Source organism: Aeromicrobium sp. P5_D10 (assembly GCF_054049535.1).
The window spans coordinates 339,813-454,244 of record NZ_JBFUME010000003.1 but is presented as its reverse complement, the minus strand read 5'-3'; the positions used below and the strand labels follow the sequence as shown (position 1 = coordinate 454,244).

102 protein-coding genes and 1 pseudogene (2 of these 103 running past the window's edge) are annotated in these 114,432 nt (G+C 64.3%); 56 read left to right on the top strand and 47 right to left on the bottom strand.

Features of this window, described 5'->3' with window-relative positions:
• Together ACXJKC_RS07185 and ACXJKC_RS07180 are read right to left on the bottom strand one after the other, a co-directional pair.
• Window positions 1–768, bottom strand: partial view of a PucR family transcriptional regulator gene (locus tag ACXJKC_RS07185; RefSeq protein WP_456696005.1) — the 5' portion only. It extends 468 nt beyond the left edge of the window; only the first 768 of its 1,236 coding nucleotides appear in the window; its start codon is at window positions 766–768; its stop codon lies beyond the left edge, outside the window.
• 623 nt (window positions 769–1,391) lie between these two features.
• The gene (locus ACXJKC_RS07180; protein ID WP_456696004.1) at window positions 1,392–3,272 is read right to left on the bottom strand and encodes an Ig-like domain repeat protein; all 1,881 of its coding nucleotides are present in this window, start codon (window positions 3,270–3,272) and stop codon (window positions 1,392–1,394) included.
• A gap of 385 nt (window positions 3,273–3,657) precedes the next feature.
• Here ACXJKC_RS07180 and ACXJKC_RS07175 point away from each other — a divergent pair, with 385 nt between their 5' ends.
• The 8 genes from ACXJKC_RS07175 to ACXJKC_RS07140 all read left to right on the top strand — a co-directional run bounded on the left by ACXJKC_RS07175 (window position 3,658) and on the right by ACXJKC_RS07140 (window position 12,183).
• A complete protein-coding gene (locus ACXJKC_RS07175) occupies window positions 3,658–4,299 on the top strand; it encodes a hypothetical protein (protein ID WP_456696003.1) in 642 nt (213 codons plus the stop codon).
• On the top strand, window positions 4,296–6,335 hold the full coding sequence (locus tag ACXJKC_RS07170) for a copper amine oxidase (RefSeq protein WP_456696002.1): 2,040 nt from the start codon (window positions 4,296–4,298) through the stop codon (window positions 6,333–6,335). Before ACXJKC_RS07175 ends, ACXJKC_RS07170 begins: the two co-directional genes overlap by 4 nt.
• A gap of 158 nt (window positions 6,336–6,493) precedes the next feature.
• Window positions 6,494–7,447, top strand: coding sequence for a hypothetical protein (locus ACXJKC_RS07165; protein WP_456696001.1), 954 nt, complete (start codon window positions 6,494–6,496; stop codon window positions 7,445–7,447).
• 51 nt (window positions 7,448–7,498) lie between these two features.
• A complete protein-coding gene (locus ACXJKC_RS07160; protein ID WP_456696000.1) occupies window positions 7,499–8,245 on the top strand; it encodes a hypothetical protein in 747 nt (248 codons plus the stop codon).
• Between the two features lie 171 nt (window positions 8,246–8,416).
• Entirely contained in the window at window positions 8,417–9,175 is a 759-nt protein-coding gene (locus ACXJKC_RS07155; protein WP_456695999.1) for a hypothetical protein, read from the top strand.
• Window positions 9,176–9,531: 356 nt separating this feature from the next.
• On the top strand, window positions 9,532–10,278 hold the full coding sequence (locus tag ACXJKC_RS07150) for a hypothetical protein (RefSeq protein WP_456695998.1): 747 nt from the start codon (window positions 9,532–9,534) through the stop codon (window positions 10,276–10,278).
• A 432-nt stretch (window positions 10,279–10,710) separates the two neighbouring features.
• A complete protein-coding gene (locus ACXJKC_RS07145; protein ID WP_456695997.1) occupies window positions 10,711–11,457 on the top strand; it encodes a hypothetical protein in 747 nt (248 codons plus the stop codon).
• Window positions 11,458–11,550: 93 nt separating this feature from the next.
• Window positions 11,551–12,183, top strand: a complete 633-nt coding sequence (locus ACXJKC_RS07140) for a hypothetical protein (RefSeq protein WP_456695996.1) — start codon at window positions 11,551–11,553, stop codon at window positions 12,181–12,183.
• Between the two features lie 250 nt (window positions 12,184–12,433).
• Here the strand turns inward: ACXJKC_RS07140 and ACXJKC_RS07135 are convergent, their stop codons facing one another.
• The 5 genes from ACXJKC_RS07135 to ACXJKC_RS07115 form a co-directional block, all read right to left on the bottom strand.
• Window positions 12,434–13,402: a helix-turn-helix domain-containing protein gene (locus tag ACXJKC_RS07135; RefSeq protein WP_456695995.1), complete on the bottom strand. Its 969-nt coding sequence runs from the start codon at window positions 13,400–13,402 to the stop codon at window positions 12,434–12,436.
• 413 nt (window positions 13,403–13,815) lie between these two features.
• Entirely contained in the window at window positions 13,816–15,807 is a 1,992-nt protein-coding gene (locus ACXJKC_RS07130; RefSeq protein ID WP_456695994.1) for a copper amine oxidase, read from the bottom strand.
• Window positions 15,804–16,562: a hypothetical protein gene (locus ACXJKC_RS07125; RefSeq protein ID WP_456695993.1), complete on the bottom strand. Its 759-nt coding sequence runs from the start codon at window positions 16,560–16,562 to the stop codon at window positions 15,804–15,806. Before ACXJKC_RS07125 ends, ACXJKC_RS07130 begins: the two co-directional genes overlap by 4 nt.
• Before the next feature lie 7 nt (window positions 16,563–16,569).
• Complete coding sequence (locus ACXJKC_RS07120; RefSeq protein ID WP_456695992.1) at window positions 16,570–18,432, bottom strand: Ig-like domain repeat protein; 1,863 nt, start codon at window positions 18,430–18,432, stop codon at window positions 16,570–16,572.
• Window positions 18,433–18,472: 40 nt separating this feature from the next.
• Window positions 18,473–19,270: a hypothetical protein gene (locus ACXJKC_RS07115; protein WP_456695991.1), complete on the bottom strand. Its 798-nt coding sequence runs from the start codon at window positions 19,268–19,270 to the stop codon at window positions 18,473–18,475.
• 563 nt (window positions 19,271–19,833) lie between these two features.
• On the opposite strand from ACXJKC_RS07115, the gene ACXJKC_RS07110 reads away from it, so the two are divergent.
• The 3 genes from ACXJKC_RS07110 to ACXJKC_RS07100 all read left to right on the top strand — a co-directional run bounded on the left by ACXJKC_RS07110 (window position 19,834) and on the right by ACXJKC_RS07100 (window position 22,397).
• Window positions 19,834–20,439 (top strand): hypothetical protein, encoded by a 606-nt coding sequence (locus tag ACXJKC_RS07110; protein ID WP_456695990.1) that lies wholly within the window; start codon window positions 19,834–19,836, stop codon window positions 20,437–20,439.
• 297 nt (window positions 20,440–20,736) lie between these two features.
• Window positions 20,737–20,970 carry a hypothetical protein gene (locus ACXJKC_RS07105; RefSeq protein ID WP_456695989.1) on the top strand — a complete coding sequence of 78 codons (234 nt, stop codon included), beginning with the start codon at window positions 20,737–20,739 and terminating at the stop codon, window positions 20,968–20,970.
• Window positions 20,971–21,101: 131 nt separating this feature from the next.
• Window positions 21,102–22,397 (top strand): helix-turn-helix domain-containing protein, encoded by a 1,296-nt coding sequence (locus ACXJKC_RS07100; RefSeq protein ID WP_456695988.1) that lies wholly within the window; start codon window positions 21,102–21,104, stop codon window positions 22,395–22,397.
• Here the strand turns inward: ACXJKC_RS07100 and ACXJKC_RS07095 are convergent.
• The 4 genes from ACXJKC_RS07095 to ACXJKC_RS07080 form a co-directional block, all read right to left on the bottom strand.
• Window positions 22,318–23,676, bottom strand: a complete 1,359-nt coding sequence (locus ACXJKC_RS07095) for a helix-turn-helix domain-containing protein (RefSeq protein ID WP_456695987.1) — start codon at window positions 23,674–23,676, stop codon at window positions 22,318–22,320. The genes ACXJKC_RS07100 and ACXJKC_RS07095 overlap by 80 nt on opposite strands.
• A 195-nt stretch (window positions 23,677–23,871) precedes the next feature.
• Complete coding sequence (locus ACXJKC_RS07090) at window positions 23,872–24,084, bottom strand: helix-turn-helix domain-containing protein (protein ID WP_456695986.1); 213 nt, start codon at window positions 24,082–24,084, stop codon at window positions 23,872–23,874.
• 98 nt (window positions 24,085–24,182) lie between these two features.
• Window positions 24,183–24,395 carry a helix-turn-helix domain-containing protein gene (locus tag ACXJKC_RS07085; RefSeq protein ID WP_456695985.1) on the bottom strand — a complete coding sequence of 71 codons (213 nt, stop codon included), beginning with the start codon at window positions 24,393–24,395 and terminating at the stop codon, window positions 24,183–24,185.
• Between the two features lie 67 nt (window positions 24,396–24,462).
• Window positions 24,463–25,584, bottom strand: coding sequence for a helix-turn-helix domain-containing protein (locus ACXJKC_RS07080; protein ID WP_456695984.1), 1,122 nt, complete (start codon window positions 25,582–25,584; stop codon window positions 24,463–24,465).
• 330 nt (window positions 25,585–25,914) lie between these two features.
• On the opposite strand from ACXJKC_RS07080, the gene ACXJKC_RS07075 reads away from it, so the two are divergent.
• The 12 genes from ACXJKC_RS07075 (at window position 25,915) to ACXJKC_RS07020 (ending at window position 41,152) form a co-directional block, all read left to right on the top strand.
• Window positions 25,915–27,690, top strand: a complete 1,776-nt coding sequence (locus ACXJKC_RS07075) for an ABC transporter permease (protein WP_456695983.1) — start codon at window positions 25,915–25,917, stop codon at window positions 27,688–27,690.
• 2 nt (window positions 27,691–27,692) lie between these two features.
• On the top strand, window positions 27,693–28,532 hold the full coding sequence (locus ACXJKC_RS07070; protein WP_456695982.1) for an MlaE family ABC transporter permease: 840 nt from the start codon (window positions 27,693–27,695) through the stop codon (window positions 28,530–28,532).
• Entirely contained in the window at window positions 28,529–29,854 is a 1,326-nt protein-coding gene (locus ACXJKC_RS07065) for an MCE family protein (RefSeq protein ID WP_456695981.1), read from the top strand. Before ACXJKC_RS07070 ends, ACXJKC_RS07065 begins: the two co-directional genes overlap by 4 nt.
• Window positions 29,851–30,858: an MCE family protein gene (locus tag ACXJKC_RS07060; protein ID WP_456695980.1), complete on the top strand. Its 1,008-nt coding sequence runs from the start codon at window positions 29,851–29,853 to the stop codon at window positions 30,856–30,858. Before ACXJKC_RS07065 ends, ACXJKC_RS07060 begins: the two co-directional genes overlap by 4 nt.
• Window positions 30,858–31,883 (top strand): MCE family protein, encoded by a 1,026-nt coding sequence (locus tag ACXJKC_RS07055; protein WP_456695979.1) that lies wholly within the window; start codon window positions 30,858–30,860, stop codon window positions 31,881–31,883. The genes ACXJKC_RS07060 and ACXJKC_RS07055 overlap by 1 nt, the downstream gene beginning before the upstream one ends.
• The gene (locus tag ACXJKC_RS07050; protein WP_456695978.1) at window positions 31,880–32,911 is read left to right on the top strand and encodes an MCE family protein; all 1,032 of its coding nucleotides are present in this window, start codon (window positions 31,880–31,882) and stop codon (window positions 32,909–32,911) included. Before ACXJKC_RS07055 ends, ACXJKC_RS07050 begins: the two co-directional genes overlap by 4 nt.
• Entirely contained in the window at window positions 32,908–34,203 is a 1,296-nt protein-coding gene (locus ACXJKC_RS07045; RefSeq protein WP_456695977.1) for an MCE family protein, read from the top strand. The genes ACXJKC_RS07050 and ACXJKC_RS07045 overlap by 4 nt, the downstream gene beginning before the upstream one ends.
• The gene (locus tag ACXJKC_RS07040; protein WP_456695976.1) at window positions 34,203–35,405 is read left to right on the top strand and encodes an MlaD family protein; all 1,203 of its coding nucleotides are present in this window, start codon (window positions 34,203–34,205) and stop codon (window positions 35,403–35,405) included. The genes ACXJKC_RS07045 and ACXJKC_RS07040 overlap by 1 nt, the downstream gene beginning before the upstream one ends.
• The gene (locus ACXJKC_RS07035) at window positions 35,402–35,971 is read left to right on the top strand and encodes a hypothetical protein (RefSeq protein WP_456695975.1); all 570 of its coding nucleotides are present in this window, start codon (window positions 35,402–35,404) and stop codon (window positions 35,969–35,971) included. The genes ACXJKC_RS07040 and ACXJKC_RS07035 overlap by 4 nt, the downstream gene beginning before the upstream one ends.
• Window positions 35,968–36,471: a hypothetical protein gene (locus tag ACXJKC_RS07030; protein ID WP_456695974.1), complete on the top strand. Its 504-nt coding sequence runs from the start codon at window positions 35,968–35,970 to the stop codon at window positions 36,469–36,471. The genes ACXJKC_RS07035 and ACXJKC_RS07030 overlap by 4 nt, the downstream gene beginning before the upstream one ends.
• Before the next feature lie 110 nt (window positions 36,472–36,581).
• A complete protein-coding gene (locus ACXJKC_RS07025; protein ID WP_456695973.1) occupies window positions 36,582–39,962 on the top strand; it encodes a pyruvate carboxylase in 3,381 nt (1,126 codons plus the stop codon).
• Window positions 39,963–40,075: 113 nt separating this feature from the next.
• A complete protein-coding gene (locus ACXJKC_RS07020) occupies window positions 40,076–41,152 on the top strand; it encodes a fatty acid desaturase family protein (RefSeq protein ID WP_456695972.1) in 1,077 nt (358 codons plus the stop codon).
• Window positions 41,153–41,269: 117 nt separating this feature from the next.
• Here ACXJKC_RS07020 and ACXJKC_RS07015 read toward each other — a convergent pair whose 3' ends face one another.
• The 7 genes and pseudogenes from ACXJKC_RS07015 to ACXJKC_RS06985 form a co-directional block, all read right to left on the bottom strand.
• A complete protein-coding gene (locus tag ACXJKC_RS07015; protein WP_456695971.1) occupies window positions 41,270–42,103 on the bottom strand; it encodes a mycofactocin-coupled SDR family oxidoreductase in 834 nt (277 codons plus the stop codon).
• 47 nt (window positions 42,104–42,150) lie between these two features.
• Complete coding sequence (locus ACXJKC_RS07010; RefSeq protein WP_456695970.1) at window positions 42,151–42,984, bottom strand: mycofactocin-coupled SDR family oxidoreductase; 834 nt, start codon at window positions 42,982–42,984, stop codon at window positions 42,151–42,153.
• Complete coding sequence (locus tag ACXJKC_RS07005; RefSeq protein ID WP_456695969.1) at window positions 42,981–44,006, bottom strand: ABC transporter permease; 1,026 nt, start codon at window positions 44,004–44,006, stop codon at window positions 42,981–42,983. Before ACXJKC_RS07005 ends, ACXJKC_RS07010 begins: the two co-directional genes overlap by 4 nt.
• A gap of 7 nt (window positions 44,007–44,013) precedes the next feature.
• On the bottom strand, window positions 44,014–44,811 hold the full coding sequence (locus ACXJKC_RS07000) for an ATP-binding cassette domain-containing protein (RefSeq protein WP_456696148.1): 798 nt from the start codon (window positions 44,809–44,811) through the stop codon (window positions 44,014–44,016).
• 207 nt (window positions 44,812–45,018) lie between these two features.
• Window positions 45,019–45,468, bottom strand: a pseudogene (locus tag ACXJKC_RS06995) (ATP-binding cassette domain-containing protein); the annotation flags it as partial.
• Between the two features lie 78 nt (window positions 45,469–45,546).
• On the bottom strand, window positions 45,547–46,848 hold the full coding sequence (locus ACXJKC_RS06990; protein WP_456695968.1) for a sugar ABC transporter substrate-binding protein: 1,302 nt from the start codon (window positions 46,846–46,848) through the stop codon (window positions 45,547–45,549).
• 78 nt (window positions 46,849–46,926) lie between these two features.
• Complete coding sequence (locus tag ACXJKC_RS06985; protein WP_456695967.1) at window positions 46,927–47,862, bottom strand: alpha/beta hydrolase; 936 nt, start codon at window positions 47,860–47,862, stop codon at window positions 46,927–46,929.
• A gap of 187 nt (window positions 47,863–48,049) precedes the next feature.
• Between ACXJKC_RS06985 and ACXJKC_RS06980 the strand changes: the two genes are divergently transcribed.
• The 3 genes from ACXJKC_RS06980 to ACXJKC_RS06970 are packed head-to-tail and all read left to right on the top strand — an operon-like array spanning window position 48,050 to window position 52,220.
• A complete protein-coding gene (locus ACXJKC_RS06980) occupies window positions 48,050–50,011 on the top strand; it encodes an alpha-ketoacid dehydrogenase subunit alpha/beta (RefSeq protein ID WP_456695966.1) in 1,962 nt (653 codons plus the stop codon).
• Window positions 50,005–51,588: an AMP-binding protein gene (locus ACXJKC_RS06975; protein ID WP_456695965.1), complete on the top strand. Its 1,584-nt coding sequence runs from the start codon at window positions 50,005–50,007 to the stop codon at window positions 51,586–51,588. Before ACXJKC_RS06980 ends, ACXJKC_RS06975 begins: the two co-directional genes overlap by 7 nt.
• Window positions 51,585–52,220, top strand: coding sequence for a helix-turn-helix domain-containing protein (locus ACXJKC_RS06970; protein WP_456695964.1), 636 nt, complete (start codon window positions 51,585–51,587; stop codon window positions 52,218–52,220). The genes ACXJKC_RS06975 and ACXJKC_RS06970 overlap by 4 nt, the downstream gene beginning before the upstream one ends.
• A gap of 115 nt (window positions 52,221–52,335) precedes the next feature.
• Here ACXJKC_RS06970 and ACXJKC_RS06965 read toward each other — a convergent pair whose 3' ends face one another.
• From ACXJKC_RS06965 to ACXJKC_RS06945, 5 genes are all read right to left on the bottom strand, one after another.
• Window positions 52,336–52,731, bottom strand: coding sequence for a nuclear transport factor 2 family protein (locus ACXJKC_RS06965; RefSeq protein ID WP_456695963.1), 396 nt, complete (start codon window positions 52,729–52,731; stop codon window positions 52,336–52,338).
• A 20-nt stretch (window positions 52,732–52,751) separates the two neighbouring features.
• Window positions 52,752–53,603, bottom strand: a complete 852-nt coding sequence (locus ACXJKC_RS06960) for an acyl-CoA thioesterase (protein WP_456695962.1) — start codon at window positions 53,601–53,603, stop codon at window positions 52,752–52,754.
• On the bottom strand, window positions 53,603–54,433 hold the full coding sequence (locus ACXJKC_RS06955; protein ID WP_456695961.1) for a DUF1295 domain-containing protein: 831 nt from the start codon (window positions 54,431–54,433) through the stop codon (window positions 53,603–53,605). The genes ACXJKC_RS06960 and ACXJKC_RS06955 overlap by 1 nt, the downstream gene beginning before the upstream one ends.
• Window positions 54,434–54,512: 79 nt before the next feature.
• Window positions 54,513–55,406 (bottom strand): SDR family NAD(P)-dependent oxidoreductase, encoded by an 894-nt coding sequence (locus ACXJKC_RS06950; protein ID WP_456695960.1) that lies wholly within the window; start codon window positions 55,404–55,406, stop codon window positions 54,513–54,515.
• Window positions 55,403–56,632, bottom strand: a complete 1,230-nt coding sequence (locus ACXJKC_RS06945; RefSeq protein WP_456695959.1) for an acetyl-CoA C-acyltransferase — start codon at window positions 56,630–56,632, stop codon at window positions 55,403–55,405. Before ACXJKC_RS06945 ends, ACXJKC_RS06950 begins: the two co-directional genes overlap by 4 nt.
• 107 nt (window positions 56,633–56,739) lie before the next feature.
• On the opposite strand from ACXJKC_RS06945, the gene ACXJKC_RS06940 reads away from it, so the two are divergent.
• The 6 genes from ACXJKC_RS06940 to ACXJKC_RS06915 all read left to right on the top strand — a co-directional run bounded on the left by ACXJKC_RS06940 (window position 56,740) and on the right by ACXJKC_RS06915 (window position 63,364).
• Entirely contained in the window at window positions 56,740–57,972 is a 1,233-nt protein-coding gene (locus ACXJKC_RS06940) for an acetyl-CoA acetyltransferase (protein WP_456695958.1), read from the top strand.
• A gap of 25 nt (window positions 57,973–57,997) precedes the next feature.
• On the top strand, window positions 57,998–59,515 hold the full coding sequence (locus ACXJKC_RS06935) for a carotenoid oxygenase family protein (RefSeq protein ID WP_456695957.1): 1,518 nt from the start codon (window positions 57,998–58,000) through the stop codon (window positions 59,513–59,515).
• 2 nt (window positions 59,516–59,517) lie between these two features.
• Window positions 59,518–60,504, top strand: a complete 987-nt coding sequence (locus ACXJKC_RS06930) for a winged helix-turn-helix transcriptional regulator (protein WP_456695956.1) — start codon at window positions 59,518–59,520, stop codon at window positions 60,502–60,504.
• On the top strand, window positions 60,501–62,060 hold the full coding sequence (locus ACXJKC_RS06925) for a long-chain-fatty-acid--CoA ligase (RefSeq protein WP_456695955.1): 1,560 nt from the start codon (window positions 60,501–60,503) through the stop codon (window positions 62,058–62,060). Before ACXJKC_RS06930 ends, ACXJKC_RS06925 begins: the two co-directional genes overlap by 4 nt.
• Window positions 62,057–62,767, top strand: a complete 711-nt coding sequence (locus tag ACXJKC_RS06920; RefSeq protein WP_456695954.1) for a hypothetical protein — start codon at window positions 62,057–62,059, stop codon at window positions 62,765–62,767. Before ACXJKC_RS06925 ends, ACXJKC_RS06920 begins: the two co-directional genes overlap by 4 nt.
• Before the next feature lie 96 nt (window positions 62,768–62,863).
• Window positions 62,864–63,364, top strand: coding sequence for a peptidase inhibitor family I36 protein (locus ACXJKC_RS06915; RefSeq protein WP_456695953.1), 501 nt, complete (start codon window positions 62,864–62,866; stop codon window positions 63,362–63,364).
• Here the strand turns inward: ACXJKC_RS06915 and ACXJKC_RS06910 are convergent.
• From ACXJKC_RS06910 to arr, 3 genes are all read right to left on the bottom strand, one after another.
• Entirely contained in the window at window positions 63,361–63,600 is a 240-nt protein-coding gene (locus ACXJKC_RS06910) for a hypothetical protein (protein ID WP_456695952.1), read from the bottom strand. The genes ACXJKC_RS06915 and ACXJKC_RS06910 overlap by 4 nt on opposite strands.
• 80 nt (window positions 63,601–63,680) lie before the next feature.
• Complete coding sequence (locus tag ACXJKC_RS06905) at window positions 63,681–64,325, bottom strand: dihydrofolate reductase family protein (RefSeq protein WP_456695951.1); 645 nt, start codon at window positions 64,323–64,325, stop codon at window positions 63,681–63,683.
• Window positions 64,326–64,354: 29 nt separating this feature from the next.
• Complete coding sequence (arr, locus tag ACXJKC_RS06900) at window positions 64,355–64,765, bottom strand: NAD(+)--rifampin ADP-ribosyltransferase (protein WP_456695950.1); 411 nt, start codon at window positions 64,763–64,765, stop codon at window positions 64,355–64,357.
• Between the two features lie 60 nt (window positions 64,766–64,825).
• Here arr and ACXJKC_RS06895 point away from each other — a divergent pair, with 60 nt between their 5' ends.
• The 3 genes from ACXJKC_RS06895 to ACXJKC_RS06885 all read left to right on the top strand — a co-directional run bounded on the left by ACXJKC_RS06895 (window position 64,826) and on the right by ACXJKC_RS06885 (window position 68,367).
• Window positions 64,826–66,532: a helicase gene (locus tag ACXJKC_RS06895; protein WP_456695949.1), complete on the top strand. Its 1,707-nt coding sequence runs from the start codon at window positions 64,826–64,828 to the stop codon at window positions 66,530–66,532.
• Between the two features lie 596 nt (window positions 66,533–67,128).
• Complete coding sequence (locus ACXJKC_RS06890) at window positions 67,129–67,749, top strand: DUF6308 family protein (protein WP_456695948.1); 621 nt, start codon at window positions 67,129–67,131, stop codon at window positions 67,747–67,749.
• A 105-nt stretch (window positions 67,750–67,854) separates the two neighbouring features.
• Window positions 67,855–68,367 carry a hypothetical protein gene (locus ACXJKC_RS06885; RefSeq protein WP_456695947.1) on the top strand — a complete coding sequence of 171 codons (513 nt, stop codon included), beginning with the start codon at window positions 67,855–67,857 and terminating at the stop codon, window positions 68,365–68,367.
• Window positions 68,368–68,414: 47 nt separating this feature from the next.
• Here ACXJKC_RS06885 and ACXJKC_RS06880 read toward each other — a convergent pair whose 3' ends face one another.
• Entirely contained in the window at window positions 68,415–68,948 is a 534-nt protein-coding gene (locus tag ACXJKC_RS06880; protein WP_456695946.1) for a hypothetical protein, read from the bottom strand.
• A gap of 227 nt (window positions 68,949–69,175) precedes the next feature.
• On the opposite strand from ACXJKC_RS06880, the gene ACXJKC_RS06875 reads away from it, so the two are divergent.
• On the top strand, window positions 69,176–70,054 hold the full coding sequence (locus ACXJKC_RS06875; protein ID WP_456695945.1) for an alpha/beta fold hydrolase: 879 nt from the start codon (window positions 69,176–69,178) through the stop codon (window positions 70,052–70,054).
• Between the two features lie 75 nt (window positions 70,055–70,129).
• Here the strand turns inward: ACXJKC_RS06875 and ACXJKC_RS06870 are convergent, their stop codons facing one another.
• From ACXJKC_RS06870 to ACXJKC_RS06860, 3 genes are read right to left on the bottom strand one after another with little or no spacing between them, the layout of a single operon-like run.
• Window positions 70,130–70,828, bottom strand: coding sequence for a hypothetical protein (locus ACXJKC_RS06870; protein ID WP_456695944.1), 699 nt, complete (start codon window positions 70,826–70,828; stop codon window positions 70,130–70,132).
• 12 nt (window positions 70,829–70,840) lie between these two features.
• Complete coding sequence (locus tag ACXJKC_RS06865) at window positions 70,841–71,308, bottom strand: RidA family protein (protein ID WP_456695943.1); 468 nt, start codon at window positions 71,306–71,308, stop codon at window positions 70,841–70,843.
• A complete protein-coding gene (locus ACXJKC_RS06860) occupies window positions 71,305–72,747 on the bottom strand; it encodes an FAD-dependent monooxygenase (RefSeq protein WP_456695942.1) in 1,443 nt (480 codons plus the stop codon). The genes ACXJKC_RS06865 and ACXJKC_RS06860 overlap by 4 nt, the downstream gene beginning before the upstream one ends.
• An 83-nt stretch (window positions 72,748–72,830) precedes the next feature.
• On the opposite strand from ACXJKC_RS06860, the gene ACXJKC_RS06855 reads away from it, so the two are divergent.
• Entirely contained in the window at window positions 72,831–73,457 is a 627-nt protein-coding gene (locus ACXJKC_RS06855; protein ID WP_456695941.1) for a TetR/AcrR family transcriptional regulator C-terminal domain-containing protein, read from the top strand.
• A 70-nt stretch (window positions 73,458–73,527) separates the two neighbouring features.
• Here the strand turns inward: ACXJKC_RS06855 and ACXJKC_RS06850 are convergent, their stop codons facing one another.
• The gene (locus tag ACXJKC_RS06850) at window positions 73,528–74,088 is read right to left on the bottom strand and encodes a TetR/AcrR family transcriptional regulator (RefSeq protein WP_456695940.1); all 561 of its coding nucleotides are present in this window, start codon (window positions 74,086–74,088) and stop codon (window positions 73,528–73,530) included.
• Window positions 74,089–74,172: 84 nt separating this feature from the next.
• On the opposite strand from ACXJKC_RS06850, the gene ACXJKC_RS06845 reads away from it, so the two are divergent.
• Both ACXJKC_RS06845 and ACXJKC_RS06840 read left to right on the top strand, forming a co-directional pair.
• Window positions 74,173–74,889: an SDR family oxidoreductase gene (locus ACXJKC_RS06845; protein ID WP_456695939.1), complete on the top strand. Its 717-nt coding sequence runs from the start codon at window positions 74,173–74,175 to the stop codon at window positions 74,887–74,889.
• A gap of 89 nt (window positions 74,890–74,978) precedes the next feature.
• Window positions 74,979–76,127 carry a DUF222 domain-containing protein gene (locus ACXJKC_RS06840; RefSeq protein ID WP_456695938.1) on the top strand — a complete coding sequence of 383 codons (1,149 nt, stop codon included), beginning with the start codon at window positions 74,979–74,981 and terminating at the stop codon, window positions 76,125–76,127.
• On the opposite strand, the gene ACXJKC_RS06835 is transcribed toward ACXJKC_RS06840, so the two are convergent.
• From ACXJKC_RS06835 to ACXJKC_RS06825, 3 genes are read right to left on the bottom strand one after another with little or no spacing between them, the layout of a single operon-like run.
• On the bottom strand, window positions 76,089–77,684 hold the full coding sequence (locus ACXJKC_RS06835; protein WP_456695937.1) for a long-chain-fatty-acid--CoA ligase: 1,596 nt from the start codon (window positions 77,682–77,684) through the stop codon (window positions 76,089–76,091). The genes ACXJKC_RS06840 and ACXJKC_RS06835 overlap by 39 nt on opposite strands.
• The gene (locus ACXJKC_RS06830) at window positions 77,681–78,724 is read right to left on the bottom strand and encodes an NAD(P)H-dependent amine dehydrogenase family protein (RefSeq protein ID WP_456695936.1); all 1,044 of its coding nucleotides are present in this window, start codon (window positions 78,722–78,724) and stop codon (window positions 77,681–77,683) included. The genes ACXJKC_RS06835 and ACXJKC_RS06830 overlap by 4 nt, the downstream gene beginning before the upstream one ends.
• Window positions 78,721–79,491, bottom strand: coding sequence for an SDR family oxidoreductase (locus ACXJKC_RS06825; protein WP_456695935.1), 771 nt, complete (start codon window positions 79,489–79,491; stop codon window positions 78,721–78,723). The genes ACXJKC_RS06830 and ACXJKC_RS06825 overlap by 4 nt, the downstream gene beginning before the upstream one ends.
• 109 nt (window positions 79,492–79,600) lie before the next feature.
• Between ACXJKC_RS06825 and ACXJKC_RS06820 the strand changes: the two genes are divergently transcribed.
• Window positions 79,601–81,319 carry a class I adenylate-forming enzyme family protein gene (locus tag ACXJKC_RS06820; protein WP_456695934.1) on the top strand — a complete coding sequence of 573 codons (1,719 nt, stop codon included), beginning with the start codon at window positions 79,601–79,603 and terminating at the stop codon, window positions 81,317–81,319.
• 11 nt (window positions 81,320–81,330) lie between these two features.
• On the top strand, window positions 81,331–81,726 hold the full coding sequence (locus ACXJKC_RS06815; protein WP_456695933.1) for a nuclear transport factor 2 family protein: 396 nt from the start codon (window positions 81,331–81,333) through the stop codon (window positions 81,724–81,726).
• Here ACXJKC_RS06815 and ACXJKC_RS06810 read toward each other — a convergent pair.
• Window positions 81,704–83,041, bottom strand: a complete 1,338-nt coding sequence (locus tag ACXJKC_RS06810) for an MFS transporter (protein WP_456695932.1) — start codon at window positions 83,039–83,041, stop codon at window positions 81,704–81,706. The two genes, ACXJKC_RS06815 and ACXJKC_RS06810, sit on opposite strands and share 23 nt — an antisense overlap.
• A 158-nt stretch (window positions 83,042–83,199) precedes the next feature.
• Between ACXJKC_RS06810 and ACXJKC_RS06805 the strand changes: the two genes are divergently transcribed.
• Window positions 83,200–83,772 carry a helix-turn-helix domain-containing protein gene (locus ACXJKC_RS06805; protein ID WP_456695931.1) on the top strand — a complete coding sequence of 191 codons (573 nt, stop codon included), beginning with the start codon at window positions 83,200–83,202 and terminating at the stop codon, window positions 83,770–83,772.
• A 110-nt stretch (window positions 83,773–83,882) separates the two neighbouring features.
• Here the strand turns inward: ACXJKC_RS06805 and ACXJKC_RS06800 are convergent, their stop codons facing one another.
• The 4 genes from ACXJKC_RS06800 to ACXJKC_RS06785 all read right to left on the bottom strand — a co-directional run bounded on the left by ACXJKC_RS06800 (window position 83,883) and on the right by ACXJKC_RS06785 (window position 87,009).
• The gene (locus ACXJKC_RS06800) at window positions 83,883–84,179 is read right to left on the bottom strand and encodes a GIY-YIG nuclease family protein (RefSeq protein WP_456695930.1); all 297 of its coding nucleotides are present in this window, start codon (window positions 84,177–84,179) and stop codon (window positions 83,883–83,885) included.
• A gap of 201 nt (window positions 84,180–84,380) precedes the next feature.
• Window positions 84,381–85,229: an enoyl-CoA hydratase-related protein gene (locus tag ACXJKC_RS06795; protein WP_456695929.1), complete on the bottom strand. Its 849-nt coding sequence runs from the start codon at window positions 85,227–85,229 to the stop codon at window positions 84,381–84,383.
• Between the two features lie 2 nt (window positions 85,230–85,231).
• Entirely contained in the window at window positions 85,232–86,206 is a 975-nt protein-coding gene (locus ACXJKC_RS06790; protein WP_456695928.1) for an NAD(P)H-dependent flavin oxidoreductase, read from the bottom strand.
• A complete protein-coding gene (locus ACXJKC_RS06785; RefSeq protein WP_456695927.1) occupies window positions 86,203–87,009 on the bottom strand; it encodes an enoyl-CoA hydratase-related protein in 807 nt (268 codons plus the stop codon). The genes ACXJKC_RS06790 and ACXJKC_RS06785 overlap by 4 nt, the downstream gene beginning before the upstream one ends.
• 196 nt (window positions 87,010–87,205) lie before the next feature.
• Here ACXJKC_RS06785 and ACXJKC_RS06780 point away from each other — a divergent pair, with 196 nt between their 5' ends.
• From ACXJKC_RS06780 to ACXJKC_RS06770, 3 genes are read left to right on the top strand one after another with little or no spacing between them, the layout of a single operon-like run.
• Window positions 87,206–88,930, top strand: coding sequence for an AMP-binding protein (locus ACXJKC_RS06780; RefSeq protein WP_456695926.1), 1,725 nt, complete (start codon window positions 87,206–87,208; stop codon window positions 88,928–88,930).
• Window positions 88,927–89,646 (top strand): VOC family protein, encoded by a 720-nt coding sequence (locus ACXJKC_RS06775; RefSeq protein WP_456695925.1) that lies wholly within the window; start codon window positions 88,927–88,929, stop codon window positions 89,644–89,646. Before ACXJKC_RS06780 ends, ACXJKC_RS06775 begins: the two co-directional genes overlap by 4 nt.
• Window positions 89,643–90,425 carry an enoyl-CoA hydratase/isomerase family protein gene (locus ACXJKC_RS06770; RefSeq protein WP_456695924.1) on the top strand — a complete coding sequence of 261 codons (783 nt, stop codon included), beginning with the start codon at window positions 89,643–89,645 and terminating at the stop codon, window positions 90,423–90,425. Before ACXJKC_RS06775 ends, ACXJKC_RS06770 begins: the two co-directional genes overlap by 4 nt.
• Here the strand turns inward: ACXJKC_RS06770 and ACXJKC_RS06765 are convergent.
• A complete protein-coding gene (locus ACXJKC_RS06765) occupies window positions 90,412–90,879 on the bottom strand; it encodes a hypothetical protein (RefSeq protein WP_456695923.1) in 468 nt (155 codons plus the stop codon). The genes ACXJKC_RS06770 and ACXJKC_RS06765 overlap by 14 nt on opposite strands.
• 45 nt (window positions 90,880–90,924) lie before the next feature.
• Window positions 90,925–91,845, bottom strand: a complete 921-nt coding sequence (locus ACXJKC_RS06760) for a threonine/serine dehydratase (RefSeq protein ID WP_456695922.1) — start codon at window positions 91,843–91,845, stop codon at window positions 90,925–90,927.
• 74 nt (window positions 91,846–91,919) lie between these two features.
• Between ACXJKC_RS06760 and ACXJKC_RS06755 the strand changes: the two genes are divergently transcribed.
• The gene (locus ACXJKC_RS06755) at window positions 91,920–92,522 is read left to right on the top strand and encodes a hypothetical protein (RefSeq protein ID WP_456695921.1); all 603 of its coding nucleotides are present in this window, start codon (window positions 91,920–91,922) and stop codon (window positions 92,520–92,522) included.
• A 25-nt stretch (window positions 92,523–92,547) separates the two neighbouring features.
• Here ACXJKC_RS06755 and ACXJKC_RS06750 read toward each other — a convergent pair whose 3' ends face one another.
• From ACXJKC_RS06750 to ACXJKC_RS06740, 3 genes are read right to left on the bottom strand one after another with little or no spacing between them, the layout of a single operon-like run.
• Window positions 92,548–94,065: a carotenoid oxygenase family protein gene (locus tag ACXJKC_RS06750; protein ID WP_456695920.1), complete on the bottom strand. Its 1,518-nt coding sequence runs from the start codon at window positions 94,063–94,065 to the stop codon at window positions 92,548–92,550.
• Between the two features lie 28 nt (window positions 94,066–94,093).
• Window positions 94,094–95,329: an acetyl-CoA acetyltransferase gene (locus tag ACXJKC_RS06745; protein WP_456695919.1), complete on the bottom strand. Its 1,236-nt coding sequence runs from the start codon at window positions 95,327–95,329 to the stop codon at window positions 94,094–94,096.
• 29 nt (window positions 95,330–95,358) lie between these two features.
• A complete protein-coding gene (locus ACXJKC_RS06740; protein WP_456695918.1) occupies window positions 95,359–97,038 on the bottom strand; it encodes a class I adenylate-forming enzyme family protein in 1,680 nt (559 codons plus the stop codon).
• A gap of 111 nt (window positions 97,039–97,149) precedes the next feature.
• Here ACXJKC_RS06740 and ACXJKC_RS06735 point away from each other — a divergent pair, with 111 nt between their 5' ends.
• Entirely contained in the window at window positions 97,150–98,076 is a 927-nt protein-coding gene (locus ACXJKC_RS06735; protein WP_456695917.1) for a winged helix-turn-helix transcriptional regulator, read from the top strand.
• On the opposite strand, the gene ACXJKC_RS06730 is transcribed toward ACXJKC_RS06735, so the two are convergent.
• On the bottom strand, window positions 98,057–99,046 hold the full coding sequence (locus ACXJKC_RS06730; protein WP_456695916.1) for a winged helix-turn-helix transcriptional regulator: 990 nt from the start codon (window positions 99,044–99,046) through the stop codon (window positions 98,057–98,059). The two genes, ACXJKC_RS06735 and ACXJKC_RS06730, sit on opposite strands and share 20 nt — an antisense overlap.
• A gap of 191 nt (window positions 99,047–99,237) precedes the next feature.
• On the opposite strand from ACXJKC_RS06730, the gene ACXJKC_RS06725 reads away from it, so the two are divergent.
• The 5 genes from ACXJKC_RS06725 to ACXJKC_RS06705 are packed head-to-tail and all read left to right on the top strand — an operon-like array spanning window position 99,238 to window position 104,022.
• The gene (locus tag ACXJKC_RS06725) at window positions 99,238–99,996 is read left to right on the top strand and encodes an ABC transporter ATP-binding protein (protein ID WP_456695915.1); all 759 of its coding nucleotides are present in this window, start codon (window positions 99,238–99,240) and stop codon (window positions 99,994–99,996) included.
• A complete protein-coding gene (locus ACXJKC_RS06720; RefSeq protein WP_456695914.1) occupies window positions 99,993–100,712 on the top strand; it encodes an ABC transporter ATP-binding protein in 720 nt (239 codons plus the stop codon). Before ACXJKC_RS06725 ends, ACXJKC_RS06720 begins: the two co-directional genes overlap by 4 nt.
• 10 nt (window positions 100,713–100,722) lie before the next feature.
• Window positions 100,723–101,622, top strand: a complete 900-nt coding sequence (locus ACXJKC_RS06715; RefSeq protein WP_456695913.1) for a branched-chain amino acid ABC transporter permease — start codon at window positions 100,723–100,725, stop codon at window positions 101,620–101,622.
• Window positions 101,619–102,674 carry a branched-chain amino acid ABC transporter permease gene (locus ACXJKC_RS06710; protein WP_456695912.1) on the top strand — a complete coding sequence of 352 codons (1,056 nt, stop codon included), beginning with the start codon at window positions 101,619–101,621 and terminating at the stop codon, window positions 102,672–102,674. Before ACXJKC_RS06715 ends, ACXJKC_RS06710 begins: the two co-directional genes overlap by 4 nt.
• 49 nt (window positions 102,675–102,723) lie before the next feature.
• Window positions 102,724–104,022 (top strand): ABC transporter substrate-binding protein, encoded by a 1,299-nt coding sequence (locus ACXJKC_RS06705; RefSeq protein WP_456695911.1) that lies wholly within the window; start codon window positions 102,724–102,726, stop codon window positions 104,020–104,022.
• 72 nt (window positions 104,023–104,094) lie between these two features.
• Here ACXJKC_RS06705 and ACXJKC_RS06700 read toward each other — a convergent pair whose 3' ends face one another.
• Window positions 104,095–105,627: an AMP-binding protein gene (locus ACXJKC_RS06700; RefSeq protein WP_456695910.1), complete on the bottom strand. Its 1,533-nt coding sequence runs from the start codon at window positions 105,625–105,627 to the stop codon at window positions 104,095–104,097.
• Between the two features lie 260 nt (window positions 105,628–105,887).
• On the opposite strand from ACXJKC_RS06700, the gene ACXJKC_RS06695 reads away from it, so the two are divergent.
• The gene (locus ACXJKC_RS06695; protein ID WP_456695909.1) at window positions 105,888–112,061 is read left to right on the top strand and encodes an alpha-L-rhamnosidase-related protein; all 6,174 of its coding nucleotides are present in this window, start codon (window positions 105,888–105,890) and stop codon (window positions 112,059–112,061) included.
• Between the two features lie 94 nt (window positions 112,062–112,155).
• On the opposite strand, the gene ACXJKC_RS06690 is transcribed toward ACXJKC_RS06695, so the two are convergent.
• Window positions 112,156–112,632, bottom strand: a complete 477-nt coding sequence (locus tag ACXJKC_RS06690; RefSeq protein WP_456695908.1) for a PGPGW domain-containing protein — start codon at window positions 112,630–112,632, stop codon at window positions 112,156–112,158.
• A 69-nt stretch (window positions 112,633–112,701) separates the two neighbouring features.
• Between ACXJKC_RS06690 and ACXJKC_RS06685 the strand changes: the two genes are divergently transcribed.
• The 3 genes from ACXJKC_RS06685 to ACXJKC_RS06675 all read left to right on the top strand — a co-directional run.
• Window positions 112,702–113,133: a hypothetical protein gene (locus tag ACXJKC_RS06685; protein WP_456695907.1), complete on the top strand. Its 432-nt coding sequence runs from the start codon at window positions 112,702–112,704 to the stop codon at window positions 113,131–113,133.
• A 75-nt stretch (window positions 113,134–113,208) separates the two neighbouring features.
• Window positions 113,209–113,967: a hypothetical protein gene (locus ACXJKC_RS06680; protein ID WP_456695906.1), complete on the top strand. Its 759-nt coding sequence runs from the start codon at window positions 113,209–113,211 to the stop codon at window positions 113,965–113,967.
• Window positions 113,961–114,432, top strand: partial view of a winged helix-turn-helix transcriptional regulator gene (locus tag ACXJKC_RS06675; protein ID WP_456695905.1) — the 5' portion only. 152 nt of this gene lie beyond the right edge of the window; the window shows 472 of its 624 coding nt (coding positions 1–472); the start codon lies at window positions 113,961–113,963; its stop codon lies beyond the right edge, outside the window. The genes ACXJKC_RS06680 and ACXJKC_RS06675 overlap by 7 nt, the downstream gene beginning before the upstream one ends.

Here is a 114,432-nt window from a genome sequence, read left to right as displayed (position 1 = left end):
CGCGATCCGCGATCCCTCCGCGGAGGCCTCGAGCTCTTCGAGCAGGTCGGGCAGATCGTTGGCATCTGTGACGACGATGACCGATGTCGGCTCGGCGCGCACCAGGTGTTTGCGCGACAGCTTGCTGAGCTGAGGCACCGGCTGATCGCTGGGCGGCTCGACTCGCGCGACGACGAACAGGGCAGGGAGCGACCAGGTGGCTCTGCCGGCGTGATTGCGGACGTCGACGAGCGGTTCGCCTTCGAGGATTGCGTCGATCAGTCGCCGACGAGCCAGGTCGGGGCTTCGGTCGATGGCTCGCGTGGCGCCGTCGTAACCGAGTTGGGCCTGTTCGGCGAGATGCTCGACATACGCGAACAGCGCATCACCGAGATGTCCGAGGGCCTCGGCGGACAGTCCTTGTTCGGTCGCGAACGAGCGGATCTTGTCCCATCCCTCGTGGCTGGCAATGCGAAATGCTGCTTGTAGAGCGACGAGGCCGCGACCCTCGGTGGCTTCGCCGTGGCCCATGCGGCGGAACAGCTCGTCAACGCTGCGGCCCGACGCGGAGGGCCTCTCGATCGTGTCGAGATAGTGGTTGACGGCGGCGGCGACGGCCATATCGATCAACCGTCTGCGACGGCCGGTGGCCGACCCCGCGTAGGGAGTGACGGTGCCTTGTACCTGTGAGCCGATGCGCTGGACCAGATCGGGTACCGTCGTTCGCGCTGCACGGACGACTTCGGCCCGGAGTTCGGCGGAGTCGACTTCGTCGTGCAGGCCCGTCATGGCTCGCTCGAAGTCGCGATGCCAGAACCGATTGCCATGACCTCGAACTCCCCGGTCAGATGGTATGTCTTGAGTCACATGCATATCGCTTTCGGGTGCTGTGGTCAACGACATGGTTGTGGTGACTCCGCGGGGGCGCCCGGAGGGATGGGTGCCCCCACGGAGTCTGTGCTGCGTCGGCGGGAGCTGCCGACGACGGCCCGTCAACACCAAAGCACGGTGTGGTCGGGATCCGCCAGCGTCCGGCGTCTGTGGCACTGAAACTCGGACGTGCGTCCGAGAGTCATAAGTAGCGTACGGCGAGAGAGGGTCACGCGGCAGTATGTGGCGGGTCCGCGCTTTCACGATGACCCGCGCCTGCGCGTTCTGCTGAGTTCATTTCCGGGAGGCCGGTGCGAACGAGCCGTTGGGACGGCTTGATTTCGCAGCCGCGACGCCGTGCGCTAGCCTGGAACATCAACTCTGGCGTGCACCTCTGCCCCATTCCGGATGGCAGAGTCGCCCGCCGGAGTTTTTCTTCCGGTCGGCCTGCCCAATTCCGGTGAGGCGACCTGGTCCACGAGGCATTGGACCCGACGCGCGTGGTGCGGGACGCGCGAGCGTCCCACACCACGCAGCGAGTGTTACTTCTTGATCTTCAGGCTGTACGTCTTGGACTTCTGAGCGACGTAGTTCTTGTCACCTGCATAGCTGACTGTCACCTTCCAGGTGCCCTTCTTCAGCTTGGGCAGCTTGATCGTGCGCTTGCCGCCCGACAGGGTGCCGGAGACCTTCTTGCTCGACGATCCCTTCTTGAGGGTCACCGTGACCTTGCCACTCGCCTTGGCCAGGCCACTGAGGGTACTGACCGTGACGGTGGCCTTACCCGCCTTCTTCGAGGTCGGCCTCTTGGTCGCCTTGAACGTCGGCGCCTTCGACTTGGCTTTGGCCACGGTGTACCGGGCGGTCTTGCTCGACGGGTTCAGGCCCGAGTTGCCCGAGTAGGAGGCCTTGAGCGTGTAGGCCGTCGCCGCAAGCGACTTCGGCAGGGCGAACGCGGCCTTGCCGCCGGCGAGCGTCTTGGTCTGAGCCGGACCAGCACCGGTGAGGGTGACGGTTCCGGACACAGCGCGGCTGCCAGTGTTGGTGACCGTGACGGTTGCCGTACCAGCGGTGCCGTAGGAGCGTGTCGGTGCAGCAACGGCGGTCACCGACGCGATTTTGGCAGGAGGCGGCTGAACCGGTCCAACAGAAGCGGAGGTCGAGACAACAGGGGCGTCTGCGCCGCGGGTCGCCGTCGACTTGAAGGTGATGTTCTTGCCCAGCTCGGCTGCAGTCAGCGTGTAGGTCGTTGCCCCGCCAGCGGTGCCCTCGATCGGTGCGTCGTCGGCGAACCAACGATTCGTGATCAGGTCAGGTGAACCGGTGAACGTCGCCGGCGTGCCTGTCAGCGTGCTGCCGACTTCCGCTGTGCCAGCGATGCTGGGCGCGGTGTTCACAGCCAGCGGGTCAGACGCGATCACCGAGAACTGATAGCCGCCGTCGACCAGCGACCGCAGTCCTTTGCCCTCGATGGCCTCCGGGAGCTCGGTGAACGCTGCAGTGCATTCCGCCTCAGCGTTCTCGGGGCCCCACACCACGACTTCGTTCTCGTCGGTCAGTGCCGCGCGCCAACCGTCCGTAGTTGCGTCTGTCAACGTGGCGACGTCGATCACCTTGCCGTCCAGCTCGACGGTCGGGAACGTATCGGATCCCACGTTTCCAGCCCAACTGTGCACGACGCCGGCCTGGGTGACCGCCAGCGTTGACGCGAAGGACGCAACCGGGTCAGCGAGCTCGTCGCCGCGTACTGCGGCGGGGATGTTCGCCGACGTCTCGTCGCCCGTTGATGCCACGAACGAACGAAGTCCGCCACCTGTGATGCGGGCTGTATATCCTGAAGACCCGTCGCTCAGTACCTCGGCGACATCCTCAAGTCCAGCCACATGGGTGTATCCGAAGCCCGTGAAGGTGCCAACTGTGCCATCTTCCAGCAGGACGACCCCAGAGAGTATTCCGATCGAAACGTCGACGGCCTTCGCGCCCAGCGTTGCCGCAGTGAAAGTGCCCGTCGCGAACCCGTTGCTCGCACCCCAGATGTGCACCGCCCCGTCGCTGGTGACCGCAGCGCCCTTCCTCTTGGTGACGCTCACAGCCTTGACCTGTTGATTCGCAAGAGCCGCCGGAATCGCGATGCTGGAAAGGGTATTGACTGGCTGTGTCAGGAGTCCGGCCGCATTGATGCCGAGCGCTTCGCCGTCATTTTCAGAGCGGTCGAAGGCGCGGTACGGTCCTCCGCTGACGGTCCCACTGGCAGGGTTGGTGCAAACTCCTTCTGTTGCGCCCCAGCTGACCAGTGACCCTGCCGGGGAGGCGGGATCGAGCCGTTCGGCCACCGCCCCATTGGGTGCCATGACCAACGCGCTTGCCAGGAGACCCGACACCCCGACCAACGCCTTTACCGCATTCTTCCGATTTGGAAGCACGTAGACCACTCCATTCCTTGTTGCAAAGCTCCAAGCGCTTCGCGCACGGGCGCGCACGAACCTCGCCATCGATGTGATCTACGCTACATATACTCACGAGTAGCATCACGGTTCCTCGGCAGGTGCTTGCTCAAAGTGGACGTTTACCCCACCTGAGAGCCCGTGACCTTTGTACCGCTGTCGGCGGCGGCCAGGTATGTCGCATATTTCCTACAAGCGCGAGAGCCGCGCCACGGGAGCGACGAGACTCATGAGCGATCCAACCAGCAACCACCCCAGACCAAGACTTGCACGAAGGTTTGGAGTGCTTGCGCTGGTCGCAATTCTCTGTGGGGGCCTCGTGAGCGTCGTGGTGTCGTCAAGGTCCGTCAGTGGCCCGACGAACGTGGCCGATGGCGAAACGCACAAAGTCGGCGACGGTGATTTGCCGACCTCGAGGCCGGCCCTGCGCGCCAGCCGGGCTCCGCTTTCTCCGGCCGAATCAGGCTATGCGGCACACCTGGCCACCTCGTCCCTAGGTGGGCCACAACCGACTGACGTCCGTGGCGACAAGCAAGCCCAAGTGCTGTTCGTGGATCTGCCGCGCCTCAGCGAAGCGAGCTCCGATCGCGTCGCGGTCGTCATGCTCTACGACTACGCGACAGATCTGGCAAGCCAAGTCACAGTCAATCTGTCCACCGGACGGGTGCTCGGCTCCGACTCGGACGCTGAACTGCAGCCTCCGCCAGCGCCGGACGAAGCTGATGCCGCGATGCGACTGGCCATCGAATCAGACATCAAGCTCGCTTTCACACGAGAATTCGAGGAATCCAACGGTGTTCCACTGCTGTCGATCGATCAGGTCGGTTACCGGGCAGGCGCGTGGAAGTACGTCGAAGGAAGTCGTGACGGCAAGCAGTGCGGTAAGCACAGATGTGTCCAGCTTCTGGTGCAGGAACCATCCGGTTCCTACCTCGATACCGGAGACTTCGTCGTCGACCTCACTCAGCGTTCTATTGTCACGCTCGAGACCGGAGGATCCCGATGAGCAAGCGCCTGAAGTCGACTCTCCTGTGGGCCATCGTAGGGACGCTCGTCGCAGCGACGCTTGGTTCGACGGGTACTGCCACGGCCGCCGAAGACGACCCGCTGTCCTGCGGCACTGCTGCCGTCCAGCGCACGTTGCCCAACGGAGCCAGCTGGCGTATGTGTGCACGTATTCATCCGATCAAGGGGCTGGTGCTCGAACAGGTCGAGTTCAAACCCGCTAGTGGTACCCGAGAGTACGAGGGTTACCTCCGAGTTCTCGACGAGCTCTATCTGTCCCAGCTGAACGTGCCCTACGACACGGGGTACGCACAGTTCAACGACATCACCAGTTTCGGCTTCGGCAACCAGTACCTGCAGAGCCAAACAGACAAGACATGCACGGGCGACGCGGTGCAGATCGAGCAGGCATTCACCTATGCCGGGCGTTTGTTGCAACGAACGATTCCTGGAATCTGCCTGGCAGAGATCAAGACCGGCCTTGCTACCCACTCGAGCGAGGACCAGCTCGGCGGCAAGACACGCATTGCGAGTCAAGGCGCGGCATTGGAAGTCTCGTCCCTGTCGAAGATCGCTTGGTACGAGTATCAAGAGCGAGTGGTCTTCGATGAGAACGGCGGGATAGACGTCGGCCTGGGCGCCACTGGTGACCTCGCTCCCGATAGCGCTGGTGGGCCATTCTTCTCAGAAGATCCGGGTACGGGATGGCCGCTGGGTGGCCCGCCCGTGAGCGAGGGAATTCAGACTCACGGCGCCTCGCACTGGCACAGCGCAATTTGGCGTGTTGACTTCGGAATAGGTGGTGCGGCGAACCAGTTCGTCGAGCAGTGGGACTACGAGGTCACTGAGCAAGAAGGGGCGGCCGCCCCCATCACACGCGGCGTGGGAACCCGAAAGGATCGCGCTTTCAGTTCGGTGGGTGGTGACGGCCGCGACCCACTCAGTTGGTGGCGCGTGGGCAGCGACGCCTCCAGGAATCCTGACGATCACGCGCGCTCGTACGAGATCGTCAACAACAACGTCCCGAACGAGTCGATCGCGGTGACCCAGCCCATCCTGACCGTTATCAACGAACGTGAATGCGCCGAATATGCGTCAGAAAACATCAACCCGGGTTGTGCCGGTGACAGCATCCTCGACTATGTGGCGGCAGATTCTGCATCGTTGATTGATCCCATCGCGTGGGTCAATGTCGGCTTCCACCACGTCGATCGCGACGAAGATCAAAGCCCCATGCCGATGCACTGGCAGCGTTTCCAACTTGTCCCTCGCGACTTCTTCGCCCAAAGCCCGTCGGTTGACGACGCCCGGGTGTGCATCAATGGAGCGGTCGGCGATATCGATTCAGTCGAGCAGCCCTGCATCGCAACCAATGTCACTCGGCCCCGCATCACGTCCAACAACAATCCCGTGGCCGTCGGCGCTCAGCTCTCGACGACGAAAGGCCTGTGGGTCGAGAATCGCACGAAATGGAACTACGACTACATGTGGTTCCGTAATGGTGAACCCATCGTGACCATGGTGGACGGCGAGCCTGAGCCTGCGACCGGCCCCACCTATGTCGTCAGCGAGGCCGACCTTGGCAAAGAGGTTACCGTCAAAGTCACGGCATCACAGCGCGGCTTCTTGTCGGGAGTCGCGGAATCCCGGCCACTGGTCATTCCAGGGGGGCCGACTCCGAGCCCGACTCCGACGGCCACCAGTTCGCCCACGCCAACGTCGACTCCGCCGACCACACGACCCACTCCACAGCGAGCTCGTTCCTGGATCAGCACCTCGAAGACCAAATCAGTCAAGTCCAACAAGCGGGCGACCATGACCGTCAGGGTCAGGGTTGCAAAGGGCACTCCCTCAGGGAAGGTCACGGTCAAACGCGGCAGCAAGAGGTTCAGTGGCTGGCTCAAGAACGGTGTCGTGACGCTGAAGACGCCGAGGATCAAAAAAACGGGAAGCTACCGGTTCTCCATCTCCTACGCAGGGTCCAAGTACGTCCTGCCGTCGAAGGGCACGATGGTTCTCAAGGTCAAGAAGCGCTGAGCATGGACGTTCACCCCATTTTCAGGAGTCAATACTGACAAAGCCTATGTGAACCCGGTGGCACAGGACACACTCTCTACATGGTTCAACGAACGACCCCTCGCCCCCGAGCGCTTCGCAGCAGGGCAACAGTTCGCATCGCAGCGCTGTGTGCTGTCGTGCTCACCTTGGGAGTCGTTAGTGGAAGTGCCCAAGGCGACGTCGAAGTCCCCGACAGGGATAAACTGCCGACCTACCCTGAAAGCGGTTCATGGATCCCTGTGCGCGCTACCAGCATCAACTACGCTGCAGCGGCCAAGCAGTGGATCCGGCTCCCGCCGCTCTTTGTCAGTGCCTACAATCGTGTCTCCACGAGACTGGTCGACACACGCTGTCCCGGCGGGCTCCTCTACCCATATGAGGACCAGGTCAAGCGTCACGTCACGATGCACTTCCGCTCCAGTGCCAACGCCCCAGCCGCGTATGGATACATCGGACCGTTCACCGTCCGAACAGTCGCCTTCGGTTCGATCCCGGTGGAAGCCAGAGTGCAGCTACGCCAGCTTCGGACCGGTGACAACAAGAGCGTCGGTGCAGATCTCAAAGTGGCCGACCGCGTATTTTGTCTTGGCCAAGGCCCTCTACCGACAGAAAAGACCGTTCACGTCAGCAGCGCTGATGTGAACGGAGAGTTGGAAGTTGCCGTCACTGGGCTTGAGGTTGATGGAGTCGATCTGAAGCTTCGGAACACCTGCAAGGCTCGCCAGCCTGCGGCGATGACGCTCTCCTCGCCCGAGTACTTCGCCACCGGGTCGGGGGAGGCCCCGGATCATGAGTACTACACGAGAAACGGTGCAGGGCTCGATCGCCTGGAGCCTCAGGAGAAGCCGACGCCCGCGAACGTCTTCACCACGCCGGTCTTCAACGTGTCGGCTGGTGGCTTGTTGACCGGCAACGTCACTATACCGGCTTTCGCGGCGTGCTTGACCGAAGGCGGCGAAGACATCTCCAGACTGTTGACCACTACCGTCTCCGGAAACGACAACCCGGTGAGCGTCCGCGCTGAGGGTCTGGAGAGCATCCCATCCGATGAGCCACTGCCCGGCCTGCCCTTCCCCACGGCTGCTCCTTAGAATCCGAGCCGGAACCTCCTGTTCGTTGAACAAGATGAAAGGGAGTTTCGTATGAAGCTCAAGAAAACACTGCTCGCCAGCGGAGCTGCAGTCGCCCTCCTAATGGGATCGCAGGCAGCCTTCGCCACCACCACGGTCGCAGTCAACGGCACGACGTCGCCCGCTGCGGACGTCTCGGTCACCGGCCCGTCGGTTGGCGCGATCTCCTTCCTAACAGACGTCGCCGTACCCTTCAGCTGCTCCGGCGGCACCGCCAGCGGATACATCAAGCGGGGTGCGTCCGCTGTGAGCGGGCAGAAGATCGGCGCCATCCAGAGCCTGTCAATGGCTCCCAACTGTGCCTTCACGGCGCTCAACTTCCCCGTGAACATCACGAAGAAGGGAACCGCCGTGGCGGACGAGTGGGGCATCTACGCGGACGGAACACCGGCCAAAGGCGCCACGACCGTGAACGTCGAGATCCGCAACGTTCATGCGGCCATGAGCGATTCGGCACGCACTGCGCCCAATCTGCGCTGTGCGGTGAACTTTCAGGGCAATGTGACCGGCACGCTGGGCGCGACGGTCAAGGCCAAGATCCAGCTCAATGTCGTCGGCACGACCGACTACCTGATTGTCAACACGCCCGCGCTGGGTACGACTGCACTCCAGTACCCGCTGACGCTTGACGCGCTCAATGCATCGGCAGACAAGGCAGCTACAGGCACAACCGACAGCTGCGGGGGTGAAATCGTCGATGGCGACAAGGCATCCATGGTCGGCTCGTTCGCGCTGAACCAACAGGTTGCGATCAGCTGAGAGTTTTTGCATGGTTCGACGAATGACATCCCGTCCGCAAGCTGCTCCCATAGGGACGGTGTGCGAGCCATCCGACGTTCCCCCTTGCCCGGCCCGCCCTTCCCCACGGCAGCCCCTTGGATTCCGGGCCGGAGTCTCCGGTTCGGTGAACAAGATGAAAAGGGAATTCTCATGAAGCTCAAGAAAGCACTGCGCAAGAAGACGCTGCTCGCCGGCGGAGCTGCCATCGTCCTCCTGATGGGTTCGCAGGCGGCCTTCGCCACCACCACGGTCGCGGTCAACGGCACGACATCGCCCGCTGCGGACGTGTCTGTCACGGGCCCGTCGGTTGGCGCGATCTTCTTCGTAACAGACGCCGCCGTACCCATGAGCTGTTCCGGTGGCACCTCCAGCGGATACATCAAGCGGGGTGCGTCCGCGGTGAGTGGGCAGAAGATCGGCGCCATCCAGAGCCTGTCGATGGCTCCCAACTGTTCCTTCACGTCGCTCAACTTTCCCGTGAACATCACGAAGAAGGGAACTGCTGTAACGGACGAGTGGGGCATCTACGCGGACGGAACGCCGGCCAAGGGTGCCACGACCATGAACGTCGAGATCCGCAACGTTCGTGCGGCCATGAGAGATGCGGCACGCACGGCGCCTAATTTTCGTTGCGCGGTGAACCTTCAGGGCAATGTGTCCGGCACGCTGGGCGCGACGGTCAAGGCCAAGATCCAGCTCAATGTCGTCGGCGCCACCGACTACCTGATTGTCAACACACCCACGTTGGCGAGTGCATTCCAATTCCCGCTGACGCTTGATGCGCTCAACGGATCGGCAGATGAGGCAGCCACAGGCACGACAGACACCTGTGGTGGCGAGATCGTTGATGGCGACAAGATTTCCATGGTCGGCTCGTTCGCACTGAACCAACAGGTCGCGATCAACTGAGAGTGGAACACGCACGTGTTGCTTGCGCCGATCGTTCTGCATCACCTGATCGACGGCCAAAATCCGCTGAGTGATTTCCTGCGCTGCGGTGGGGCGAAGCATGGACGTTCGTCCCATTTTCAGAAATGGGTAACGACTAGGCCTTCGTGGGCCTGGTGATGTGGGACACCATCTTTAGATGGTTCGACGAACGGCACCCCGTCCGCAGGTTGCTCGCCGTGGGGCGATGGTTCGCTGCACGGCACTGAGTGCGAACCATCCGACGTTTCCTTCCTGGCCTGTCTCTGTCGACGGCAGCCCCCTAGATTCCGAGCCGGAACCTCCGGTTCGGTGAACAAGATGAAAGGGAGTTTCTCATGAAGCTCAAGAAAACCTTGCTCGTCGGCGGAGCTGCAATCGTCCTCCTGATGGGTTCGCAGGCGGCCTTCGCTACCACCACGGTCGCGGTCAACGGCTCGCCAACTCCTCCTGCGGACGTGCCTGTCACAGGCGCGCTGGTTAGTGGGGTCACTTTCATGTCCGACGTCAGCGTACCCAATAGCTGCTCCGGTGGCACCGCCAGCGGATACGTGAAGCGGGGTGCGTCCGCGGTGAGCGGGCAGAAGATCGGTGCCATTCAGAGTCTGACGCTCAATACTGGCTGTCTCGCTACGGGATTCCTTTACCCCGTGACCATCACGAAGAAGGGAACCGCTGTGGCGGATGAGTGGGGCATCTACGCGGACGGAACACCGGCCAAGGGTGCTACGAGCATGAATGTCGAGATCCGCAACGTTCGTGCGTCCATGAGAGATGTGGGACGCACTGCGCCCAACTTCCGTTGCGCGGTGAACGCTCAGGGCAATGTGGTCGGGACGCTGGGCGCGACGGTCAAGGCCAAGATCCAACTCAATGTCATTGGTACCACCGACTACCTGGTTGTCAACACGCCCTCGCTGGGTACGACTGCACTCCAGTACCCGCTGACGCTTGACGCGCTCAACGGATCGGCAGACAAGGCAGCCACAGACACGATCGACAGCTGCGCCGGCGAGATCGTCGATGGCGACAAGGCATCCATGGTCGGTTCGTTCGCACTGAACCAGCAGGTCGCGATCAACTGAGAGCGGAACACGCACGTGTTGCTTGCGCCGATCGTTCTGCACTATCTCATCGACTGCCAAAGGCCGGCTCTCAACGTCCTGCGCAGGGCGCCAGCGCCTCTGACCGGTGGGGCTTCGACCTCAAGGTAAAGGAGCGCCGATGGTGACGCCCGATCCGCGCTCCTGCCGCGGGGAGCATGGACGTTCATCCCACTTTCAGAAATAAACAATGACTAAGGCTTCGTAGGCCTGGTGATGCAGGACACACTCTCTACATGGCTCGACGAACAACACTCCGTCCGCAAATTGTTCGCCGTAGGGAGACGTTTCGCGGCGCGACAATGCACGCGAGCCATCGGATTTTCCCCAGCCCGGTCTGCCCTCCCCGACGGCAGCCCCTAGATTCCGAGTCGGAACCTCCGGTTCGGTGAACAAGATGAAAGGGAGTTTCTCATGAAGCTCAAGAAAACACTGCTCGCCAGCGGAGCTGCAGTCGCCCTCCTGATGGGTTCGCAGGCGGCCTTCGCCACCACCACGGTCGCGGTCAATGGCACGACGTCACCCGCTGCGGACGTCTCGGTCACCGGCCCGTCGGTTGGCGCGATCTCCTTCGTGTCAGACGCCGCCGTGCCCGCCAGCTGTTCCGGCGGCACCTCGAGTGGGTACATCAAGCGGGGTGCGTCCGCTGTGAGTGGGCAGAAGATCGGCGCCATTCAGAGTCTGACCTTCAACACCGGCTGTGTCGCTACCTCGCTCAACTTCCCCGTGACCATCACGAAGAAGGGAACCGCTGTGGCGGACGAGTGGGGCATCTACGCGGACGGAACACCGGCCAAGGGTGCGACGACCATGAACGTCGAGATCCGCAACATCCGTGCGTCCATGATCGACTCGGCACGCACTGCGCCGAACCTGCGCTGCGCGCTGAACGCTCAGGGCAATGTGTCCGGCACGCTGGGCGCGACGGTCAAGGCCAAGATCCAGCTCAATGTCGTCGGCACGACCGACTACCTGATTGTCAACACGCCTTCGCTGGGTACGACTGCACTCCAGTACCCGCTGACGCTTGACGCGCTCAACGGATCGGCAGACAAGGCAGCTACAGGCACGACCGACAGCTGCGGCGGCGAGATCGTCGATGGCGACAAGGCATCCATGGTCGGCTCGTTCGCACTGAACCAGCAGGTCTCGATCAACTAAACGTCAAACGACACGGTTGGTGGTGGGTCGACATCCGGAATCCGACCCACCACCAACCTCTTCACCCACTCCACATCCACACAAAGGAACCTCATGAAGACTCGGAACCCCCGCAATTTCGCCCGCCTCGCCGTCGCTTCGATCGGCGCCGCCGCAGCCATGGTGCTCACCGTGGCTCCTGCCCACGCAGTACCGATCAACGTCGACTACGACGCCAACGGAACCACCGTGACCGCAGGCACTGGCTCGTCCATCACTTTGGGACCTGCCGTCCTGCACTCCTCTGTCGAGAGCGACGGATCGTTCGTCGGCAACATGGTGCTCCCCGGCACTCGCACGGAGTTCAAGCTGCTCGGCTTCATCCCGGTCACCGCCAATGTGGCATTCGAGCCCACCAAGCCCACGACTGGCCAGCTCACGCGCGTGGGCCGTCAGCGCACCCTGGCGTCATCGTCGAGCTACTACGTGCGTCTGACCAACATCAAGGCCAGCATCTTCCCGCTGTTCGGCGGGCCGTTCTGCCGCACCGTGAACCCCGTCGTCATCGACGCGAACACACCCAGCGGAGAGTTCTTCGACATCGCTTCAGGTGGTCGCCTCACTGGCACCTACAGCATCGGCAACTTCCAGAACTGTGGGCTGAACACAGGACTGATCAACAGCATCATTCCGGGCTCGGGTAACACCATCGAACTCAACCTGACAAACGGACGCATCATCGACTGACGAGTGAGAAAGCTGTTTTCCAACAGCACTACTAGTTAGATGACGAACTCTGGGTCAGGCGCCGAATCCGGCGTCTGACCCAGAGTTCTGCTGCAGCGTCATTGGCCCCCCCCAAGCCCGCACCGGGTCAGCTCACGTTCTTCGTCCGCATCTTTGACTATCCAAGACCGAATATGCAGCGGTGGAGTAGTGGCTCCTGGGACGCGCCGGGTGCAGATCGCAATATGTTGTGGCGGAGGCGTGCCGACTTCTATTGTTTGGACCAGCGGTGACGAGCAGACCGGACGGCGACGATCAGTTCAAGGCGAGCATCGGCGTCGTCTATCTTGTCGCCGAGGAGCTGACGCAGTGCCTTCATGCGGTTATGCGCTGTTTGCGACGCCACACCGAGCTCGCGAGCGACGCGATTGAGCGGCAGGCCGCGCTCTAGAGACACCAGGAGCATCTCCGAGAGCGCCATGCGTCGGCTCAACGGGAGCTCTTCCATCGAACCCAGATGCTTGGTGACGAGAAGCTCGGCGAGCAAGGGGTTGCCCCGCACCAGCAACTCGCCCAGCAGATCGGTGGACGGAACCACCGATCGGGAGTCGAGCACGGCTCCGTCTCGCAGTATTGAAGCGGCGTTGCCAGTCAGCACGACACCTTCATATGCCTTGTCCAGCGTGGCTGGAGGCCCGAGCACGACTTGGGCCTGGACGACTTGTGCAATCGTGTTGACGTCCCAGGTGTCTGGGATAAGCGCCTGCATCCCGTTGTCGTCTACTAGCGCGTGCGGGTGCTCACGAACTGTGTCGGGAAGCTGGGTGTGCACCGCAACGATCGGTATGAAGAGGCCCTTGGGATTCAGCCCTGCCGCAAGGGCGAGATGATCGGTATTGGGAGAGGTTGCGCCCCTGAATGCGACCGCGCGAAGCTCGGCGAGACGCTCGTCCTGACACATGGCAGCCACCCTGATCGTTCGGTCAAATCCTGTGCGGGCAATTCGATAGAGCTGGTTCATGTAGGCGGCGAGATCCTGCCGCAGAATCCTGAGTGAGTCTCGGGTCACCAGGTCGCCGACGACGAGTGGCAGACCGCGTTGCACGGCGATGCTGGCGAGCTGGAATGACTGCTCGAGCCTCGGTGATTCGGGGTGCCGGTGCGCCTCGCGGATACCGACCTGGTGCAGCAGAGGTGCGACCTGCTTAACGGCCCGCGGCACATTGCCGCGAGCGGTCACGAAAGCCTCGATAGATGACCGGATGACCTCGCTGACCGACGCCGCGGTGCTGTCAGGGGCTGTCCCGACGACCGACCGTGAAACTCGCTCACAGAGTATGTTCAGGCGGTGCCGAGACACGTGTAAGGGCTCGGGGTAGCCAGCCAAGTGTGCATCTCCAAGTTTGCTCATGCGCTCTCTCCCTCTGTCGCTACCCTCCCGGCGTCTCGACTGTCCAGATGGGCAGTCCTGGAAGCGGCGACGGTGAGGGGCGACGAAGTGATCAACGCACATATCCGGGTTCGGCGGCAAGCAACTTCGACTCGAAATGACGATGCGACACCAAGTCTTGTTAACCAGATGACAAAGCACGGTTACGAAACGATTAAGTTTCGACCTTCCTCTGCGAAATTGCGCGGACTTGTTGACGGCTACTAGCGGATGACTCTGACGGAGAGCAGTTTCGACTTGCTCGGCTTGACGGTTCTGGTGCCCAGATAGACGATTCGGACCCGGTATTTCCGGGATTTCTTGAACTTCGGGACGGTCAGCGTTGCTTTGCCGTTCTTGAGGGTCCCGGTCCGCAGGACCTTGGACCCATGTCGGATCTGAACGCGGCCCGTGGGTCGAAGTCCCCGTGCCTTGACGGTCACGTGCACGCGAGTGTTCTGTTCGGTCGTGATCTTGGTGCGGGTGAGCCGCGCGGTAGTGGTAGACGAGACGGGAGCTGGCTTCGGCGTGGCGGTGGGCTTCGGCGTGGTAGGTGTCGGGCTCGGAGTCGGCGAGCCTGGCACCCTGGTCGGTAGAGACTCGGCGGTCCCGGTTCCGTAGCCGACTTGAGAGGCGGTGACCTTGACCGTGATCGCCTTACCCCGATCGGCCTCGGTCACGACGTATTGCGAACCGGTAGCGGCTGCGGGCTCGGTGATGGGACGCCCGTCGCGGAACCACAGATACGCATAGCTCCACGTCGTGCGGCTGATGTTCCACGAACCGGTGGTGGCGGTCAGGGTAGTTCCGGGTTTGATCCCGGCGCTGTCTGCTGTGACCCGCGGAAGGGTGTGGTTGGTGGCGGTGCAGGGATGGTCCGAAACGGTCGAACCGATGAACTGATATCCGTTGACACACCGGCGCGCTTCGCTGATCGACGGGTTCTGGGCGAAGAAGTCGCGCGGGACGAGTTGGAATCTCTGCCAATGCGTCGGCATGGGGGATTGGTCCTCGTTGCGGACAATGTGGTGGAAGCCGACATTGACCCAGGCGATCGGATCGGTGAGCGGTTGGGTCTCGTCGGCGACGTAGTCCAAGACGCTTTGCCCGGGGCAGCCCGGATTCAGGTTGCTCGACGCATACTCCTGACACGCGTGGTCGTTCGTGAACGAGATGACGGGTTGGGTCACCGCGAAGGCAGGGTCGCCGTCACTGCTGCTGACGATCTCGTACGACCTGGGGTGTCCGTCCTTGTTCAGCGAGTCCGGGTTGAGCACCCGCCACCAACTGCGGGCATCGAAATTCTCGCCCGGCACTGCGCTGAACGCTTCATTCTTGGTGGTTCTTGCTCCGTTGATGTCCGGGGTGTTGGGTGCGGCTGTGGAGTAGTCCCACTGTTCAACCGACTGGCGTTCACCGGCATCGATGCCGAAATCGACCCGGTAGATCGCATTGTGTCGGTGAGACGCCGAATAGCGGACCGGATCGTCCTGCGTGCTGCCGACGGGCCATCCTTGCCGCGGATCGCTCGGATAGAAGGCCTCAGTCGGTGCGAGATCACCGGTGGCGCCGAGTCCGATGTCGATCTGTCCGTGGTCGTCGAATGTCAGCTTCTGCTGGTACTCGTACCAGCTGATCTTCGACATCGACGAGACCTCCAGCGCGGTGCCTTGCGAGACGAATCTCGGAGAAGTGCCGAGCATTCCTTCCTGTGAATGCGACGCCATCCCGGTCCTCACCTCGTCGGTGCAGATGCCCCGGATCGTGCGCTCGATCAGCTCGCCGAAGTAGACCGCCGACTGGGTGAAACGGATCGTCTCGCCGAGGCAGAGTTCGGGCGCCTGGTCGACGAGGTAGATCGCGCCGAAGCCGTATTCGGTGATGTCGTTGTAGTACGCCGATCCGTTGTCGTACGGCACATTGAGCTGGCTGAGGTAGATCTGGTCGAGGACGCGTTTGTAGCCCGGGTACTCGTACGCGCCGGTCGCAGGCTTGAATTCGACCTTCTCGAGCACGAGTCCCTTGATCGGGTGGATGCGGGCACACATCCGCCAGGCCGCGCCGTTCTTCAGCGTCTTCTCGACCAGTGACTCGGCGCAGTCGAGGTCGTCCGTCGTGGCCTGTGCAGTCTGGGCTGGGATTGCACTGATGAGTCCTGCGACAAGTGCGAGTGCTGCAGTGGTGGCAAGGATTTTGAATCGGCGGTGGAGTCTCATGACTTCGCCGCCAACTTCACGATCCGGCCGGTGCTGAGGTTGACCACGAAGTCCTGCGTGCCGAGGTAGGTTCCCGATGCTGTCTTGATGAACAGGTGGGCGCAGCGATCTGCGCCGCACTCCTTGCCTCTGCTGGCGATGTTGTCGTACGTCCACGCGCCGGCAACGTGGTTGACCTGCTCGGTTGAGACGAGCGGCACGCCTTCGGAATCTTCGAATTGTCGGCTGAATGGCAGCGGCGGATCGGCATCGATCGCGAGGGTGATGGCTTCCTTTGCCTCATCTGGCGACAACGGCGGTTGGAGGCGGGCGGCGCTTTGGCTGCGGGTCACTTTGCCGGATGTGAGATTGACGAGTTGGTGGTACGTCTTGTCGTCGGTGTAGTCGTACAGCACGACCAGGGCTGAGCGGCCGGCGCCGTCGACGTCGTCGGGCAGTTCGGCGTACAGGAATTCGGGGCCTGCCTCGCCGCGGACGTTCGTCGCGCCAGCAGGCACGGTGGGATCTGTTGACGCGATCTGGATCGCGTAGCCGGTCTCTTCGGTCGATAGCGGATCTCGGCTCTCGCCGAGATCGGGACGTTTGGTCGGCAACTCGCCGTCACCGGCAACCGTGAATTCGGTGGAGTCTTCCTTCTCTGCGCCTGTGACTCCGGACTGGCTGACGATCAGGGCTGCTGTCGAGGCTGTGAGCAGCACAGCGGCGCACAAGGATACGAGTCTGGTGCGTGATCTCGTACCTTGTGCGCCGCTCATGATGGGTCTACTTCTTGACCTTCAGGGTGTACGTCTTGGACTTTGCTGACGTGTACCTGCTGTCTCCTGCGTAGGAGACGGTGACCTTCCAGGTGCCCTTCTTGAGCTTGGGTAAGGTGATCGACTTCTTGCCGCCCGAGAGGGTGGCCTTGATCGTCTTCTTCGACGAGCCCTTCTTCAGCGTCACGGTGACCTTGCCGGTCGCCTTCGCCAGACCACTAGGCGCGGTGACCGTGACAGTCGCTTTGCCCTTCTTCTTCGACGTCGGCGTCTTGGTCGTCTTGTACGACACCGAACGAACCTTGCCCTTGACGACGGTGTACTTGATGGCACGAGCCGACGGGCTCAGTTGGGCGCTGCCGTTGTACCGCGCGGTCAGCGTGTAGGCCTTGGGCGCCAAGGTCTTGGCCAGCGAGAACGATGCCTTGCCACCGACAACAGCCTTCGTCTGCGTGGCACCAGCACCCGACACTGTCACCGTGCCAGTGACCGGAAGACCACCAGCATTAGTCACCGTGACCGTCGCCGTTCCCGTGGACCCATACGCCCTCGACGGAGCACTCAGCACAGTCGACGACGCGATGACGTTGGGCGTGACAGCCGCCGTCGGGGTGGAGATCGAGATCAGCGGAGCAGCTGCGCCCTTGGTCGCAGTCGAGGCATAGGTGATGGCCTTGCCCAAGTGTGCACTCGTCAGTTCCAACGTGGTTCCGGTAGCGCCTTCAATCTCCACGCCGCCGGCAAGCCACTGACCCGTCACGGAATCCGGGGTGCCCGAGAACGTGGCCGGAGTCGCCGTCAGCGTCTGGCCCACTTTCGGTGCGCCGGTGATCTTCGCAGTGGTGCCCACCTTGACGCCGGTGGTGATGGCGATGGCGTAGCTCAGGTCCCCCATCTTCAGTTGTTTGACTTGGCTTCCGGCGAGTTGGGCCGGTGCTGTGGCTATCTCGGTAGGCACGTACGGCCCCCACGTATGGAGGGCTCCGGTCGAGTCGACAACAGCATTTCCACTGAACGACGTTGCGATCGCTACTGCGGGGTTGATTGCGAGCGCGGCAGCGACCGTGCTCGGTACGGCATTTCCATTGAAGAATCCGGACGTGTCTTGCCCCCACGAGGCCAGCGAGCCGTCTGCCAGGAGCGCCAAACCGCCCTGGGGCCGAGCGGCGATGTCGACGACATTACCGGCGGTTGTCACTGTCGACGGCAGTGTTAGCTGACCCTCCACGTCACGGCCCCAGGCCACGACGGTGCCATCGGTTTTGAGAGCGTAGACGGCAGATTCAGTTAGGGCGAGGGACTTCACGCCGGTCAGCCCGGCGGGGACTGTCGTCTGACCGTAGGTGTTGTCGCCCCAAGCCACGACGCTGCCGTCGGTCTTGACAGCAACACCGAAGGAGGCGGCCAACGCTACGTCCTCGACGCCGGTGAGTCCGGCGGGGACGTCCCACGGACCAGTGGTTGAGTCGTCGTCCCTGCCCCACACATACAGGCCACCGTCGGAGGTGACGACTGCCGCGTTGTCGGAACTGGAACTAACGGCCGTGGCGGTCTTGTTGACGAGCGCAGCAGGCAGGTCCTGGATCGAGATACCTGGAGTCTGACTTTCGCCCAAAATGACAACTTTTCCGGCTGCGGTGAGTGCGACGCTGAATGATCCCTGCGCGGAAGTGGCGCTGAATGCCGTGTCGTGAAGTGCTTCGGGCGCCGTGAAAGCTGTATTGAACGTCGGATCACCCCAGCCGATGATTCCACCGGATTTGTCTGTGGGCAGTGCGGTGGTTGCCTCGCCTGGAGCGCTGAGTGCAGCGAGCATCATGAACCCGGCGATAGCGCCAATGGCGCCGCGACGTGGGATTGTCCTGATCATGTCACTTCCTTCGATTGTGCTGGTGGTCATGGCCGTTTGTTCACGGCGTTCTGTCCGGATAGGGCAGCTGAGGCGGGAAACGACTGGTGTCACAATTCGCACCTTCGTCGTCTGGTGAAGCGGCACCAGGGGGCGGGGGGACCTGCGGGGAACCGCACGCTGGTCCGCTCACATTCAGGCGTACCTGGTTGTCGTTCCCAGAAACGGTTGCGTTCAAGATTGCCGAAACATCGTCGCCCCTGCGCGTCGTGCAGCCTCCGAATTTCGGGATGTCGATCGTTCCGGTAAGCAGGCCGCCGGGGACTGCGACATAGTTGCCTGTCAGCCACGGCCGATCGTCATCAACTGTTGGAGGAAAGCGGGCGTACCCGACGCCAGTCAGCTCGATTGTGCCGGGACGCACGGTTTGGCACTGTGCGTTCAGATTGAGTCTCACGCCGTCGACCGTCAGCTCGGTGATTCGAACGGTTAGTTCGCCTTCAAGCTCCGCGTCGCGAAAGACCTGGTCTTTCCCTGGGGGAAGTCCGCGGAAGTTGTCGGTGTTTTGTTTCACGTTCAGCGGCTCTGGTAGCCCGTCAGCGGCTCTGCTCTGGATCAGCTGCACCGTGGCCGTGACCGGCACGGATCCGAAGGCTACAGTGCGGACCGGGAAGGGGGCTGCCAATCCGTAGTTGTGAGCGGCAGCATTCGGTGCGACAAGGTACACATAGTTGATCGTGTCGACACCAGCGAACCGCGGATCGGTGGGCGGGTAGAAGCGTGTCTTGCCCAGGGAGAAAGCTGCGGCGAGTTGCCACGGCACCCGCACCCACTGCTTGGCCTTGGCTGTCTCGGCCATGGTCGTCTGCGCAGCGCCCAACCAAAAGCCACCGGCTCCCGTATGGCGTGGAAGACCAGGCCATGGCCCGTCGGCTGCATTGCCAGGTACCTGGGCAAGTAGCAGCAGAGTGGCAGTGAGCGCCGAGAAATGGCGCCATCGGCGCCAACGTGCAGTTCGCATGTCGGTCACCGTGACATGGCGATTTCCTGCCGATCAATGAGTTCGGACGTATTGGCTGCAGGCCAAGTTCCTGCGGGTCATGGATTGTGACGTGAGTGACAATCCATGTGTTTCAAGCCATGTGGATCCGCTGGTACTGAAGCTGGAACCTGGATGATCTGTCGTTCAATTCAGGGGGCATCCGAAACGCCGAATGGTTACGTAGGTATCCATTTGTGGGCCGATTTTTGGCAATTTTCGGCTTGCCCCTTCACAAGATGCAACTCGCAGTTGCCAATGGTGTGCATGGGTGACGCCCGTCACCCTGCTCCATCTAGCAATGAGGGAGAAACATCATGAAGTTCAAAAAGACTGCGGCACTCGTGGGAGTGACCGCACTGGTTGCTCTGGCCGGTCCGGCCATGGCAGTGCCGACGCTTGTTCAGGTCGACGGCAATGGCGCCAACGTTGACTATCCGTTCACGGCAGTGACGAAGGGGGCCATCTCTTTCTCGTCAGGATCGGTCGTCATGGGATGTACCAGTGGCACGGCCAACGGCATCATTCGTGGCGGCACTCGGGGCAACCCGATCGCCGAGATCCGCAACACAGGCTGGGTAGGTTGTGTCGGCCCGGCGGGTATCAGCATGGCCGTCGACATGAAGCCCATCGGCGCGCACACGCCGTGGTTCGTCAACGGTGTCAGCGGCGAGACCGTCAACATTACTGACACCATCGTGGGCAACGTCAGCAACGTCCGCGCTCGGGTGAGGTCCACTAACCCGTTGGTTCCCTGCTCGTTCCAGGTAACTGGCACGGCTAACGCGACCTTCCTCGAAAGGGTTCAGAAGCCCGCCGGATTCGGCCAGGATCTCGTCATCAACGAGAACGCCGGCAACCTGCGTATCAGCAGTGTTTCCGGTTGCCTGGGGCTGCTGACGAATGGTGCCGCAGCCAACTTCGGTGCGACGTACAACGTCAACGTGACCGGTGCCGTCTCGCAGACGCCAGTCAACGTGATGCCTTGATCGGATGAATCGCTGCTGAATTGATCGAGGGTGCGTCGGGCTTCCACCTCCCGGCGCACCCGCGATCGTGTCAAGCCGAAATAGGCGATCGATCATGAGGTTCAAAAAGAAGGCGGCACTTTTGGGAGCGGCCGCGCTGGTCGCTTTGGCCGGACCGGCGATGGCGCGCCCTCGCCGTGGCGGGTCAATAGCTTCAGCGGTGAGAGCAATGCCGTCGGCGACACGATTGTGGGCAACGTTAGCAATGTGCGTGCGAGGTGGAGGTCTGCCAATCCCTTGGTGCCTTGCTCGTTCCAGGTGACTGGTTCGGCTAACGCGACGTTCCTCGAAGAGGTGCAGAAGAGCGCTGGCCCCCCGACTGTGTTCGGCCAGGATCTCGTGATCAACGAGAGCGCCGGCAATCTGCGGATCAGCAATGTCGCCGGTTGTCTTGGGCTTTTGACGAATGGTGCCGCAGCCAATTTGGCCGCGACGCTCAACATCGACGTGACCGGTGCTGCATCGCAGACTCCGATCAATGTGAAGCCCTGACTCCAGGACCATCCCGCTTGGTCGACGTGAGGGAGCGTCGACCAAGCGGGATCTCCTGACATTCCATCCGCTATGTCCTCCGTGACAGTTATGCTACTGATAAGTAGCACAATCTGTCACGGAGGTGAGTCTTGGGCCATACGAGAAGCCGCACGCATGGCCGGCTGGCTCCCGACCGCGCCGTCCGTGAGCTGCGTACGGGGCTGCCCCGGGCCGTGGCGCGGACGGCTTCGGCGATCCAGGCCGAAGTGTCGGCCTATGCCGGACCTATTCGCGGCGAGCGTCGCGCGCTGATCGAGACCGCGGTGGGCGCGGGTCTGCGCGAGTTCTCCGATCACGCATCGGGCAAGGCGCGACCGGATGTCGGAGTCACCCAGCTGTTTCGCAACCTGGGCTGGTCTGAAGGCGTGGCCGGCCAGAGTCTCGAGGCGATGCGCTCGGCCTTCGACGTCGCGACGCGCGAGACGTGGTCCGAGCTGCACCGCATCGCCCGTGAGCAGGGTTTGACCGCATCGGTTCTCGGCCGCCTCGGCGATGCCCTGTTCGAGAACGCCGATCATCTGCGTGGGGAGGTGGAGATCGGCCACCGGGCCGGACGCGACGAGGCGACCACCGGTGCGGCATTGGCCCGTGACCAGTTGACGCAGCATCTGCTGAGTGGCGAGGTGCCGGTCGATCTCGGCTGGCTCGCGGTCCAGGCCGGCTGGCCGCTGCCGCACCGCGCGCTCGTCCTGTGCGCTGATCTGCCCGAACGCACGGCTGGCCTGGAATCCGCATTGTCCGAGAACGGCGCGTTGGTCCTGGTCGACGCCCAGCATGTCTTGGTGGTGTGCGACGCGGGGGAGCGGCAACGCGCCGTGACCGAGATCCGCAGGGTGCTCGAACCCGGTTCCATCGCGCTCAGCGCGCCGGTGCCGTCGAGGTATCTCGTGGAGGCCGTGCAACTCGTCAAGCGTGCGCATCGCCTGATCGAGCTGCAGGTCATCCCGCGCGCAGAGATCGTCGACTGTGCCGACCATGAAACGACCCTGTGGTTGCATGCTGAGCCGTTGTTGCGCGAGCGGATGGTCGAACGCCTGCTGGCGCCGTTGGAGGCTCAGACCCCGCATCGTCGCAATATGTTGGCCATGACGATGCTCCTGTGGCTCGAGCAACGCGGGAGCGCATCGTCGTTGGGCGAGCAGCTCGGAGTTCATCCGCAGACGATCCGCTACCGGCTCAGGCAGCTTGATGCGATGTTCGACCATCGGCTCAACGACCCCTCACTGGCCTTCCCGATGCTTCTGGCCCTCAAAGCCACCTTGCCGTTGTGGCTCTCGCCCCCGCAGTCGAGTCGGCAGTCGCGGGTCAAGAATGCTTCTTCCTCTTCGAGCCGCCCGAGCGGTTCTGCTCCCGCCAACGCGGCAAAGAGACCTCCAGGGCACTGAGCAGGGCCAAAGTCTGTTGCGGGTCGTGGAGCTGGTCGCCGAACAGGTCTTTGAGCTGCCGCAATCGGCGCCGCACGGTGTTGTGATGCACCTGCATGCGCTCGGCCAGAACCGGCGCGCTCTCGCGGGCCTGGAGCCAGAGCATCATCGTCTCGGCCAGCACAAGACGGTGGTGAGACTTCTCCTTCAGCAGCGGTGCGAGCAGTTCCTCACCGGCGTGGCGCGACAGGGCCGGATCGGCGTGCAGCCACAGGATCGATCGGTACTTGGTGCAATCGATGATTCCCGAGTCGTCGATCAGCCCACGGGCGGAGAGATCGAGCGCCCGGCAGGTCCAGCGATAGGCATCGCGCACTTCGGTGACGGGCATAACCCAGCTGATGGCCACCGGGTTGATCCCTGGGGTCTGGATCATCTGCCGGCTCAGACGGTCGACGTGGGAGGGAGCGGCCACCAGCGTCATCCGGTGACGACTGACTCCGCTGAGCACCTCGGGCCCAAATGACGGCAGCGCCGAGTAGTCGATCGCAAGGTTCAGGACGCCGGTGATGACCGAGATGAAGTTCGGCGGATGCCAGCCCGCGGCCTTGAGGTGCTGCACATATCGCTCAGGAGGGTGACCGGAGAGCATTGCGTTGAGCAGTTGGCGCCGGGCATGGTGGCTTCCGCTTTCCATGCCCTGCGATGCGGTCGAGTAGCCGAGCGCCACCTGGTTGATCAGTTGTTCGATGAACAGGAAGAGGGCGTCGACCAAGGCGCTGAGAACGGCCGGATCCACGCCGCGCTCCTTCGCAACTTCGCGGATCTCTTCCCACGCGACACGGGTCGCGACATGGTGCGCGGCTCGCAAGGCGTCCATCGAGTGGCCCTCGATGGCCTCGGCCTGACCCAGTTGCCGGACGAGCTCGAAAACGGGCGTGTCCGGTGAGGGTTTTCGTTCCACGACGTCGACGAAATGACTGACCGCTTTGTCGACCGCGATGAGGACGAGTCGATAGCGCTTGCCACCGGTCGGACCCGCATACGCGGAGACTTCGAGCTGCACCTGTGTCGTGATCCGCTGGACGGTCCTGGGAGCCATCGCTCGCAAGGCCCTGCCGAGTTCGAGGGGGACTCCGTCGGTCTTGAGCATCATCCGAGATATTCCGGTCACCCGCATCGATTGTGTGTGCTCCAGGTTCGCTGCCAATGACTTGGCGGGGAGTGCGGGGGCAGAGGCATCCTCGGATCCGAGATCGGTTTTCGATCCGGGACGGTTCGGAGTGGTCGGCTCCTGCATTGGGGGCTGCCTCCAAAAGCCATCGCGTCAAAACGACTAGGTGTCAGAAAATAAAACGCTGCTCAGATCGACCAGTTAACTCACGCACGGGATCACGAGTCCAGCATTCGACGGTCTCAGGGGCCAACTTGGGAACAAATTGTCACGTACGTGACAGTTCTCGGGCACTCTTGACGCAGTTTGCGGCTTTCTGAGCTATTCGCGTAACAGATCCAGCGGTTCCACGTTGAGGTCGCCGGCAAGCTCCTCGAGCTTGCGCAATGTGACGTTCTCTTCGCCTCTTTCGAGTCTGCCGACGTACTTGTCGGTGCACCTCAGGAGTACTCCCAGCGCTTCGCGGCTCAAGCCTCGGTCGGTTCGGATCCGGTGTAGATTCTGACCGAACGTGATCTGGAGTGTGTACTTCATCCTGCCAAGATGAGGGACCCGCTACTGATAGGTCTACATACTTATAAGTAGCACTCGATGTCAAGCAGGAGGCCTCTGGCGACCGCTTGCTCCAGCATCTAGTCCCGGAGCAAGTCGAGCGGATCGACGTCGAGCAGGGTCGCGAGATGCTCCAGCGACTTCAGGCTGACATTGCGTTCTCCACGCTCCAAGGCGCCTGCATAGGTGCGGTGGTAGCCAAGCTGATCTGCGAACTTCTCCTGGCTCAGGCCGAGCTCTTCGCGACGCTTGCGTAGATTCCGGCCGAGGGCCTTTTGGAGTTCATTGGTCACGCAGTTAACTCTGGTCTCCTGCTACTCATGGATCTACAGACCGATAAGTAGCATTCTAGTCCGCGTGCTAGTGCTGCGGCGACGTCAGGTCCAGTCGCCAGCGAGGCAGCGCGGCCCGGAGGGCGACGGTGAGCTCCAAGCGTTGCTGCGGATCGTCCAACGCCGTGCCGAATGCACTTCGAAGAGCCTTCATCCGGCTGTGGGCGGTCTGTCGAGAGATGCCGAGATCGCGGGCGTCGGCGGCCAAGGTCTGACCGCTCTCCAGGGTCGCGAGCAGGAGTTCTCCCAGGGCGAGCCGTCGGGGCGGCGACATCGCATGTAGCGCTGTGAGGTGCTTGCCGATCATGAGATCGGCAAGCAGCGGGTTGGCGTGGACGACCAGGGTGCCGAGCAGATCGGTGCAGTCGATGACGTCGCGGGCATCGATGATCGTCCCGTCGCGTAACAGCCCGGCGGCCTGACGGGCGAGCGTCAGTGCATCGGCAGCCTGTGGTGCCGTCGCCGCCGGACCCACGACGGTTTGGCCGATGAACTCGCTCGTCACCTCGTCGATGTCCCACGAGTCGGGGATCAACAGCTCGTAGGGCGAGGGGCTGGTGACGGTGCGGGGGTGATCGCGCAACGCCTGGGGAATCTCTGTCGTGAGCGACACGACGGCCCGCAGCGAGACCTGTGGATCGAGCCCGTCCAGTCCGTCGAGCGGGACAAAACGCTGTTCCAGCGGTGCGGTGCGGTGTCTGCGCGCCCGCACGAACCCGGCGTGGGCGTGGATCTGGAGGTCGGTCAGATAGGCCACGAGGTCCTCGCGCAGCTGCACCATGGTGTCGCGGGTGACCAGATCGCCGACGACCAGAGGGAGTCCTTTCTGGGTCGCCACGAGCGCGGTCCGAAATGACGCGGCCAGGTCGGCGGCGTCGAAACCGCGACGTGCCTGCCGTGCGCCGATCTGTTCCATGAGGTCCGCGACTGACCTGGCAGCGCGCTCGACGTCGGCATGCGAGTCCACGAACGTACGGACCGCGGTGCGCACGATCTCGCCGAGCAGATCGTCGTCTCCTCCGCCGGTTGCCTGCAGGATCGAGTCGGTGATGCGCTCGCGGAGTAGGTCGAGCCGGCGCGCCGACAACTCGTCGGGCGATGGGTAATGCGGCGGCCGGCGTTGGCGCGGACGATGCGTGTCGGACTTCATGGTTCCCCTTTTTCGTCGCCCCTGTTCCATGCGGGCAGGGCGCAAGGAGCAGGGGCAACGGGACTGTTCTACCCACGAAGCCGGTCCGTGAGCAAGGGGCTCTGGCCGGGGCATCGGCCGACCGGCCAAATCTTGTGACCCTGCTGACAAGTAAAGATTACGTTTTGATTACGAAGCCCGTTACTGATGCTCATCGGTAGCGCCGTGATGGGAGACACACCTAGGTTCTCGGCGAGGCGTTCACCACCGCAGAGAGCGGGTCGGCGCTGTCTCAATCCAGATAAACCAGCACCCGAGCGCACAGGCGCCGGGCCACGTATCGGAGGACCCATGGGCGGCACCGTCGAGGTCGAAGGACTCACCAAGAGCTATGGACGCCAGAACATCTGGGCGGATGTATCTCTGACCTTCCCCCAGGGTGAGATCACCGCGCTGCTCGGCCCTTCGGGCACCGGAAAGTCGGTGTTCCTCAAGTCCGTGATGGGCATCGTGCAGCCTGAAGCCGGATCGATCCTGATCGATGGCGAAGACATGGTGCGGGCCAAGGAGTCGCAGCGCCTCGAGATGCGCAAGAAGTTCGGTGTGCTGTTCCAGGACGGCGCACTGTTCGGCTCGATGAACGTTTACGACAACGTCGCCTTCCCCTTGCGTGAGCACACCAAGAAGAGCGAGACCGAGATTCGCCAGATCGTCATGGAGAAGCTCGACATGGTCGGCCTGGTCGGCCAGGAGCACAAGGTCCCCGGCGAGATCTCCGGCGGTATGAAGAAGCGCGCCGGCTTGGCCCGCTCCTTGGTGACCGATCCCGAGATCATCCTGATCGATGAGCCCGACTCGGGCCTCGACCCCGTCCGTACCTCGAACCTCGCGCAACTGTTGATGGACGTCAACACCGCGACCGACGCCACGATGCTCGTCGTCACGCACAACATCGAGCTGGCCCGGACCCTGCCGGACAACCTCGGCATGCTGTATCGCCGCGAACTCGTGATGTTCGGCCCGCGTGAAGAGTTCTTGCTGACCGATCACCCGGTCGTCTCGCAGTTCATGAGCGGTGATCCCGACGGACCGATCGGCATGAGCGAGGAGACCGACCACCGTCGCCAAGAGCCCATCGATCACGACAACTCGCCGGCGTACCCGGGCGGCGACACCATGGTGATGTCACGCCATGCCGGCGCCCGCTCGATCGAGGTCCTGCCCCGGCAGCTGCTGCCCCGTTCGGGTGCACCGCGCGCCAGCGGCGAGCGTCACCGCGACCGAGTGGCTTCCGGCGCGGCGCCGCTGTACGTCGCCGACGACGATGAACGTGAGCGAGTAAAAGGCCTTCCCAAGCGCGGTCCGCTGACCCGCGCACTCAGTTCGACCGGCGATCTGTTCGCGCTTGCCCTCGACACGTTCCGGATGATGTTCAAGCGGCCGTTCGCGGCTCGCGAGGCCCTAGAACAGTTCTGGTTCGTGGTCAGCGTCTCGTGGGTTCCCGCGATCTTGGTCGCGATCCCGTTCGGCGCCGTCATCGCGCTACAGCTCGGCACCCTGACCGTCCAGGTCGGCGCGCAGTCGTTCACGGGTGCGGCCAGCGTCCTGGCGGTGATCCAACAGGCGGCGCCCATTGTGACGACCCTCGTGATCGCGGGTGCCGGCGGTGCCGCGATCTGTGCCGAGCTGGGTGCCCGGCGGATCCGTGACGAGATCGACGCCATGAAGGTCATGGGCGTCTCCCCGATCCAACGGCTCGTCGTGCCTCGTGTGCTCGCGTGTGTGGGAGCGGCGATCCTGCTCAACGGCCTTGTCTCGGTCGTCGGCGTCCTCGGCGGCTACTTCTTCAACGTCGTCGTGCAAGGCGGCACCCCGGGCGCCTATCTTGCGAGCTTCACCGCACTGGCGCAGATCTCCGACCTGTGGGTCGGCGAGATCAAAGCCGTCATCTTCGGCTTCCTCGCCGGTGTCATCGCCTGCTACCGCGGTCTCAACACCGCGCCCGGCCCGAAGGGCGTCGGCGACTCGGTCAACCAGTCGGTCGTCATCACCTTCTTGCTGCTGTTCTTCGTCAATTTCGTCATCACCACGCTGTACCTCCAGCTGGTGCCCGGCAAGGGAGCCTGATCATGACTGGAATCAACGTGCCTGATCCGCGCTGGTACGACAAGCCGGTCGACAACCTGGCCGAGATGGGCGCCGACATCCGGTTCCACAGCCGGGTCCTGATGTGGATCCCGGCCACGCTGCGGCGCTATCCGCGCGATATCGCCCGGCTGTTGTCAGAGGTGAGCTTTGGCGCCGGCGGCCTGGCGGTCATCGGCGGCACGATCGGCGTCATGCTCGGTATGACGTTGTTCGTCGGCACCGTCGTCGGCATGCAGGGCTATGCGGCCCTCGACCAGATCGGTACGTCGACCCTCAACGGCTTCATCTCGGCCTACTTCAACACCCGCGAGATCGCCCCGCTCGTCGCGGCGCTCGCGCTCTCAGCCACGGTCGGCTCGGGCTTCACGGCCCAGCTCGGCGCGATGCGCATCAATGAAGAGGTCGACGCGCTCGACGTCATGGCGGTGCCGAGCGTGCCGTACCTCGTCACGACCCGGGTCATCGCCGGATTCATCGCGATCATCCCGCTGTACGTCATCGGACTCCTGACGTCATATGTCGGCGCTCGCATGGTCACGGTGTACTTCTACGGCCAGTCGGCTGGAACGTACGACCACTACTTCAACCTGTTCTTGCCCCCGATCGACATCTTGCTGTCGTTCCTCAAGGTGCTGATCTTCTCGGTCCTGATCATCTTGATCCACTGCCGTGCGGGCTTTAAGGCCAAGGGCGGACCGGCCGGAGTCGGCCTCGCGGTCGGCACCGCGGTCCGGCGCAGCATCGTGATCGTCGCAGTGCTCGACCTCGTGCTGTCGATGGCGCTGTGGGGCACCACCACAACCGTGAGGATCGCTGGATGAGACCACCCCGACTCGGCAACGCCATCCTCGGCGTTGTCTACATCCTCCTGATCGGCCTGTTCCTCCTGGTCGCGATGGCGTTCTACAACAAGAGCTTCGTGTCGACCACCGATATCAAGCTGACCACCGGCACGATCGGCAATGCCTTGCAGACCGGCTCCGACGTCAAACTCAACGGTGTGCCGGTGGGCACGGTCAAGAAGGTCGACACCTCGCCCGACGGCGCGACGCTCAAGCTCGCGCTGGAACCCTCGGCGTCCAAGATGCTGCCGAAGGACACGACCGCGCGGCTGCTGCCCAAGACCTTGTTCGGTGAGCGTTACGTCTCGCTGATCGTCCCCGAGCAGTCCGCGGGCACCGGCAATCTGCGCGCCGGAGACACCATCGCGCAGGACAGCTCGGATCAGGCCGTCGAACTCGAAGAGGTCTTCGACGAGCTGCTCCCGCTGTTGCAGTCGATCCAGCCCGAGAAGCTGTCGTCGATGCTCGGCGAGATGGCGACCACCTTGCGCGGTCGCGGCGGAGAGATCGGCGACTCGCTCGAAACCTGGAACACGTATCTCAAGAAGCTCAACCCGCTGGTCCCGACCATGACCGACGACCTGGAGAAGCTTGCGTCGGTCGCCACGACCTACAACGAAGCCGTGCCAGACCTGTTGTCGGCGCTCGAGTCGTTCACCGTCACGACCAACACCGTCCTGCAGGAGCGCACCAAGCTCGCCGACGTCTACGCGAGTGTCATCTCGGCAGCCGACACGACGACCGGCTGGGTCTCTGACAACCAGAATACGATCGAGATCCTGTCGGAGGAGAGCCGCGCCGCGCTGGAGGCCACCGCGCCGTATGCCAGCCAGTTCCCGTGCCTGCTGAAGGCTGCACGCCAATTCATCCCCGAGATGGACAAGACACTGGGCAAGGGCACGACCGAACCGGGCATCCACGTCCGACTCAATGTCGTGGCAGGCCGCGGCAAGTACCTTCCGGGCAAGGACGCACCCAAGTACGCCGACAACGGCAAGCCCCGTTGCCCCTATGTCACAGGGCGGACCGGGACCAAGCCGGCCTTGTCCAAGCAGGTCAGTTCCAAGCCTGCCGATGCCAAGGCGGGCAGTGACGAGCCGGCCGCTATCGTGCCGCCGCCGACCGCTTCGATCAGCAGCCTCGCGGCCACGGGTCTCGGAGATGCCAACTCGCCGGCGGAGAACCAGCTCATCGCTGAGCTGTTGGCGCCGACACAGGCCATGGCGCCGGCCGAATTCCCGGCCTGGGGCAGCCTGCTGGTCGGGCCGACCCTGCGCAACACGAAGGTGACGCTTTCATGACCAATGTCCTCATCAAGAGCGTCATCTTCACGCTCGTGACACTTTTCGCGACGGCCGCTTTGGCCACGACGATCACCAACTCCACGAAAGGCACGTCCCGCGACTATCACGCGTTGTTCTCCGACGCGACGAGCCTCAACAAGGGTGATGACGTCCGGATCGCTGGAGTCAAGATCGGCACGGTCAAGAAGGTCGAAGTCGCCGACAAGCGGATCGCGAAGGTCACGTTCACCGCCGTCGAGTCGGCCCCGCTGACGTCCGGAACCACTGCGGAATTGCGGTTTCGCAACCTGGTGGGCCAGCGCTATATCTCTCTGACTCCGCCGACCACCCCCGGAACCAAACTGACGGCCGGTTACACATTCGGCCTCGATCAGACCAAGCCCGCGCTCGATCTGACGATGCTGTTCAACGGCTTCCAGCCGTTGTTCAAATTCCTCAACCCCGAAGACGTCAACAAGCTCAGCGAGCAGATCATCTCGGTCTTCCAGGGTGAGGGCGCGACCGTCGAAGGGCTCGTGTCGAGTGCCGCGAGCCTGACCTCGACGCTTGCCGAGAAGGATCAGGTCATCGGTGAACTCATCACCAACCTCGACTCGGTGCTGACTGTCGTCAACGATCGGTCGAGCCAGCTCGACACGACCCTGATCACGATGCAGCAGCTCGTCAGCGGATTGGCCGAAGACCGCGAGGCCATCGGCAGCAGCTTGGAGGGCCTGGGCGACCTCACGACAAGTGTCGGCACGCTGTTCGAGAAGACCAGATCGCCGCTCAAGGGATCCATCACGGCTCTCGACGAGTTGTCGACCAACCTGGCCGACGCCGAACCCGTGCTCGACAGATTCTTCAAGAAGCTGCCGCTCAAGCTCGATCGCATCGGCCGTCTCGGCAGTTACGGATCGTGGCTCAACTTCTACGTCTGCTCGATCAAGGGACGGATCCCGTTGCCCGAGGGCTATATGGGCGACCTAGGTGTCAAGCCCGTCGCAGGAAGGTGCCGATGATGGCCCGCAAGAAGTACCCCGTAGCGTTCGCCGAGCGCAATCTGGTCGCCGTCGCGATCATCGGCCTGGTGGCGTTGGCACTGATCTTCTTCGTGACGTTCAGGGCCGACTCGATGCCGATCATCGGCGGAGGCAAGATCCACAGCGCCAAGTTCGCCGAAGCCGGTGGGCTGAAGAAGGGCAATGAGGTCCGCATCGCCGGAGTCAAGGTCGGCGAGGTCACGGGGCTTTCGCTCGACGGCCGGGTCGTCCTGGTCAAGTTCCGGGTCAAGGACGTCGATCTGGGCGATCAGACGACCGCCGCGGTCAAGGTCAAGACGATGCTCGGTCAGAAGTACCTGTCGATCGATCCGATGGGCCGAAAAGACCTCGATGGTGCCATCCCGTTGGCCAACACCACGACGCCCTACGACGTCAACGCCGCCTTCTCGGATCTCGCGACAACGGTTGAGGAGATCGACACCGACAAGATGGAGCAGAGCTTCGAGGTGCTCAGCGAGGCGTTCAAGGACACCCCCGAATCGGTTCGAACCCTGGTCTCAGGGCTCACTGACCTGTCGCGGACGATCTCGAGCCGCGATGAAGAATTGGCGTCGCTGTTGGAGTCGACGACTAAGGTCAGCGGAACCCTCAAGGACCGCAATGCCGAGTTCGCCAAGATCATCAACGACGGCAGTTCGCTGCTCGGCGAGCTCGAGCAGCGCCGTGATGCGGTGCACAAGATGTTGACCGGCACATCGCAGCTCAGCCTCGCGCTCACCGGAATCGTCAAGGACAACGAGGATCAGCTCAGGCCGGCCCTCGCCAAGCTCGACAAGGTCTCGGCGATCCTCAGCCGCAACCAGGACAACCTCGATGCTTCGCTGAAGAAGCTCGGTCCGTACTACCGGGTCCTCGCCTCGGCGACCGGCAACGGCCGGTGGGTCGACTCCTATATATGCGGCTTCTTCGATGCCAATCAGAATCCGGTGTTGGAGAACGACGTCGAACGCAACTGTGATCCTTCCAAGGGAGGCGGACGATGAGTCGCCGCACGATGATCCGATATGCACTGGTCGCAGCAGTCCTGGTCGCCGGCTTTGTCGGCTACCGGGCGGCCTCCGGTGGCGGCACTGAGTTCAAGGCCAAGTTCGAGGCCACGATCGGCCTGTACCCCGGCTCAGAGGTCCAGGTGCTGGGCGTTCGCGTGGGCACCGTCACGGCAGTCGAGCCCACGGGCGACAGCGTCACGGTGTCGATGCGGCTCAACAAGGGCGAGAACATCGCGGCCGACACCAATGCGGTGATCGTGGCGCCGACGATGGTCAGTGACCGGTTCGTCCAGCTCACCGAGCCCTATGTCGGCGGTGAGAAGCTCAAGGCCGGCGCGGTACTCGCTACCGAGCGCACGGCTGTCCCGGTCGAGATCGATGACCTGTACTCCAGCCTGATCGATGCGAGCGAGAAGCTCGGCCCCAATGGCGCCAATAAGAACGGTGCGTTGTCGGATCTGCTCGAGGTCGCCGCCAAGAACCTGGACGGCCAAGGCGCGGATATCAACAAGATGATTGCCGAATTCGGCAAGGCGACCGGAACGTTGTCCGACACCGGCGACGACTTCTTCGCCACTTTGGCGAACTTCAAGGAGTTCAACGACATGCTCGTGACCAACGACCGCGGGGTCGCCAACGTCAATCGGCAGTTCGCGGCGGTGACCGACTACCTCGCCGAGGACCGCCAGGACCTGGCGGAGGCCGTCGCCAACTTGGGTGACGCCTTGTCGATCGTCGACGATTTCATCGACGACAACCGCGGCAACCTCAAGACCAGCGTCGAGAACCTGCTTGGTCCGACCCAGGTACTGGTCAAGCAGAAGGACTCGCTGGAGGAGGCGGTACGCACGATCCCGTTGGTGCTGCAGAACTACCTCAAGGCCTACAACCCCAAGACCAATACGCTCGACGGTCGCGGCAACCTCAACGAGGTCAGCATCTGGGCCAATGACGGGCTGAGTGCCCAGACGTCCAAGAAGGCGCCCCCGGTGCTGTTGCCCGGAGTGGGAGGCAACGAATGAGGGGCCTGAAGATCGCAGTCGTGTCAGGTGCGGCGGCACTGACACTGAGTGGTTGCGGGATGCTCAGCGGAGGGGTCTACGACACCCCGCTGCCCGGTGGAGCCGACATCGGCTCGAATCCGATGTCGATCGAGGCCGACTTCGAAGACGTCCTCGACCTGGTACCCCAATCCAGCGTCAAGGTCGACAATGTCGCTGTCGGCAGAGTCGACCGGATCAAGCTCAACTCCGACGGCCACAGCGCCCGGGTCAAGCTCAAGATCAACGGGGACGTCAAACTTCCGGCCGGCACCACGGCGCGGTTGCAGCAGACCTCTCTCTTGGGTGAGAAATATGTTGCCCTCGTCCGGCCGACCACCCCCGTTGCCGGCGCCCCGGTCAAGACTGGGGCCAAGCTGGGGCTCGCCGAGACCGGCCAGGCCGCGCAGGTCGAGCAGGTGCTCGGAGCACTCTCATTGGTTCTCAACGGTGGTGGCATCGGACAGTTCCAGGAGATATCGCGAGAACTGCAGAAGATCTCCGACGGGCGTCCTGAGCAGATCAAGGGCTTCCTGAATGAGATGGATACCTTCGTGTCCGGCCTCGACGACCGTAAGGTCGCGATCACGTCTGCACTCGACGGCCTGAACGAACTGTCGAAGACACTCGACAACGACAAGGCCAAGATCGCCAAGGTGCTCGACGGCCTCAGCCCCGGCATGAAGGTCATGGTCGAGCAGCGCAAGCAGTTCGTCTCGATGCTGACGGCGCTCGACAAACTGTCAGACGTCACGGTCGACACACTCGACAAGGCCCAGGAAGACATCATCGCCGACTTCGAGTCGCTGGAGCCGATCCTGCAACAGCTGGCTAAAGCCGGATCCGATCTGCCGAACTCCCTGGAGATCTTGTTGACGTACCCGTTCCCCGACTCGGTGCTCGGCACCATCAAGGGCGACTATCTCAACGTCTTCATCGACACGAACTTCCGGACCGTGCCGGGGAACTGCGCGGCCATCGGCTGCGCATGGCCCCAGGTGGGCGGTTCCGCTGCTGGAACAGGCGCGTCGTACAAGCCCAAGTCGGGCAAGCCGGCGCCACCGACGTTGCTGCCGCCGACCAGTTCGCCGATGCCCGGAGCGACCGAACCGACCATCACGGTGCCCACCCCGTCACCGAGTGCCTCGGAGACGCCGTCCACGCCCGATCCCACCGAGACGACGCCCACTCCCAGCCCGGATCCCACAACTCCGTCGGCGAGCGACTCGCCCACGTCGGACGCGAGCCGTGAGAACAAGGACGGTGACAACTGATGTTGACCCGAAGCATCAAGACCAAACTCATTGCGTTCGCCATCATCGGAGCGCTTGCCACCTTGTATCTCGGCGTGAAGTACGTCGGCGTCAACGTGTTCGGCGGCGGATACATGGTCACCGTCTCGCTGCCTGAGGCCGGTGGAACATTCGCCAATGGCGAAGTCACCTACCGCGGGGTGCCGGTCGGCCGTATCAAAGAGCTGACCCCGACCAAGGACGGGATGACCGCGCGCCTGCACATCGAATCCGGTGCGCCCGATATCCCGGCCGACGTGACAGTACGAGTCGCGAACCGATCGGCGATCGGCGAACAGTACATCGATCTGCGCGGCACCTCGGCCAGCACCAAACTGCTCGCCGACGGCGATCATCTGGTCGGCACGACCGACTCGCTCCCGCCGCCGATCGACGCGGTCCTGCGTACGGGACGCGATTTCGCCAAGTCGGTGCCAGAGGAATCACTCCGCACGGTCATCGACGAGAGCTACGAGTGGTTCCGTGGCTCACATGACGATCTGGTCCGGCTGTTGGATACGTCCAAGGAGTTCGCTGAGACCGCTGACAAGAACTTCTTGATCACCCAAGGTTTGATCAAGAACTCCTCGACGGTGCTCAGCACCCAGCAGGAGTCGGCGCAGAGCATCAAGAGTTTCAGCAGCGATCTGAGTCTGCTGGCCGCGACGTTGGCGGACTCCGATGCGGATCTGCGGACCCTGATCACGAACTCACCGGCCGCAGCACGGTCGTTGGGTCGTCTGTTTGACGAAGTCGGCACCCCACTGGGTGTGCTGATGAGCAATCTTGTGTCGACGGCTCAGGTCTTCGGCACGAATGCTGCCGGTGTCGAGGATGCGTTGATCCGCATTCCCGAGGCACTCAGCATTGGCTGGGCGATCAACACCTCCAAGGGGGTGAATCTCGGGCTCGCCCAGACATACTTCGATCCACTCCCATGCACGAGTGGATATGGCGGGACCACGGTACGGCCGGGTCTGCAGACCGCCGACGGAAAGCCGTTCAACCGTGCGGCAGGCTGCACATTGAAGCCGTCGAGTGGGGTCAATGTCCGTGGTCCCAACAGCGTGCCAAAATCAGCGTCGAAGTCGTCGTCTGGTCGGGCATCGCGTAGCGGGGCTCCGGCGGCGGCGAAGATCACCGTCCCGACCACCCTTGGGGACCTCATGGGTGGCGCCGAATGAGTACCGATCAGATCGAGGTCACGATGCCAGACGAGTTGACGATCACCGAGCCCGAATCCCCGCCGCGTCGCGCATGGCTGCCGTGGGCTCTGCTCGGGCTGGCGCTCGTCGTGGCGGTCTCGGGACTCTTCGCCTGGCGCAGTGCCGCAGGTGACGACGCGATTGCCATGGCCAAGACACGCGACACCGTGCTGATCACGGCTACCCAGCACATCTCGACGCTCAACTCCCTCGACTATCGCAAGGTCGACGAGGGGCTCAAGGGCTGGGCGGCAGTCACGACCGGCACGCTGCACGATCAACTCGCAGCAGTCGACAAAGAGAACCGTGCGCTGCTGGCGGACCAGAAGAAGATCTCGGTCGGCAAGGTCATCGATTCGGCTGTGGTCAGCTTGGAAGACACCACGGCCACCGTCATCGCCGCGGTCGAGATCACCGTGACCGACGACGCCAAAAAGGGTTCAGAGCCGACGGTGAAACGCAATCGATTCAGCGCTGACCTGGTCAAGGTCAAAGGGAAATGGAAGTTGGAGAACTTGCAGCAGGTAGCGGTGAACCTTTCATGACGATGGTGCGCAATACGTGGCGAGTCGCCCTGGCCGGACTTCTGGTCGCGGTCGGACTGTTCGGCTGGTGGATGGCTCACGATCTGACGTCCACCTCGGCGGCCAAGAACCTCGCTCTGACCGATGCCGCGGCGACCTCGCGGGTGCAGTCGGAGGTTTCGCGGGCTCTCACCAGCGTGCTGAGCTACGACTACGCCAATCCGGCGCTGGCCGAAACGGCAGCACGCGAGATGCTCACGGGCAATGCCGGCAAGGAGTACAAGACACTGCTGACCTCACTGGAAAAACGTGCTCCGGGGCAGAAGTTGGTCTTGACTGCGGTCATCCAGTCGGTCGGGGTCAAGAATCTGACCGACAAGGAAGCCAGCCTGCTGGTCTTCCTCGATCAGTCGAGCCAGCGTGCCGAGGACGGCGAGGCGAGCTACTCGGCCGCTCAGCTGTCGGTCAAGGCCAAGAAGGTCGGCAAGACCTGGAAAATCTCTGGGCTGACACCGCTCTAAAACACTGCGTTTCTGGACAACATGTCCACACTTTGAGACCGTCGTCTCGCTGAGTGAGCTACTGGCCAACTAGGGTTGGGCTTTCACTTCTCTGAGCAAGGACGATCCCGTTGTTCCAGAAGATCCTGGTCGCCAACCGTGGCGAAATTGCAATTCGAGCTATCCGTGCCGCCCACGAACTGGGCGTCGAAACAGTAGCGGTCTTCCCATACGAGGACCGTGGTTCCGAGCACCGAGTACGCGCCGACGAGGCGTATCAAATCGGTGAACGGGGCCACCCGGTGCGGGCCTACCTCGACCCACAGGCCATCGTCGCGGCTGCCGTCGCCGCGGGCGCAGATGCCGTCTACCCCGGCTACGGCTTCTTGTCGGAGAACCCAGACCTTGCGGAGGAGTGCCACGCTGCGGGAATCACGTTCATCGGTCCGCCCAAGGAAGTTCTGGAGCTGACCGGCAACAAGGCATCGGCGATCGCTGCGGCCAAGGCTGCCGGCGTCCCGACGTTGAAGTCGGTCGAACCGTCAGCTGACGTCGACCAGTTGGTGGCCGATTCCGAGGTTCTGACGTATCCGCTGTTCGTCAAAGCTGTTGCCGGCGGTGGCGGTCGTGGAATGCGCCGGGTCGACGATCCGGCCAAGCTGCGCGAGTCGATCGAAGCCGCGATGCGTGAAGCCGATGGCGCGTTCGGTGATCCGACCTGCTTCATCGAAGAAGCAGTCGTGGACGCCCGGCACATCGAGGTACAGATCTTGGCCGACTCGGCCGGGTCTGTGGTCCACCTACATGAACGTGACTGTTCGGTGCAGCGACGCCACCAGAAGGTCGTCGAGATCGCCCCAGCACCGCACCTGCCCGATGAGATCCGCGAGTCGATGTGCGCCGACGCGGTCAAGTTCGCCACATCGATCAACTACTCGTGCGCGGGCACTGTCGAGTTCCTGCTGGGTGCCGATGGGCGCTATGTCTTCATCGAGATGAATCCCCGTATTCAGGTCGAGCACACCGTGACCGAAGAGGTCACCAACGTCGACCTGGTGCAGGCCCAGATGCGGATCGCCGGCGGGGAGACCCTGTCTGACCTCGGACTCGCGGTCCAAGATGAGATCAGGGCCCGCGGATTCGCACTGCAATGTCGCATCACGACCGAGGATCCGACCAACGGCTTCCGGCCGGACACCGGCACCATCACGTCCTACCGCTCGCCGGGCGGGCCGGGTGTCCGGCTCGACGGCGGCACGACGTTCACCGGTGCGGTCGTCAGCGCGCACTTCGACTCGCTGCTGTCGAAGCTGACCTGCCGTGGCCGTAACTTCGAAGAGACCGTGACCCGCGCCGAGCGCGCACTGTCGGAGTTCCATGTCGGCGGGGTCTCGACCAATGTGCCGTTCCTGAAGGGGCTGCTGGCCAACGCCGACTTCCGGGCCGGTCACGTCACGACGTCCTTCATCGAACAGCACCCCGAGCTGTTGAACGCCCATGGTGCTTCGGATCCGGCCGGCAAGATCTTGTCGTGGCTGGCAGACGTGACGGTCAACAAGCCGAATGGCGGATCGCCGACCAGCATCGACCCGGTCTCCAAGCTGCCCAAGATCGACCTGTCCGCGCCGGCTCCTGCAGGTTCGCGCCAGCGGCTGCTCGAACTCGGACCTGAAGGCTTCGCCGCAGCTCTGCGCCAAAGCGAGACGGTCGGCGTCACCGACACGACATTCCGCGATGCGCACCAGTCGCTGCTCGCTACACGGGTGCGTACCCGTGATCTCGTACAGGTCGCGCCGTACGTCGCCCGGATGACGCCGCAGCTGCTGTCGATCGAGGCTTGGGGCGGCGCGACATACGACGTGGCATTGCGGTTCTTGAAGGAAGATCCGTGGGACCGGCTCGCGGCAATGCGTCAGGCAGCTCCCAATATCTGCCTACAGATGCTGCTGCGGGGACGCAATACGGTCGGTTACACGCCATATCCGACCGAGGTCACCGATGCGTTCGTGGCCGAGGCGGCTGCGACCGGAATCGACATCTTCCGTATCTTCGACGCGCTCAACGACGTCGACCAGATGCGTCCGGCCATCGAAGCCGTCAGGGCGACCGGAACCGCCGTAGCCGAGGTGGCACTGTGCTACACCGGTGATCTGTCGAATCCGGCCGAGAAGCTGTACACGCTCGACTATTACCTCGAACTCGCCGACCGGATCGTCGATGCCGGCGCGCACATCTTGGCGATCAAGGACATGGCCGGTCTGTTGCGGGCTCCGGCTGCGCGGACGCTCGTCATGGCCTTGCGTGAGCGCTTCGACCTGCCGGTGCATCTGCACACCCACGACACTGCTGGCGGTCAGATGGCGACCTTGGTTGCATCGATCGTCGCTGGTGTCGATGCAGTCGATGTGGCTTCGGCGGCATTGGCCGGCACCACGTCGCAGCCGTCGATGTCGGGGTTGGTCGCGGCGACCAACTATGCGGCCCGCACGACGGGGCTCGATATCGATGCGGTCAACGCTCTTGAGCCCTACTGGGAGGCGACGCGACGACTGTATGCCCCGTTCGAGTCGGGTCTGCCGGCGCCGACCGGGCGGGTCTACCGGCACGAGATTCCCGGTGGGCAGCTGTCGAACCTTCGCCAGCAGGCCATTGCGCTGGGACTGGGCGAGAAGTTCGAGCAGATCGAGGACATGTACGCCGCGGCGAACGACATCCTCGGCAATGTCGTCAAGGTGACCCCTTCGTCCAAAGTCGTGGGTGACCTGGCGTTGCATCTGGTCGCGGTCGGTGCCGATCCGGCTGCGTTCGCCGACGATCCGGCCTCCTTCGACATCCCCGAGTCGGTCATCGGATTCCTGTCCGGTGAGTTGGGCGATCCGCCCGGCGGTTGGCCCGAGCCGTTCCGCAGCAAGGCCCTGCAGGGTCGAACCGCCAAGAACGGCGTGACCGAGTTGTCGCCGGACGATATCGCGGGTCTTGAGTCCGACCGCCGACAGACGCTCAATCGGTTGCTGTTCCCAGGGCCGACCAAGGAGTTCGAAGCGGCTCGCGCAGAGTTCGGCGATCTGACATCTGTTCCGACCGAAGCGTTTCTCTATGGCCTGAAACAGGATGTCGAGACCGAGGTCGAGGTTGCGGAGGGGCAACTGCTGCTGTTCGGCGTCGAGGCCATCGGCGATGCCGACGAGCGCGGAATGCGCAATGTTCTCGGCACGATCAACGGTCAGTTGCGTCCCACCGAAGTGCGGGATCGTGCAGTCGATTCCAAGGTCACCGCCGCGGAGAAGGCTGAGCCCGGCAATCCGCTGCAGGTCGCGGTACCGTTCGCAGGTGTCGTCCACGCTCTGGTGGCTGAAGGCGACACCGTGGAGGCCGGTCAGACGGTTGCGACGATCGAGGCCATGAAGATGGAAGCCTCGATCACCGTGCCGAACGCCGGAACCGTAGCCCGTCTGGTCATCAGCAAGACCCAGCAAGCAGAAGGTGGCGACCTGTTGCTCGTCCTGGCCTGACACCGATTCCTTCCGGGCGGTGACCTGGCGGCGTATGTCTTCGATGGAATGCGCTCCACGTCATCGCCCGGGGATACCGGAGCTGTGTCAGGATGGACCAAAAGGGGCCACATATGACGCAGGAACTTCCAGTCAGGCAGGCTTCGAGCACGCCTTACGTCAGTCACTTCACCGAACTCATGCAGACCGTGCGGGAGGCCGGACTGCTTGAGCGGCGTCACGTCTACTACTGGCTGCAGATCGGCGTGCATGTCGCGGCGTTCTTCGGGATCTGGGTGGGCTTCTTCCTGCTCGGCAACTCGTGGTTCCAGCTGATCCTGGCCGCTGCGCTCGGTGTCATCGTGACCCAGTTCGGCTTCCTTGGCCACGACGCGGCGCACCGCCAAATGTTCACGTCGGCCAAATGGAATGAATGGACTGCCCGCATCCTGGCCGGAGCATTCGCCGGATTGAGCTTCGCGTGGTGGCGGCGCAAGCACAATATGCACCACAAGGGGCCGAACCTGGAAGGCTATGACCCCGATATCGGCCCCGGTGCGATCGCCTTTACCCCCGGCATCGTGGCCGAGCGGACGACAGGATTCGCCGGTTGGTTCGTCAAACGTCAGGGCTGGCTGTTCTTCCCGCTGCTGACACTCGAAGGCTTGAATCTGCACGCCGAGAGCATCCGTGCGGCCCGCGACAAGACCTCGAATCAGCCGTGGCGACGCACCGAGTTGTTCCTCGTCGTGAGTCGCCTGACGGTGTACGTCGTGATCCTGCTGGCCTTCTTGCCGCTGGGCAAGGCGTTGGCATTCTTCGCGCTGCAGATGGCGGTGTTCGGCTTCTGTCTGGGCGCATCCTTCGCCCCCGCCCATAAGGGAATGCCGATCATCCCGCCGGAGATGAAGCTCGACTTCCTGCGCCGCCAGGTCATGGTGTCGCGCAATGTGCGGGGAAATCCGGTGGTCGACTGGGCGATGGGCGGTCTGAACTATCAGATCGAGCATCACCTGTTCCCGAACATGCCGCGCTGCAACTTGCGCAAGGCCCAGCCGTACGTCAAAGAACACTGCGAGCGCGAGGGAATCGACTATATGGAGGTCGGCCTGTTCACCTCGTACGCGATCGTCATCGACTATCTCAACAATGTCGGTATCAGGGCGCGGGATCCGTTCGACTGTCCGCTGGCTGCCCAACTCCGCGGCTAACAACGCTCGCGAGTCACTTACTCACCGACGGCGAGTCACTGGGTCACACCTCAGCGACTCGCCGTCGGTAATTTGGTGACTCGCGACCGGTAATTTGGTGACTCGCGAGCATTGGGGCTATTTGACGAGGACTCCGCCGTCGATGGGCAGGGCCACGCCCGTGATGTAGCGGGCCTCTTCGGAGGCCAGGAACAGCACGGCATTGCTGACGTCGATCGACTCGACCCACGGGATCGGGTACAAGATGCTGTCACCCGAAGCTTGAGCGAAGTCCTCCTTGGTCGGATTCTCCAGGTCAGGGCTGAACAGCTTGTACATATCGTCGTGCTGGACCATCGGTGTGTCGACCTGGGTCGGATTGACGGTGTTGACCCGGATATGGTGCTCGGCGAGCTCCTGGGCCAGCGTCTTCATGAGTCCGACGACACCATGCTTGGCCGAGACGTAGTGGCCGACACCGCCATATGAACGAAGGCCGGCAACCGATGAAGTGAGAATGATCGATCCGCCAGTGCCCTGAGCGATGAGGTGTGGGATCGCAGCCTTGGCAGTACGCCACACCCCGCTGAGATTGATGTCGATCATCTGCGCCCAGGTCTCCTCCGAGAGCTCATCGACGGCGCCAAACGACAAGATCCCGGCATTGGCCGAGACAATGTCGACATGGCCGAACTTCTCGACCCCGGCCTCGAGGGCGATGCGCAACGAGTCGAAGTCCCTGACGTCGGCGTGCGCCGAGTAGATGCGCCGCCCAGTTGCTTCGACCTGCCTGATCGTCTCAGCCAGGTCTTCCTCGGTCGCCATCGGATACGTCACGGTGTCGATGTCCTTCAGCGCATCGACCGCGATGATGTCGGCGCCCTCTTCGGCGAGCCGCACCGCGTGGCTGCGTCCCTGTCCGCGAGCCGCCCCGGTGATGAATGCGACTTTGCCTTCAACTCGACCTGTCATGGTGTGTGTCCTCCTCGGGTGTGACGGCCACATGCGTGGCCGCAGTCCTACTTGATCAGCACGCCGGCATCGACCGGCAGTGCGACACCTGTGATGTATCTGGACTCGTCGGAGAGCAGAAACAACACGGAATTGCTGACGTCCCGAGACTCCACCCACGGTATGGGAAGAGCGTTCATTGCTTGCGAGATCGGGGCGAAATTCTCGCGAGTGGGATTCTCGATATCGGGGCAGAACAGTCGATACATCGGATCGTTCATGATCATCGGAGTGTCGACCTGGGTCGGATTGACGGTGTTGACCCGGACGTGGTGCTCGGCGAGCTCTTGCGCCAGGGTCTTCATCAACCCGTTGATGCCGTGCTTGGCAGCGGTGTAGTGCGCGATGTTGGCGTACCCCTTGAGACCTGCCGCTGAACTCGTCAGGACGATCGATCCGCCAGTCGCCTGTCGAACGAGGTGCGGGACTGCGGCCTTGACGGTGCGCCAGGTGCCACCGAGGTTGATGTCGACCACGGTGTGCCACTGCTCCTCGGTGATCTCATGTGTCGGTGCCGGGGAGTTGATGCCCACGTTGGCGCACACCCCGTCGAGCCGACCGAGCTCGGCGATGCCCTCCGTCAGCGCGTCGTCAAGTGAGGTGAAGTCGCGGACGTCAGCGGTGCGCGTGACGATGCGACGCCCCAACGTCTGGACGAGGCGCGCGGTCTCGTCCAGGTCGCTCTTGGTCGCGAGCGGATACGGCACTTCCGCGATGTCCTCGCAGAGATCGACCGCGATGATGTCGGCGCCCTCTTCGGCGAGCCGCACCGCGTGGCTGCGTCCCTGTCCGCGGGCCGCGCCAGTGACGAACACGACCTTGCCTTGCATGCGTCCGGTCATTTGATGACCCCGTATCGCCTGCGGTCGATAGTCAGGGCCACCGCCGCGATCACGACAGCACCCTTCACGATCAGTTGGGTGTAAGGATCGACTGAGGTGATGTCCATGCCGGAGCTCAGCAGAACGATGACGAGTGCGCCGAGGATCGTGCGGTGCGGCCCGCCGACGCCACCCGACAGCGCGGTCCCTCCGACGACGATCGCGGCGATCGAATTGAGCAGGCTCGCATCGGCACCCATCGGAACGCCTGTGCTGGCCTGCCCCGTGAAGATGATGCCCGCGATTGCGGCAACCGCACCGGCCAGCGCGAAGACCGCGAGTTTGATCATGCGCACGCGGACGCCGCTGAGCGCCGCAGCCCGTTCGTTGCCGCCGACCGCGTACATGTGCCGACCGAATGGGGTCGCGAACGCGACGACGGTGGCGATCGCGGTCAAGACAATCGCGATCAACGCGCCGTTGGGGATACCGGGAACCGTGGAGTCGTTGACCAGCTTTTGCAGCAGCCCCGACTGGTACGACACGGGGCCGCCATTGGAGATCGAATTCGAGATTCCGTTGAGGATTGACATCATGCCGAGCGTCACAAGGAAGGACGGAACCTTGAGCCAAGTGGTGATGATGCCGTTGACGAGGCCAACCAAGGCACCGATGCCGATGACCATGACGATCGCAAGGACTCCGCCGAAGTCATCGATCCAGGTCGCAATCAGAATTCCGGCCAGGGTCGCATTGGCCGCGACCGACAAGTCGATGCCGCCGATCAGGATCACGAACGTGCCGGCGAGCGCGACGACTGTCAGGAACGCCATCTGACGCAGGATGTTCTGCGCAGAGTCGGTTGAAACGAAGGATGAGGTCTGCGCCTGAAAGTAGATGATCAATGCGATGACTGCGACGATCGGCACCAGGACGTTGCGGTGCTGATCGATGCGTGCGAGTAAGGAGTCGCCTCCCCGCGATGGTGGGGACGCTGGCGGCCGTGATGATGGCGGCTGGGGCGTCAGTACGTTCTGGGTCACAGTTTCCTCACATCATGTGCTTGATGACGTCGACCTCGGTCGGCTTGGCATGGGTGGGTGAGCTCAGCTCGGCGGTCACGGTGCCGTCCTTCATGACGACGATGCGGTCGGACATGCCGATGAGCTCCTCGAGCGACTCTCCGCACAGCAGGACGCCGATGCCGGAGGCCGCCATGGTGCGGATCAAGGCGTAGATCTCTTCACGGGTTCCGACGTCGATGCCTCGGGTCGGATCGTTGAGCACGAGGACCCGACACGGTCGGCCCTGCCACCGGGCGAAGACGGCCTTCTGCTGATTTCCGCCACTGAGCTCACCGATCGGGGTGCCCAGATTCGCAGCCTTGATCTGCAGACGTCCGGCGAGCTCCTGGGTGCGCTGTCGTTCCTCACCGAGGCGCAGGAGTCGAGTAGCGCGGTTCTGGATCAGATCGAGGAATCCGATCGAGATGTTCGACCGGACCGACGTCGTCACGAACAGCGAGTCGTGAACCCTTTCCGGAGGGACGAAGAGTACGCCTTCCTGGACAGCCCTCGGCACGCTCCAATGGTGATGACGTTTGCCGTCGAGCCAGACCTCGCCGTGGTTGAAGTGCTCGGCGCCGGCGACGGCGGCCGCGACGGACGACTTGCCCGATCCGATGACGCCTGCCAGTCCGACGATCTCTCCTGGCCTGATCTGCAGGTCGACGTCGCGGAACTCGCCGACCAGTGTTGCCGACCGCAGCTCGATGATCGGTACGTCAGACGATGCGCCTCGCTGCTCGTCCTCGCGGTAGTAGTCGGTGCTCCGTTCGGTGCCCACCATGAGCTCGTGCAGGTGTTCGGCGGAGATGCCCTGATTGGGGAGTGTCTCGATCGCGCGACCGTCGCGCAGCACGAGCAGCCGGGTGCTGATGCGCAGCACGTCCCCCAGGATGTGCGAGACGAAGATGAACGAGACCCGATCTCGCCAGCGTTCGACCAGCGAGAACAGGATTTCGACCTCGCTCTCGGTCAGTGCGCTCGTGGGTTCGTCCAGCAGGATCACCGGCGCGGCGTCGCTGGACTGACTCCGCGAGAACGCCTTGGCGATCTCGACGAGTTGACGTTGCGGGTATGTCAGATCGACTACGACCTGGTCAGGCTCGACATCCTCGATGTGCAGCTCGTGAAGCAGAGTGCGGGCCGCCTCACGTAGTCGGCTCCGGCGGCCGGGACCGCGTCCGCCGACCGCTGTCTCGCGGCCGAGGAAGATGTTCTCGTAGACCCGCAACGAATCGACCAAAGCCTGTTCCTGCACGACGACCGCGATACCGAGCGCGCTCAATGCTCGTGGATCGCCTAACGGAACCGCTTGCCCCCGCACGCGCATGGTGCCCGTGTCAGGTCGGACAGTTCCGCTGAGCACCCCGATCAGGGTCGACTTGCCCGCTCCGTTCTCTCCGATGAGACCCAGAACCTCTCCTGGGCGCACGTCCAAGGAGACATCGCGCAGCGCGTGCACGGGGCCGTAGCTCTTGGAGACATTGGCGAGCTCGATCGTTGACGAAGAGTTCATGGCCTAGGCGACGAGATCGCTCTTGAACTCGAATAGCGGCCCGGTCTTGAAGGCTGCGTCATACGTCGAGCGGACGCCTGCGATGTCGGCCGTGTCCCAGGCGGCATTGAGTTTGTACTGCGTCTCGGGAACCCCGGCGTAGTACTCCTTGGGATCGATCGGATTGAGGACTGTCTGCGGATCCCACGAGTCAGGATTGAGCGCCTTGCTCATCTTGGACCAGTCGAAGGGCAACTCCTTCTTGTAGATGGAGCTGAGCACCTTCGAGGCCGAATCGGGATTGACGAGCAGTGCGCCCTGGCCGAGGAAGGTCTCTGGCAGCGAGAACTTGACGCCGTTGAGAGCATCGAACGTCGTGACGCCGAGGAGCCCGGCAGTAAGACCGCCGATCGTCGCGCTGGTCAGATATTGCTTGCCGTCGGCGATGTACTCGACGTTTTGCTGGTTGCCGTCGAAGCCGACCACGATCTTGTCCTTAATGCCCTGGGCGCCGAGTGCCGCGATGACGCCAGCAGCTTCGGAGTCGTTCTGGGCGAAGACTCCGACGAAGTCCTTGACCTTGGGCAGAATGTTCGTGAACGACTTGCGGGCGTCCTCCGACGTCCAGTTTCCAGGCGACGCCGTGACGATCGTGATGTTGGGGTAGTCCTTGAGCGTCTGGTTGAGGCCGGCTGTCCGCTGATCGTCGGCCGAGGAGCCCTTGGCGCCGGGTACATGGATGATCGTGCCTTCGCCGCCGACCTTGTCGAACAGGGCCTTGGCTGTGGCGGCGGCGATCTTGGTCGACTGCGGCGTGATGAAGCGGACCCACTTGTCGGCGTCTGCCGGGGTGTACCACGGGGGTGCGGTGTAGGAGCTCGCGTAGAGAATTCCGGCGGCCTGTGCGGCCTTCGTGACGGCCGCGGCCTGAGCTTCAGTGGCAGGTGTCCCGAAGATCGACTTGCCACCGGCGGCCTTGACGTTGCCGACCTGGCCCAGAGCGGTGTTGACGTTGCCCTGATCTTCGAGCGAAGCCATGTCGACCCCGAGTGCCTGCATCGCCTGCTTGCCGCCGTCGTTGAACGCAACGAAGAAGTCATTCGACAATGTCGTGACCTGGCACCACGTTTTCTCGCGGACCTTGCCGGCCGCGGCACCGGCGGTCTTGGTTCCCGTGCTGGGGCCGCTGCTGCTGCCACCGCACGCGCTGAGTCCTACCGCGATACCTGCCGCGCCGGCGACGGCGAGGAACGACCGTCGCGACACGGGATTCGGGAAGTGTCCGTTCCGCGCATAGTCGACGATCTTCGATTCGTTTGAAGCCATGATCTGATTCCTTCGTGCAGTGGCCGGAGGGCCGGAGTGGGGGGATCGCCGCGGGGTCGGCAACCGTGTCGGCGGCTTTCAGGAGGTGGGCGCGTCCGCTGCCAGGTGCTGGACGAACCAGCGGGTGGCGTGTTCTGCGGCGGCCGCGAGCTTGCTGCGGTCGCTGTACAGCGTCATGTGGGATGTGTGGGGGAGGACGACAAGTTCCTTCTTGGCAGAAGGGATCGCGTTGTAGCTCTCGATCTCCAGATCCCACAGCGTCAGGTCATCGCCCTCGGCCACGATCATGAGCGAGGGGGTGTCGTAGATGCGATCGACGAAGTAGTTGACGTCGTAGTTGAGCAGCAGGTCGACCGATTCCATCGTGCTGAGGTTCTGGTACAGCGGCGCCTCGGTGGCTTGCAGCTGGGCGAACGTCGTCTTGGTCTCGGGGAAGGGCCACGCCGACAGCTCGTTCTCGGGATCTTCCGAGGAGTGTGGCAGATAGGTCCGCTTCGACGGATCGTCGTAACGCAGCTGACGGTCTTCGAGGATCGCGGCCCAAAGGCGGCGGTAGCCCAGCGTCCCGTGAATGCGGCGCATGTTGCGGTAGCCGTCAACCACCGGGATCTGGCTCACGATGGCCTTGACTCGCGGGTCGGTCGCGGCGAGCACCAGGACGTGCCCTCCGGAGTAGGAGATGCCCCAGGCGCCGAGCCGATCGGCGTCGATGCCGTCGGTGCGCTCCAGGAAGCTCAGCGCATTGCGGTAGTCGACGATCTGGGCGGTGGGATCGAGGTGCTGGCGCGGTTCGCCGTCGGAGACGCCGAGATTGCGGTAGTCGAACACGAGCGCGGCGATCCCGGCTTGCGCGAATGTCTCGGCGTAGTACGGCATCACGAGTTCGCGGACGTAGCACCATCCACCTGCCAGGACGACGGCAGGAACGTCGTGACCGGCGCTACCTTCCGGGCGGTAGAGCCAGCCGCGGACCGTCGTCCCGTCGCTGGTGAACTCAACTTCTTCTCGGCGCATCTACGCCTCCTCGTGATGGGGGTCACACTTACTGTCAAGTGATACTGGACACTAGATCGAGGGGTGTCGTCAAGTGTTACTGGACAAATTTTTGTAAAGTGTCACTGGACACTCTGGCGAGAGGGCGGCTACTGTCCCACATGTCAAGCGTTGGATTCGACGTCGAAAACGAGAGGGGGCGCCCTGAATGGACACCGATGAGCTGGCCGATGCCTATCGCCGGATGTGCCTCATCCGACGCATGGAGGAACGCGTCTCCACGCTGTATGCGCAGGACGTCATCCCGGGCTTCGTGCACACGTCGATCGGCCAGGAGGCCTGCGCCGTCGGTGCCCTGCTCCATGCGCGAGACTCCGATGTCATCACGTCGACCCACCGCGGTCACGGACATGTCTTGGCCAAGGGACTCGAGCCACGCAAGATGCTGGCAGAGCTCATGGGCAAGGAGACCGGCGCTTGCCGGGGGCGAGGCGGATCGATGCACGTCGCAGATCCTGAGCTCGGAATCTTCGGCGCGAATGGCATTGTCGGTGCCGGAATCCCGATCGCGGTCGGTGCTGCGCATGCCGCGCGTGATCGAGGTGACGGTGACGCCGTCATCTGCTTCTTCGGCGACGGCGCCATCGCGACCGGGGCGTTTCACGAGGCGGTCAACCTCGCGGCACTGTGGCGGCTGCCGATCGTGTTCTTCTGCGAGAACAATGGCTTCTCGGAGTTCTCGCGGGCTGAGGATCAACACCCCGTTCCGATCACGCAACGCGCCCTTGCCTACGGAATCGAGGTAGCCGAGCTCGATGGCGGAGACGTTGAAGCAGTCGCCGCCGGTATGCAGGATGTGCTGAAGCGAGTACGTGCAGGGGAGGGGCCGATCCTGGTCGAGGCATCGACGGTTCGGGTGCACGGCCACTATGAGGGAGACCAGCAGCGGTACCGTGATGCGACTGAGATGGCAGTAGATGTCGCCGCCGCAGATCCGTTGAGGCTGACACGTGCCCGCTTGGTGGGGCGCGGACTCTCCGAAGCAGATCTTGTCGCGATTGAGCACGAAGCCGTAGCGACGGTAGACGACGCCGAACAGTTCGCCCGGAGCTCGGCCGAGCCAGCGTCGGAGACGGCGATGGACTTTGTCTACGCACCACGCCGCGACGTGGTCGAACCGGCCGCGCCGACAGAAGATCAGCCTGTTCTGTCACAGTCGAAAATTATCCGTAAGGCTCTTGGAGATGCGCTTGATCATGACCCGTCGGTGTTCCTCGCCGGGATCGACGTGGCCGGCGGAAATGTGTTCGGGCTGACGCGGGGTCTCGCCGGGGAGCATCCTGGTCGTGTCCTCGACACCCCGATCTCGGAGACCGCGATCATGGGCCTGGGCGTCGGTGCGGCGATGGCGGGTCTGCGCCCCGTCGTTGAGCTGATGTACCTCGATTTCCTCGGCGTATGCCTCGACCAGCTCATGAACCAGGCCGCCAAGCTGCGGCTCATGACCGGCGGGGCGGTAACCGTCCCGATGGTCGTGCGCACGCAGTTCGGTTCGGGACGTTCATCGGGCAGTCAGCATTCGCAGAGCCTCGAAGCCATCCTGGCGCACATCCCGGGCCTGACGGTCGTCATGCCGAGTTCCGGAACAGACGCCTACGGTCTGTTGCGCAGCGCGATCGAGGATGACAATCCGGTCGTGTTCATCGAGCACCGGCTGTTGTACGAGCAGAAGTCCCGTGTGCCCGATGAGTCATTCCGGTTGCCGATCGGCAAGGCCAAGATCGTGAGAGCCGGCACCGACGCAACAATCGTGGCCTGGTCGCGCATGGTCACACACGCAGTTCAGGCCGCCGAGACCTTGCAGGCCTCGGGCATCAGCGTCGAGGTCATCGACCTGCGGACAATCGTCCCCCTGGATCGCGAGACGGTTCTGGAATCATTCGCCCGCACCAACCGCATGGTCATCGCCCAGGAGGCAGTCACTGACTTCGGCGTCGGGGCAGAGATCGCCGCGCTGGCCGTCGGCAGCGGATTCTGGTCGCTGGACGCACCGGTCGTCCGGGTCGGAGCCAGCTACTCGCCAGCGCCGTACGCGCCGGTGCTCGAGCGGGAGTGGGAAGCAGGCCCGGCCGAGATCATTGCTGCGGTCCACGAGGTCATGGCGTGTTGAGCGCGACCCGGCCGCACACCCTGGCATCGGAGATCGTTGACGGAACGCTGCCGCAGCGACTTCGGGCGTCCGCTGAACGGATGCCAGATGCCGAGGCGGTCGTCGACGACCAGGTCAGACTGACATACCGCGAGCTGTTGGACCACTCGTCCGCCTTCGCGTCGGTTCTTCGGGCGGGCGGTCTCGCACCTGGAAATGTCGTGCTGATCCAATTGCCGAACTGGTGGGAGACAGTCGTCGCGGTATGGGGTACGTGGCTCGCCGGCGGCGTGGTTCTGCCCGTCGTGCCGATCTACCGCGCCCACGAACTGACGTTCATCATTCGTGAGGTTGATCCAGCCGTCCTCATCGCACCCATGACCTATCGGGGCTATGACCATGCGGCAGAACTGCTCAATCTCGCGGGCGGGCGGCGGGTTGTCGGGGTGCGGATGGACCAGGACGTCGACGGAGTCGAACGATTCGAATCGATGCTCGAAGCGCGGCKGGGCGAACCCGACGCCCAGCCGGCCCCTGATGATGTCGCCCTGGTGCTATACACCTCGGGGACCACCTCGGCGCCGAAAGGCGCTCTGCACAGCCACCGAACGTTGCTGGCCGAGAGTCTCAGCATCCGCGAGACCTGCCGATTGTTGGCTGCCGACCGGATCTTCATGCCGTCGCCGCTCAGCCACATCACCGGACTTTCGTACGGCATCGTCCTGCCGGCCGATCTCGGGGCGGCGGCGGTATTGCTGGAGCGGTGGGATCCCGTCGCCGCCGTCGAAGTCATTGAGGCCGAACGCTGCACGTTCACGGTCAGCGCGACTCCCTTTCTGCGCGGTCTGGCCGACACCTATGCGCAGCGGACACCGTCACACTCTGCTCTCCTGACATTCGTCTGTGGTGGGGCCGACATTCCGCCCGAACTCGTTCGCCGGGCTCACGCGACGATGGATACGGCCGTCGTCAGAACCTACGGCTCCACCGAGATGCCGACCGTCGCGATGGCGGACCCCTTCGGTGATCTCTACGCTGCCGCCGAAGAAGAAGGTCCAGTGATCGGCCCCAACGAGATGCTCGTGCGAGCCGATGCCGATGGTCTCGACGAATTGTTGGTCCGAGGACCTGAGCTGTTCTTGGGCTACGTCGATGCGGCGCTCAACGAGGCGAGCTTCACCGACGACGGTTTCTTCCGTACGGGGGATGCGGCCGCGATCTCCGGAGGAACCTTGCGGATCCTCGGGCGTATCAAGGACATCATCAACCGCGGTGGTGAGAAGTACAGTGCGGCCGAGGTGGAGTGGGCGTTGTTGGCACATCCTGCCGTGGCCGAGGTGGCGATCATCGGGATGCCCGATGAGATCTTGGGCGAACGTGCGTGCGCGTTCGTGGTTCCAACAGGCGTTGTCGAACCCACTCTCGACGGGCTGCGGGAGCATCTGCTGGCAGCCGGATTTGCGGTCCAGAAGAGCCCTGAGCGATTGGAGATCGTGCGGGAGCTACCGCGAACGGCCAGTGGCAAGGTCCAGAAATTTCGGCTTCGTGAACAGCTAGGCTGGGCGAGGTTGCCTACCGAACGGGAGTTGCGCGCATGACAGCACGCGGGGGAAAGGCATCGGGAGACAACGGCAAGGGGGGCCTCGGCGCGACCGTCGGTCAGAACGTTCGGGCCGAGCGCGAACGGCTGGGCATCTCGGTGCGCGAGCTCGCTCGGCGGTTGGGCGTCTCTGCCTCGTTCTTGTCGCAGTTCGAGCTGGGGCAGAGCAAGGCGGCCGTCAACACGCTGTTTGCGATCGCGTCAGAGCTGAACCTGTCGCTGGACGAGCTGCTCGGCAGCAGTGTCGACACCGCGCGAGATGGCTCGATCGTCGAACCGCAGACTCCTGCGGCTGACAACAAGGCGGAGCTGGCGGTGCTCGCGGAGTACCTCACATTGCAGAGCGGCGTCCGCTGGAAGCGGCTGGCCGATACGCCCGCCGACCATCACGTCCAGTTCTTGTTGACCGAGTACGACCCGGGATCTGACTCTGCCCCCGGCGCCTCGCCGCAACGTCACGTTGGCGATGACTACGGCTACGTGCTCGAAGGTCAGCTGACGGTCGAGGTCGACGGTGCCGAGCAGACCTTGGGTGCCGGCGAGGCGATCCACCTGCGCGGCGACGTGCCCCACCGTCTTCGCAACACCTCCGACCAGCTCGTGCGAGCGATATGGTTCGTCGTCAGCTGACTCCCGGCGCTCGCGAGTCACTGCGTTACGTGCGGCGAGTCACTGGGGCGTACCCCGTTGACTCGCCGCACGTAATTTGCTGACTCCCCAGTGGTAATCGAGTGACTCGCGAGGGTTAGGGGGCGAGTTTGGCGGCTTCGGCGCTGTCGATGTATTCGTCGAGTCGCGTGATTCTTCCCTCGGAGTTCACAGTGATGACGGCGCAGGCGTGCAGGGCGACTTCTTCGCCTGTCGAGACCCGGGTGCCGCGCAGGACGTGCTGCTGGACCGCACCGCCGTCGAACACCGAGATCCGGCGCTCGGTGTAACGCCGGTCGGAGACCCAGCGGCTCATGCCGACAAGCAGCTTGGCGTTCTGCTCGACGGTCTGTTCGCGGTTGTCGTGGTTGTGCCAGATCACCGCGTCGGGGGTGTAGATCTCGAACAGGTCGGACGGATCTCCGGCCTCGGCCGCGGCGATGATGCGGTCGAGCAGGACGACGTGGGGATGGGTGGACGTGGGCTGGGTCATGGGATCCTCCGGTGATTGAGTCAGTTCGAACGGACGAGAGCTTCTTGTGCGACATGGCCGAGCGCCGTGCCGTCGACATCGAAGACGGCGGCCTCGATGAGGGCCCGGCCTTCGTGCGCCATGGGAGTTGTGTGCTCGAACAACATCCACTCGTCGGCGCGGATATCGCCACGGAACCACAGGCTGTGGTCCAAGGAGACGGCATTCCAACGGCTGGCCAGGCTGCGCTCGTGGCCGGTGGTGTGGCCATGCGGAGTGACGGCGGTCGACATCAGCATGAGGTCGCTGGCGTAGGCGAGCGCTGCTCGGTGCACGATCGGGTCGTCGGGCAATGGTTCGACGACCCTCATCCAGCTGGCGTTCGGGGGAGCCGCGGAGTGTGGCACCGGCTCAGTCGCGTCGGGCGCGAGCCGTACCTCGACCGACGCGAAATCGTCCCAGTACTCGCCGAGCCCGCCGTCGTCTGCCGCGACGTCGAGCAGATCGCGGCAGTCGTCGGGTGCGGGATGGGCCGGCGCGGCGCGGCTGTGCGACAGACCATCAGCTGCGACTGCGCACGAGATCGTGCTCCGGCACAGCAGACGATCTTCTTGCCAGGCGCCGACCTCGCGCGTCGCCATGGTGCGTCCGTCCCGCAGCCGGTTGACCCGATAGGTCACCGGGATACCTGAGCGGCCTGGCCGCAGGAAGGTGGTGTGGCTGGAATGGACGAGCTTGTCCTGCACGCTCGCGCCGGCGGCGATGATGGACTGGCCGACGAGCTGTCCGCCGAACAGTTGCGGGAGCCTGACCCCGTCGGTGGGTCCGATCCAGGTGTCGTCATCGGAGCGCTCGAGCGTGAACAGTTCAGTCAGACTCGATGTGGCTTGCATCAGCTGCTCGCGGCTGACTTGTTGCGGCGCGGCGGCAGCGGGAAGAAGCCGCTGGTGCTCGCGACGTACGCGTCGTACGCCTCGCCCTTGCTGCGACGCATACCGCGTTCGAGGACTGCCTTACCGCTGAAGCTGGTCAGCAGCTTGGTCATGACGATCGGCGAGACGATGGCGACGAGACCCCACGGGGCGCCGAGCGCCAGCAGGAACAGGCCGACCCAGACGCAGGCGTCACCGAAGTAGTTGGGGTGACGGGTCCAGCCCCACAGCCCTTGATCCATGACCTTGCCGGCATTGGCCGGATCGGCTTTGAAGCGGGCGAGCTGCCAGTCGCCGACGGCCTCGAACAGGAAGCCGATGAGCCAGATCGCGATGCCGATCGAGCCGATGATGCCGATGGCTTCGTTCTGGTACATCGCGAACTGCACGGGCAGCGAGATCAGGACGATCAGCGCGCCCTGCATGCCGTAGATGCGGCGGATCAGGAACGGGATGAGCGGCTGGTCCTTGCGCTGACGCATCATCGACGTATAACGCTTGTCCTGACCGTGGCCGGCGTTGCGCTTGCCGATGTAGGCGCCGAGCCGCAGACCCCAGATTGCGGTCAGCACGAGGACGACCAGGCGTCGGGTGTCGTCGCCGGGCCCTCCCGACGACATGAAATACGAGACGACCGCCGCGACGACAAATCCCGGCCCCCAGAAGATGTCGATGATCGACTGATTCTCGATCCGTATCGCGACGGCCATGATGATGCCGATGAACACGATGGTGGCGCCGATGACGGCGAGCAGATTGAGGGCGAGATCGCCCCACGGGATGTCGTTCATGAGTGGCTTTCTGGTGAAGGGGTGAGATTGGTTTCGAGACGCCCTCGTTCCTCGGGCTCCTCAACCAACACAGTGAGGATCAGGCGAGTTCGGACGCGAAGTCCAAGAAGCCCTCGTGGGCGTTGGTGTAGGTGTGCTGCTGTCCGCTGCGGCTCTTGTCGATCAGCCCGGCGAGTTCGGCCGGGTCGAGGGCGCCGGAGTTGTCATACGTGACGGTTCCGCTTTCGATCGCGTCGGCGACTCGCAGACCGTTGGAACCGGCGACGATGACCTGACCGTTGATCGTCGAAGCCGGATCGGCCAGTGCGCTGACGATGGGGGCGACCGCTTCGGGACGTAGCTCGTCGGCGTAGTCGGCGTCCATGCCGTCCTCGGTCATCTGGGTCGTTGCGTACGGCAGGATCACATTGGTCAATACGCCCTTGCTCGCGCCTTCGGCCGCGATGGAGCGCCCCATCGCGATGACCGCACCCTTGCTCGTGGCATAGGCCGAGACGGTCGGGAATCCGTGCAGACCCGATGTCGACGCGACCAGGATGATGCGGCCGCGTCCGGCTTCGCGCATGACCCGCATTGCGGCGGAAGCGACGAGCGCGGTGCCGGTCACGTTGATGTCGATGAGCTTGGTGAAGTCGTCGACGTCGAGCTTGTGGAACATCTGTGGGCCGGTGATCGCGGCGCTCGTGATGAGGATGTCGAGGCGTCCCCAGTTGTCGAGCGCGGCCTTGACTAGGGCGTCGGCGGTCGGAAGGTCGGCGACGTCACCGTAGTCGGCGACCGCTCGTCCACCGGCGGCGATGATCTCGTCGACGACGTAGTCGGCTGCGCTGCGACCGTCGGCATCGACGACTCGGTTGCGGTTGTTGACCACGATTGCGGCGCCTTGGGACGCCAGGTGCAGTGCGAAGGCGCGGCCGAGACCCTTGCCTCCACCGGTGACAATGGCGACCTGGCCGTCCAGAGGGCGTGTCATGCGGAGATCCTTTCGACGAGGACGGCGACGCCGAGCCCAGCGGCACCACTGACTGCGGCAACGCCGTAGCGTCCGCCGCGGCGTTCGAGCTCTTCGACGCAGCTGCCGACGAGGATCGCGCCGGTGGCGCCGAAGGCGTGCCCCATCGCCATGGTTCCGCCGTTGGGGTTCATCCGGTCGGGGCCGACGTCGAGGTCTCGCCGGAACCGCAGGCACAGGGCCGAGAACGCCTCGGCGAACTCGAAGACGTCGATGTCAGCGGGCGTCAGTCCGGCGCGGGCGATGACCTGCTCGACGGCGCTCTGTCCGGCAGTCAGCATCACGACCGGGTTGACCGAGGTCGACGCCGATCCGATGATGCGGGCGCGCGGTGCGATCCCGGCGCGCTCGGCGGCTTCGGCGGAGCCGACCAGAAGCAGCGCGGACGCGTCGGCCATCGCGGGGGAGGTGCCCACGGTGTGCAGGTGTTGGATCTCGGAGACTTCGGAGTGGACGCCCATCTCCTTCAAGGCGCCGAGTGCGATGGCGTCCTGGCCCGAAGAGCCGAGTTCGGCGAATGCGGACGGCAATTGGGCGAGCCCTTCCAGCGTCGTGCCGGGGCGGACGAGCTCGTCGTGGTCGAGACCGGGGCTATCGCCCTTGGCCGGGACGGGCACGAGCGAGCGGGTGAAGGCGCCGTCGGTGCGGGCCTTGGCTGCTTTGAGCTGGGTCTCAAGCCCGTAGGCGTCGAGCTTTTCGCGGCTCATGTCTTCGATCGTCGCGTTGAGGTCGGCGGCGATGCCCATGTGCACCGAGCCGATCGTGCGGATGATGTCGGCGTCTGCCCAGAGCGGACCTTTGTCGGCGAACATCGGCACGCGCGAGACGCTTTCGACCCCACCGGCGACGGCGAGTTGTAAGTCACCGCCACGGATGCGGGCCGCAGTCTGCCCGACGGCGTCGACGCCCGACGCGCAGAACCGGTTGAGCGTGTAGCCGGGAACGCTGTCGCCCCAGCCGGCCAGGAGCGCTGCGGTCCGGGCGATATTGCTGCCCTGTTCGCCTACCTGGGATGCCGAGCCGATCGCGATGTCGTCGATCTGTTCGACGTCGAGGGCATTGCGCTCGACGAGAGCTTGCTGCAGGTGCACGACCAGGTCGAGGGCCGAGTGGGCGTGCAGGCCGCCCTTGGGGCTCGCCTTGCCGCGGGGGGTCCGGACGTAGTCCAGGACGAAGGCTTCAGACATCGCTTCCTCATAACTGGCTGATTCAACTGGTGGAGATACTCTGTTAGTTGTAGTACGGTTGCCGCACATTGGCAAGCCCCGACGTGAGTGATGAAGAGGAGAGCGCGATGAGCGAGAACATCTGGGTCCTTGGTGGCTACCAGAGCGACTTCGCCCGCAACCTGACTCGTGAGGGCAAGGATTTCGCCGACCTCACCGCAGAAGTCGTCGACCACACACTCGAAGCCGCGTCGATCGGCGGAGCCTCGATCGGCGTTGTCCACGTCGCGAATGCCTTCGGCCAGTTGTTCACCGGACAGGGGCAGCTCGGCGCGATGCCGGCGACCGTCCGGCCCGATCTTTGGGGCACTCCGTCGTCCCGGCATGAGGCCGCCTGCGCATCCGGCAGCATCGCGGTGCTGGCTGCGATGGCAGATCTGAAGGCGGGGAACTACGACAGCGCTCTGGTCGTCGGGATCGAGTTGGAGAAGACCGTCAACGGCGACGCCGCTGCGGGGCACCTCGGAGCGGCCGCCTGGGTCGGCCATGAGGGCCAGGACGCGAAGTTCATGTGGCCGTACATGTTCAGCGAGGTCGCCGATGAGTACGACTCGCGCTACGGCATCGACGAGGTCCACCTGCGTGCCATCGCCCAGATCAATTTCGCCAACGCCAAGCGCAATCCCAACGCGCAGACCCGAGGCTGGGACGTTCCCGATCTGGTCGCCGGCGCCGGTCGTGACGACGCCACCAACCCGGTCATCGAGGGCAGGGTGCGCCGGTTCGACTGCAGCCAGGTGACCGACGGCGGCGCCGGTGTGGTGCTCGTCAACGACACGTACCTGCGCAACAACCCCGGCGTCAACGCCACTCCCCTCGCCCAGGTGCTGGGCTGGGGCCACCGAACCGTCGGGCTCGGCCTCGCGCAGAAGCTCGACCGCGATGCCGACAATCCCTACGTCCTCCCACACCTGCGCGATGCGGTCAACGACGCTTTCGATCGGGCCGGCGTCACGCTCGACGCTCTCGACGGCTTGGAGACGCACGACTGCTTCACCCCGAGCGAGTACGTCGCGATCGACCACATCGGCCTGACCGGCCCGGGGGAGTCGTGGAAGGCGATCGAGAACGGCGAGATCGAGATGGGCGGACGCCTGCCGATCAACCCCAGCGGCGGCCTGATCGGCGGCGGTCACCCCGTCGGCGCGAGCGGAGTGCGCATGCTGCTCGATGCCAGCAAGCAGGTCAGCGGCTCCGCCGGCGACTACCAGGTCGAAGGCGCGAAGACCTTCGGCACCCTCAATTTCGGCGGCAGCACCGCGACGACCGTCAGTCTCGTCGTCGGCTCGGCCGTCGCGTAACACCAACTGAGCAAGGAGCATCACGATGGACGTTGAAGTTGTCGGTCGAATCCTGTCCACCCTTCCTGCGGACGACGATCACCCCTACCGCTCCGGTCCGTGGCAGCCGCAGACCACGGAGTGGAAGGCCGATGACCTCGAGATCGTCGAGGGCGAGATTCCCGCGGACCTCGACGGCGTGTACCTGCGCAACACCGAGAATCCCGTCCACCCCTCGCTGAAGAACTACCACCCGTTCGACGGCGACGGCATGATCCACGTCGTCGGATTCCGCGACGGCAAGGCGTTCTACCGCAACCGGATGATCCGTACCGACGGCTTCGTTGCCGAGCAGGAAGCCGGTCAGGCATTGTGGGCGGGCCTTGCCGAACGTCCGTCGAGTGCGATCGCCGAAGGCGGTTGGGGTGCGCGCCGCCGGATGAAGGATGCGTCGAGCACCGACGTCGTGGTCCACCGGGGCGTCGCGCTGACGAGCTTCTACCAGTGCGGTGACCTGTATCGCGTCGATCCGATGTCGGCCGAGACGATGGGCAAGGAGTCGTGGAACGGCAAGTTTCCGTTCGAGTGGGGCGTCTCGGCGCACCCCAAGGTCGACGACCGCACCGGCGAAATGCTGTTCTTCAACTACAGCAAGGAAGCGCCGTACATGCACTACGGCGTCGTCGACGAGAACAACGATCTGTCGCACTACATCGACGTCCCACTGCCCGGTCCGCGGCTGCCGCACGACATGGCGTTCACCGAGAACTACGCGATTCTCAACGACTGTCCGCTGTACTGGGACGAGGAGGCGCTCAAGAAGGATGCGCACATCGCCCGGTTCCACCCCGAGACGCCGACGCGGTTCGCGGTCATCCCCCGCAAGGGTCAGACCAAGGACATCACATGGTTCGAGGCCGAGTCGACGTACGTTCTGCACTTCGTCAACGCGTATGAGGACGGCGACGAGATCGTGCTCGACGGCTTCTTCCAGGGCGATCCGGAACCTGCGGACAACGGTATGGGCAACCATTGGGAACGTGCCTTCCGATTCCTTGCCCTCGACCGCATGCAGTCGCGCCTTCACCGTTGGCGGCTCAACCTCGTGACCGGCCTCGTGAAGGAGGAGAGCCTCAGCGACACCATCACCGAATTCGGCATGATGAACGGCGCGTACACCGGCGGCAAGTACCGGTATGCGTACGCCGCGACCGGCAAGCCGTCGTGGTTCCTGTTCGACGGACTCGTCAAGCACGATCTGAAGGACGGCACCGAGGAACGCATCTCGTTCGGCGACGGTGTCTATGGCAGTGAGACCGCGATGGCGCCGCGCATCGGCAGCACGGGTGAGGATGACGGCTATCTCATCACGATCACGACCGATATGAACGTCGACGCCTCATTCGCGCTGGTCTTCGACGCTGCTCGCGTGGGTGACGGTCCGGTGTGCAAGCTCAAACTGCCTGAACGGGTGTCGAGCGGCACGCACTCCACGTGGGCGCCGGGTTCGGACCTGCGTCGCTGGCAGACGTCCGACACAGCCGCGGACGCCGTCGGGCTGTAGCGATGGACGCCCCGAACCTCTCCACGGAGCTGGAGACCAAACCCACGAAGCTCGAGCCGGGCGCGACCAATGCGATCGGCCGGACGCTCGGCGTGCTCGGCGACGAGTGGACGTTGCTGATCATCCAGCAGGCATTGCAGGGTTTGGGCCGGTTCGGACAGTTCAAAAAGGCGCTGCCGATCTCGAACTCCGTGCTGACGAGCCGGTTGAATCTGCTGGTTCGTGAGGGGCTGCTGCGCCGTCACGTCTATCAAACCAATCCGCTGCGTGCCGAGTACCTCGTGACGGACCGCAGCCGCGCGCTCTGGCCGGTCATGCTGGCGATCTGGGAGTGGGAACGGCGCTGGGTCGATCAGAGTTCGACGCTGCCGACGATGCGTCATTCGCTGTGCGGCAGTGATTTTTCGCCGGTTCTCACGTGCGGGGCGTGCGAGAAGGCGGTCGAGGCCAAGGACGTCGTCGGTGATTGGGGACCGAGCGGATCGTGGGAGCGGTCGGTGCCCGAGTCGGTGACCCGGCGACGGTCGGACTCTGACCCGTCGCACTCCCTGGCCGGTCTGTTCCCCGAGACGATGCTGGTGTTCGGCAACCGGTGGGCCTCGGCGCTGCTCGGAGCTGCGTTCCGCGGGGTCACTCGCTTTTCGGACTTCGAGTCGAACCTGGGAGCGCCGCCGACTCTGGTGGCCGAGAGGCTGCGTGCCTTCGTCGCGATCGACGTGCTCGTCGCGACGCAGAACCCGCAACGTCCCGATTGGGCCGAGTATCACCTGACGGAGAAGGGGCGGGCGTTCTATCCCGTCATCGCGGCGGTTCTGCAATGGGGACAGGAATGGTTCCAGGCCCCCGAGGGCCCTGCGATGGACACCCGACATCCCGCTTGCGGTGCACCGTTCGAGGCGACATTTCGCTGCGATCAGTGTCAGGCAGTCCTGACAGGCCACGACATCACGATCGTCGATCGCGTTACTGAAGGAGATCAGAAGGAATGAGCGCCAAGACTCTCGCGGACGTGATCCGCGCCAATAATGCGGCGTGCCCCGACTCGCCAGCCATCGTCGGCGAGGGCCGGTCGGTCACGTACGGCGAGCTGTCGTCGCGCTCGGACTCCATCGCGTCAGGGCTGGTGGCCGCAGGTCTGTCGGCCGGGGACCGGGTGGCGTATCTGGCCCGTAACGCCACGGAGTATTGGGAGCTGTTCTTCGCCGCCGCCAAGGCTGGCGTCGTGATCGTGCCGCTCAACTTCCGGCTGTCGGGCCCCGAGATCGCCTGGATCCTCGATGACGCCGATCCGTCGGCGATTCTGGTCGAGGACCACCTGACGTCGCTGGTCCCGGCTGACTGGACGGGTCTGCGACTCGTCTTCTCGCAGACCGATTCACTCTCCGTGGCTGACGGCTGGACGGCGTTCGAGCCCTGGCTCGCCGAGCAGCCGGCAGTGGATCCGGGGAGGGAACTCGGTGGCGATGCGCTGTGCTCGCTGATGTACTCCTCAGGGACAACGGGACGTCCGAAGGGCGTGACCACGACCGTTGCGGGGATGCTCTGGGCGGTCGAAGCATTCGGGGCCCTATTCAATCCTTCGCCGTCATCGGTGAGCCTCGTGCCGACGCCGTACTACCACATCGCGGCCGGTGGCTGGTCGCTCATCACGCTGGCCACGGGTGGCAGGATCGTGCAGTTCACCGAGGTCACGCCGCAGAACATGCTGGGTCTTTTGGTCGGTCACAAGGCGACGCACGTCATCATGGTGCCGACCGTGATGCAACTGTTCATCACGAGTCCTGAGGCTTCGGCGGCCGACTACTCCAGCGTCGAACACGTCGTCTACGGGGGATCGCCGATCTCCGAGACGGTCATGCTCGGTGCGCAGAAGGTCTTCGGCGCGCAGCTCTCGCAGAGCTACGGCCTGACCGAGACGATCGGCGTCACGACGTTCCTGCGTCCCGAAGACCACGTGGTCGGCGAGGACAGCAAGCTGCGGTCTGCCGGCCGTGCCGTTCCGGGGCTCGAAGTCGCGATCATTGATCCCGACACCAGGGAGCTTTGCGAAACGGGGGTCGTCGGCGAGGTCGTCACCCGCGGTCCCGGCGTCACGCGCGAGTACTGGCGCAACCCCGCAGCCACGGCCGATGCCTTCTGGCCCGGTGGCTGGTTCCGCACCGGCGACGCCGGATACATGGACGCCGATGGATATGTCTTCCTCAAGGACCGCATCAAGGATCTGCTGATGTCGGGTGGCGAGAACATCTATCCCGCCGAGGTCGAGAACGCGATCATGGCGCACCCCGCCGTGCAGGAGGTCGCCGTGATCGGCGTCCCGTCGGAGAAATGGGGTGAGACGCCGCTCGCGGTGGTCGTCCCGAAGAGCGGCGAGACGATCGACGAGGCCGAGCTCATCGCGTTCACCCGTGAACGGCTCGCGCACTACAAGTGCCCGACTGCCGTCGAGGTGGTTGAACAGCTGCCCCGGAATCCCTCCGGGAAGGTTTTGAAACGAGAGCTCCGCGCCCCATGGTGGGCCGGACACGACAGGAGCATCGGATGAGCTTTACCACGATTCGCCAGGTCATCATCGGCACCGGAGACATGGAGAAGGCAAGCGCGCAGTTCCAGGAGACGTTCGGTCTGGCCGAAGGTTTCGCCGACCCGCTGCTGGAGCCCTTGGGAATCGACGACCAGACGTTCCGGGTCGGCCCCGAGGCGCACCTCGAGCTCGTGGGTGCGCTGAAGCCCGAAGCTGCGATCGCCGGCTGGGTCGCGAAGGTCGGCGGCATCGGCGGTGGCTACGGCCTGTCGATCCAGGTCGACGACCTGGCACCCTTCGTCGCCAACGCGGCCGAGCTGGGTGTCCGGACGATCGAGGATCTCGAGGTCTACGGCCACCGCATCATCCAGCTGCATCCCGGCGACCTCGGACTGCTCATTGAGCTCGACGAGATCGCCGACCCCGAGAAGTGGTTCTGGGACGATGTCGAGGCCGAGGTGCCCGCCGCTCCGCTCATCGACGAAGTGCTCGCAGTCGAGGTCAGCTCTCCCGACCCGGCCGTCCAGTCGGCCAAGTGGGGACAGCTGTTCGGCCTCGAGGTCGCGACAGTAGACGGCATCCCGTGCATCGAGCTGGGCTCGCGGACCGTGCGCTTCGTCCGGGGCGATGTCAAGATGATGACCGCGATCGACCTGGGCGTTGTCGACGGCGCTGAGATTGCCGAGCGTTCCGTCGAGATCAGCGGAGTGACGTTCAACCTGATCTGAGCTTGGTCGACAAACTACCCGTCACGCCGGGCGGCGGTGTAGTTTGAGCGTCGATCATGTCTGATCGGCAGGTCACACTTTCCAGGGGGAATTTAGATGATGTCAACAGCCCGACGCTTTCCACGGGCGCTCGCGCTCGGCTCCGCGATGACGGCTTTGGCGCTCGCCTCGGTCGTCAATGTGGCACCGGCGAACGCCTCAGGCACTGGCGCCACCTGTCCTGAGGGGCGATTCTGCCTCTACTTCAACTCGGATCTGAAAGGCGCCCGGGCCGATCTCGCGGTGACCGACGCCGCACTGACCAACGAGCTCTTCGACGACGGCCCGGTCGGTGCCAACGGTTGGAAAGTCGTCGTCAACAACAACGCGGCGTCTTACTGGAACCGCACCGGCAAGGAGTTCATCGTGTTCGATGGGCAGAAGTGCACGTACGGCGAGACCGGGATGGCTCTCGCCCTGCGGCCCGGGACCAAGGGCAGCCTGAACAGCAGCGTGAACAGCATCTACCTCAAGAACAAGGTCTCGTCGATCAAGGTTGTCGGCCCCGGCATCGCGCGGACCGGCTGCTCGACGTACCCCGACCAGTCGAAGTACTAGGCCGTGGGCAAGGTCGTCATGTACAGCTCGGTGTCGGTGGACGGATTCATCGCCGACAAGGACGACCAGCCCGGGCCCTTGTTCGACTGGTTGTCCAGCGGGGACATCCCGTTGGGCGACAGCGGAGTGCTCAACCCGTTGTGTTCGGGTCGGGCAAACGCTTCTTCGGATCGGTCGACGCGCAGCATGTGTTGGGCGATTCCGACGTGGTGATTCAGGGCGACCGCGTGCTCCACGTGTGCTATCAGGTGCGCCGTTGACGTAGGGCATCTGCCGGGCGGAAGAGATGACCTGATTCAGCGCCGGCGCCCGGGACCTATCGCGTGAACATGACGTGGGTCGTGCCGCTCTCGGCCACTTCCGTCGTGACCCTGTGGGTGAGCTCGAGGCCGCCGAGTTCGTCCCAGAATCGATGCCCTCGGCCCAGGACGATCGGCGCGATCGCGACGTGCAGGTCGTCGACCAGGCCGGCGCGCAGGAAGTCGCGCGCAGTGCTGCCGCCGCCGCCGACGCGCACGTCGAGGCCATCGGCAGATGCGACGGCCTCGGCGAGCACGTCCTCGATCGCGCCGCTGCGGAAGTGGAATGTCGTCCCACCCTGCATCGGCATCGCCGGGCGCGGGGCCGTGTGCGTGAGGACGTAGACAGGGAAACCGAACGGCGGTTCGTCGCCCCACCACCCCTTCCAGTCCGGATCGTCGGGGAAGGTGTGGAAGCCGAACATGCCCGCGCCCAGGATCTCGGCGCCGACACCGTCGAAGTACGCAGCGGCGTAGGAGTCCTCGATGCCGGTCGTGCCGTTGCCGGTGGTGTCGCCGAAGACGCGCTCCTGCATCGTGCGGGTCGCGGTGTAGGCGGCCATGAGTCTGCCCCAGTCCTGTCCCATCGGGTCTTCTGGCGACTGGCCGGCCGAGGTATAGCCGTCCAGCGAGATGTTGATGTCTACGCGAACGCGTGTCATGTCAGATTCCCTTCGAGGTGGAGCAGGTTCTAGTTGATGATCTCGCCGCGTTCATCGTCGAGGATCGCGGCCAGTCTGTCGCGCCAGGCCTGCAGCGCGTCGGGAGTCAGGCGCGTCCACTCGGTCACTTCGCCGACGACCCGGAGGGGTTCGGTGCTGCGGTAGGACCGGGTCGGGTTGCCGGGGAACTTCTTGTCGGTGACGTTCGGATCGTTCTCGAAGGCACCCGTCGGCTCGACGGAGTAGACGCGAGGGATGCCCTCGCCGGCCGCGAGCTCTGCCGCGAGGCCGGCACCATCGACCAGCGCGGTGAAGTAGATGTGGTTCATCACGATCTCGGGCCGGTAGTTCGACCGGAAGCCTGCGGTCAGGAGCTCGCCCACCTGCAGCTCGGCTTTGGTGCCGTGGAAGAACGGCCTCGCGTCCAGCACATCGCTCATCTGCTCAGCGTACGGGCACGTCAGCCCTGTTCGAGGCGGAGAGCCGTGTAGCGTCCGGGGGTGCCCAGTCCTCGCCGATCCAGTGCTCGACGGCGCAGCGCGTCGCCGCGGCCGTTGCCCGCGGCCGAGGCGGGCGAGCGGGTGTGGGCGCTCGACGTCCCGTATGGGATGCAGGTCGACGGCGCTACGTGGCATCCGGCGGTCAAGACCCATCTGTACGTCGGGCGAGCCTTACCCGTGCACCTGGTGCCGTACGCTCCGGGGCCCTACACGCTCGGTCGGTTCATCGAGAACTCCCTGAACCCCGGTGATCCGACGCCCAGCCCCGAGCCGACAAATGCTCTTGAGCCCCGGAAGATCCAGTTCGAAGCCGCCGACGCGATCGCCGAGCGTGCCGCGGCGGGTGGTCGACTGTTCCTGCTGGCCGACGAGCCCGGTGTGGGCAAGACGATCTCGGCCGTCCTCGGGGCCACGGCGGTCGGCGATCTCCGTAGCGCGCGGCGGGTGCTCGTCGTGGCCGACCGGCCCGCGGCCATCACCATCGGCCACTGGTGCCGGACGATCACGGCGTTGGGCGACGGGGGACTGGAGTGGGTCGTGATCACGTGGGACCGGCTCGAGAAGGTCAAGGACCACACGTGGGACGTGATCATCGCGGACGAGGCTCATGCGCTGCGACGCACGACGACGAAGCGGTGGAAGCTCTGGGCGACCGTCTCGGGGTATGCGCGGCCACATGACAAGGCGCCGTTCGTCATCGCGACGACTGCGACTCCCGGGCACACGCCACTCGAGCTGCCATATCTTGCTCCGGCCTATGCGCAGGTGCTCGGCGAGCCGATGCGCGAATGGGCGTCGGCGACGCAACGTGGGGCCGCGTTCGCCACGGCGCTCGAACGCCACGGCGTCGGGGTGGAGCACGGCCGCTACGGCGCGACCTGGACGACGGACCCCGCTCGACGTGCGGCGGACCTCAAGCTGGTGCGCGGCTGGCTCGCCGACGAGCGACCTCCCGCCATGCTGCACCGCGCGGCGCCGTGGGGGCCGGTGCCGATCTCAGGCATGCCGGTGACGCTCACGCCTACGGAGCGGATTGCGTACGAGGCTGAGTGGGGAGAGTTCTGTCGTGAGATGGACATGGCGCGACACGGACGCAGTGTGGCGAAGGGTCGAGCCGCGCTGCTGCGCTTCCGGCAGAAGGCCGGGCTGATCCGCGTCGACTCGACCGTCGCCTGGATCGCCCAGCAGGTCCAGGCTGAGCGTCAGGTTGCTTGCTCGGTCGAATTCGTCGCGACCGCCGCTGATCCGATCGTCGACCGGCTGCGTGAGAGCGGCATCGAGGTCGCCACGATCTATGGCCGCGACCGGTTCGATGTCGAGGCCGAGCGGCTCCGATTCCAGACTGGACAGGCGAAGGTCTGTGTCTTCACGACGGTCGCCTCGATCAGCCTGCACGCCGGGGAGACCCTCCCGGACGGTCGCCAAGCGAGCACCGAGCCGCGGGTCGGCATCTTCCACCAGGCCCGCTTCTCGGGGATCGCCGCACGACAGGTGACAGGTCGCACCCACCGCGATCACCAGGTTTCGCCGTGGCACATTGCGTATGCCGAGGGCACGGTCGAGGAGCAGGTCGGCAAGGTGATGGTGGAGCGGATCGCCGCAGCCTCCGACACGGCGGGAAGCGACACCGCCGGCCTCACGGAGCTCGCGCAGCTGCTCGGGGCCGACTGGCTGCCGACCACGACCTTGGCCGAAGACGGCGTCTGAACGGGCTTGGCCGCGACAAGGGACATCGGCACAGCGGACGATCGAGGCCTGGTCGGCGACGATACAAGGTTGGTCAGTTCGCTTATGCCAGATCGCCTTCTATCAAAGTTTAGGTCCTTAACCTTTGATGGAATGGGTCTTCTTGAAAGGAAAGATGAGTCTTTCCCAGCCGCGAGCGCAGCGTTGGAGGAGCTCCGCCTTGCGGGAATCCTGACGCAAAGTCGATCGAATGTGGCGCCAAGGCGTATGTCGCGCGCGAGGTCTTAAATCTCATCACGTTGTCCGAACGGGCGCTCGCGAGCACCCAGTTCGATACTCGGGTTTCAGCGCCGAGTAGTGGTGTTCCAGCTCATCCGCACGGTTGAACCTCCCAGCATGGGCGAGGACACCATGAGTTCGTTGCCTGGCGGGGACTGCTGTCATGTTCAATAGGCTCGTCCGAGCAATGCGGGCGTGGGCGATGATGAGGTGATCGGGTGTTCGAGGCCAGCATTCCGGTCTCACGGAGCGCGAGCGGCTAGACCGCCGAATTCAACGAGGACGACTCTGGACGTTGTTCCGCCGAACTCTGGATGTGCCCGTGGCATTGTTCCTTCATGAGACTGCCGCAAATGCTCCAGGATCCAGATGATGGACGTGCCTTGAAGGCTCTTCGCCGCTATTTCGGAACTCACGACAACCCAGAGTTCTTTACGGGCGCACGCTTCGATGCGTGGGACAGTACGGGCACGCGGTGGGCTGATCGCGACCGATTCACGGCTGATGACCTGGTGGCCGTCACCTTTCTCTCTGTGAATGTGTCGGCCGCCGCCGCTATTTCGCTCCTTGACTCTCGAGCTGGCAAGTTCGCGGAACTTCTTGCCGCTGTTGGTGACGACCGTGACTTGGTCGACGAAAGCGCGGGGTGGCGTGACGATTGGGCGGGATGGACCTTGTGGACCGAGCTTCTCAGCCTTCCTGGGGTCGGCCCGACCACAGCCAGCAAGTTGTTCGCCCGCAAGCGTCCTCGGCTGAGGCCGATCTACGACTCAGTGGTGGCGGACGTGATTGGCTCGAATCAGATCTGGGAACCTTTGCGGCTCCTCCTTGTATCTGATCCCGCCTTTCACGAGCGCCTCCTGAGACTCCGTCGCGATGCTGGGCTGACGGATCAGGTCTCCGCTCTTCGGGTGTTTGATGTCGTGACCTGGATGGAAGGGAAGTTCGGACCGAGTTAGGTGCTTTCCCCGATCGCGTACGACTTGTTCACCGCCGCTCCTGCGCGGTACAGGTGTTGGCTACTAGTATCTGTGGGACCCGTATGGGGCTTGAAGATGACGAGGTTGAGTTTGCTGAAGGTCTGGCACGCAATCCGTCCCGGGAAAGACCGCCCCACACGCAACGCCATTGCTCTCGCCGTTGCATTTGCGGTCGTGATCGGGCTCGGCTCGTTCTGGGATTTCCATCAGTCTTCGGACGGCCCCAGAGAGACGGCCACCGTGGTGGCACGGCACGAAGCGGGTCCCGCAACCTGTCCTGGAGTCGGGCGGAGACAGTGGGATCCGAAGTGGGATGTCACGTGGAGGTCAAAGAACCCGCCCGCAGGACTTCCAGCAGAGTTCGTGGTGGAGCGGGTGTGTGATGAAAACGAAGTCGGCGACACGGTCGAGATCATTCGGGTGATCAAGGACGGTCGGACGAAGGTCTATCAGGATGTGGCCCAAAACCAGCACGAAGTGCTCGAGTTGGGGGCGTGGACTTTCGTGTTTGTCTTCTTGATTGCGCTGACTGGCGGGTGGCTCCTGTTTGGACTGAGCCGTCTATGGCGTCGTGTTCGCCGTACGGAGCGCAGTTAGCCTGTGAGTTCCACCGCTCGTATGAATGCCAGCTTTGTGAAGGCGTCTCAGCTGGCTTGGACCACGAACTCTTGGTCGGCTAAACGCTCGACTCCACTTTTGCCGCCATGCGCCTTATCGCGCGTGTATTCGAATGTGAACGAGCCGATCTCCGCTACGCCCGGCTTTCTCGGACGGACGGTCAGTACGAGGAATTCGCCTTCCATCAACTCGGTGCCCCAGCGGAGGGTTGTACCTGGGGTGACCTGCCGAGACTTCAGACAGTATTCATCCAGCGTGGGTGCGTTGACGGCTCCACCGCCGCCCAGTTTCCCGTTCGGGGTGTCTCGAGGCAAGCACACCGAGACTGTCGCGACAGCATCCGAAGTGTTGCGCTGAAAATGTGCTGTCGCCGATTGAAATGTGATCGTTTCGGGATCTTCCTTCCCCTTGTACGGCGCCATGAATCCAATCTGCATTGTCGATGACTTGACCGGCACAGGATCGGAAACGATGCCGAAGCCGCCCATACGTGGACCAAGCACTTGCGCCTGTCCGCCATGTTTGTCGCTCAAACGCCAGAGGACGGTTGCAGCGATCACGGCAGCGACGGTCAGTGCGGCGAGGAGCGCAACCCATCTGCGTATCGGTCGGTGCGAGGTGGCAGGAGCGGCAGTGGTTGTCACCCGAACAGTATGCCGATATGCGTGAGATTGGGTCCGTGGTTCTGCGAGAACCGCGCCAGCAAACCGGCTTAGTTAGGCATCATCGTGCAGGCGGGCATACCGTGGGCATGTCCCGTCCCACGAGCACCTCGAGGCTGATCACCGTGACGCGCTTGGCACCAGAGACGGTCGTGCTGCACCGTCATGAACTGTCCTACGTCGACAGCGGCTCCGGCCCGGCTGTGCTCTTCATCCACGGCATCCTCGGCTCGCAGCGGCAGTGGGAGCATCTGATCGACGCGATGGACGACGACCACCGTGTGGTCATGCCCGACCTCTTCGGCCACGGCAAGTCAGCCAAGCCGTTCGGCGACTACTCGCTCAGCGCCCACGCCGCCGCGATGCGGGACCTGCTCGACCATCTCGGGATCGAACGGGTCACCGTGGTCGGACACTCGCTCGGCGGCGGGATTGCGATGCAGTTCTTCTACCTCTTCCCGGAGAGGGTCGAGCGTCTCGTCCTGGTCTCCAGCGGAGGGCTGGGTCGTGAGGTCAACCTCGTGCTGCGCTCGGCGACGTTGCCCGGCGCCGCGCAGGTGCTCAGCGTCGTCGCCTCCGCGCCCGTGCTCTCGCGCGTCGAGGCGCTCGGTCGGGGTGCGTCGAAGATCGGGTGGAGGCCGGGTGCGGACGTGGGCGCGATCTGGCGCGGGTTCAGCTCACTCGGCGACCGGGAGAGTCGCCGGGCCTTCCTCGCCACGACCCGTGCCGTCATCGATATCGGCGGGCAGAGCATCAGTGCCCACGACCACCTGCAGGACGCGCTTCCCGTGCCGACCATGATCGTGTGGGGGTCGAAGGACCGGATGATCCCGGCCTCGCACGCGCTGAGCGTCGAGAAGGAGCTGCCCGACTGTCGTGTCGAGATCTTCGACGGTGCGGGCCACTTCCCGCACCTGGACGACCCTGACCGTTTCGCGCGGGTGCTCCGCGAGTTCATCGCGGACGACGGGCCGCGCCGGCAGTCGGCGCCGGACGTCGACTGACCGGTGCGGTGATCGTCGGCATTCTGCTGCATCTGGCTTCATCGTCCCGGCTCGGTTCCTCTCGGGTCTGAATGTTCAGAGGCCCTTCTTGCCGGTCGCCCAGTAGGGCTTGGTGGTCACGGATCGGCGGTCCAGGATCCCATTGGCGATCAGGGCTCGGCGCTGTAGCTGGATGGATCCGGCGTGCCCGAGGAGGAGAGCGCCGTCGATGCCGGCGAGGTCGTCTTGTACCAAGGCTTCGTCGAGCCACCTCTGCGTTGCCGTTCCCGGTGTGGTGTCGGCGGGGAGCAACTCGTAGGTGGGCCAGTGTTCGCGGAGAGGGGCAACCGACTCCGGGGGGACTTCCAGCACCACACGCGGTGCCCGGCTTGCCTCGGCGTAGGCCTCGAAGGTGCCGAGCGACGATCCGTCCCCGAGCAGGAGCGGGCGGTCACCGTGGACACGCAAGGGCCGGTGCTTGGCGGCGACAAGAGTGACCACTCTGCCTGGCCGCAGTTGATGCATCCAGGCGGTGCCTGGTCCGTTGGCGTCGAGGGCGACAAGGACGCGGATGCGGTCTGGTTCGAGAACGCGGTAGGCGGTGTAGCGCCGCGCCTCCGTGGTTGTAGCCATAATCTGCAACTCGTGACCGGGCTTCCAGCCTCCCGATGGCGCTTCGACGTGGAACTCGATGTCGAGAAAACCGGGGGCGGGCTCAGCGACGTGGAAGACCCGGGCGGGATAGCCGCCCAGTCTCTCGGCGAGCCTGGCAACCAGGGTGGGAAATGTGGGCATGGATCCTCCCTTTCAAAGCCTCTGGGTCGCGGAATGCTCCGAGTCGGTCTCGGCCAGGGCGGGAATGACAGCAGACGCCTCCGGATAGGTCTCCAGGGCGAGGGTGACCTCGACCTCGATCAGCGCTTCGGCTGCGAAGAGTGCGTGCACGCCGACCAGAGTGCTTGCCGGGGGTTCGGCGTCGCTGTTGCGCAGCGGACCGACGATGTCGTGGAGCAGCGCAGCGGAGTAGTCCACGACGTAGATGGTCTCTTTCACTATGGCGTCTCGTCGGAGAGCCAAGGCATGGAGAGCAGTGTCGATGTTGCGCGCGATCTGCTCTGCCTGTTCTCGGTGACTCCCAAGTCCGACCCAGGTGCCGTCGGGGCGCTGGGCGACCTGCCCGGAGAGGAAGGCGAGAGGACCTGTCACCTGGACGATCTGGCTGATGAAGCCCGGGGCTCCGTGAAGCCCCGTGGGATTCAGGCGCTGGATGCTCATCGACCGGCGTCTGCGCTGGTTGCGTCGGCACTGGCGCCGGTCAGCGTGTACCCATCCGGGCGGACGATGATCGACCCGACAGCGGGCAGGTCGCCGACGTCGAGGCGCGCCGCCTGCACGTCGAGGAGCGGGACCCGGTCGAGGGAAGCGGGCATCGGGACCGCCTGGTGGCCCGGCACGGTCACCCGGATGAACTGTCCTTCTGCCAGCGCGTGATGCAGCGTCGATCCGTCCGCGAGCGGCAGGGCCGGGACACGTATGCCGGCCAGAGATGCTGGTTCCGCGTCCGCGACCAGCGGGTGCGGGTAGGACACCGAGAATCCGGATACCTCGCCAGCCATGGCACGGTTGGCTTCGGGAACAGCGAGCAAACCGCTGACGACATCGCGCAGGTACCTGTTCGCCGGGCCGAAGTCCGACGCGAGCTGGTATTGCGCGACGGTGTTGGCGAACAGGCGTTCCCCGACGGGTCGCCGCTCGCTCTCATAGGTCTCGAGAAGGTTCTCCGGGACTCGACCGGCCGCGACCAGAGCGAGCTTCCAGCCCAGGTTCATTGCATCCTGCACTCCCACATTCAGGCCCTGGCCGCCCATGGGCGCGTGTATATGCGCGGCGTCTCCTGCCAGGAGCAGCCGGCCGCTGCGGTAGGAGGAAGCCAGCCGCGTCTCGTTGGTGAAGCGGGTCAGCCACGAGGCATCCCGCGCGCCGAAGTCACTGCCCGTGGTCCGTCGCAACGACTCCCTCAGTTCCTCGAGCGTGAGGGGCTCGTTCTGGGGCACGTGCTTGCGAGTGGTGTCGAGAACGATGACCCGGGAGTGCACGCCGTCACCGGAGGGGATGATGTTCGCTCCACCGAGCTCGTTCTGCCCTCCACCGAGGGGAGCGCCAGCGGGAAGGTCCAGAACGACGTCGCCCATTGCGATGGACTCCGTGGCCGCCAGACCCGGGAAGTCCATGCCTGCCGTGCGACGAACGATGCTCCGCGCACCATCCGAGCCGACCACCCAGCGGGAGAAGATCACGGAGCCGTCCTCAAGAGTAAGGTCGACCTGGTCCCCTCGGTCCTCGATCCCGACGACGACCGCTCCACGGCGCACGTCGACGCCGACGCCAATCGCGTGCTCCTCGAGGATCGCCTCGGTCCGGGACTGCGGGATGAACAACGTGAACGGATACGGCGAATCGAATCCTGTGAAGTCGAGCCGAGTATCGAGGCTCGCGAAATGCCACGTCGGGATCGGCCGACCCACCTCCAGGAAGCGCGACGAGAGCGCCCGCAACCCGAAGGTCTCCAGCGTCCGGCCATGGATCGTCAGCGCACGCGACTGTCGTACACGCTCGACCCGACGCTCCAATAGGACGACGCTCGCCCCGCCCAGTCGTGCTTCCGCCGCCAGCCACAGACCTACCGGGCCACCTCCGACAACGACGATATCCACAACATCCGATGTTTCCTTAACACTGTTAGTCACATTCGCAATGCTTGCCTAACACTGTTAGATTGTCAAGGAGGAGGTATGGGATGAAACGCCGTCAGATTGTCGAGGAAGCCGTCGCTCTGCTCGACGAGGCAGGGTATGAGGGGGTGACGATGCGCGTCCTGGCGACGCGGCTGCAGGTGAGCGCTCCCTCGTTGTACTGGCACTTTCCGTCCAAGCAGGAGCTATGGGAGGACGTCGCCGACGAGCTCGTCGAGGGCGTGGCAGCCCGGTCCGCCGACGAGACCAACTCGGACGAGCGACTCCTCGCGCTGCTCGCCGACTTCAGAGCCGCGCTGCTGCGACACCGAGATGGAGGGCGCGTGTTCGCCGGCACCTTCACACTCGGGTCGCACATGCTCGACCTCAGCGAGACAGCGACTTCGCTCTTGCGTGAGGCAGGCATCCCCGAGCCCGGAGACGCGCTCGACGCATGGTTCAACCTGGTCCGCTTCACTATCGGATCGGTCATCGAGCAGCAAGCCACCGCCGATCAACTCGACAACCTGACATCTCGGCGCGCCGCCTTCGACAACGCCACAACCGCACGACCAGCACTGCGCGCCGCAGCAGACCGGCTCTTCGCGCCCAACGAGGACCGACGTTTCCATGAGGGTGTCCGCCATCTCATCGCAGGTGCGAAGGGCCCCTCACCGCAGCCCTCTCCCTGATGGCGTACTGGATACATCTAGCTGCTGCAGCCAATTAAGAGCGCGGCCCCAGGCGCCGGAGGTTCAGTCGTCAGGCCAGGTCGACAGTGGGGATGGCGGCGACGGCGGTGCGGGCGATGGCGAGGACCTCGTCGGTCGAGCCGCCGTCGCGGGCGCAGCCCGACATGCCACGCATGATGGCCAAGAGGAACGACGCCAGCTCGTCGGGCTGAACGGTGGCGGGGAGGTCGCCGTCCGCGACACCTCGCGCGATGCGGTCGGTGAGCTTGCCGTGCAAGGCCTCACGCTGCGCGGTGAGACGGGGTTCAGTCAGCAACAGGCAGCCGAGCGGTGTGTCGTTGGCGGTGTGTGCGCGGGCGGTGCCCTCGAGCATCTGGGTGATGGCCTCGCGGACGGTCGGTTCAGCCATCGCACGGTCGACGCCCTCGCACGTCCGGCGGAAGTACAGGTCGGAGGCCTCGTTGAAAAGGCTGTCCTTGTCGCCGAACGCCGCATAGAGGCTCGGGGGGGTCACGCCCATCGCGCTCGTCAGCATCGCGATGGAGGTCTCGTCGTAGCCGGTGCGCCAGAACTGCTCGACGGCCGCCGCCAGCGCGGTGTCGCGGTCGAAGCTTCTCGGTCTTCCTGCCATGGGACCAGCATAACGTAGTGATCGTTATGGAATGTGGTACGTTGAAGATCTAATCCATAGTGATCGTTACAGAAAGAGATTCCCATGCAGTTGAACAACGCCGTCGTGCTAGTGACCGGAGCCAACCGAGGGATCGGTGCGGAGTTCGTCGCTCAGCTCAAGCAGCGCGGAGCGTCCAAGATCTACGCGGCCTCGCGCGACGGCGCCATTGACGTGGACGGTGTCGAGCCCATCAAGCTCGACATCACCGACCCCGCGCAGATCCACGCTGCAGCGGCCGCGGCAAGCGATGTGCAGGTGCTGATCAACAATGCAGGGATCTCGACCGGCACGTCGGTCGTCTCCGGCGACGTGGCCGACATCCGTCGCGAGATGGACACCAACTTCTTCGGTCCGCTGCTCATGACGCAGGCATTCGCCCCCATCCTCAAGGCCAACGGGGGAGGTGCCATCGTCAACGTCGTCTCGGCGCTGTCGTGGTTCACCCTCCCGAGCGCCGGCGCCTACGCCGCGTCCAAGGCGGCTGCGTGGAGCCTCACCGACAGCACGCGGCTTGAGCTCGCCGACCAGGGCATCCAGGTCGTCGGCGTGCACATGGGTCTGGTCGACACCGACATGACTGCGGGCACCGATGCCCCGAAGATCTCGCCCGTGTCCCTGGCCGCGGCTGGTCTCGACGCGATCGAGTCGGGCGCCGACGAGGTGCTGGGCGACGACTGGGCCAAGCTCGTGAAGTCGGGCCTCACCCTGACCCCGTCGGAGCGGTACGAGCAGCTCTTCGCCGCCCTGTCCGGGAGCTGATCACGGCAGCGCAGCGACAGTTTTGGGGTTGTCCACAGCCCGTGATCGCAGGCGAAAGTGGTGTCGGTGGGGGTGTCTAGGTTGGATGTATGGCCATCGAAACCGCTGCTTCGATCGACGTCGTAACTGGCGTCGTGCGTGAGCGGGCGCGTGCTGAGGCGCGCGAGGTGGTGGCGATGCTCGACTATCGAGACCGTGAGCTGGAACGCATCGCCGCATCGGGAGAGTCCGCGATGAAGCGGTTCACCGAGCGTGGCGCGATCGCGTTGGCCATCGGTGAGGCCTCGGGGTTGAGCGAGGGGCAGGTGCAGCACCGGTTGTCGTTCGCTGACACGGTGCGCGACCAGTCGCCGACGTCATGGGAAGCGTTCGTGGACGGACGGATCGATCTGCTGCGGATGCGCGAGATCGGGCACACGATCGATCAGCTCAAGCGCGCCGAGTCGGTCCACCGGCTCGACCGCAGGGTGGTCGAGTACGCCGAGACGCATACGGCTGCTGAGCTGCGGACCTGGTTGAAGGCGTTCGTGCGGCGGGTCGAGGCTGATCTGGCGATCGAGCGGGCCGAAGAAGAACGGTCCAAACGGCACGTGTCGATCACCCATGGTGAGGATTCGATGGGCTGGCTGAACGCCTATCTTCCTTCGCACGAGCTGGCAGCGATCCAAGACCGGTACCGGAAGGCCGCCCGACGTCCGGCCAGTCCTGATGACGATCGCACGATCGCCCAGCGTGAGGCCGATCTGCTGGTGGCGTGGTGCACCGAGTCCGAAGCCGCGGCGTCGGCGGTCGATGCGAACATCGCGGTCACCGTCGGTGCGGATGTGCTGGCGGGGTTCAACCCCGGGTTCGCCGAGTCGTCCGATGGACGGTGGGGTGTCCCGGCGACGTGGATCGCCGCAGTCGTAGGCTCAGGATCGACGTTCTGGCATCGAATCGTGATCGATCCGGTCACCGACGACGTCTTGGCTCATGAGTACGTCGGACGACTGGCCCAGACATCCTCAAGATCGCGTTGGGGTTCCTGCACGGAACGTGCCAAGCACCCGGGTGCATGGTCCCGGCCAATCTGTGCGACTTCGATCATCGACAACCGTTTCCTGAAGGCCCGACCACGGGTGACAACTTGGGTCCGTTCTGTCGACGGCATCATGGCTACAAGGGGCACGGCCTCCTGCACTGGACGACCAGACCCGAGGTCAGCCGCCGTAGGTAGCCCGCAGTTGCGTCTTCAGTAGCTTCCCGCTTGCGTTCAACGGCAGGGCGTCGACGAACGCCACGGACACCGGGCACTTGAAGTGCGCCATGTGGTCGCGTGACCAGGCGATCAGCTCCGCCTCGGTGACCGAGGCGCCGGGGGTCAGCACGACGACCGCGATCGGCGATTCGCCCCACTTCTCAGACGGCACCCCGACGACAGCGACCTGCGCGACGGCAGGGTGCCCGGTCAAAATGCTCTCGACCTCGGCCGGATACACGTTCTCTCCGCCGGAGACGATCATGTCCTTGAGCCGGTCGTGCAAGTAGAGGTAGCCGTCTTCGTCGATCGAACCGCCGTCGCCGGAGCGAAGCCAACCGTCTGGCGTGATCGAAGCCGAAGTGGCTGCCGGGTTGCGCCAGTAGCGCCGCATGACGTGGCCACCGCCGATCAGCACTTCGCCGCGTGAGTCGACCGGCAGGTCTTCTAGCGTCTCCGGGTCGACGATCCGCACTGGGACGTTCGGCATCGGCCGTCCCACCGACCGCAGGCGGTGCGTCGTCTCGCCGGTCACGAGATGGTCTTCGGGCAGCAGAATCGTGACGCCGCCGGTCGACTCGGTCAGTCCGTAGCTCTGCAGGAACTTGCAGCCCAACACCTCGGTGGCCTCGCGCAGCACCGGCTCGGGCATCGGCGCGGCGCCGTAGATCATGTAGCGCAGGTGCGACCAGTCGCCGTCGCGCACCTCTGGCAGTGACATCAGGAACTGGATCACGGTCGGCACGGCGACCGCGTGGGTGACCTTGTCTTCCTGCAGGATCTGGCACAGCTCCGCCGGAGAGGTTGGATTGCGCAGCAACAACGCCGAACCGTTGAGATTGGCGACCAGCGCCAGTCCGAGACCTGAAACGTGGAAGAAAGGGATGGGAGCGAGTGCGACGGCGGTCGTATCGAAGTCGAGCAGATAGTGCATCGCCGCCAGGGCCTGTCCCAGGTTGGGCCCGGTCAGCTCGATGCCCTTGGGGCGTCCGGTCGTGCCTGACGAGTAGAACATCAGCGCGGTCTCATCGGCGCCGCGGGAGTAGCCCGGATCCTCTTCGCTGACGCCGTCGAGCCATGCGGACCAGCCGACACTCGAAGTGCCGCCAGACACCGTCAGGACCGTCCGGACACCAGGAACCGCACCGGCCATGGGAGCCAGACGTTCCTGCCCGCGTCCGAGCACCACGACGGACGGTTCGCTGTGGTCGAGGATGTACTCGACCTCGGGCACCGCGAGCCGGAAGTTGATCGCGGTCGGGATCGCGCCCATCTTGGACGCCCCGTAGAGAACTGCCAGGAACGACGGTGCGTTCTCGCCGACGTACGAGACCCGGTCGCCGGGACCGACGCCATCGCGCAGCAACGCCTGGGCCACCCGGTTCGCCTCGCGATCCAAGGCACCAAAAGACGTCGTACTCTCGGGGGTGATGACGGCGGGCAAGTCCGGGGTCGCCGCGGCCCGCTTGCGCAGGATGTCCTCAAGTCGTTCGACCCGCGTCCCGTCAGGGTGCAGCGAGTAGTGCGGATCCAGGTACTCCGGGGGAGTCGGGATCATCGGTCCATCCGGAACGGCGCGAACACAGGCGGCTCGAAGATCCCGGCCGGTGCTGCGACGACGGCCTCGATCGCGCGCAGGGCCGGTCCGGCGGTGACGTACTGTCCGGCGGTCGTCCGGCTGCCCGGTTCGTCAGGCTCGACCAGGTTGAGCGTCACGATCATCTCGGGCTTGCCCTTGAAGTGAATAGTCCACTCATCGCGCCCGGCATATTGCGGCAGGTCCGGCTCCATGGTCCAGATGATCGCGAGCGTCAGGAACGGCTTGCCGTCCACGATCGCGTGCCAGCGCCACTCGGTGCTGCCGACGGTCCCCGCTGCGATGTGACCGGCGGCGACCTCGAGGTCGCGGCTCGCCGGGACGACCTTGTGGTCGGGTCGAATCTCGTCGTACGTGACGCCCATCTGCTCGCACATGAACGCGATGGTCTCCAGATACAGGGCCGCGTACAGGGTCGGCAACGGCCCAGATCCGTCGAGCTTGGCCGGGTCCGAACCCATGCCCATGACCGTGAAGGCGAAATCGGGGTCCGGCATGCGGCGGGCGTCCAGCACCTCGTCAATCGTGATGCTGTCGAGCGTCACGCTGGCTCCGGTCAGGCCGAGGGCAAGTCGTTCGCCGATGATTCCGGGGCTGACGCCGACACCGAACAGCGTGCTGTTGCCCTCGTTGCACGCGTCGAGGAACATCTGCTCGCGCTCAGAACCGTGCGCTCGGGGGAAATGCTGTCCCGCAGTAGTGATGACGTTAATGCCGGAGCGCAGCATCGTCAGCAGATCGATGTCGTGCTTCTCATACGGCACCTGGAGGCGTGGTGCGTGCATCACGACGTCCGGCCGGGTCGCGATCAGCTCGTCGAGGTCACGGGTCGCGATGACGCCGGTCGTATCGCGGCGGGCGATGTCACCGGCATCGCGCCCGACCTTCTTGTCGCCGTAGACGTACAGGCCGACGAGTTCGAGATCGGGACGGTCGATGATGCCGCGCAGGATCGTCTTGCCGACCGCGCCGGTGGCCCATTGGGCGACACGAATGCTCATGAATTGGTCCTCAGCTCGGAGACGAACAGCAGCTTGCCGAGTGCGCGTTCGTAGCGGACCGGGTCGAGTGCGAGCTGGGCGCGCGACTCGGCCGCCAGTCGGTCGGTGTCACAGGTCCAGGTCCCGCGCGACATCGCTTTGAGGCCGGCGATCGCGATATCGCGCGGATCCTCTTTCTTGCCCTCGACGTGGGACGACATACGAGTCTCGACGGAGCCGACGATCAGCGAGGTTACGGTGATGCCGTCCGGCTCGAGCTCGGCCCGGGAGATCCCGCCGAGGTAGAGCGCCGCGACCTTCGATGGGGAGTAGCCGCCCATGAACGCGGTGGGGGCGATCGCGGCGACCGACAGGACGTTGACGATCGAGCCGCCGCCATTGGCCGCAAGAACGGGGGCGAAGGCCCGGGTTGTGTGGAGGGGGCCGAAGAAGTTGACCTCCATCTCGCGCCGCGCGGCGTCAGGATCGGACGCTTTGACGAGCCGGTCGCCGGCGTGCAGGCCGGCGTTGTTGATCAACACGTTGGCGTCGGAGCAATGTGCCGCGGCCGCGGTGATGTCGCTTCCGCTGGTGACTTCGAGCTGGACCGGCTCAGCACCGGTGGCAGCCAGCTCCGGGGTGATGTCATCGACGTCCCGCACACCGGCGTAGACCTTGGCGGCTCCTCGTGCGAGCGCTTCTTGCACGAATGCCAGCCCGATTCCCCGGTTGGCGCCGGTGACGACAATGCGGGCGCCTTCGACGGGCGCTCCCTTCAGGGCAGACACAACTGGCGTCCTTTCGTTCGAAGCAGGAACGGTCATTGACCACTCGCTCTGTTTACTGTAGTAAGGTGTATCACACTGTTAACTGAAGTGTCACGAGGTGAGTGCTGTCATGACGATTACCCGCGGACTCCATCCCGCTGCCAAGGTCCAGGACTACCGCGAACGTGGCTGGTGGACCGCCGACATGGCCGATCAGCTCTTCCGCGATCAGGTCGCCGCCCGCGGTGACAAGCTCGCTCTCGTCGATCCGGCGAACCGTGAGGCGCTGGTCGGCACGCCTCCGCGACGTCTCACCTGGAATGACGTCGACGGTGAAGTCGTCGGCCTCGCAGACCGTCTGATGGATCTCGGGCTGCGCCGCGGCGAGGTGCTCGGCGTGCAGATGCCCAACGCCGTTGAGCTCGCCGAGGTCTATCTGGCCGCGTGGTCGCTCGGAGTCATCGTCTCTCCGCTGCCGATGCAGTACCGCGAACGTGAAATCGTCGGTATGGCCAACCAGGGGGAGTTCAAGGCATTCGTCACGGTCGCCAAATTCGGCGGACGTTCGCCGCTCGCCGACGTCGCCGGTGTCCGCGACAAGATCCCCAGCCTCGAGCACCTCATCGCCTACGGACCCGACGCCGAGGTCAGTGACGGCGTCCCTGACGGGGTCGTGCACATCGCCCCCACTGCTGCGGACGATCAGCAGCGTGCGCGGTTCGAGGCCCAGATCGCCGCCGACCCCAACGACCCCAATGACTGCCTCACGATCTGCTGGACGTCCGGCACCGAGAGCGAGCCCAAGGGCGTGCCGCGCTGCCACTACGACTGGCTCTCGATCTGCTGGTCGACCGTCGAGGCGCCGAAGCTGACGGCCGACGATGTTCTGCTGAACCCGTTCCCGATGGTCAACATGGCCGGCATCAACGGCATGTTCCTGCCATGGCTGCGGACGGGATGCGTGCTGGTGCAGCACCATCCCTTCGACCTGATGACGTTCCTCACTCAGATCTCGACCGAGAAGATCACGTACACCGTCGCACCGCCCGCGCTGCTGTGGCAACTGCTGCACAACGAGGAACTGCTCGCCAAGGTCGACCTGTCGTCGCTGACCCGGCTCGGTTCCGGATCGGTACCGCTGCAGCCGACCATGGTGCGTGGTTGGCAGGAGAAGCACGGCATCGGTGTCATCAACTTCTTCGGTTCCAATGAGGGCATCAGCCTGCTGTCGAGCCTCGAAGACTTCCCCAACCCGGACGAACGCGCGCAGTACTTCCCGCGCTACGGCACGCCGGGGGTCACCTACTCGGGCCGGGTGGCGGACCAGACCAGTGTCCGCCTCGTAGATCTCGAAACAGGCGAAGACATCACCGAGCCCGGCAAGAGCGGCGAGCTGCGCATCAGCGGCCCGACGGTCTTCGCCGGCTACATCAACGGCGACAAGCGTCCTAGCCCGTTCGACGAGCAGGGTTACCTCAAGACCGGCGACCTGTTCGAGATCGCCGGCGACAAGGCGCAGTTCCTGCACTACCTCGACCGGGCCAAGGACCTCATCATCCGCGGGGGCATGAACATCGCGCCCGTCGAGCTCGAAGGGCTCATCGCCGAACACCCCAACGTCATCGACGTCGCGGTCGTCGGTGATCCCGACGAAGTGCTCGGCGAGCGCATCGCCGCGATCGTCACTCTCGCGCCGGGCACCTCGCTGACGTTGGAGCAACTCGTCGAGTTCGTCCGCTCACACAAGGTCGCCTCGTTCAAACTGCCCGAGCGGCTGCAGGTGCTCGACGAGATGCCCCGTAACCCTGTCGGCAAGATCCTCAAGCGCGAACTGCGCATCACCATCTGAGAAGGAGCACCATGACTGATCAAGAGAAGCTCGACCTGGCCCGCAAGATGTTCGCCGCATGGGACGCGATGGACTGGGACGCCGTTACCGACATGTTCGCCGACGACGGTGTGCTGCACAGCGTTATGCACGAGCCGCTGGTCGGCAAGGACGTCGTCGGTGAACGCATCGCCCTGCTCGGCAGCAAGGCCACGAGCATGAAGCTGCACATCAAGGCTCTCGGTGTCATCGACGGTCGGGTGTTCGTGCAGCGGGTCGACGACTTCGTCTTCGACGGCAACCACGGCGAGGTTCCGGTCGTCGGCATCATGTCGATGGACGACGGCAAGGTCACGGAGTGGCTGGAGTACTACGACCGTCCGACGCTGCTGGCCGGCATGGGCGTCAAGGAAGACTTCGGCCACTAGTGCGGGCGAGGGTCGCGGCCGCCACGAGTCCTAACGCGGCGACCAGGTAGGTGACCAGGAGCCCGGTTTCCAGGGCTTCCCGTGAGGCGGTCGTGATGTCGTTGGATCCTGCTGCTGTGGAGTAGAGCAGTCCCATGGCCGAGGCGCCGGTGACCATTCCGATGTTGCGGGCCAAATTGAGCGTCCCGGACGCGATACCGCGGCGGCTCGGGTCGATCGAGCCGAGTACGGCAGTGTTGTTCGCGGCGAGGAAGAGCTGGTATCCCGGCGCCAGAAGTACCGTGCCGACCATGTACCCCGGCAGTCCGAGCCAGCCTGGGAGCAGGGCGAGCGCTCCGGCGCCTGTGACCATGGCTGCGAGGCCCACAGACGTCATGCGGGCTGAGCCGAGGGTGTCGACTATTCGGCCGGCGATAAAACCAGTGCATGCCGAGGCAACTGGACCTGCCGCCATGACGAGCCCGATTTGTCCGGTGCTCAGGCCGAGCGCACCGCTGAGGAAGAACGGTCCGACGACGAGCGTGCTCATCATGACGGTGCCGACGATCAGGTTCAGCAGGCTCCCGATCCCGAGCGCGCTGGTGCGGAGCATCGACGGCGGCAGCATCGGGTTCGCGCTCCGCCGCTCGACGGCGAAGAAGGCTGAGAGGATTGCGGTCGCGCCGACGAGGAGTACGCCCGTCGTCCAGAGGGACGTGTCGAGGGTCAGCGCGAAAGCGTACGTAGCGACTCCGCTGGTCAGTAGGACAACACCTGGAAGATCGAAGCGCGATGGTGTGGGTGAGGGAGCGGCCACGGCAAACTTCGCCGTGAGGAGAGCAGTGACCGCACCGAGTCCGGCCATGAGCCAGAAGATCGGCGGCCATCCCGCCCAAGAGACCAGCAACCCGCCCAGCGCCGGCCCCGATGCCGTGCCGACGGCGCCGATCGTGCCGAGAAGTCCCATGACCGATCCGGTGCGACCCTCTGGCGCGATGTCACGGCCGATTGCAAGCGGAAGTGCCATCATGACCGCAGCGCCCGCGCCCTGAAAGGCGCGGGAGACCACCAAGAGTGTCAGTGACGGAGCCAGAGCTGCGGCAACAGACGCGACGGTGAAGACGGTGACGCCGATGATCAACGCGCGGGGTCGTCCCATCCGGTCGCCGAGGAATCCGGCGGCGCCGCTGGTCGCCGTCATCGCGATCAGGTAGGCAAGTGCCACCCACTGCGCATCCGCGAAGCTGCCGCCGAATTCGGACGCGATCACCGGCAACGCGACGTTCGCGGCACTCGTGCCCACCGACGCGCTCAGGACGCTCAGAATGAGCGCCACCAGAAGTAGTCTGCTGTGTTTCGTCGATCTGGTTCTCATGACTCCACACTGACCACCGCGGGCATGAAATAGCAACAAATGTTGCTGTTTCTGGGACGATCTGCTCTGATAGTCGGATGGACACGTCAGCGTCGCGAATCGATGAGACTCTTGATCGGGTGGCTCCCCGGCTACAGGAACTACGTGCCCGGTCAGGCCTCAGCCTCACTGACGTCTCGGCCGCCACGGGTATCTCCAAGAGCACTCTGTCGAGACTGGAGACGGGGCAGCGCAGGCCGAGCCTCGAACTGCTCCTTCCCCTGGCGGAGATCTACCGTCTGTCTCTCGACGACCTGGTCGGTAGTCCGGAGACAGGCGACCCGCGTATCCGACTGCGCCCGAGACGCGTGAACGGCCGTACCGTCGTACCGCTTACCCGGCAACCGGGCCAGCGTCACGCCTGGAAGATCATCGTGCCGCGCACGACCGTGACTCCGGACCTGTCGACCCATCCCGGATCTGCGTGGATCTATGTGTTGTCTGGACGGCTACGTCTCATCGTCGGCGCCCGAGATCTGCGGCTGGGAACCGGCGAGGTCGCTGAGTTCGACACTCGCACCCCGCATTGGTTCGGCAGCGACGGCGAATATGACGTCGAGATCCTCACCATCTTCGGTGAGGGAGGAGGTGCGAAAGCCTCGGATACCGGAGTCGCGCTTCGGCACCTCGATGAGGTGCTGGGCGGCGCGTAAGCGCCGGTGGTTTCGAGGCTCCGCTTCGCTCCGCACCTCAACCACCGGGGGCCGGTGCGGTGGTTGAGGTGCGGAGGCCGCTTGCGGCCGGAGCCTCGAAACCATCCTTCTCAACCAGCTGGCGGGGCCTTCTTTCGACGACTGGCTAGCCCCGGGAGTGCTGCGTAGTCGCCGCGGATCAGCGCTTCGCGCTTCTTGCGTGACCAGCCCTGCACCTTCTTCTCTGCCGCGAACGCCTCGCTGACCCGGGCGAACTCGTGCGCAAAGGCGAGCCGGACGGGGAGGCGCCGTTTGGTGTACTCGGCGCCGAGTCCCTGATTGTGCATCCACAGTCGGTGTTCGAGGTTGCGAGTACTTCCGACGTAGTAGGAGCCGTCGGAGCATTCGAGGATGTACATGTGGGGCATCCGGTCAGGAAACCTGGGGACGACCGTGTGCGTCCAGTGCGCCATCCACAGGGTCGTTGGTTTCGAGGCTCGTCGCTGCGCTCCTCGCACCTCAACCAACGGGGGTCGGGTTGGTGGTTGAGGTGTGAGGCCGCTTGCGGTCGAGCCTCGAAACCACGGTGGTTTCGAGGCTCCGCTTCGCTGCGCACCTCAACCAACGGGCTAGAACGTGGGGTCGGCCCACCAGGGGTAGGACGTCGGGGCGTCGGCGGGTAGGCGTCCGGGGAACTGCGGCTGGCGCTTCTCCAAGAACGAGGTGACGCCCTCGACGACGTCCGCAGATGCACCGAGCTCGAAGTTGAGCTTGGAGTCGACCCGGTGTGCGTCCATGGGGTGATCCGACCCGGCGAACCTCCACAGCATCTGCCGGATCATGCCGACCGCGACCGGGGCGGTGTTCTCGACGATCTCGCGGGCCAGCGCATAGGCCGCGGGCAGCAGCTCATCGGCAGCATGCACGCTGCGGACGAGGCCGGCGTCGAGTGCCTCTGCCGACGAGACCATCCGGCCGGTGTACATCCACTCGGCTGCCTTGCTGATGCCGACCTTCTTGGGTAGGAACCAGGTCGAGCAGGCCTCTGGAACGATGCCGCGCTTGGCGAACACGAAACCGAACCGGGCCGACTCGGCGGCCATGATGAAGTCCATCGGCAGCAGCATCGTCGCACCGAGACCGGCCGCGACACCGTTGACCGCACCGATGACGGGCTTGGTCGACTCGAAGATCTTGAGCGTGATGAGCCCGCCCTCGTCGCGGAACTCCGAGACATCGGAACGTCCCTCGATGTCGAGGGTCTCTGCACCGCCCGACAGGTCGGCGCCGGCGCAGTAGGCCTTGCCCCGTCCGGTCACGACGACGACCCGGACGTCGGGATCGTCATTGGTCACGGCGAAGACGTCGGCAAGCTCCTCGCACATCTTCAGCGTGACCGAGTTCATCGCCTCAGGCCGGTTGAGCTCGATCGTGGCGATCTGATCGGCAACGGTGTAGACGAGGGTTTCGTACGTCATGGTCAGCTCCTGGAGGCAGTGGGCAGTCCGAGACCATTGAACCGCGCGTGGGCGGCACGGTATTCGACTTCGAGCCGGTCGACGACCTGCGCGACGGGCTCGACCGCGTCGATCGTCTGGAGCCCCTGACCCGCGGCCCAGATGTCCTTCCACTGCTTGCTGGGCGGTTCGGTCGAGTCGTAGTTGCGGGCCGCGGGGGCTGCGAGGTTGTCGGGATCCAGACCGTTCGCGATCAGACTCGGCCGCAACCAGGAGGCGTCGGTTCCGGTGATGCCCGAGGTCACGATCAGATCGTCCGGGCCGTGGTCGACGACCATCTGCTTGTAGGCCTCGGGTGCGAGGCTCTCATTGGTCGCCAGGAATCGGGTGCCCATGTAGACCAGATCGGCACCGGCCGCGATGGCTCCAGCGACACCGTAACCGTCAGTGATGCCACCGCCGACCGTGATGATTCCGTCGAAGAAGTCGCGAACCGCCGAGATGAACGCGAACGGCGACAGGTGGCCCGTGTGCCCGCCCGCGCCGCTCGAGACGCATGCCAGACCGTCGACGCCGAGAGCCGTGGCCTTTCGGGCCAGCTTGATGTTGACGACGTCGGCGATCACGATGCCGCCGTAGCCCTTGACGGTCTCCATGACCGGAGCAGGTGAGCCCAGGGCCGTGATGACGATCGGCGGCTGGTGCTCGGCGACGAGCGCGAGATCGTCGGCGAGTCGCGCATTGGTGCTGTGGGTCACGAGGTTGAGCGCCCACGGTGCGACGATCGTGTTGGGCGAGCTGTCGGCGGCGCCGCGGAGGGCGTCGGTGATCGTGCCCATCCACTTGTCGAGATCCTCGGTGGTCCGGCAGTTCGGCGCCGGGAAGGAGCCGACGACTCCGGACGTGCAGGCAGCGATCACCAGCTCGGGTCCGGAGATGAGGAACATGGGTGCCGCCACAACGGGCAGGCGGACCGGTTGGTCCAATCGGGTCTTCATGATGTCCTTTGCTGGGGATCTGACAGGCCGCGGAATTCGGGGGAGCGGCGCTCCTGGAAGCTTGTGACGCCTTCGCGGAAGTCAGCGGACGACAAGAAGTCGTCGAGCACTGCGTCGACCTCGACGACGGTCTGCGCGAGTGTGCGTTCCCGACTCGTCCATAGGCGTTCCTTGATATGGGCCATGGACGTCGGAGAGCAGTTGATCGCCATGTCGTGAGCGATCTGCATCGCACGGGTCAAAGGATTGGCATCGGTCTCGTTGACGACGCCGAGTTGCTGGGCTTCGGTGCCGCCGAACGTCCGACCGGTCAGAAGGAGTTCGTGCGCTGTCGCTGCGCCGGCGATGCGTTCGAGCAGCCACTCGCCGCCGTGCATCGCGGGCAGGCCCCGACGCGCGAATGCCGTCGAAAGCCGGGCGCCGGGTGCGGCGATGCGGATATCGCACATCAGCGCTTGCACCAGTCCGATGCCGGCGCAGGGGCCGTCGATCGCGGCGATCATGGGCTTGCGAATCGTGCTCGGGAACCACTCAGGCTGCACGATCTCGGCGGCGAGGGGATTGGTGGTGCCCGTCTCGGTGTACGTCGTCAGTGCCTGGGTGTCGGCGCCGGGACAGAACGCCTTTCCGGCTCCGGTCACGACGATCGCGCGGACGTCCGGATCAGCAGAAGCGGCGGCGAGCGCGTCGTAGTAAGCCGACTGCATGCCGACCGTCCAGGCGTTCTTACGCTCGGGACGGTTGAGCGTGATGACGCAGGCGCCCTTGTCGTGGGCGACGAGGATGGGATCTGAATCGCTCATGCGCGACTATCGCTGTTGAAGCGAGCGAGATCTGTGACAGATCCGCATATGGTCGGTGTCATGGTCTCCTCCGGGACTTGTTGGTTCATTGTGCCTTGGTTCAGAGCGCCTGGCTAGTCACTTGCTATCTAGTAGTTTTGATTCTACTCGACTAACATGTACCCAGCTTCAACCACGTTCGAGGAGGTCGAGAACCGTGCGTCTGTTTTCTGAAGAGGTCGCTGAGGGGTTCATTCGCGATGGATGGTGGACCGGTCGGACGTGGTCGGATCTGGTCGATCAGCATCGTCGTGAGGTGCCTGGTCGCACGGCATTGGTCGACCCGCCGAACCGGCTGAGCTACCTGCACGGAGGTCCCCGCCGGCTCACGTGGGATGAGGTCGGCGACCAGATCGACAGACTGGCCCGAGTGCTGTTCGCGTACGGAGTGCGTCGAGACGTCGTGGTGGGGGTCCAACTGCCCAATTGTGTCGAACTGCCGCTCGTCTTCTTGGCCGTCGCCCGCCTCGGCGGGATCGTGACTCCCTTCCCCGTGCAGTATCAGCGCCATGAACTGCAGGGAATGGGTGAGGCGGCCGGTGTCGAACTGTTCGTCACGGCCAATCATGCGGTCGGGCGTGACTACGCTGCAGAACTCGTCCAACTCTCAGCCGAGATCCCGTCGTTGAAGACCGTGCTGGCCTTCGGCGTCGATCCGGTCGAGGGGGCGGGGCTGCTCGACGAGTTGATGGCGTCCGAGGAAGTCGATCCGGTGGAACTGCGCTCGTACCTTGACGGTCTCGAGCAGGACTCCAATGACTGTGTGACCTTGGTGTGGACGTCGGGCACCGAGGGCAAGCCCAAGGGGGTGCCGCGGGCCTACGGCGACTGGGAAGTGTTGGCCAGTGCCTGCGCGCAATCGCCGCGGCTGACGTCGGACGATGTGCTGCTCAATCCGTTCCCGATGGTTAACGGCGGCGGCCTGGCCGGAATGTTCCTGCCGTGGCTGACGCTGGGATCGACGCTCGTACAGCACCAACCCTTCGATTTCGACGTGTTTGTCGGCCAGATCGAGAGTGAGCAGGTCACCTATACATGTGCACCGCCGCTCGTCCTCGACACTCTTGTCGCCGATGAGCGTGCTTTCGCCGAGCACGATCTCTCGACGCTGCGGGCTGTGGGCTCCGGTTCTGCACCGTTGTCGGGCTGGATGATCGCCCGCTGGGAGACCGATCACGGCGTCGAGGTACTCAACCTTTTCGGTTCCAATGAGGGCGGAGTGCTGTTCGCCGATCCGGAGACCGTCCCCGATCCGTCGCTGCGCGGCCGGTTCTTCCCTCGCTATGGCGTGCCGGACATGCCCTACCGGATCGACGTCGCCCGAGCCATGAGCGGACGACTCGTGAGCCTCGAGAACGGTCAGGAGATCACCGAACCCGGCCAGCCCGGAGAACTCCGGCTGAAGGGCCCGACGATCTTCGCCGGCTACTGGAACCAGGGACGGCACGGCTTCGACGAGGACGGCTGGTTCTGCACCGGCGACGTCTTCGAGATCAGTGCCGACAACCCTGACTACCTCACGCACGTCGACCGGGCCAAGGACCTCATCATCCGGGGCGGGTTCAAAATCTCTGCCGCCGAGCTCGAAGGTCTCGTCATCGCCGACGAACGGGTCGCCGCGGTGGCGGCCGTCGCGATGCCGGACGAACGCCTCGGTGAACGGGTGTGCCTGTTCATCGTTCCTCGGGTCGCTGGTCAGGCCCCGACGCTCATCGACGTCATCGCTGCCCTCGCCGAGAAGGGTGTCGCGAAGTTCAAATGGCCCGAACGCCTCGAGATCGTCGATGAGCTCCCGCGCAATGCGATCGGCAAGATCCTCAAGCGCGATCTGCGCCTCCTTCTCGCCCAGCCCGAAAACAGTCAGGTACAGGAGAACCCATGACCGTACTGCCCCGCATCCGCCAGGTCGTCGTGCTCGTCCCCGATCTCGAGGAGACGCTGACCCAGTGCCGCGACACCTTCGGCTTCACGAGCGGAACCCGCGACGCCGAATCCATGGCCGAACTCGGCTTCGAGCACGAGGTGCTGTCATTCGCCGACACCTTCCTCGAGGTCTGCGCACCGCTGACAGCCGATTCCGTCGGCGGACGTCTCGTCGAACGTAAGGGCGCCGTCGGTTACATGCTCGTCGTGCAGGTCGAAGATCAGCAGGTGGTCATCGATCGCGCCGCTGGCCTCGACTTCGCGCCGCTGTTCGCTCAGGACTTCGAGGGCAATCGGATCTCGCAGTGGCATCCCAAGTCGCTCGGCACGTTGGCTGAGATCGATCAGGTCGAACCGGCCGAGAGCTGGCACTTCGCACCGCGGATCTTCGATGCGTCCTGCACTGACGTTGCCCGTGACATCGTCGGTGCCGAGCTGGCCACCCCGGATCCTGAGGCGATGGCCAAGGTCTGGTCGCAGGTGCTCGACGTGCCGCTGAGCGATCCCACGACCCTGCCCCTGAGCGCAACGGTCCTGCGGTTTGTGCCCGCTGGTGAGTCGACCGGGCTGGTCGCCGTCGATGTCGCTGCGACCGTTCCCTCCCGGGTGGGCGACGTCGTGCGCATCGGCGGCGTCGATTTCCGTTTCGTCGCTGACAGTGAGGTGGCCCGATGACCGAGTTCGTCCGTTACGCCGTCGAGGACGGGCTGGCGATCATCACGATCGACCGTCCTGAGAAGCGCAATGCGCTGAGCTACGCGATGTACGACGCGCTGCGCGACTTCACGCATGCCGCCGAGGCCGATGCGTCGGTGCGGGCGATCGTGTTGACCGCCGTGCCGGGACAGTTCTGTGCGGGCACGGACCTGACCGAGCTGCACGACGTCGAACCCGGGACGAAGGGCGCCGACCGCCCGGGTCACACCGACGGCCGGCACTGGTTCTTGCACGATTCCACCAAGCCGGTCATCGCCGCGATCGACGGACCGGCAGCCGGTCTCGGCGTCGAGCTGGCGACGCAGTGCGACTTCCGTATCGCGTCGACGCGCGCACGCTTCTCGTGGATCTTCGTGCAGCGCGGTCTGGTGCCCGACACGGGTGCCGGCACCTGGATCCTGCCCCGACTCGTCGGACCTCAGATGGCCAAGCGCCTGGTGTTCTCCGGTGACTTCATCGATGCCGCGGAGGCGCAGCGGATCGGCTTCGTGCTCAACGTCGTGGAGCCTGACGAGCTGGCCGACGCCGCCCGGGCATTGGCGCTGAGCGTGTCGAGCGGTTCGCCGTTCGCGACGCAGCGGGTCAAACAGCTCATCAACGAGTCATCGTCGAAGTCACGCGACGAGCACCTCGTCAGTCACGTCGCGGCGATGACGGAGTGCCAGCTGTCGGACGATCATCGCGAGGGGGTCGCGGCGTTCCTGGAGAAACGCCCCGCCGTCTTCACCGGACGCTGAGGCCGCCTGTTTGCTCGGTCATGACATCCGTGCCTGCGTCGGCACGATGGTGATGGCGTTGTGGTTGGTTCAGCTCGACCAAGAGGCCAGAGAATCCTGGTCCTGGAATCTTGCGGGCGTCGGTGGTGGTCGCGTAGTCGTACCAGGTCCGCGTGCCCGGCAGAGGCTCGTACTGGGTCAGCCATGAGCTGCCGCGCAGAATCAACTTGGTGTGCCATTCGTCGATCGCGACGCGGATCCGAGCCACGCATCCGTGCACTTTGACGAACCCGTCGTCACCGAAGTCGCCCGAGCCGTAGTCGCTGTCTTCGATCAGCACTGGCGCGCGCTCGACGTCGGCCGGAAGCACCAACTCGACGGTCGATGCCGAGCGGCACCACCACGTCACCTTTTGGCCGACCGTGAACGACTCGAGCACTGCTATCTCTGCCGATGGAGTCACCCAGATCCACATGGTTCGACTCTGACAGGCTCAGCGGCTGCGCGTGGACAATCGCACCTAAAGCGTCGCTGGATCTGTGTTTCCGCCGCAGATGACAACGGCGACCTTTTCGCCGGCGGCCGGAGTATAGGCACCTGAGGTCAGGGCGGCGTACGCCGCAGCAGCACCATGTTCGGCCGGGGTTCGGAACTCCGACCACAACCGTGAACGGGCATCGACGATGGCCTCGTCGGTGACAAGCACCGAGACCGGGGTCAGGCGGCGGGCGACGTCGAATGCGATGTCACCGACGCGGCGGGCCCCCAGCGAGTCGACGGCAACACCCGACACGGTCACGTCCACCGGTGCGCCGGCCTGCAGGGCGGAGTGCAGCGTCGGGATGCTGACCGGTTCAACTGCGACGACCCGAGTGCGACCATCGACCGCAGCCGCCACGCCTGCAAAGAGGCCACCGCCGCCGACTGCCACCACAATCGTGTCGATGTCTGGGACGTCCTCGAGAATCTCCAGCGCCAAGGTGCCGGCACCTGCGACGATCTCAAGCTGATCGTAGGCGTGGCAGAACACTGCGCCGCGAGCGGTTGCGTCTTCGATTGCCGCCGCGTAGGCATCGGCGTACTCGAGACCGACCTGACGTACTGACGCGCCATAGGTGATGAGCCGATCGACCTTGACGCGTGGCGCAGTGGTCGGAACGAACACAGTTGCCGGCACGCCCAGCCGCGAGGCGGCGTACGCGTTCGCCAAGCCGGCATTTCCTCCAGAGGCCACGACGATCCCCACACGTGGGTCGAGCTCGTCGCGGCTGCCCGCAGCCAGGAGACGATTGAAGGCCCCCCGGGCCTTGAACACCCCGGTGTGCTGCAGGAACTCGCATTTCAGCCACGGTGCACCGTCGCGACCGGGCAGCATCGGAGTCCTTCGGATGTGTCCTCGTATGCGGTCGTGTGCTGCTAGGACGTCACCACGCTCGATCATCGACCGAGAGTACACAGGTGCCAATAGGAGCAGGGAGCCGACGGCCCATCGCCGTGAGGCGTTACAGTCCCCGCATGTCTCAGACGTTCGATGGTGAAAGCGATCCCGACGAGATCGAGGCCGCCGTCGAGGCCCGACTAGCGACCGTGGACCCTCAGATCACGCCGTTCAGACTTCGCAACAGATCCCGACGAGGGGTCGGTACTTGGATCGTCTCAATCGCTGTTCCTGCGGGCCATGAGTGCCATCCGGAGGCGCTAGATCTTGCGGCGAAAGATCTGGGAATGCGAATAGAAGGCTACTTCGAGTACGAGGGTGACTTGCGGACGGCCATGTGGAACGATCTCGGTGAGCCGCCCACGAAGGATGGGCTCCCTCTCACCAACGAGGACCAAAGCTGTGCCTTCTGCGGTGCGGAATCACCGATGTGGGTGCATCCTCTCGACGGGAGCAAGAGCCGCTTCAGCGCCGGAGAGTTCGACTTCAACTTCCCCACGTTCTGGACGATCTGCCAGCGATGCGAAGAGCTCCTTGTTGCAGGTAGAGATGCCGACCTAGCCTCGCTCCTCCCTGAATATCTATCCGACTCGGTCGACGCAGCCGCCGACACGGTCGCGGCCTTTCGGAACGCTGATCTGGGTGCCCGTCCGTTGGTTCACGTGCCAGAACCTGAGTAGCGCGATTCATCGGTCTCGGAAACCGCTACAGCCCCACCGACGTCGCCGGATCGTCAACGTCCGACCAGTCGTTGAGGTCTGAGCCAGCAGCCCACGTGGAGTGTGTCCCGCTCGAAATCCGTTCGGGCAGCTTCAAGGTGCAGACCGGACCGGCTGAGATGTCGGCGGCGTCGAACACCAGGCAGAACGAGGCATCGGCGTTCATGTCGGTCGTCAACGTGATGAGGTAGCCATCGTCCTCGCCGGTGCTGCCGACGCGCGGCGCCATCGACGCCTCGCTGCCGTAGACGCCGTCCTCGAGGCGGAAGTGCTGCTCGTTCCCAGTCACATTGTCGTGCTTGACCAGACCGTCGAACAGGAACCAAGCCGGCTTGCTCGTCGCGGAGTACGAGTAGCGGTGCTTGCGACCACCGATCGAACCGTTCATCATGCCGAACTCGCTGACGGTGTCGGTGAGACGTTCTTCCTTGACGCCGCCGGTCACCAGATTGAGCCGCCACCGGTGCAGGCGCGGCTTCATCCGGTCGTTCGCCAAGAACCGGAACGCGCGCTGCCACTTGTCGCCCATGCCGTTGTCAGCCGGCGACGGATCCTCTTGGAAGAAGCCCTCGATGACTATTTCATCGCCCTCTTCGTAGGCGTTGACGAAGTGCAGGACGAACGTCGACTCGCATTCGAACCAGCGGACGTCGCCGGCACCGCCGCGGCGCGGGATGACACCGAGGCGCATCGGCATGTCGGGGTGGAACCGGGCGGCGTACGCGCCCTGCGCCAGGCCGGCGGGGTCCCAGAACAACGGGCAGTCGTTGAGGATCGCGTAGTTCTCGGTGAACGACATGTCGTGCGGCAGACGCGGCCCGGGCAGCTCAATCGGGACGTAGTGCACGAGCTCGTTGTCGGCGTCGACGACTCCGTAGTTCATGTACGGCGCCTCGGTGCTGTAGTTGAAGAACATCATCTCGCCGGTTGCATCGTCGATCTTGGGGTGTGCCGAGACGCCCCAGTCGAACGGGAACTTGCCGTTCCACGACTCCTTGCCGAGCGGTTCGAGCGACTGCGGATCCATCCGGTACAGGTCGCCGCACTGGTAGAAGCTCGTCAACGCGACACCGTTGTGCACGACGACGTCGGTGCTGGAGGCATCTTTCAGCCGTCCGCGTGCGCCCCAGCCGTGCTCCATCAGCGACATGTTGGGGCGCTCGGCCAACCCCGCCCACAGGCTCTTACCCGCATCGGTCTCGGCGGCCAGACCGTCGGTGCGGACGAACCGGTTGCGGTAGAACGCCTTGCCGTCGCGGAAACCCACGACGTGGACCATGCCGTCACCGTCGAACGGGTGGTAGTTCTTGATTGCCGGATGCAGCGGGTTCTCGGTGTTGCGCAGGTAGACGCCGTCGAGGTCGGTCGGGATCTCGCCTTGGACGACGTCGAGGTCGTCAGCCTTCCACTCGGTGGTCTGCGGCTGCCAGGGGCCGGTGCGGTAGGGATGATCGTCGTCGGCGGGCAGCGTCGACAGCATGCGTCCGACAATGTCGAGGTCCATGGTGCTCCTTGTGAACGTGGGGAAGAGATCAGGGCGTGTTCTCGACGACGAACGAGACCGCTGTCGTGAACGAGCCGCCGACGTTGACGGTCAGCACCCGGTGGGCACCGTCGATCTGCAGGTCGCCGGCCCGGCCGGTGACCTGGCGGGCAGCGTCGAGCACCATGCGGACGCCGGTCGCGCCGACCGGGTGACCGGCCGACAGCAGCCCGCCGCCGGGGTTGACCGGCAGCCGACCCGACCGTTCGATCGTCCCGTCGTGGACGACCTCGCCGCCCTTGCCGCCCTCGACGAGTCCCAGGTGCTCCAGCGTCACGAGCCCCGTGATGCTGAAGCAGTCGTGCATCTCGACGACGTCGATGTCGTCGACCCCGGCGATGCCTGCGCGCGTGTAGGCATCGTGGATCGCGCCGTGCAGGTGCGGGAAGAGGTACGGGCCGTCGTGCGAGTTGGCGAGCTTGTCGGCCAGCAGCAGGGTGTCGGTGCGGTGACCGAATCCGGAGATACGGGGCAACTGCTCCAGATCGAGCCCACGCGTCGCGGCCCACTCGGCGGCGTAGTCGGCGCTGGCGATCACGATGGCTGCCGCGCCGTCGGTGATCCGGCCGCAGTCGGTCTTGCGCAGTCGTCCCTCGACCAGCGGGTTGACGTCGTCGTCTTCGGCGAAGGAGCCGTCGGGGAACGCCCAATCACGGGTCTGGGCGAGCGGATTGCGAGCACCGTTGGCGAAGGCGATCTCGGCGAACCGTCCGAGTACTGCGTGGTCGAGGTCGTACCGCTTGTCGTACTCCTCGGCGACGTCGGCGAACAGCGCCGGCCAGGCGTACTCGGCATCGACAGCTTCGCGTCCGGCCCAGGCAGCGGTGCCGAGGTTGTCGGCGGCCTGCTTGGCCGAGACGTTGCGCATCAGCTCGAGGCCGACGACGAGTGCGACGTCATAGCGTCCTGACTCGATGTCGGCGCTTGCCGCGACGATCGCGGTGCTGCCCGAGGCGCAGGCAGCTTCGTGCCGGGTCGACGGGCGTCCGATGAGCGCAGGTTCTGCGGCTGCGACCAGCCCTCCCAGCTGAGCCTGGCCGGAGAACAGTTCCCCGGCGAGATTGCCGACGTGGACGACCTGCACCTCGTGCGGATCGACCTGGGCGTCGGCGAACGTCGCCGGCAGCACCTCGGTCAGCATGTCGATCAGGCCGAGACCCTCTTTGGCCCAGTTGCGGGCGAAGTCGGTCTGGGCGCCGCCCAGAATATAGAGATCCTGTGCCATGGGTGCCTCCGGTGAGTGGATGGGATGCGTTACGCGCGGGTGCGCAGCTCGCGCTTGAGTACTTTGCCGACGGGATTGCGCGGGAGGGCCTCGACGATCACGAGACTCTCGGGCAGCTTGTACTTCGCGATCTGGCGTTCCCGCAGGAACGTGTTGATCTCGTCGAGGGTCAGGTCATGGCCGGTGTTCGTCACGACCACGGCTCGGGTGCGTTCACCGAGCGTGTCGTCGGGCGTGCCCACGACGGCGACCTCGGCGACAGCTGGATGCTCCACGATGAGGCTCTCCAGTTCGGCCGGTGAGATGTTCATGCCGCCGCGGACGATGAGGTCCTTGGCCCGGTCGACGTACTGCAGGAACCGCAGGTCGCCGGTGTCGTCGGCGACGTACTGGAAGAGGTCCCCGGTGCAGTAGAAGCCGTCGGCGTCGAACGGATTCGACGACGCGGTGCCGGCGAGGTAGCCGGAGAAAACTCCGGGCCCCATGAGGCGCAGTTCACCTGGCGTGCCGCCGGAGGTCACCTCGTCACCGGTGAGGGGGTCGATCAACTTGCTGCGCACGCCGCGCGAGGCGCGATTCGACCAGGTGTGGCCGGCAGAGCCGAACCGCGGGAACAGGACGGACCGGTGCACCGGATCGGGCACCGACCGCGGATCGCTGACCAGGCTGATGCCCTCGTTGGAGCCGAAGCAGTTGAGGATGTCGATCCCGAACCGGTCGCGCCACGCCACGATCATCGACGGCGGCAGCGGAGCCGAACCCGATCCGATGACGCGCACCGAGGCCAGGGTCTCGGGCGTGCAGCCGGGCAGGTCGAGCGCTCGGATCAGCAGCGCCGGCGGAGCGACGGTGTAGGTGACCTGCTCGTCGTGCAACTGCGCGAAGAACGTCGGTGCGTCGAAGGGATGGTGCTGCACGAGGACGGCGCCGGTCAGCAGCCACGGCACCAGCATGCCCGCGATCCCGGCCATGTTGACCATCGGGAACGGGTTCAACAGGACGTCGTCGACAGTCAGCTCGGCGGCGTCGACGCTGGAGATCGCCATGGGCTGCCAGTCGTTGGGGCAGCGGGGCACACCCTTGGGGGTCGATTCGGTGCCGGACGTCCAGCAGATCGTGACGGCGTCGTTGGGATCGCGATCGAGGTCGATCTCGATGGTTGCGGTGCCGCCGCCTCGGACGATCGGTGTCAGGGCGATGACGTCGTCGGGCAGGTCTTCGCCGAAGGCAAGGATGGCCGTGAGCTCGGGAATCTCACGCAGCGTCGCGGTGATGTCGGCGAGGGTCCCGGCGAGGATCCGTCCGCTGCCGATGAAGGCCGTGAGGTGGGCCAGCTGGCCCATCTGGCCGAGCTCGAAGGCGCGGTACTGCACGGGGAACGGCGTCGCGATGGCGCCGATCGATGCGATCGCGAGGTAGCTCGTGACGAGATCGGCCGAGTTGGGCAGTTGCAGGCCCACGACATCGCCCTCGCCGACTCCGCACGACAAGAGTTCGGCTGCCAGAAGCCCCACCTGCGCGTCGAGCTCGGACCAGGTCAAGCGCTGGGGCGTCACTCCGCTGATCTCGGCGAGGTTCGGCGGGTCGACCACGGCGAGCCGATCGGGCATCGCTCGGACGTGTTCTGCGAGCAGCTCGGGCCAGGTCTTGGCGCCCCAGAGTCCGGCCTCGGTCAAGGCCGTCACACGATCGGGGGAGTGGAGCTTCATGACTTAATTACTACAAGATCAAAAGTCACCTGTCAACGAATTGTCGCTGTCGTGCGGGGATCCCCGCCGACTGCACTACGCTGGGGGTCGCCCGAACCGGAAGGATGCGACGTGACGAAGGAAGCAGTCGTTCCCGACGTGGGAGAGAGTGCTTCTCCGCTGGGCCGCGCACTCGTCCTGATGGGCGATATGTGGACCGTACGCATCGTCCGCGCGATCTTCGCCGAACAGCGACGGTTCCAAGATCTGCGCGACACACTCAACATCTCCGATCCGGTGTTGTCGCGCCGGCTACGAGGACTTGTCGATGACGGCCTTCTCTACACCCGGGCCTACCAGTCGCATCCGCCGCGGCATGAGTACCTGCTGACCGAGTCGGGCATCGATCTCTGGCGGGTCATGATCGCCTTGTGGACCTGGGACCGTACCTGGGCGGGAGTGCATCACCGTGACAGCGGCCTGCGGCTTCGGCATCACGTGTGCGGTAACTCGACCCGGCCGGTCTTCGGTTGCGGACACTGCGGTGCGATCGGGCTGACGGCGCGAGATGTCCGCGGCGTCGTCGACGACCGTCTCCTGTTGGATGTCGTGGGACGCCGTTCGCGTCGATCGCCGACCATCAGCGGCCCGATCGATGCCGCCGGGGTCTTGGGAGACCGTTGGTCGACCATGATCTTGTCGGATGCGTTGATGGGGAGCCGGCGGTTCCACGAGTTCCAATCCCACCTGAAGATCTCTCCGGTCACGTTGACGCACCGACTCGAACTGTTTGTCGAGACCGGGATGCTGAGCCGCGAATCCGTCACTGCGGGTGGTCGCCGACAGGAATACCGCCTGACCCCCAAGGGCATCGACTTCTTCTCGGTCACCGCGACGATCAACAGCTGGGCCGCGCGATGGCTCGCCGAAGACGGGCAGTCGGGATTGTCGCTGACCCACACGGCGTGCGGGTCAGAACTCGAACCTCAGTTCACATGCAACAGCTGCAACGGAGTGCTCGCCCGCCGGGAGATCAGCTTCACGGAAGCGGCCCAGTGACACCGTCGGTGCCCGTCTGGACTGCCTCGATCGCATGGCCTCGCAGTGGTTCGTGGCAGGCGCTGCACGCCAGGATCACGTGAAGCTCTGACCCGCACGTCGAGTGGTGCATGATGAGGGCGGGACCGTCCGGTGCGTGGAACCAGCGATGACCCCACTGGATCACGAGCAGGACGACCGGCAAGAAGGCAAGACCCTTGGGTGTCAGCCGGTACTCCATCCAGTCGGCCCGTTCGGCCGTCGGAACTTGTTGGAGGACGCCGAGGTCCGCGAACACGCTGAGGCGGTCGGCGATGATCGTCGGCGACGCCGACAACCGCTTCTGGAAGTCGTTGAATCGGGTCACGCCGAGGAAGGCCGCACCCAAGATCGCGATCGACCAACGATTGCCGATCAGTTCCATCGTCTCGTTGATGACTTCGGTCGGTCGCTTGTCATTGCGGGATCGCTGGCGGCGAGCTGTGGTCTGCAGATTGCGGGACCAGTCACCGCTGGGACCCACCTTGCCGTCGACCTCACGCCAGCGGATGCCGGCGCGGCATGAATCGCAGGTCAGGACCGGATCGGTGAACTGGCCGCATGTCGTGTGCCGCATCCGGGGCAGGTCGGCGGCCTCGTCGACCCACGTGCGCTCCCAGGCCCACATCGAGATCAGGATCGGCCAGACCTGACGGCCGCGCGCTGACAGCAGATATTCGTAGCGGACCGGTCGATCGCTGTAGCGGTTCTTGGTCAGCACACCGGCGTCGACGAGGGCGGCGAGCCGGGTCGTCAAGGCGGTGCCCGGGATGGGTCCGAGCTTGAGCCAGTCGGTGTAGTGGGACGCGCCGCGAAGTGCCATACGGATGATCCACAGGGACCATTCGTCGGCCAGGACGCCATTGGCTACCGCTATCGCATTCGGGCCGTCAGGCTCCAGGGCGGTGACGTCTTCCCCGCCCGAGGAGGCTCGTTCGTCAACGGTGGTCATGGCACATCCCTATCAGTTCCAGGGGGCGAGTCGGACCCGGAGGGGTTGCTCGGACGAGTCGGACCAGTCCGTTGACCGGTTCTTCGGGATGGGGTATAACTTAGTCACGTTGCTAACTATAGTGATCGGCGTCACCCCCCGCAACCGGGCGGTGTGACAGGGAAATTCGAGTAAGGACAGGAGGGGCAGAGGTGCTGGAGATATCCAATCTGGTCATGCGCTTCGGTGGCGTGACGGCACTGGATCGGGTCGGCTTCACCGTGGCTGACAACGAGATTTGCGGTTTGATCGGCCCCAACGGAGCAGGCAAGACGTCGCTCTTCAACTGCATCACGAGGATCTACCGTCCTGAGGAAGGGACGATCCGTTTCGGCGGCGATGACTTGCTGTCATTGCGTCGTCATCAGGTCGTGCGTCGCGGCATCGTGCGCACGTTCCAGAACCTCGCGCTGTTCCCCTCGCTCTCGGTTCTGGAGAACACCGTCATCGGTGCGCACAGCGTCAACACCCCGCGACTCATCCCGTCGATGATCAGCTGGCCGACAAGCCGCTCGGCCCAGCGCCGCATCGAGGGCGAGGCATGGGAGTTGCTCGAACGACTCGATCTGACCGACGTCGCGTTCCATCCCGCAGCCGGTCTGCCGTTCGGCACGCTCAAGCGCGTCGAACTGGCCCGGGCACTGATCAGCCGTCCGTCGCTGCTGCTGCTCGACGAGCCGGCCGGCGGACTCACCCACTCCGAGGTCAACGAACTCGGCGAGCTGATCGTCGGACTCAAGAAGGACTTCGGTTTCAGCGCCTTGTTGGTCGAGCACCACATGGGACTCGTGATGGGCATCTCCGATCACATCGTTGCCATGGACTTCGGCCGCACGATCGCCGACGGATCGCCGGCTGAGGTCCAACGCGACCCCGCGGTGGCCGAGGCCTACCTGGGGAAGAGCGCATGAGCCAAACACCACTTTTGGAAGTCCGCGGACTGCGGGCCGGCTACGGACAGATCAACGTCCTGCACGATATCGACCTCGAAGTCGGGGCGGGCGAGGTCGTCGTCGTACTCGGGGCCAATGGCGCCGGCAAGTCGACGCTGATGGCCGCGATCTCGGGGCTCATCCCGCACTCGGGGGAGATCCTGGTCGACGGCAAGTCCGTCGGCAATCCGCGCCCCGACGAGATGCTCAAGCACGGAATCAGCCTGGTGCCGCAGGGCCGCGGCACGTTGACCGCACTGAGCGTCCTCGACAACCTGCGCGTCGGCGGCACCAACTTGACCGACAAGAAGCAGGTCGACGAAGAGATCGACCGTTGGTTCGCGATCTACCCGCGACTGGCCGAGCGCAAGGACCAGATCGCCGGGACCCTGTCTGGTGGTGAGCAGCAGATGCTGGCCATCGCCCGGGCGCTCATGAGCCGTCCGCGCATGTTGCTGTGCGATGAGATCAGTCTCGGCCTGGCGCCGCTGATCATCCAGGAGCTCTTCGAAACGCTCGGCCGGGTCAGCGCCGAGTCTGGTACGGCACTGCTGCTGGTCGAGCAGAACGCCGAACTCGCGCTCGATCTCGCGTCGCGGGTCTACCTGTTGGAGGTCGGCGCCGTCGCCTCGTCCGGGACGGCCGCGTCGTTCCGAGACAACAACAACATCCGCCAAGCGTACCTAGGCTATTAGGACTCAATCGATGGACATATTCCTGTCTCGACTCTTCTCCGGCATGACGTCGGGGTCGATCTATGTGCTGATCGCACTCGCATTGGTGATCGTCTTTCGCAGTTCGTCGACGATCAACTTCGCTCAAGGAGAGTTCGCCCTCTTCACGACCTACGTCGCTTGGTGGCTCACCGAACGCGGTCTCAACATCTGGCTCGTGCTGCTGCCGGTCATCGCCCTCGGCTTCATCATGGGCGCGCTTGCCGAGCGCTTCTTGATCCGGCCGGTGCGAAAACGCGATGAGACCGCGATCCTGATCGTCGCATTGGGCCTGTTCACCGGGCTCAACGGACTCGACGGCTGGATCTGGGGCTCGGACGAGAAAGTGTTCCCGACGATGTTCCCGTCAGGTGAGGACTCCTATGTCTCGGTCTTCGGGGCTCGTCTGCACTATGACTCGATGCTGGTGTGGCTCGTCACGATCGGCGTCGTCGTCGGTATGACGCTGCTGTTCAAGCGCACGAGCCTCGGCCTGGAGATGCGGGCGGTCGCGACCAATCCGCAGTCCGCCTCGTTGTGCGGCATCAAGGTCGGCCGCATCCTGACCGTGAGCTGGGGGCTCTCGGCGGCGATCGGCTCACTGGCTGGCGTGATGTTGGTGCCGACGATTCCGCCGGGACAACTCAATCTGTCCTCGATGTTCCACATCTTGATCTTCGCGTCGGCCGCTGCCCTCCTGGGCGGCCTCGACAGCATCAAGGGTGCTGTCGTCGGCGGCCTGATCATGGGTATCGGTCTGGCGATGATCAACGGCTACATGACGTTCATCGGCGGCTCGTTCTCACTGACGTTCGCCCTCATCCTGATCGTCGCAGTACTGACGGTCAAGCCCACCGGACTATTTGGAACGCGCCGATTGGAGCGAGTGTGAGCACCGACATGCCGGACACGAAGACCATCCGACGGGGCGGCCGCGCGCACACCGGAATGCTGATCGGTGGCGCGGTCCTCGCGGTGCTGGTCATCTTGTGGGGCAGCCAGCTGGATCCGTTCAATCAGGGCCAGCTGACCCGTGTCGCGATCTTCGCGATCGCGATCGCAGGACTCAACGTCGCCACAGGCTACATCGGACTGCTCTCGGTCGGTCACTCGGCGTTCTTCGGGCTGGGCGCCTACACAACCGGCGTGCTGGTCGTGAAGTACGAATGGGATCCGCTCGCGACGATTCCCGCGGCGCTGCTTCTGTGCTTCGTCGTCGGACTCCTGGTAGGTCTGCCGGCGCTACGGATTCGCGGTCTGTACCTCGCGATGGTGACCCTGGCGTTCGGTGTGGCCTTCCCCGAGATCATCGCTCATTTCGATGATCTGACCGGCGGTGCCGAAGGCATGACGATCCGCCGCCAGCAGTTGCGACCGCCGGAGTGGTCGGGCTTCACGCTCGGCGAGCGGACCCAGTGGCTCTACTGGCTGTGCGTCGTCGTCTTGTTGCTGACGATGCTCGTGATCCACAACATCGTGCGCAGCCGCTACGGCAGGGCCATGATCGCGGTGCGGGAGAACGAGATCGCCGCCGCCTCGTCGGGTATCAACATCGCGGTCATGAAGACGACGGCGTTCGGCGTCTCGGGTGCCATCACCGGTGTCGGCGGAAGTCTCTTCGCGATGTACATCGGCAGCCTGTTCGCCGAAGGATCGTTCACGCTATTGGCCGGCATCACGCTGTTGATCGGTCTGGTCATCGGCGGCGAGGCGACTCGTCTCGGCCCGTTGCTCGGAGCGCTGGCGGTCGTCTACGTGCCGTACTACACCGCTGACATCGGCCAAGGGCAGTCATCGGCCGTGTTGTTCGCCGTCGTCTTGATCTTCGTGATCTTCGTGGCGCCGGCCGGAATCGTCGGGGGAATCACCAAGGCAGTGCGCAAGGTGCTGGTCGTCACGCCTGCCATTCCGCAGAAGCCAGAAGGGGCCGCCAGCAAGCACTAGACGACCAGTTCATCTCGCACCGATCACGAACACTTATGAAAGGCACATCATGAAAATCACTCAGGCATCCGGGGTCCGTCGCCTCGCCATCCCGCTCGCGATGGCTGCTGCGCTCACGCTCAGCGCGTGCGGCGGCGGCAGCGACTCGAAGGATTCGGCCGAGACCTCGTCGGATCCGTCGAAGTTCAGCATCAACCTCGATGACTGCAACGACCCCGAATCGGTGACTGCGCCGATCGAGGGAACATTCGACATCGGTTACAGCGCGCCCCTCTCGGGCCCGGTCGCCGGAGCCGTCGAGCTGGCGACTGCCGGTTACGACGCACGCATCGCCGCAGAGAATGCCAAGGGCGGCGTCGACGGCGTCAAGATCAAGGTCACGTACAAGGACGACGCCTACCAGCCCGACAAGGCCAAGGCCAACGGCACCGAGCTCATCGAGAGCCTGAAGGTCGACGCCCTCGCGACGTTCGGCACCGGCCCGCTGGCCGCGATGGTCGATGACCAGAACGCTGCCTGCGTGCCGATGCTCTACCCGAGCTCGTCAACCGCTGACTTCGTCGACGTCGAGCAGTTCCCGTGGACCACGACGATCCTGCCGTTGGCCAAGAACGAAGCGAAGTTCCTCGTCAACCTGATCGAGACTCGCTTCCCTGACGGCGTCAAGATCGGCATTGCCGAGAACCAGACCGCATCGGGCAAGGTGCAGAGTGAGGCATTCCAGGCAGCGGTCAAGGACGCCGGACTGGAGATCACCAAGATCGTCTCGGACGCCGACCCGGTCGCTGCTGCGACGACGCTGAAGTCCGAAGGTGTCGAAGCCGTCTACCACGGCGGCGTCACCGGAACGTGTGGAGCATTCGATACGGCCCGCGGCCGCGTCGGCTACGAGCCCAAGCTGGTGCTGAAGCCGTCCAACTGCGTCAACGCGGTCGAGTACATTGCGGCGGGCAAGGCTGCTGACGGCGTCGAGCTCGGTGCCTTCGGCAAGGATCCCAGCGCTCCGGAGAACAAGGACGATGCCGGCGTGCAGGAATACCTCAAGCAGATGGCCAAGGTTCCGGCCGAGGTTACCTCCAACGCCGTCGCGGTTTCAGGTTGGACGCAGGCTGACCTGGTCATCAACACGCTCAAGCAGGCTGCCGCGTCGGAGGACGGGCTGACCCGCCTCAGTGTCATGGAGGCTGCTCGCGAACAGGACTACGCCTCGCCGATGCTGATCAACGGCATCAAGTGGTTCAGCCAGCCTGATCTGCTGACCGGAATCGACGGCTTCCGCCCCATCAAGTGGGTTGCCGCCGACAAGGCATTCGTCCCCGCGGGCGACGTCATCAGCATCCGCCCGTAGGCCGACGCCAAGATGTCGGCGGTTTTGGGTCGACCCGGACTCCGGGAAGACCTAAAACCGCCGACATATTGGTCAGTTGACCTGGCGGTCGTGGTCTTTCCAGAACTCCTGGCGGAGTTTGAATTTTTGTAGCTTGCCGGTGGCTGTGCGCGCGAGTTCCGTGCGGAATTCGATTCTCTTGGGGCATTTGTAGCCGGCCAGGTGGGTTCTGCAGTGTGCGATGAGCGCTGCCTGGTCGACGGTCTCTTCGTCGGGGTCGAGCACGACGAGCGCCGTGATCAGCTCACCCCACTTCTCGTCGGGGATGCCGATGACGGCAACCTCCTTGACCGAGGCGTGCGACATCAGGGCGTCCTCGACCTCGATCGAGGAGACGTTCTCGCCGCCGGTGATGATGACGTCCTTCTTGCGGTCGGCGATGACGATGTAGCCGTCCTCGAACGTGCCGCCGTCGCCGGTGTGGAACCAGTTGTCGGCCTGAGCGTCGGCCGTCGCTTCGGGGTTCTCCCAATATGACTCGAGCGCGTGATTGCTCTGCGCCAGCACCTCGCCCTGGTCGTCGACCTTGATCCGCACGCCGATCGCCGGGGCGCCGGCGCGGTTGAGGTTGACGGCCTGCTGATGGGGCGTCAGGTCTTCCCACTCCGCGCGCATCCGGCTCATCGTGAGCAGCGGTGCGGTCTCGGTGAGGCCGTAGATCTGGATGAACTCCCAGCCCAGCTCCTCGCGGACCCGCTCGATCGTGCGAGTGGGCGGGGGAGCGCCGGCCACGATGATCCGGACGCGATCGCGTCCCGGAATCTCGCCGTCCCAGGTCTTGGCCGCATCGAGCACCGACGCGACGACCGCAGGTGCCGCACACATCACGGTCACACCGTGTTCCTCGACGCGTCGCAGAATCTCGGCGCCGTCGATCTGCCGGATCACGACATGTTTGCCGCCGACACCGGTCATGATGAACGGCCAGCCCCAGCCATTGGCGTGGAACATCGGCAGGGTGTGCAGGTAGACGTCACGGTCGGACGCCGATGCGTGCAGCGCGAACACCGTCGCATTGAGCCAGTTGTTGCGGTGGGTCAGCTGGACGCCCTTGGGACGTGCGGTCGTCCCCGACGTGTAGTTGATCGTCGCGGTCGCCGACTCGTCGGCTTCCCAGGGCTGCGGCTCCGCCGTCGAGCCCCAGATCTTGTCGTCGTCCTCGCCGAGGACGAATGAGCGTTGGCACTCGACCTCGTCGATCAGATGGCGCAGCTCGGGGTCGACGATCAGCACCTCGGCTCCGGAGTGCTCCACGATGTAGCGGATCTCGGCTACTGCCAGTCGGAAGTTGACCGGGACCAGAACCCGACCCCATCCGGAGACGCCGAAGAACGACGTCAACAGCCGGGCAGAGTTGTGCGACACGATCGCGACCCGGCCACCTACGGGTACGCCCATCTCGTCGAGCGTGGCGGCTTGGGCGCGGGCGCGACGACCCAGTTCGGCGTACGTGATCTCGCCCCACGAATCGGCGGGCTGCGTCGGCTCGTCGACGATTGCGACACGATCGGGATAGACCGTGACAGCACGATCGAGGAAGTCCATGACGGTCAGGGGGTAGAACAAGGCAACCTCCGGTGGTGGGCACGACGTGCAGCAATTATTACCTGGTGTGCGGTTGCTCAAGGGTTGCGGACTCGCCGCATTCTTGGCCGGACTCGATCCGCGCCGTCCCGGCCCAGTTGCACAACTCGAGGACGAAATCAACCCGTTGCGGCTCTCTCAGGAACTTGCTAACTTGAGGCGCCGCGTAATTGAAACGTTTCAATTCTGTTATCGAATATTCATCTACGACGCGGCTCCGTCCTTCGAACCGAGGAGTAGTCATGGCTGTCGAGTTTCGGGATCGTCACCCGCTGGGCCGGTTGCTCATGACCATCCGACGTCTCGCCGGTATCGCTCGGACCGGCGTCGTCGCGATGATCTTCCTGGCGCTCAGCGTCGGAACTCTGGTCAGCGTGGCCATCTCCGCTCCCGCGCAGGCGGCGCCGCCTCGGGTCTGTGGATCGGCCTTGAACAGTGGCACCGGGAAGGTCGTGCTGCTCAACCTGCCCGCGAACGGATCCTCCGGCGAAGACTCCTACTCATCGGGCTACCTCGCGCCTGCCAAAGCCTCGGAGTGGACCAACTACTCATTCGAGGGCGATGCCACGACGCCGAACACCCTCGCAGTGTCGTTCCGCCAGAGCGGCAACAACGGGCCGTCGCTGCAGCTTTCCAGCGGACAGAACTCACTCGGTCCGCTGCGCCTCAACAACGGCGGTTGGGCTGCCGACGGCAACATCGCGTTGCCGGCCGGCACATTGACCCCCGGCGCACCGTTCCACTTCAAGATTGACGTGAGTGGCCAGCAAGTGACGGTCACGATCGACGGCACTCAGGTCGCGCAGTACACCCGTCCGTGGCTCCCCGCCGCCGGAACCATCGGGATCCGCGTCTCCGGTGCAGAGACCGGAACGCTCGACAACCTCGTGGTTCGCCAGCTCGACACCGGCAAGTATCTCTACGCCGACGACTTCGAGGACCGGACGACCGGTGCAGCCGGTGCGATCGCGGCGGGTTACGCGGGCCTCGAGATCGTCGAGACCTGCACCGTCCCGGATTCACCGAACGACGCCTACTGGATCTGGACGCAGGACGCCTCCTCGGTCAACAACTGGGCGGCGTTCCGCAAGACGTTCACGGTCGACGACGTGGCAGCACTGCCCGCGAAGGTCAATGCCCGCATCGCCGCCGAGACCAAATACTGGTTGTACGTCAACCAAGAACTCGTGGTCTTCGAAGGCAGCGTCAAGCGTGGCCCGAACCGTACTGACTCCTATGTCGACAATGTCGACATCCGGCCCTACCTGAAAGACGGTGAGAACACCGTCGCCGTCCTCGCGGTCTCCTATGGCCGCGGCGGGTACGCAGGCCCCTACTCGGGCAAGGCCGGGCTGTTCTTCGAGGCCGACGACATCGATCTGCGCTCGAACGACACCTGGAAGGCCCTGAAGCTCGACTCGTACGGTTCGATGTCGGTCGACACGAACTACCGTCTCGCCGAGCCGAACATCAAGTACGACGCGCGTAACGAATCGGCTGGATGGGCTGACTGGAAGAACGCCGACTTCGCCGACGGACAATGGCCCGCCGCGGTCACCTCCGGCAACGAGGGAAGCTCGCCGTGGAACCTCCTGGTCGACCGGCCGATCCCGCTACTGAAGTACGACAAGGACTTCACGACGTTCGCGGTCGACGATCCCAAGGTCAAGACGAAATCGACGGGCGGTGTCACGACCTACGAAGTACGGATGCCCGTCAATCACCAGCTCACTCCGTACGTGAAGCTCGGCGCGAACACCGAAGCCGGTAAGACCGTCGGCCTGAAGACCGACCACGCCACGGTGAAGGGTTCGGGAACCGAGCAGGCAGTCCAGGCCGAGTACGTCACCAAGGCCGGTGCGCAGGACTATGAGTCCCTCGTCTGGATGAACGGCGACAAACTGTTCATCACCGCTCCGGAGGGCGTCGAGGTCGAGAAGTTCGGCTACCGCCTGTCGGGCTATGCGACGGAGTTCGACGGTTCGTTCAACTCCGACGACGAGTACATGAACAAGCTCTGGACCATGGCGCGCGACACCCTCTACGTCACGATGCGCGACTCCTATATGGACTGCCCCGATCGTGAGCGGTCGCAGTGGTGGGGCGATGCGGTCAACGAGTTCGAGGAGGCGTTCTACGCCCTCGATCCGTCCGCAACGGATCTGGCCCGCAAGGGCATCGACAATCTGATGGGCTTTCGCAACGGCGACCTGATCCCCACGCAGGCACCGGCGGCGTCATTCTCAGAACTCCCCGCCCAGTCGCTGGCCGGCGTCATGAGCTTTTGGATGTTCTACGAGTACTCCGGCGACAAGACCGCGCTCGACGCGACCTACGAGCCGTCCGTGGCCTACCTGCGCACGTACAACATGGCCGCCGACGGTCTGCTCGCGCACGATCACGGTGGAACCTGGCACTGGCACGACTGGGGCAGCAACGAAGACGGCCGCCTGATCGACACACTTTGGTACTACATCGCGCTGAAATCGACGATCAAATCGGCCAAGGCTCTCGGAACGTCTGACGACGGTGCCGACGTGGTCTGGATGCAGAAGCGTGTCGACTCGATCAAGGACAACATCGAGAAGTTGTGGGTCGAGGGCAAGGGCTACTACGAGTCGACCGGTGACGGACGTGCGGATGACCGCGCGAACGCGCTGGCGGTGTACGCCGGACTGGCCGATACCGATCACTACGAGCAGATCCGTGACGTGCTGGTCAACATCAAGAAGTCCAGCCCGTACATGGACAAATACGCGCTTGAGGCGCTGTACCTCATGGGCTACCCCGATGACGCCATGGCGCGCATGAAGGACCGCTACGCGCCGATGGTCAATGATCCGGACCACTCGACGCTGTGGGAGTTCTTCGCGGGCCCCGAGCAGGACGCAGCCGGCACATTCAATCACGCCTGGACAGGTGGGCCGCTGACGATGATGAGCCGGTATGCGGCCGGAATCCAGCAGCTCAAGCCCGGCTTCTCGGAGTTCGCGGTCCGCCCGCAGCTCGGCTCCATGAAGAGCATCGAGGCCAAGGTGCACAGCGCCAACGGCAAGATCAAGGTCGACATCGACGCCAAGGATGCAACCGTCTTCAAGCTCAACGCGACGGTTCCCGCGAGCGCGATCGCCCAGGTGCACCTGCCGACCGCCGTGCTGGACGACGTCAAGGAGTCAGGTTCGCCGTTGACCGAGTCGTCGCCCGGCGTGCTGGGTGTGACGGTCGACGAGGCCGCTGGCGAGACGATCGTGCGCGTCGAGGCGGGTAGCTACTCCTTCGCGGTGGCAGCTCCGCCCGCGGAGGTCACGCTACCCAAGGCCGGACAGGTCGGCCCCGGCGAGAGCGTCAAGGGTTCCGTCAAGGTCAAGAACACCGGAACTGCGGCGATTGACACCATCTCGGCTGACGTCAAGGTTCCGGGTCTCACCGACACCATGACGCTCAAGGGCGGTCCGGTGGCCGTCGGCGAGACGACCGAACTGCCGTTCACTGTCGACGTCCCCCAGGGCATGCGCAACGGATCGACGTTCGACGCGCAGGCCGACGTCACGGTCTCCTACGGCGAGCTGCAGCGCAGTTTCGAGGTACCGGTCACGGGCTATCTGCGTGTGGCAGCCGACGTGTCGATCGAGTCGGTCTCCCTCGGTGAACGCGCCGGCGACTACCCGAAGACAGGGGAGTGGACGGCGACCGCGAAGGTCCGCAATAACGGACCGACGCCCGTGACAGGCCAGGTCGTCGCGAAATCGGTCGACGGGGTTCTGGAGGCGGGTGCGCCGTCCAAGCTCGTGACGATTCCGGCGGGCGGCTCGCTCGATGTGCCGGTCAAGGTTCACGGCGGCGGCAAATACTGGATGCCGATCATGCAGTCGGTGACCGTCACGTTCGTCGACCGTGGTTCCGTCCTCGCGACGGCGACGAGCGGCACCCGCATCAAGTGGTACGGCCCCAAGGGGCAGAGCTGGAAGACCACGGGGGCGAATGCCGTTGCGGACGCCACCGACTTCGTCGACTTCGGCGATGGCGGCACGGGTTCGACCGGAAACGCTGTGGGTAACGTCAAGCCGGGTCCGACCGAGGTCGCGCACAACCTGAAGTGGAACTACCGGTCGACGATCCCGGTCGGCGGCACTAACACCGAGGGCGGCCTGACCAGACGGTTCACCTGGGCGCGCGATGGCAGCTGGTTCAGCGCCGATGTCGCTGTGACATCGGGCGAGCCGTTTGTACTCAGCTTGCGGGAGACAGCGGACACCTCGGCACCGGTGACCCTCCCGGTCGTCCAGTCCAGGCCCAAGCAGTACAAGATCCTGGTCGACGATGTCGTCGTCCGGCAGGTCAAATATCTGATGCCGAATGAGGGGGTCGTCGGCGACACATTGTCGAACTACCAGGTGCGCGTCGATGATCCTGCGGCACTCGACGCCGACAACGACGGCAAGGTGACGGTCAAGTTCCGCTATGACGGCGGAGACGACGCGATGTATGACCCGTCGTTGACCGATCTGTGGGTTTCCGAGGCGACCGATCCTGCGACCGACGACGCCGCACCGACGGTTTCGGCCGCTCCGGCAGACTCGACGGTCTACGGCAACAACGGTTGGATCACGGAGGCGACGACCTTGATCGTCAAGGCGGTCGACAATGTCGACGCTTCGCCCTCGATCGAGGTAGCGCTCGATGACGCTGAGAGTGCCCCCTACGCCGAACCTGTTCCGGTCGACTCCGACGGAACGCACGACCTGAAGTACTCGGCAACGGACGCTTCGTCCAACAAGTCGGAGCAGCAGACGCTGACGGTCAAGATCGACAAGACCAAGCCGGTTCCGGCATTCGGTTCCTGGCCGACCGGAGTGATTCGTGACGGTGAGGTTCCGGCCGAGCCCGCGTGCGAAGGAACGGACACGACATCCGGTGTCGCATCGTGTGTCCAGACGGGCTACTCCAAGTCGGTAGGCGCGCACACGATCACGCAGACCGTGGTCGACAAGGCCGGCAACCGGGCCAGCGCGACGCTGAGCTACGTGGTCGTGGCGGTCGACAAGACAGCACTGGGACTGGCTCTGCTCGAGTCATCGGCTCTGGACGCCGCGGAGTACACCACTTCGACGTGGAACGCGCTGCAGTCAGTGGTCGACGGGGCGCAGGAGGCCTTCGACAATGAGGGCTTCTCGCAGGCTGCGGTCGACGCTGCGGTGGTGGCGGTCAATGACGCGGTGGACGCCTTGGACAAGCGCGGTGATCCGGCGGCCTTCAACACGCTGATCGCTGCTGCCGATGCTCTGTCCGGCAAGTTGGACGGCTTCACGGATGCCTCCGCGGACGCGCTGCGCACGGCTCTGGCTGAGGCGAAGGCGGTCGATGTGACCGACCGGACACAGGCTCAATTGGAGACTGCGACCGCAGATCTGCAGACGGCTCTGAATGGACTGACGGTCAAGCCCGCGACGGTCGACAAGGCCGTGCTGCAACACGTCTACGACGAGGCGAAGGCGCTGTCGAACTCTGATGACCGATTCACCGAAGCTTCGTGGACCAAGTTGAAGAACGAGCTGATCGACGCCGAGGCCGTTTTGGATGACCAATCAGCCACACAGGCACAGATCGACGCGGCTCTGACGGATCTGACGTCGGCGGTGACGGGTCTGGAAGCGGCACCGGCCGCGCCGAACACCGTCGTGCTTCACGATCTCGTCGCCACGACGTCGAAGCTGTCGAACTCCGGCGGCAAGTACACGAAAGACTCGTGGGCTCGTCTGCAGACCGAGATCGCTGACGCGAACAAGGTGCTGAACAACGCTTCGGCGACACAGGCGCAGATCGATCAGGCGACGATCGACCTGTACACGGCATGGGCGGCGCTGGTCCCGGCAAGGCCTGTGACCCCGGTGGTGTCGAGGGTCAAGCTGAACCAGTCGCAGCTGCGCCTGGTCAAGGGCAGGTCGATCCGGTTGGAAGATGGTGTCTACTTCTCCGACGGACGGTCGGTGTTCTCCGGCGCGACGTCGTGGAGGTCGTCGAACCGCAAGGTTGCGGCGGTGAGCTCGAATGGACTCGTCAAGGCGAAGAAGTCGGGAACCGTGAGGATCACCGTCACCTCGGCGCGCCCCGGAAAGTCGGGCAAGAAGGTGTCGACCAGCATCAAGGTCACGGTCGTCAAGTCCAAGCCGAAGTCGAAGGTCACCAAGGTCAGCGCCTCGGTGCCGAAATCGATCAAGCTCGGCCAGAGCGTCTACATCACCGGCAAGTACAGCTCGTCGAAGGCGACCGGCGTCAAGGTGACCTACCGGTCGTCCTCGTCAGGCGTTGCGACGATCGATGTGGCCGGCCGGATCGTGGCCAAGAAGAAGGGCACGGTGAAGATCACCGTGAAGGCGGGTGGAAAGTCCAAGACCTACACGGTCTCGGTCCGGTAGCCCCGCCCCGCCGCCCTCCCGCGAGAGCGGTGCGCTGGCGTCCACCGAGCACGGATTCTTGGACGCCAGCGCACCGCCCGACGACGGGGTTGGGTTAATTCCTTTCGCCCCGTGCAGCCCGTTCAGCCTCACCGAGCGGATCCTCGACGCCATGGAACCGTCTGTAGCTGTAAACGATGAATCCGAGTGCCATGAGCGACGATGCGATCAAGGTGGCGGCGGTCGCCCAGCCTCCGGGCAGCCACCACTTGTCGGCGATGGGCCACCAGCCGGGAACGTCCAGCCCGATGCCCCAGACGATGCCGACGGCGCCGATGGCCAGTGCGCCGCAGCAACTTGCGATGATCCGCGGCCAGGTCTGGACACCTTCGGCCGCCGACTTCAGCGCCATGACCTCGACAGGACGCAGACGGCGTTCGGCCCATTCGTACTGCTGCGACAGGACTGCGAGTCCGGCGAACAGGGCGAGGAGGCCCGGACCGGGCAGGACGAGCGCTGCCAGCCCGACCACGACGAGCGTCCAACCGACGACCTCGAGCGCGATGCGGCGCAGCACCTTGTTCGACTTCATGGTGCGACGTTACAGGGCGGGGTTGCGAGCCTCCGCCGCCCCGGTGAGCGGTCGTGATGGGATGGGGGCATGCGTGTCGTTGCAGTTGTTCTCCTGTTGGTTCTCGCGGGCTGTGGGGGCGGCGGCAGCGAGCCGGACGCGACGCCGAAGACGGCTGTGAAGACGAGCTCGAAGGCGTCGACGAGTCCGCCCCCCGCCGTTGAACCGACGACCGCGATCCCCAAGGGAACACCGACACCCGAAGCCTTGTCGGAGTTCCGCTGCGAGCAGGATGCCGAGGGCGACTGGAACAGCACGGGCGTCTTGTCGAACAGCAAGAAGAATCCCGTGACGTATCAGGTCACGGTCTTCATCGGTCAGGCCACGGGCGGCGAGGAGCGGGCCAAGACCAAGCAGATCCCGAACGTCACCGCAGGCGGCTCGGTCACGTTCGGGATCGGCAAGATCCCGGCTCCCCAGGAGGGCGGCCCGTGCCACGTCCAGGTGCTGGCCACGAAATAGGCGGTTCGACCCCGCCAGCTCGGCGACTTCACTACAGTATTTGCAAGTCTGCAATCAAAAGTGAAGTGGGGGCTCGTGAATCAGCTGCTCGATGAAGTACTGGCCGCGCATGGCGGGGTGCAGCGCTGGCAAGCCATATCGACCATCACGGCGCGAGGACGTATCAAGGGTCTCCTGCCCAAACGGTTCGCCGGCAACAAACTCGCCAGCTTCACCTTTCAGATCCACCCGAACGAGCAGCGCACGATGATCGATGACTTTCCCAGAGTCGGCGCCCGGGCTGTATTCGACCATGGGGATGTGCGGATAGAAACTCATGACGGCGAGCAACTGATAGCTCGGACGGACGCGCGGGCGGCGTTCTTCGGGCTGAGCGGGATTCGGCGCAATGTTCGCTGGGACCCGCTCGACACCGCCTATTTCGCGGGATACGCGTCCTGGAACTATCTGACTGCACCGCTACTCCTCACCTGCGATGGAGTTGAGGTCCGAGAAGGCCAGATCTGGCGGGAGCGAGGCGAAGTCTGGCGGCGGCTCGAGGTCCGGTTTCCGCCCGGATTGCACACGCACTGCGAGCGTCAAACCTTCTACGTCGACGATGAAGGACTGATTCGCCGTCACGATTTCGTCGCGGAAGCCGTGGGCAGGTGGGCCGCGGCGGCGCTCTACTGCGATCAACACCGCCAGTTCGACGGGCTCACCTTCCCGACTCGGCGGCGGGTACAGCCACGAGGCCCAGGACGTCGGGTTCTGCCCCGTCCGATCTTGCTGGCGCTCGACTTCGACGCGATCGAGATCCGTGCGATGGGAGATGAGTTGAGCGCATCATGGTGACCAAGCGCGCGTACGGTCAGTACTGCGGATTGGCGCGAGCGCTCGACGTCGTCGGCGACCGGTGGAGTTTGCTCATCGTGCGCGAGCTCCTCGTGGGTCCGGCCCGCTACGGACAGCTTCAGACCGGTTTACCGGGCATCTCCACCAACCTCCTGGCCGAGCGTTTGCGCGAGTTGGAAGAAGCCGGCGTGCTCGAGCGCCAACTCGACAGCCACAGCAATGGGGTCGCCTATGCGCTCACTCCGTGGGGCCGTGAACTTCGGGGTCCGGTTGCCTCGCTCGTGAACTGGAGTACACCGCTCATGGTGTCGGGACCACTCGGCGACAGCTTCCAGCCCCATTGGTTGATCATCGCACTCGAGTCGCTGTTGGGCGCCAAGCGATCGGAGATTCCGGCGGTAGTCGGCGTTGAGATCGAGGGCACCACGCTTGTCGTGTGCCTCGGCGCCACAGGACCCCAGGTCG

Excerpts from the sequence above, each read along its gene's own strand:
- ACXJKC_RS07170 (WP_456696002.1), top strand. The coding sequence starts at position 4,296 with ATGAGCAAGCGCCTGAAGTCGACTCTCCTGTGGGCCATCGTAGGGACG.
- ACXJKC_RS07160 (WP_456696000.1), top strand. The coding sequence starts at position 7,499 with ATGAAGCTCAAGAAAACACTGCTCGCCAGCGGAGCTGCAGTCGCCCTC.
- ACXJKC_RS07155 (WP_456695999.1), top strand. The coding sequence starts at position 8,417 with ATGAAGCTCAAGAAAGCACTGCGCAAGAAGACGCTGCTCGCCGGCGGA.
- ACXJKC_RS07150 (WP_456695998.1), top strand. The coding sequence starts at position 9,532 with ATGAAGCTCAAGAAAACCTTGCTCGTCGGCGGAGCTGCAATCGTCCTC.
- ACXJKC_RS07145 (WP_456695997.1), top strand. The coding sequence starts at position 10,711 with ATGAAGCTCAAGAAAACACTGCTCGCCAGCGGAGCTGCAGTCGCCCTC.
- ACXJKC_RS07140 (WP_456695996.1), top strand. The coding sequence starts at position 11,551 with ATGAAGACTCGGAACCCCCGCAATTTCGCCCGCCTCGCCGTCGCTTCG.
- ACXJKC_RS07130 (WP_456695994.1), bottom strand. The coding sequence starts at position 15,807 with ATGAGACTCCACCGCCGATTCAAAATCCTTGCCACCACTGCAGCACTC.
- ACXJKC_RS07125 (WP_456695993.1), bottom strand. The coding sequence starts at position 16,562 with ATGAGCGGCGCACAAGGTACGAGATCACGCACCAGACTCGTATCCTTG.
- ACXJKC_RS07120 (WP_456695992.1), bottom strand. The coding sequence starts at position 18,432 with ATGATCAGGACAATCCCACGTCGCGGCGCCATTGGCGCTATCGCCGGG.
- ACXJKC_RS07115 (WP_456695991.1), bottom strand. The coding sequence starts at position 19,270 with ATGGCCGAGACAGCCAAGGCCAAGCAGTGGGTGCGGGTGCCGTGGCAA.
- ACXJKC_RS07110 (WP_456695990.1), top strand. The coding sequence starts at position 19,834 with ATGGCAGTGCCGACGCTTGTTCAGGTCGACGGCAATGGCGCCAACGTT.
- ACXJKC_RS07095 (WP_456695987.1), bottom strand. The coding sequence starts at position 23,676 with ATGCAGGAGCCGACCACTCCGAACCGTCCCGGATCGAAAACCGATCTC.
- ACXJKC_RS07090 (WP_456695986.1), bottom strand. The coding sequence starts at position 24,084 with ATGAAGTACACACTCCAGATCACGTTCGGTCAGAATCTACACCGGATC.
- ACXJKC_RS07080 (WP_456695984.1), bottom strand. The coding sequence starts at position 25,584 with ATGAAGTCCGACACGCATCGTCCGCGCCAACGCCGGCCGCCGCATTAC.
- ACXJKC_RS07075 (WP_456695983.1), top strand. The coding sequence starts at position 25,915 with ATGGGCGGCACCGTCGAGGTCGAAGGACTCACCAAGAGCTATGGACGC.
- ACXJKC_RS07070 (WP_456695982.1), top strand. The coding sequence starts at position 27,693 with ATGACTGGAATCAACGTGCCTGATCCGCGCTGGTACGACAAGCCGGTC.
- ACXJKC_RS07065 (WP_456695981.1), top strand. The coding sequence starts at position 28,529 with ATGAGACCACCCCGACTCGGCAACGCCATCCTCGGCGTTGTCTACATC.
- ACXJKC_RS07060 (WP_456695980.1), top strand. The coding sequence starts at position 29,851 with ATGACCAATGTCCTCATCAAGAGCGTCATCTTCACGCTCGTGACACTT.
- ACXJKC_RS07055 (WP_456695979.1), top strand. The coding sequence starts at position 30,858 with ATGGCCCGCAAGAAGTACCCCGTAGCGTTCGCCGAGCGCAATCTGGTC.
- ACXJKC_RS07050 (WP_456695978.1), top strand. The coding sequence starts at position 31,880 with ATGAGTCGCCGCACGATGATCCGATATGCACTGGTCGCAGCAGTCCTG.
- ACXJKC_RS07045 (WP_456695977.1), top strand. The coding sequence starts at position 32,908 with ATGAGGGGCCTGAAGATCGCAGTCGTGTCAGGTGCGGCGGCACTGACA.
- ACXJKC_RS07040 (WP_456695976.1), top strand. The coding sequence starts at position 34,203 with ATGTTGACCCGAAGCATCAAGACCAAACTCATTGCGTTCGCCATCATC.
- ACXJKC_RS07035 (WP_456695975.1), top strand. The coding sequence starts at position 35,402 with ATGAGTACCGATCAGATCGAGGTCACGATGCCAGACGAGTTGACGATC.
- ACXJKC_RS07030 (WP_456695974.1), top strand. The coding sequence starts at position 35,968 with ATGACGATGGTGCGCAATACGTGGCGAGTCGCCCTGGCCGGACTTCTG.
- ACXJKC_RS07020 (WP_456695972.1), top strand. The coding sequence starts at position 40,076 with ATGACGCAGGAACTTCCAGTCAGGCAGGCTTCGAGCACGCCTTACGTC.
- ACXJKC_RS07015 (WP_456695971.1), bottom strand. The coding sequence starts at position 42,103 with ATGACAGGTCGAGTTGAAGGCAAAGTCGCATTCATCACCGGGGCGGCT.
- ACXJKC_RS07010 (WP_456695970.1), bottom strand. The coding sequence starts at position 42,984 with ATGACCGGACGCATGCAAGGCAAGGTCGTGTTCGTCACTGGCGCGGCC.
- ACXJKC_RS07000 (WP_456696148.1), bottom strand. The coding sequence starts at position 44,811 with ATGGTGGGCACCGAACGGAGCACCGACTACTACCGCGAGGACGAGCAG.
- ACXJKC_RS06990 (WP_456695968.1), bottom strand. The coding sequence starts at position 46,848 with ATGGCTTCAAACGAATCGAAGATCGTCGACTATGCGCGGAACGGACAC.
- ACXJKC_RS06985 (WP_456695967.1), bottom strand. The coding sequence starts at position 47,862 with ATGCGCCGAGAAGAAGTTGAGTTCACCAGCGACGGGACGACGGTCCGC.
- ACXJKC_RS06980 (WP_456695966.1), top strand. The coding sequence starts at position 48,050 with ATGGACACCGATGAGCTGGCCGATGCCTATCGCCGGATGTGCCTCATC.
- ACXJKC_RS06970 (WP_456695964.1), top strand. The coding sequence starts at position 51,585 with ATGACAGCACGCGGGGGAAAGGCATCGGGAGACAACGGCAAGGGGGGC.
- ACXJKC_RS06965 (WP_456695963.1), bottom strand. The coding sequence starts at position 52,731 with ATGACCCAGCCCACGTCCACCCATCCCCACGTCGTCCTGCTCGACCGC.
- ACXJKC_RS06960 (WP_456695962.1), bottom strand. The coding sequence starts at position 53,603 with ATGCAAGCCACATCGAGTCTGACTGAACTGTTCACGCTCGAGCGCTCC.
- ACXJKC_RS06955 (WP_456695961.1), bottom strand. The coding sequence starts at position 54,433 with ATGAACGACATCCCGTGGGGCGATCTCGCCCTCAATCTGCTCGCCGTC.
- ACXJKC_RS06950 (WP_456695960.1), bottom strand. The coding sequence starts at position 55,406 with ATGACACGCCCTCTGGACGGCCAGGTCGCCATTGTCACCGGTGGAGGC.
- ACXJKC_RS06945 (WP_456695959.1), bottom strand. The coding sequence starts at position 56,632 with ATGTCTGAAGCCTTCGTCCTGGACTACGTCCGGACCCCCCGCGGCAAG.
- ACXJKC_RS06940 (WP_456695958.1), top strand. The coding sequence starts at position 56,740 with ATGAGCGAGAACATCTGGGTCCTTGGTGGCTACCAGAGCGACTTCGCC.
- ACXJKC_RS06935 (WP_456695957.1), top strand. The coding sequence starts at position 57,998 with ATGGACGTTGAAGTTGTCGGTCGAATCCTGTCCACCCTTCCTGCGGAC.
- ACXJKC_RS06930 (WP_456695956.1), top strand. The coding sequence starts at position 59,518 with ATGGACGCCCCGAACCTCTCCACGGAGCTGGAGACCAAACCCACGAAG.
- ACXJKC_RS06925 (WP_456695955.1), top strand. The coding sequence starts at position 60,501 with ATGAGCGCCAAGACTCTCGCGGACGTGATCCGCGCCAATAATGCGGCG.
- ACXJKC_RS06920 (WP_456695954.1), top strand. The coding sequence starts at position 62,057 with ATGAGCTTTACCACGATTCGCCAGGTCATCATCGGCACCGGAGACATG.
- ACXJKC_RS06915 (WP_456695953.1), top strand. The coding sequence starts at position 62,864 with ATGATGTCAACAGCCCGACGCTTTCCACGGGCGCTCGCGCTCGGCTCC.
- ACXJKC_RS06905 (WP_456695951.1), bottom strand. The coding sequence starts at position 64,325 with ATGACACGCGTTCGCGTAGACATCAACATCTCGCTGGACGGCTATACC.
- arr (WP_456695950.1), bottom strand. The coding sequence starts at position 64,765 with ATGAGCGATGTGCTGGACGCGAGGCCGTTCTTCCACGGCACCAAAGCC.
- ACXJKC_RS06890 (WP_456695948.1), top strand. The coding sequence starts at position 67,129 with ATGAGACTGCCGCAAATGCTCCAGGATCCAGATGATGGACGTGCCTTG.
- ACXJKC_RS06870 (WP_456695944.1), bottom strand. The coding sequence starts at position 70,828 with ATGCCCACATTTCCCACCCTGGTTGCCAGGCTCGCCGAGAGACTGGGC.
- ACXJKC_RS06865 (WP_456695943.1), bottom strand. The coding sequence starts at position 71,308 with ATGAGCATCCAGCGCCTGAATCCCACGGGGCTTCACGGAGCCCCGGGC.
- ACXJKC_RS06855 (WP_456695941.1), top strand. The coding sequence starts at position 72,831 with ATGAAACGCCGTCAGATTGTCGAGGAAGCCGTCGCTCTGCTCGACGAG.
- ACXJKC_RS06850 (WP_456695940.1), bottom strand. The coding sequence starts at position 74,088 with ATGGCAGGAAGACCGAGAAGCTTCGACCGCGACACCGCGCTGGCGGCG.
- ACXJKC_RS06845 (WP_456695939.1), top strand. The coding sequence starts at position 74,173 with ATGCAGTTGAACAACGCCGTCGTGCTAGTGACCGGAGCCAACCGAGGG.
- ACXJKC_RS06840 (WP_456695938.1), top strand. The coding sequence starts at position 74,979 with ATGGCCATCGAAACCGCTGCTTCGATCGACGTCGTAACTGGCGTCGTG.
- ACXJKC_RS06835 (WP_456695937.1), bottom strand. The coding sequence starts at position 77,684 with ATGATCCCGACTCCCCCGGAGTACCTGGATCCGCACTACTCGCTGCAC.
- ACXJKC_RS06830 (WP_456695936.1), bottom strand. The coding sequence starts at position 78,724 with ATGAGCATTCGTGTCGCCCAATGGGCCACCGGCGCGGTCGGCAAGACG.
- ACXJKC_RS06820 (WP_456695934.1), top strand. The coding sequence starts at position 79,601 with ATGACGATTACCCGCGGACTCCATCCCGCTGCCAAGGTCCAGGACTAC.
- ACXJKC_RS06815 (WP_456695933.1), top strand. The coding sequence starts at position 81,331 with ATGACTGATCAAGAGAAGCTCGACCTGGCCCGCAAGATGTTCGCCGCA.
- ACXJKC_RS06800 (WP_456695930.1), bottom strand. The coding sequence starts at position 84,179 with ATGCCCCACATGTACATCCTCGAATGCTCCGACGGCTCCTACTACGTC.
- ACXJKC_RS06795 (WP_456695929.1), bottom strand. The coding sequence starts at position 85,229 with ATGACGTACGAAACCCTCGTCTACACCGTTGCCGATCAGATCGCCACG.
- ACXJKC_RS06790 (WP_456695928.1), bottom strand. The coding sequence starts at position 86,206 with ATGAAGACCCGATTGGACCAACCGGTCCGCCTGCCCGTTGTGGCGGCA.
- ACXJKC_RS06785 (WP_456695927.1), bottom strand. The coding sequence starts at position 87,009 with ATGAGCGATTCAGATCCCATCCTCGTCGCCCACGACAAGGGCGCCTGC.
- ACXJKC_RS06775 (WP_456695925.1), top strand. The coding sequence starts at position 88,927 with ATGACCGTACTGCCCCGCATCCGCCAGGTCGTCGTGCTCGTCCCCGAT.
- ACXJKC_RS06770 (WP_456695924.1), top strand. The coding sequence starts at position 89,643 with ATGACCGAGTTCGTCCGTTACGCCGTCGAGGACGGGCTGGCGATCATC.
- ACXJKC_RS06765 (WP_456695923.1), bottom strand. The coding sequence starts at position 90,879 with ATGTGGATCTGGGTGACTCCATCGGCAGAGATAGCAGTGCTCGAGTCG.
- ACXJKC_RS06760 (WP_456695922.1), bottom strand. The coding sequence starts at position 91,845 with ATGATCGAGCGTGGTGACGTCCTAGCAGCACACGACCGCATACGAGGA.
- ACXJKC_RS06755 (WP_456695921.1), top strand. The coding sequence starts at position 91,920 with ATGTCTCAGACGTTCGATGGTGAAAGCGATCCCGACGAGATCGAGGCC.
- ACXJKC_RS06750 (WP_456695920.1), bottom strand. The coding sequence starts at position 94,065 with ATGGACCTCGACATTGTCGGACGCATGCTGTCGACGCTGCCCGCCGAC.
- ACXJKC_RS06745 (WP_456695919.1), bottom strand. The coding sequence starts at position 95,329 with ATGGCACAGGATCTCTATATTCTGGGCGGCGCCCAGACCGACTTCGCC.
- ACXJKC_RS06740 (WP_456695918.1), bottom strand. The coding sequence starts at position 97,038 with ATGAAGCTCCACTCCCCCGATCGTGTGACGGCCTTGACCGAGGCCGGA.
- ACXJKC_RS06730 (WP_456695916.1), bottom strand. The coding sequence starts at position 99,046 with ATGACCACCGTTGACGAACGAGCCTCCTCGGGCGGGGAAGACGTCACC.
- ACXJKC_RS06720 (WP_456695914.1), top strand. The coding sequence starts at position 99,993 with ATGAGCCAAACACCACTTTTGGAAGTCCGCGGACTGCGGGCCGGCTAC.
- ACXJKC_RS06715 (WP_456695913.1), top strand. The coding sequence starts at position 100,723 with ATGGACATATTCCTGTCTCGACTCTTCTCCGGCATGACGTCGGGGTCG.
- ACXJKC_RS06705 (WP_456695911.1), top strand. The coding sequence starts at position 102,724 with ATGAAAATCACTCAGGCATCCGGGGTCCGTCGCCTCGCCATCCCGCTC.
- ACXJKC_RS06695 (WP_456695909.1), top strand. The coding sequence starts at position 105,888 with ATGGCTGTCGAGTTTCGGGATCGTCACCCGCTGGGCCGGTTGCTCATG.
- ACXJKC_RS06690 (WP_456695908.1), bottom strand. The coding sequence starts at position 112,632 with ATGAAGTCGAACAAGGTGCTGCGCCGCATCGCGCTCGAGGTCGTCGGT.
- ACXJKC_RS06685 (WP_456695907.1), top strand. The coding sequence starts at position 112,702 with ATGCGTGTCGTTGCAGTTGTTCTCCTGTTGGTTCTCGCGGGCTGTGGG.